Annotated in this window: 97 protein-coding genes (1 of these 97 only partly in view); 48 read left to right on the forward strand and 49 right to left on the reverse strand. The window is 64.3% G+C overall.

The window, feature by feature from the left end:
* Nucleotides 1–344: 344 nt before the first annotated feature.
* Both ACL9RJ_RS14690 and ACL9RJ_RS14695 read right to left on the reverse strand, forming a co-directional pair.
* A complete protein-coding gene (locus tag ACL9RJ_RS14690; protein ID WP_017128898.1) occupies nucleotides 345–1100 on the reverse strand; it encodes a GntR family transcriptional regulator in 756 nt (251 codons plus the stop codon).
* Nucleotides 1101–1290: 190 nt separating this feature from the next.
* Nucleotides 1291–4215, reverse strand: a complete 2925-nt coding sequence (locus ACL9RJ_RS14695) for a sensor domain-containing phosphodiesterase (RefSeq protein WP_177086331.1) — start codon at nucleotides 4213–4215, stop codon at nucleotides 1291–1293.
* Between the two features lie 178 nt (nucleotides 4216–4393).
* Between ACL9RJ_RS14695 and ACL9RJ_RS14700 the strand changes: the two genes are divergently transcribed.
* The gene (locus ACL9RJ_RS14700; protein ID WP_422765393.1) at nucleotides 4394–5098 is read left to right on the forward strand and encodes a hypothetical protein; all 705 of its coding nucleotides are present in this window, start codon (nucleotides 4394–4396) and stop codon (nucleotides 5096–5098) included.
* Nucleotides 5099–5104: 6 nt separating this feature from the next.
* Here the strand turns inward: ACL9RJ_RS14700 and ACL9RJ_RS14705 are convergent, their stop codons facing one another.
* Nucleotides 5105–5974, reverse strand: coding sequence for a LysR family transcriptional regulator (locus tag ACL9RJ_RS14705; RefSeq protein WP_369684078.1), 870 nt, complete (start codon nucleotides 5972–5974; stop codon nucleotides 5105–5107).
* Nucleotides 5975–6140: 166 nt separating this feature from the next.
* Between ACL9RJ_RS14705 and ACL9RJ_RS14710 the strand changes: the two genes are divergently transcribed.
* A complete protein-coding gene (locus ACL9RJ_RS14710) occupies nucleotides 6141–7202 on the forward strand; it encodes an alkene reductase (RefSeq protein ID WP_177086334.1) in 1062 nt (353 codons plus the stop codon).
* A gap of 20 nt (nucleotides 7203–7222) precedes the next feature.
* Here ACL9RJ_RS14710 and ACL9RJ_RS14715 read toward each other — a convergent pair whose 3' ends face one another.
* The 4 genes from ACL9RJ_RS14715 to ptrR all read right to left on the reverse strand — a co-directional run bounded on the left by ACL9RJ_RS14715 (nucleotide 7223) and on the right by ptrR (nucleotide 9912).
* A complete protein-coding gene (locus ACL9RJ_RS14715) occupies nucleotides 7223–7519 on the reverse strand; it encodes a DUF3144 domain-containing protein (protein ID WP_017128893.1) in 297 nt (98 codons plus the stop codon).
* A 131-nt stretch (nucleotides 7520–7650) separates the two neighbouring features.
* Entirely contained in the window at nucleotides 7651–8145 is a 495-nt protein-coding gene (locus tag ACL9RJ_RS14720) for a hypothetical protein (RefSeq protein WP_017128892.1), read from the reverse strand.
* Between the two features lie 94 nt (nucleotides 8146–8239).
* Nucleotides 8240–9055: a diaminopimelate epimerase gene (dapF, locus tag ACL9RJ_RS14725; protein WP_177119016.1), complete on the reverse strand. Its 816-nt coding sequence runs from the start codon at nucleotides 9053–9055 to the stop codon at nucleotides 8240–8242.
* Nucleotides 9052–9912, reverse strand: a complete 861-nt coding sequence (ptrR, locus tag ACL9RJ_RS14730) for a putrescine utilization regulator PtrR (protein ID WP_177119017.1) — start codon at nucleotides 9910–9912, stop codon at nucleotides 9052–9054. Before ptrR ends, dapF begins: the two co-directional genes overlap by 4 nt.
* A 101-nt stretch (nucleotides 9913–10013) precedes the next feature.
* Between ptrR and ACL9RJ_RS14735 the strand changes: the two genes are divergently transcribed.
* Nucleotides 10014–11405 (forward strand): aldehyde dehydrogenase family protein, encoded by a 1392-nt coding sequence (locus tag ACL9RJ_RS14735; RefSeq protein ID WP_422765394.1) that lies wholly within the window; start codon nucleotides 10014–10016, stop codon nucleotides 11403–11405.
* 431 nt (nucleotides 11406–11836) lie between these two features.
* On the opposite strand, the gene ACL9RJ_RS14740 is transcribed toward ACL9RJ_RS14735, so the two are convergent.
* The 10 genes from ACL9RJ_RS14740 to ACL9RJ_RS14785 form a co-directional block, all read right to left on the reverse strand.
* Complete coding sequence (locus ACL9RJ_RS14740; RefSeq protein WP_103033069.1) at nucleotides 11837–15097, reverse strand: hypothetical protein; 3261 nt, start codon at nucleotides 15095–15097, stop codon at nucleotides 11837–11839.
* Between the two features lie 151 nt (nucleotides 15098–15248).
* Entirely contained in the window at nucleotides 15249–16607 is a 1359-nt protein-coding gene (locus ACL9RJ_RS14745; protein ID WP_017128887.1) for an ATP-binding protein, read from the reverse strand.
* Nucleotides 16583–17248 carry a response regulator gene (locus ACL9RJ_RS14750; RefSeq protein WP_017128886.1) on the reverse strand — a complete coding sequence of 222 codons (666 nt, stop codon included), beginning with the start codon at nucleotides 17246–17248 and terminating at the stop codon, nucleotides 16583–16585. Before ACL9RJ_RS14750 ends, ACL9RJ_RS14745 begins: the two co-directional genes overlap by 25 nt.
* Nucleotides 17249–17376: 128 nt before the next feature.
* Nucleotides 17377–17814 (reverse strand): hypothetical protein, encoded by a 438-nt coding sequence (locus ACL9RJ_RS14755; RefSeq protein WP_178992038.1) that lies wholly within the window; start codon nucleotides 17812–17814, stop codon nucleotides 17377–17379.
* 43 nt (nucleotides 17815–17857) lie between these two features.
* Entirely contained in the window at nucleotides 17858–18625 is a 768-nt protein-coding gene (locus ACL9RJ_RS14760) for a membrane protein (protein ID WP_017128884.1), read from the reverse strand.
* Between the two features lie 101 nt (nucleotides 18626–18726).
* Nucleotides 18727–19623 (reverse strand): LysR family transcriptional regulator, encoded by an 897-nt coding sequence (locus ACL9RJ_RS14765; protein WP_017128883.1) that lies wholly within the window; start codon nucleotides 19621–19623, stop codon nucleotides 18727–18729.
* Nucleotides 19624–19890: 267 nt separating this feature from the next.
* Nucleotides 19891–20517 (reverse strand): isochorismate family cysteine hydrolase YcaC, encoded by a 627-nt coding sequence (gene ycaC / locus ACL9RJ_RS14770; RefSeq protein ID WP_017128882.1) that lies wholly within the window; start codon nucleotides 20515–20517, stop codon nucleotides 19891–19893.
* Nucleotides 20518–20583: 66 nt separating this feature from the next.
* Nucleotides 20584–22422: an amidohydrolase gene (locus ACL9RJ_RS14775; protein WP_017128881.1), complete on the reverse strand. Its 1839-nt coding sequence runs from the start codon at nucleotides 22420–22422 to the stop codon at nucleotides 20584–20586.
* A 48-nt stretch (nucleotides 22423–22470) separates the two neighbouring features.
* Nucleotides 22471–22887, reverse strand: coding sequence for a DoxX family protein (locus ACL9RJ_RS14780; RefSeq protein WP_042936721.1), 417 nt, complete (start codon nucleotides 22885–22887; stop codon nucleotides 22471–22473).
* 116 nt (nucleotides 22888–23003) lie between these two features.
* The gene (locus ACL9RJ_RS14785) at nucleotides 23004–23927 is read right to left on the reverse strand and encodes a LysR family transcriptional regulator (protein WP_017128879.1); all 924 of its coding nucleotides are present in this window, start codon (nucleotides 23925–23927) and stop codon (nucleotides 23004–23006) included.
* Nucleotides 23928–24191: 264 nt separating this feature from the next.
* Between ACL9RJ_RS14785 and ACL9RJ_RS14790 the strand changes: the two genes are divergently transcribed.
* Complete coding sequence (locus ACL9RJ_RS14790) at nucleotides 24192–24647, forward strand: helix-turn-helix domain-containing protein (protein ID WP_422765395.1); 456 nt, start codon at nucleotides 24192–24194, stop codon at nucleotides 24645–24647.
* A gap of 203 nt (nucleotides 24648–24850) precedes the next feature.
* Entirely contained in the window at nucleotides 24851–27646 is a 2796-nt protein-coding gene (locus tag ACL9RJ_RS14795; protein WP_178992034.1) for an ATP-binding protein, read from the forward strand.
* Here the strand turns inward: ACL9RJ_RS14795 and ACL9RJ_RS14800 are convergent.
* Nucleotides 27638–29089 (reverse strand): ATP-binding protein, encoded by a 1452-nt coding sequence (locus ACL9RJ_RS14800; RefSeq protein WP_422765396.1) that lies wholly within the window; start codon nucleotides 29087–29089, stop codon nucleotides 27638–27640. The genes ACL9RJ_RS14795 and ACL9RJ_RS14800 overlap by 9 nt on opposite strands.
* Before the next feature lie 199 nt (nucleotides 29090–29288).
* On the opposite strand from ACL9RJ_RS14800, the gene ACL9RJ_RS14805 reads away from it, so the two are divergent.
* The 13 genes from ACL9RJ_RS14805 (at nucleotide 29289) to ACL9RJ_RS14865 (ending at nucleotide 45086) form a co-directional block, all read left to right on the forward strand.
* The gene (locus ACL9RJ_RS14805; protein WP_017128874.1) at nucleotides 29289–30011 is read left to right on the forward strand and encodes a pirin family protein; all 723 of its coding nucleotides are present in this window, start codon (nucleotides 29289–29291) and stop codon (nucleotides 30009–30011) included.
* Nucleotides 30012–30273: 262 nt separating this feature from the next.
* Nucleotides 30274–32157, forward strand: coding sequence for a 3-dehydroquinate synthase (locus ACL9RJ_RS14810; RefSeq protein WP_177119024.1), 1884 nt, complete (start codon nucleotides 30274–30276; stop codon nucleotides 32155–32157).
* Entirely contained in the window at nucleotides 32154–33044 is an 891-nt protein-coding gene (locus ACL9RJ_RS14815) for a UbiA family prenyltransferase (RefSeq protein WP_017128873.1), read from the forward strand. Before ACL9RJ_RS14810 ends, ACL9RJ_RS14815 begins: the two co-directional genes overlap by 4 nt.
* Nucleotides 33041–33799 carry an EboA domain-containing protein gene (locus ACL9RJ_RS14820; protein ID WP_422765397.1) on the forward strand — a complete coding sequence of 253 codons (759 nt, stop codon included), beginning with the start codon at nucleotides 33041–33043 and terminating at the stop codon, nucleotides 33797–33799. Before ACL9RJ_RS14815 ends, ACL9RJ_RS14820 begins: the two co-directional genes overlap by 4 nt.
* Nucleotides 33800–33856: 57 nt before the next feature.
* Nucleotides 33857–34741: a TatD family hydrolase gene (locus tag ACL9RJ_RS14825; RefSeq protein ID WP_178992026.1), complete on the forward strand. Its 885-nt coding sequence runs from the start codon at nucleotides 33857–33859 to the stop codon at nucleotides 34739–34741.
* The gene (gene eboE / locus ACL9RJ_RS14830; protein WP_422765399.1) at nucleotides 34738–35976 is read left to right on the forward strand and encodes a metabolite traffic protein EboE; all 1239 of its coding nucleotides are present in this window, start codon (nucleotides 34738–34740) and stop codon (nucleotides 35974–35976) included. The genes ACL9RJ_RS14825 and eboE overlap by 4 nt, the downstream gene beginning before the upstream one ends.
* The gene (locus ACL9RJ_RS14835; RefSeq protein WP_422765400.1) at nucleotides 35966–37408 is read left to right on the forward strand and encodes an alkaline phosphatase family protein; all 1443 of its coding nucleotides are present in this window, start codon (nucleotides 35966–35968) and stop codon (nucleotides 37406–37408) included. The genes eboE and ACL9RJ_RS14835 overlap by 11 nt, the downstream gene beginning before the upstream one ends.
* The gene (locus tag ACL9RJ_RS14840) at nucleotides 37387–38526 is read left to right on the forward strand and encodes a hypothetical protein (protein ID WP_017128868.1); all 1140 of its coding nucleotides are present in this window, start codon (nucleotides 37387–37389) and stop codon (nucleotides 38524–38526) included. Before ACL9RJ_RS14835 ends, ACL9RJ_RS14840 begins: the two co-directional genes overlap by 22 nt.
* 10 nt (nucleotides 38527–38536) lie before the next feature.
* Nucleotides 38537–40924 carry a hypothetical protein gene (locus ACL9RJ_RS14845; RefSeq protein WP_177119028.1) on the forward strand — a complete coding sequence of 796 codons (2388 nt, stop codon included), beginning with the start codon at nucleotides 38537–38539 and terminating at the stop codon, nucleotides 40922–40924.
* Between the two features lie 68 nt (nucleotides 40925–40992).
* Complete coding sequence (locus ACL9RJ_RS14850; RefSeq protein WP_103032825.1) at nucleotides 40993–42060, forward strand: hypothetical protein; 1068 nt, start codon at nucleotides 40993–40995, stop codon at nucleotides 42058–42060.
* Nucleotides 42061–42231: 171 nt separating this feature from the next.
* Nucleotides 42232–42684, forward strand: a complete 453-nt coding sequence (locus ACL9RJ_RS14855; RefSeq protein ID WP_178992018.1) for a cupin domain-containing protein — start codon at nucleotides 42232–42234, stop codon at nucleotides 42682–42684.
* A gap of 152 nt (nucleotides 42685–42836) precedes the next feature.
* Nucleotides 42837–44027, forward strand: coding sequence for a cyanate transporter (locus tag ACL9RJ_RS14860; protein WP_042936715.1), 1191 nt, complete (start codon nucleotides 42837–42839; stop codon nucleotides 44025–44027).
* A 150-nt stretch (nucleotides 44028–44177) separates the two neighbouring features.
* Nucleotides 44178–45086: a DMT family transporter gene (locus ACL9RJ_RS14865; protein ID WP_017128864.1), complete on the forward strand. Its 909-nt coding sequence runs from the start codon at nucleotides 44178–44180 to the stop codon at nucleotides 45084–45086.
* 6 nt (nucleotides 45087–45092) lie between these two features.
* Here ACL9RJ_RS14865 and ACL9RJ_RS14870 read toward each other — a convergent pair whose 3' ends face one another.
* The 6 genes from ACL9RJ_RS14870 to ACL9RJ_RS14895 are packed head-to-tail and all read right to left on the reverse strand — an operon-like array spanning nucleotide 45093 to nucleotide 52001.
* Nucleotides 45093–46508, reverse strand: coding sequence for an amidase (locus tag ACL9RJ_RS14870; RefSeq protein WP_177116436.1), 1416 nt, complete (start codon nucleotides 46506–46508; stop codon nucleotides 45093–45095).
* A gap of 2 nt (nucleotides 46509–46510) precedes the next feature.
* Nucleotides 46511–47851 carry an aspartate aminotransferase family protein gene (locus ACL9RJ_RS14875; RefSeq protein WP_422765401.1) on the reverse strand — a complete coding sequence of 447 codons (1341 nt, stop codon included), beginning with the start codon at nucleotides 47849–47851 and terminating at the stop codon, nucleotides 46511–46513.
* Nucleotides 47829–48956 carry an aminotransferase class III-fold pyridoxal phosphate-dependent enzyme gene (locus ACL9RJ_RS14880; protein ID WP_017128861.1) on the reverse strand — a complete coding sequence of 376 codons (1128 nt, stop codon included), beginning with the start codon at nucleotides 48954–48956 and terminating at the stop codon, nucleotides 47829–47831. Before ACL9RJ_RS14880 ends, ACL9RJ_RS14875 begins: the two co-directional genes overlap by 23 nt.
* A 9-nt stretch (nucleotides 48957–48965) precedes the next feature.
* A complete protein-coding gene (locus tag ACL9RJ_RS14885) occupies nucleotides 48966–49847 on the reverse strand; it encodes a TauD/TfdA family dioxygenase (protein ID WP_212810853.1) in 882 nt (293 codons plus the stop codon).
* A complete protein-coding gene (locus ACL9RJ_RS14890) occupies nucleotides 49822–51387 on the reverse strand; it encodes an AMP-binding protein (RefSeq protein ID WP_177119031.1) in 1566 nt (521 codons plus the stop codon). Before ACL9RJ_RS14890 ends, ACL9RJ_RS14885 begins: the two co-directional genes overlap by 26 nt.
* Entirely contained in the window at nucleotides 51384–52001 is a 618-nt protein-coding gene (locus tag ACL9RJ_RS14895) for a thermostable hemolysin (RefSeq protein ID WP_042936705.1), read from the reverse strand. The genes ACL9RJ_RS14890 and ACL9RJ_RS14895 overlap by 4 nt, the downstream gene beginning before the upstream one ends.
* Before the next feature lie 175 nt (nucleotides 52002–52176).
* Here ACL9RJ_RS14895 and ACL9RJ_RS14900 point away from each other — a divergent pair, with 175 nt between their 5' ends.
* From ACL9RJ_RS14900 to ACL9RJ_RS14910, 3 genes are all read left to right on the forward strand, one after another.
* The gene (locus ACL9RJ_RS14900; RefSeq protein WP_017128857.1) at nucleotides 52177–53097 is read left to right on the forward strand and encodes a LysR family transcriptional regulator; all 921 of its coding nucleotides are present in this window, start codon (nucleotides 52177–52179) and stop codon (nucleotides 53095–53097) included.
* A gap of 545 nt (nucleotides 53098–53642) precedes the next feature.
* Complete coding sequence (locus tag ACL9RJ_RS14905; protein ID WP_177109497.1) at nucleotides 53643–54230, forward strand: plasmid pRiA4b ORF-3 family protein; 588 nt, start codon at nucleotides 53643–53645, stop codon at nucleotides 54228–54230.
* Between the two features lie 169 nt (nucleotides 54231–54399).
* Nucleotides 54400–55374, forward strand: coding sequence for an alpha/beta hydrolase (locus tag ACL9RJ_RS14910; RefSeq protein WP_017128836.1), 975 nt, complete (start codon nucleotides 54400–54402; stop codon nucleotides 55372–55374).
* On the opposite strand, the gene ACL9RJ_RS14915 is transcribed toward ACL9RJ_RS14910, so the two are convergent.
* The 14 genes from ACL9RJ_RS14915 to ACL9RJ_RS14980 form a co-directional block, all read right to left on the reverse strand.
* On the reverse strand, nucleotides 55350–55676 hold the full coding sequence (locus ACL9RJ_RS14915) for a 4Fe-4S dicluster domain-containing protein (protein ID WP_017128835.1): 327 nt from the start codon (nucleotides 55674–55676) through the stop codon (nucleotides 55350–55352). The two genes, ACL9RJ_RS14910 and ACL9RJ_RS14915, sit on opposite strands and share 25 nt — an antisense overlap.
* Nucleotides 55673–57292, reverse strand: coding sequence for an FAD-dependent oxidoreductase (locus ACL9RJ_RS14920; protein WP_103032546.1), 1620 nt, complete (start codon nucleotides 57290–57292; stop codon nucleotides 55673–55675). The genes ACL9RJ_RS14915 and ACL9RJ_RS14920 overlap by 4 nt, the downstream gene beginning before the upstream one ends.
* A gap of 183 nt (nucleotides 57293–57475) precedes the next feature.
* Nucleotides 57476–59650 (reverse strand): molybdopterin cofactor-binding domain-containing protein, encoded by a 2175-nt coding sequence (locus ACL9RJ_RS14925; RefSeq protein WP_422765402.1) that lies wholly within the window; start codon nucleotides 59648–59650, stop codon nucleotides 57476–57478.
* Complete coding sequence (locus ACL9RJ_RS14930; RefSeq protein WP_017128833.1) at nucleotides 59647–60123, reverse strand: (2Fe-2S)-binding protein; 477 nt, start codon at nucleotides 60121–60123, stop codon at nucleotides 59647–59649. The genes ACL9RJ_RS14925 and ACL9RJ_RS14930 overlap by 4 nt, the downstream gene beginning before the upstream one ends.
* A 211-nt stretch (nucleotides 60124–60334) precedes the next feature.
* Nucleotides 60335–61675, reverse strand: coding sequence for a carbohydrate porin (locus ACL9RJ_RS14935; RefSeq protein WP_422765403.1), 1341 nt, complete (start codon nucleotides 61673–61675; stop codon nucleotides 60335–60337).
* A 179-nt stretch (nucleotides 61676–61854) separates the two neighbouring features.
* Nucleotides 61855–62613: an SDR family NAD(P)-dependent oxidoreductase gene (locus ACL9RJ_RS14940; RefSeq protein WP_177086367.1), complete on the reverse strand. Its 759-nt coding sequence runs from the start codon at nucleotides 62611–62613 to the stop codon at nucleotides 61855–61857.
* A gap of 53 nt (nucleotides 62614–62666) precedes the next feature.
* Nucleotides 62667–64127: an NAD-dependent succinate-semialdehyde dehydrogenase gene (locus tag ACL9RJ_RS14945; RefSeq protein ID WP_177127675.1), complete on the reverse strand. Its 1461-nt coding sequence runs from the start codon at nucleotides 64125–64127 to the stop codon at nucleotides 62667–62669.
* Between the two features lie 16 nt (nucleotides 64128–64143).
* A complete protein-coding gene (locus ACL9RJ_RS14950) occupies nucleotides 64144–65484 on the reverse strand; it encodes an MFS transporter (protein ID WP_052328599.1) in 1341 nt (446 codons plus the stop codon).
* A 42-nt stretch (nucleotides 65485–65526) separates the two neighbouring features.
* Nucleotides 65527–66708, reverse strand: a complete 1182-nt coding sequence (locus ACL9RJ_RS14955) for an acetyl-CoA C-acyltransferase (protein ID WP_422765404.1) — start codon at nucleotides 66706–66708, stop codon at nucleotides 65527–65529.
* Entirely contained in the window at nucleotides 66705–68786 is a 2082-nt protein-coding gene (locus ACL9RJ_RS14960) for a 3-hydroxyacyl-CoA dehydrogenase NAD-binding domain-containing protein (protein WP_422765405.1), read from the reverse strand. The genes ACL9RJ_RS14955 and ACL9RJ_RS14960 overlap by 4 nt, the downstream gene beginning before the upstream one ends.
* Before the next feature lie 34 nt (nucleotides 68787–68820).
* A complete protein-coding gene (locus ACL9RJ_RS14965) occupies nucleotides 68821–69609 on the reverse strand; it encodes a crotonase/enoyl-CoA hydratase family protein (RefSeq protein ID WP_177086374.1) in 789 nt (262 codons plus the stop codon).
* A complete protein-coding gene (locus ACL9RJ_RS14970) occupies nucleotides 69602–70426 on the reverse strand; it encodes an enoyl-CoA hydratase-related protein (protein WP_422765406.1) in 825 nt (274 codons plus the stop codon). Before ACL9RJ_RS14970 ends, ACL9RJ_RS14965 begins: the two co-directional genes overlap by 8 nt.
* Complete coding sequence (locus ACL9RJ_RS14975; RefSeq protein ID WP_042936689.1) at nucleotides 70416–71642, reverse strand: CaiB/BaiF CoA transferase family protein; 1227 nt, start codon at nucleotides 71640–71642, stop codon at nucleotides 70416–70418. The genes ACL9RJ_RS14970 and ACL9RJ_RS14975 overlap by 11 nt, the downstream gene beginning before the upstream one ends.
* 181 nt (nucleotides 71643–71823) lie before the next feature.
* Complete coding sequence (locus ACL9RJ_RS14980; protein ID WP_422765407.1) at nucleotides 71824–72624, reverse strand: IclR family transcriptional regulator; 801 nt, start codon at nucleotides 72622–72624, stop codon at nucleotides 71824–71826.
* 195 nt (nucleotides 72625–72819) lie between these two features.
* Between ACL9RJ_RS14980 and ACL9RJ_RS14985 the strand changes: the two genes are divergently transcribed.
* Together ACL9RJ_RS14985 and ACL9RJ_RS14990 are read left to right on the forward strand one after the other, a co-directional pair.
* The gene (locus tag ACL9RJ_RS14985) at nucleotides 72820–73974 is read left to right on the forward strand and encodes an iron-containing alcohol dehydrogenase (protein WP_422765408.1); all 1155 of its coding nucleotides are present in this window, start codon (nucleotides 72820–72822) and stop codon (nucleotides 73972–73974) included.
* Nucleotides 73971–74498, forward strand: a complete 528-nt coding sequence (locus tag ACL9RJ_RS14990; RefSeq protein WP_422765409.1) for an acyl-CoA thioesterase — start codon at nucleotides 73971–73973, stop codon at nucleotides 74496–74498. The genes ACL9RJ_RS14985 and ACL9RJ_RS14990 overlap by 4 nt, the downstream gene beginning before the upstream one ends.
* Here the strand turns inward: ACL9RJ_RS14990 and ACL9RJ_RS14995 are convergent.
* Nucleotides 74464–75360 (reverse strand): LysR family transcriptional regulator, encoded by an 897-nt coding sequence (locus ACL9RJ_RS14995; RefSeq protein ID WP_422765410.1) that lies wholly within the window; start codon nucleotides 75358–75360, stop codon nucleotides 74464–74466. The genes ACL9RJ_RS14990 and ACL9RJ_RS14995 overlap by 35 nt on opposite strands.
* Nucleotides 75361–75492: 132 nt before the next feature.
* Between ACL9RJ_RS14995 and ACL9RJ_RS15000 the strand changes: the two genes are divergently transcribed.
* The 13 genes from ACL9RJ_RS15000 (at nucleotide 75493) to ACL9RJ_RS15060 (ending at nucleotide 91263) form a co-directional block, all read left to right on the forward strand.
* Complete coding sequence (locus tag ACL9RJ_RS15000; protein WP_177127681.1) at nucleotides 75493–76692, forward strand: MFS transporter; 1200 nt, start codon at nucleotides 75493–75495, stop codon at nucleotides 76690–76692.
* A 31-nt stretch (nucleotides 76693–76723) separates the two neighbouring features.
* Entirely contained in the window at nucleotides 76724–77851 is a 1128-nt protein-coding gene (locus tag ACL9RJ_RS15005; RefSeq protein ID WP_422765411.1) for an alkene reductase, read from the forward strand.
* Between the two features lie 314 nt (nucleotides 77852–78165).
* Nucleotides 78166–79521, forward strand: a complete 1356-nt coding sequence (locus tag ACL9RJ_RS15010; protein WP_422765412.1) for an MFS transporter — start codon at nucleotides 78166–78168, stop codon at nucleotides 79519–79521.
* Nucleotides 79522–79540: 19 nt separating this feature from the next.
* Entirely contained in the window at nucleotides 79541–80392 is an 852-nt protein-coding gene (locus ACL9RJ_RS15015; RefSeq protein WP_017128814.1) for a fumarylacetoacetate hydrolase family protein, read from the forward strand.
* Between the two features lie 3 nt (nucleotides 80393–80395).
* Complete coding sequence (locus ACL9RJ_RS15020) at nucleotides 80396–81235, forward strand: IclR family transcriptional regulator (RefSeq protein WP_177107123.1); 840 nt, start codon at nucleotides 80396–80398, stop codon at nucleotides 81233–81235.
* A gap of 18 nt (nucleotides 81236–81253) precedes the next feature.
* A complete protein-coding gene (locus tag ACL9RJ_RS15025; RefSeq protein ID WP_177107124.1) occupies nucleotides 81254–82918 on the forward strand; it encodes a bifunctional 3-(3-hydroxy-phenyl)propionate/3-hydroxycinnamic acid hydroxylase in 1665 nt (554 codons plus the stop codon).
* A gap of 10 nt (nucleotides 82919–82928) precedes the next feature.
* Nucleotides 82929–83777 carry a VOC family protein gene (locus ACL9RJ_RS15030; RefSeq protein WP_103032870.1) on the forward strand — a complete coding sequence of 283 codons (849 nt, stop codon included), beginning with the start codon at nucleotides 82929–82931 and terminating at the stop codon, nucleotides 83775–83777.
* Nucleotides 83778–83825: 48 nt separating this feature from the next.
* Nucleotides 83826–84755 (forward strand): MBL fold metallo-hydrolase, encoded by a 930-nt coding sequence (locus tag ACL9RJ_RS15035; protein WP_422765413.1) that lies wholly within the window; start codon nucleotides 83826–83828, stop codon nucleotides 84753–84755.
* A 14-nt stretch (nucleotides 84756–84769) separates the two neighbouring features.
* Nucleotides 84770–85765 carry an amidohydrolase family protein gene (locus tag ACL9RJ_RS15040; RefSeq protein WP_017128808.1) on the forward strand — a complete coding sequence of 332 codons (996 nt, stop codon included), beginning with the start codon at nucleotides 84770–84772 and terminating at the stop codon, nucleotides 85763–85765.
* 49 nt (nucleotides 85766–85814) lie between these two features.
* Entirely contained in the window at nucleotides 85815–87284 is a 1470-nt protein-coding gene (locus tag ACL9RJ_RS15045) for an aldehyde dehydrogenase family protein (protein WP_422765414.1), read from the forward strand.
* Nucleotides 87285–87303: 19 nt separating this feature from the next.
* Complete coding sequence (locus ACL9RJ_RS15050; protein WP_017128806.1) at nucleotides 87304–88431, forward strand: NAD(P)-dependent alcohol dehydrogenase; 1128 nt, start codon at nucleotides 87304–87306, stop codon at nucleotides 88429–88431.
* A gap of 98 nt (nucleotides 88432–88529) precedes the next feature.
* Nucleotides 88530–89891 (forward strand): outer membrane beta-barrel protein, encoded by a 1362-nt coding sequence (locus tag ACL9RJ_RS15055; protein ID WP_017128805.1) that lies wholly within the window; start codon nucleotides 88530–88532, stop codon nucleotides 89889–89891.
* An 82-nt stretch (nucleotides 89892–89973) separates the two neighbouring features.
* Nucleotides 89974–91263: an MFS transporter gene (locus tag ACL9RJ_RS15060; RefSeq protein ID WP_422765415.1), complete on the forward strand. Its 1290-nt coding sequence runs from the start codon at nucleotides 89974–89976 to the stop codon at nucleotides 91261–91263.
* A 16-nt stretch (nucleotides 91264–91279) separates the two neighbouring features.
* On the opposite strand, the gene ACL9RJ_RS15065 is transcribed toward ACL9RJ_RS15060, so the two are convergent.
* Nucleotides 91280–92194 carry a LysR family transcriptional regulator gene (locus tag ACL9RJ_RS15065; protein WP_017128803.1) on the reverse strand — a complete coding sequence of 305 codons (915 nt, stop codon included), beginning with the start codon at nucleotides 92192–92194 and terminating at the stop codon, nucleotides 91280–91282.
* Nucleotides 92195–92308: 114 nt separating this feature from the next.
* Here ACL9RJ_RS15065 and ACL9RJ_RS15070 point away from each other — a divergent pair, with 114 nt between their 5' ends.
* From ACL9RJ_RS15070 to ACL9RJ_RS15080, 3 genes are all read left to right on the forward strand, one after another.
* On the forward strand, nucleotides 92309–93583 hold the full coding sequence (locus tag ACL9RJ_RS15070) for a serine hydrolase domain-containing protein (protein WP_422765416.1): 1275 nt from the start codon (nucleotides 92309–92311) through the stop codon (nucleotides 93581–93583).
* A 147-nt stretch (nucleotides 93584–93730) separates the two neighbouring features.
* Nucleotides 93731–95179 carry an aldehyde dehydrogenase family protein gene (locus ACL9RJ_RS15075; protein WP_422765417.1) on the forward strand — a complete coding sequence of 483 codons (1449 nt, stop codon included), beginning with the start codon at nucleotides 93731–93733 and terminating at the stop codon, nucleotides 95177–95179.
* A gap of 139 nt (nucleotides 95180–95318) precedes the next feature.
* Nucleotides 95319–96095, forward strand: a complete 777-nt coding sequence (locus ACL9RJ_RS15080) for a DeoR/GlpR family DNA-binding transcription regulator (RefSeq protein ID WP_017128801.1) — start codon at nucleotides 95319–95321, stop codon at nucleotides 96093–96095.
* Between the two features lie 57 nt (nucleotides 96096–96152).
* Here the strand turns inward: ACL9RJ_RS15080 and pdxA are convergent, their stop codons facing one another.
* From pdxA to ACL9RJ_RS15105, 5 genes are all read right to left on the reverse strand, one after another.
* Nucleotides 96153–97151: a 4-hydroxythreonine-4-phosphate dehydrogenase PdxA gene (pdxA, locus tag ACL9RJ_RS15085; protein WP_017128800.1), complete on the reverse strand. Its 999-nt coding sequence runs from the start codon at nucleotides 97149–97151 to the stop codon at nucleotides 96153–96155.
* Nucleotides 97148–98428: a four-carbon acid sugar kinase family protein gene (locus tag ACL9RJ_RS15090; RefSeq protein WP_017128799.1), complete on the reverse strand. Its 1281-nt coding sequence runs from the start codon at nucleotides 98426–98428 to the stop codon at nucleotides 97148–97150. The genes pdxA and ACL9RJ_RS15090 overlap by 4 nt, the downstream gene beginning before the upstream one ends.
* A complete protein-coding gene (locus tag ACL9RJ_RS15095) occupies nucleotides 98425–99432 on the reverse strand; it encodes a 2-keto-3-deoxygluconate permease (protein WP_017128798.1) in 1008 nt (335 codons plus the stop codon). Before ACL9RJ_RS15095 ends, ACL9RJ_RS15090 begins: the two co-directional genes overlap by 4 nt.
* Before the next feature lie 183 nt (nucleotides 99433–99615).
* On the reverse strand, nucleotides 99616–101244 hold the full coding sequence (locus ACL9RJ_RS15100) for a phytoene desaturase family protein (protein ID WP_422765419.1): 1629 nt from the start codon (nucleotides 101242–101244) through the stop codon (nucleotides 99616–99618).
* Between the two features lie 135 nt (nucleotides 101245–101379).
* Complete coding sequence (locus ACL9RJ_RS15105) at nucleotides 101380–103272, reverse strand: sigma 54-interacting transcriptional regulator (RefSeq protein WP_177127693.1); 1893 nt, start codon at nucleotides 103270–103272, stop codon at nucleotides 101380–101382.
* A gap of 375 nt (nucleotides 103273–103647) precedes the next feature.
* Between ACL9RJ_RS15105 and ACL9RJ_RS15110 the strand changes: the two genes are divergently transcribed.
* On the forward strand, nucleotides 103648–104097 hold the full coding sequence (locus ACL9RJ_RS15110) for a hypothetical protein (RefSeq protein ID WP_017128795.1): 450 nt from the start codon (nucleotides 103648–103650) through the stop codon (nucleotides 104095–104097).
* A gap of 17 nt (nucleotides 104098–104114) precedes the next feature.
* A complete protein-coding gene (locus tag ACL9RJ_RS15115) occupies nucleotides 104115–104747 on the forward strand; it encodes an NAD-dependent epimerase/dehydratase family protein (protein ID WP_177086398.1) in 633 nt (210 codons plus the stop codon).
* Between the two features lie 33 nt (nucleotides 104748–104780).
* Here the strand turns inward: ACL9RJ_RS15115 and ACL9RJ_RS15120 are convergent, their stop codons facing one another.
* The 4 genes from ACL9RJ_RS15120 to ACL9RJ_RS15135 all read right to left on the reverse strand — a co-directional run bounded on the left by ACL9RJ_RS15120 (nucleotide 104781) and on the right by ACL9RJ_RS15135 (nucleotide 109573).
* Entirely contained in the window at nucleotides 104781–105674 is an 894-nt protein-coding gene (locus ACL9RJ_RS15120) for a polysaccharide deacetylase family protein (RefSeq protein WP_017128793.1), read from the reverse strand.
* An 80-nt stretch (nucleotides 105675–105754) separates the two neighbouring features.
* Entirely contained in the window at nucleotides 105755–106873 is a 1119-nt protein-coding gene (locus ACL9RJ_RS15125) for a substrate-binding domain-containing protein (RefSeq protein ID WP_017128792.1), read from the reverse strand.
* A gap of 51 nt (nucleotides 106874–106924) precedes the next feature.
* Nucleotides 106925–108004, reverse strand: a complete 1080-nt coding sequence (locus tag ACL9RJ_RS15130; RefSeq protein ID WP_422765420.1) for an ABC transporter permease — start codon at nucleotides 108002–108004, stop codon at nucleotides 106925–106927.
* Between the two features lie 9 nt (nucleotides 108005–108013).
* Nucleotides 108014–109573 (reverse strand): sugar ABC transporter ATP-binding protein, encoded by a 1560-nt coding sequence (locus ACL9RJ_RS15135; RefSeq protein WP_017128790.1) that lies wholly within the window; start codon nucleotides 109571–109573, stop codon nucleotides 108014–108016.
* Nucleotides 109574–109742: 169 nt separating this feature from the next.
* On the opposite strand from ACL9RJ_RS15135, the gene ACL9RJ_RS15140 reads away from it, so the two are divergent.
* The 7 genes from ACL9RJ_RS15140 to ACL9RJ_RS15170 form a co-directional block, all read left to right on the forward strand.
* Nucleotides 109743–110588, forward strand: coding sequence for a helix-turn-helix domain-containing protein (locus ACL9RJ_RS15140; RefSeq protein WP_103032873.1), 846 nt, complete (start codon nucleotides 109743–109745; stop codon nucleotides 110586–110588).
* 272 nt (nucleotides 110589–110860) lie between these two features.
* The gene (locus ACL9RJ_RS15145; RefSeq protein ID WP_017128788.1) at nucleotides 110861–111343 is read left to right on the forward strand and encodes an MSMEG_0572/Sll0783 family nitrogen starvation response protein; all 483 of its coding nucleotides are present in this window, start codon (nucleotides 110861–110863) and stop codon (nucleotides 111341–111343) included.
* Between the two features lie 108 nt (nucleotides 111344–111451).
* Complete coding sequence (locus ACL9RJ_RS15150) at nucleotides 111452–112408, forward strand: Nit6803 family nitrilase (protein WP_017128787.1); 957 nt, start codon at nucleotides 111452–111454, stop codon at nucleotides 112406–112408.
* Nucleotides 112401–113501, forward strand: coding sequence for an MSMEG_0568 family radical SAM protein (locus tag ACL9RJ_RS15155; RefSeq protein ID WP_422765421.1), 1101 nt, complete (start codon nucleotides 112401–112403; stop codon nucleotides 113499–113501). Before ACL9RJ_RS15150 ends, ACL9RJ_RS15155 begins: the two co-directional genes overlap by 8 nt.
* Nucleotides 113502–113516: 15 nt before the next feature.
* Nucleotides 113517–114077, forward strand: a complete 561-nt coding sequence (locus tag ACL9RJ_RS15160) for an MSMEG_0567/Sll0786 family nitrogen starvation N-acetyltransferase (protein ID WP_017128785.1) — start codon at nucleotides 113517–113519, stop codon at nucleotides 114075–114077.
* The gene (locus tag ACL9RJ_RS15165; protein WP_017128784.1) at nucleotides 114070–115098 is read left to right on the forward strand and encodes a sll0787 family AIR synthase-like protein; all 1029 of its coding nucleotides are present in this window, start codon (nucleotides 114070–114072) and stop codon (nucleotides 115096–115098) included. Before ACL9RJ_RS15160 ends, ACL9RJ_RS15165 begins: the two co-directional genes overlap by 8 nt.
* 1 nt (nucleotide 115099) lies before the next feature.
* Nucleotides 115100–115343: the 5' portion of an MSMEG_0570 family nitrogen starvation response protein gene (locus ACL9RJ_RS15170; protein WP_017128783.1), read on the forward strand. The gene runs 83 nt beyond the window's last position; the window shows 244 of its 327 coding nt (coding positions 1–244); it begins with the start codon at nucleotides 115100–115102; its stop codon lies off the right edge, out of view.

The following is a 115343-nucleotide window of genomic DNA, read 5'->3' on the forward strand; positions in this document are numbered from 1 at the left end:
CACCGGGCACCTTGTTGAACAAAGGCAACGATCATACCAATTGGTACGTACCTTTATTGTCGCAAGGCGAATATGCGAAATATGCCGATGCAATGTGACATTGCGGCTACAAAAGCCCTTTCATGAACGTTATTTTCTTATAGAGGTACGTACCTATAAAAGAAAAAAGAAACAAATCGGTGCAACGCGAACGACCCATGCCCGCTTTTTGCCCAGGCAATCTGCGTTTTTATGAAATTTCAGGGAGATGAAGAGGCGGCAGAACTGCCGTGCAATGCGCCCGTGGCTGGCGCATTGGTTCGTACCTTGAGGGAAGTTGATGGCAGGGTGCGGTTGCTGGCGGCTCAGTTGCCGCCCCACTGCGTCACCTTGTTTTTGTAGCGATAGGAGGGCCCGTAGCGCATTTCGCAATACTCGATGGGCACCCGCCTTTCAGACATGGTGACGCGCTCGCACAGCAGCAGCGGCGCGCCCTTGTCCAGGTTCAGCAATTCGACGTCCTGCTCCGAGGCCAGTATCGAACCGATACTCTCCAGTGCGAGACTCGGCTGTATCTGCAGCTCCTCGACCAGCAAACGATACAGCGAGCCCTTGCGCTCAAGCTGTTCACGGGTAAACCCCAGGCCCTTGGGCAGACACAGCCAGGAATCCTGGATACCAATAGGCTCGCCGTCGATCAGACGCACGCGCTTGACATGATGCAGGACAGTATCGGGTTTGATATTAAGGACACTGCCAATCGCCATACCCGCAGTCACCTTCTCGAAGACCAGCACTTTCTGCCCAGGCACACCGCCACGCTTCAAGGTGTCGAGGGTAAAACTGCCAATGGCCTTGGCCATGTTCCGCAAGGGCGCCGAGGTAATGAACGTCCCCCGGCCATGATCGCTGTAGATCATCCCCTCTTCATCCAGCAAACGAATCGCCTTGCGCACCGTGTCCCGGCTTACCTTGTAATGCAGGGCAAGCTCACGCTCCGGCGCCAGTGGCTCCTGATCATTCAGTTCTCCCGACTCGATCTGCTGGCGCAGGGTCTCGGCCAGTTGCTTGTAGAGAGGTACTGCGACCTCGTTGCTCGGGATGGGATCCGTAAGGGGCAAGTTAACTCTTCCGTAATGACTGTTGGGGGACACAGCATGTTATATCTACCGAATTGGTACATACCAGTTAATCCAATTTTTCCCTATTAGGCAACTCGCGATGGCTGAACGCGCTAGCTGTGTATCCGAAAAATGCGCATGGAGATTGATTGCTCGCGCATCGCGCCTAGCCCTCCGGGAAGCCGTTTCCTCAACAGATCGCCTTGTACCAAAGCGAGGGCTCGTCACCCGAAAAACACCTCATCAACCTCTCCAACCCCATTGGCCGGGCAAAGTAATACCCCTGCGCCTGCCCCGCCCCCATCTCCCGCAACAACTCCAAGGTCGCGGCATCCTCAACCCCTTCAGCCACCACACTCAAATCCAGCGATTCCGCCATCCGCACAATCGCCCGGACAATCGCCCGACTGCGGGAACTGCTGGTCAGCTCAAGAATGAATGACTTGTCGATCTTCAAGCCGCTGAAACGGTACTGGTGCACATAACTCAGGGAAGAAAACCCCGCCCCGAAGTCATCGAGCACCACCGACATGCCGTTGTCGGCCAGTTGCTGCATGGTGCGCCGGGCCATCGCCGGTTCGGCCACCAGCGCGCCTTCGGTCAGTTCCAGGCAGATCCGCGACGGCTCGACGCCGTGCCGCGCCAGCAGGGCCAGCACTTCACTGGCGAAGTCCGGGCGCGTCATGCTGTAGCTGGAGCAGTTGACGTGCACCGGCGGCCAGTTGGCGTGCTGGGGTTGGGCGAGGATCACGGCAATGCTGGTCAGCATGTACAGGTCCAGACGCCCGATCAGACGCAGGCCCTCGAAGTCCGGCAGGAACTCGCCCGGTGCGACCACCCGGCCACCCGGCTGGTGCCAGCGCACCAGCGCTTCCAGGGCCAGCAGTTCGCCGCTGTCGACGCTGACAATCGGCTGGAAATACGGTAGCAGTTCGTCGGTGCGCTTGAGGGCGTTGCGCAAGGCCCCTTCCCGCTCGACCTGGTCGGAAACCTCCCGGCGCACCTCCTGGTTGAACACCGCGTAGCTGTCGCGTCCGGCGCTCTTGACCCGGTACATCGCCGCGTCGGCATCGCGCAGCAGGTCCGCCGGTTCTTGGTGGAACTGGCTGTCGGCACTGACGATACCGATGCTGCAGGACGAAAACACTTCATGGCCATTGATGAAAAACGGCAGGTCGAAGGCCACCAGGATCCGTTCGGCGATGTCGATCACCACCTCCAGCGGCGCCTCGGGCGCAAGCACCGAAAATTCGTCGCCGCCCAGGCGCGCCAGCATATCGGTGTCGCGCAGGCAGCCGCGCAGGCGGTCGGCGGCCTGCATCAGCAGCAGGTCGCCAAAGTGATGGCCGAGACTGTCATTGACCATCTTGAAGCGGTCGAGGTCGATGAACATCACCGCCAGGTGCCCGCCGTCGCTGTCGAACCGCGACCAGGCCTGGTTCAGGCGCTGTTGCAGGTAGGTGCGATTGGCCAGTCCGGTCAGTGCATCATGGGAGTTTTCGTGTTGCAGCTTGGCGTTGGCATGGTCGAGTTCGCGGGTACGGTTCTGCACCCGGGCTTCGAGCATGAGATTGGCAGCGTGGATGGCTTCGGCGGCGGTACGGCGCGACAACGCGGTATCGATATGGCGCGACACGAAGGTCAGCAGTTCCTGGTCGCGCAGGGTGTAGCTCACCTGCGAGGTGTAGCTCTGGACGGCCAGCACGCCGCGCACCACATCGCCCTCGAACAACGGAATACCCAGCCAGGAGTACGAGCGGACGGACTTGTGGCCCAGGACGATTTCACCGTTCGCCGCCAGGCGATGGGCTTCGTCGACGTCGATCAGGCACGGGCGACGCTGGCGGATGATGTACTCGGTCAAGCCCAGACGCCCGCGCCGTGCCGCCGGGCGGACCGTCTGGCGCTCATCGACGTAGTACGGAAAGGTCACTTCGCCGGTGGCGTCGTCGAACAGGGCGATGTAGAAGTTCTGCGCAAACAGCAGCTCGCCGACGATACCGTGCAGGGTTTGAAACAGCTCGGCCATGTCGCCGGGCTGGCTCGACAGTTCGGCAATCTGGAACAGCGCGCTCTGCAGGTGTTCGGCGCGCTCGCGGTCGAGCACTTCCTGCCTCAGGGCATCGTTGAGGGTCGACAGCTCCTGGGTGCGACGCAGCACGGTCTCTTCCAGGTCCGCCCGGTGCAGGATGCGGTCAAGGGCCATGGCGACGTGGCGGGCCACCACCAGGAACAGCGCGCGGTCTTCGGCGCTGTAGATACGGGCAACGTCGTAGACCTGCATCGCCAGCATGCCAAACACCTCGTCCGAGGCGTTTTTCAGCGGTGCGCCCATCCAGAATTCGGGACGGTCGCCCACGCAGTGAAAACGCCCCTCGGCCTGGGCTGTGAGAATGCCGGCGGAGTCGATCAGCAAGGGCTGGCCGCTGGTCAGCACCTGGCCGGTCAGGGACAGGTGCGACATGTCGAGGTATTCGTAGTTCTCGGACTCCAGGGCATCCACATCGATGATGTCGACATAGTACGGGTAGTCGATCTTGCCGCTGAGCGGGTCATACAGCGCGAGGTAGAAGTTCTCGGCGTCGATCAGGCTGGCCAGCAGCCGGTGAACGCCCACCAGGAACACCGAGCGGTCGCGGGTCGAACTGGCGAGGTAGGTGATTTCATAGAGCACACGCTGGGTGATCTGGGCACGGGCCAGGGTATTGGTCTGGACCTCGATGCCCAGGCGCTGGGCGAACTCGGCGAGCGCCGGCTCCGTGGACTCGCTGGCAGGCGCGAGCAACCAGCCCAGCACGCTTTCGCCCCTCCCGGTCGGCCAGCGGTGCAGTTGGCGGGCCTGACAAAAGGCTTCGAACTCGTCATTGGCGATGCTTGAAGGCCATGGCAGCGATGGGTCGCCCTGCCCGACCCGATGCAGCTGTTCACCGGCACGGTAAACCACCCAGGCGGTGGTATGGGTCCAATGCCGTGCTGAGTCCAGCAGCTGTTCGATCGTATCTTCGTTGCCGACGTAGGCCATGCCAACCGTATCCGGAGTCCCTTGGAATTGAGAGGCGACAACATCGCAATCGTTCGATTGCCTCGGGGAATCGGTCAACGGACGGACACTCATCAACGCTCCCTGAGCCAAAAACTGGCGATAGTCACTGACTGATTACTAGCAATGTGCTTCTCAAGTAAAGCCTATAGCGTTTTTTTTCAATCGTTTATTCGCTTTGCTGACAAGCCTGGCTGAAGCGCGGGCACATTAATGGCATAATGCCTCCATTCAATAGACAACAGGACGTCCCATGTACGCGTTGAAAGCCCTTTTCCTGACCAGCATTCTCGTCATTGCCGGTTGCGCCACCCAGCCCTCCCTGCCACCGCCGGAATTTCCGGGGCTCGATCAGTCCAGCAAAATCACCGTTCAGGACTTGCGCCCCCACAGCGAGGGTGAAAAGGAAATCTTCAGCCTGCTGATCACCAGCAGTGCCTATGCCATTTATCGTGTCGCGGACGACGCGACCAAACCGACAGGCCCGCGACTGCTGGCCCACCGCGCCTATGAGAAATTTCCGGAGTTGAGCAACCAACCGACGATCAAGGTGCTGCACTTCGTGACCTACTCCAACCTGCAGTCGCAACTGCGCAAGACTTCGCTGCTGGCCGGGTTCACCGGTCCCATCGGCGTGGCGCTGCTGGCGGACAAGGAGTTTCCTGCCGGGGACGTACTGACCACCCAGATCGATGGTCAACAGCTGGAAAAAACCGCCGGTGATGAGGAATACACCCGTGCGTACTTCAGCGCCGAGGAAAACCCGAAAAAGTCGCCGGTGAACCTGATCTATATCGATACGGAAATGCTGGGCAAACGCGTGACCACCCGCTGCCTGGTTCCGCCCATCGCGTCCAAGCCGCACCTGTTCCTGGTCGAGGCATACGATATGTGCATCGCCAACCATCTGGCGCTGTATGGCAACGGTGGTGCGCCAAAGGACACGGCTGCCAAGTGATGGGGGTCAGCCCAGGCGCTCGCGCAGAAATTCGATAAACCGTTGGGTCTTGGCCGGGAGCAGTCGCGTCTCGGTCATGGCATACACCGTCATCGGGTTGCCCTGCCATTCGGGCAGCACGCGACACAGCAACGCCTTATCCAACTCATCGGCAACCACCTCCTCGGGCATCAACACGATGCCCTGCCCCAGCGCCGCCAACCGTCGCAGCATGCCGACGCTGTTGACCCTATAGCGCCCCGCTGCCGCCACCGACCGCGTCTGGACGCCATCGCTCAGGGTCCACATTCCGCTCTTCTGAATATTCAGGCACTGATGCCGTTCAAGATCAGCCGGTGTGCCAGGCATGCCAAAGGCATCGAGATAAGCCGGCGAGGCATACAAACTGGACACCAGGGTAAGCAGAGGCCGGGCGATCAATTGGGAGTCTTCGGACTCGCCCATCCGGATCGCCACATCGAAGGGCTCGCTCACCAGGTCGACGCGACGGGAAGTCAGGTCGAAATCGAAGCGTATCTGCGGATAGAGGCTGGCGAATTCGGCAATCAACGGTGCGAGGTAGGTGATCGCAAAATCCACTGGGAAGGATACCCGCAGTACGCCGCGGGGTTGCGCCACGATGTCTCCCAGTTGCTCATGGGCCAGCCGGGCCTCGTCGACAATGCGCTTGCAGCGCTCGAAGTAGATTTGCCCCGCCTCCGTCACCTCGACCCGGCGTGTGGTGCGATGCAGCAGGCGCAAACCGATGGCCTTCTCCAAGGCGCTGATACGCCGCGACAGCGTGGAGTTGGGCATGCCCAGCACCTCGGCTGCCCCGCGAAAGCCCTTGGCTTTCACGACTTCGACAAACAACGCCATATCGTTGAGAAGTTCCACGCCTATTGCTCCATAGATGGATCAATCAAATCCATAAACCCATATTTATCCCAAAAACAATAGATCGGATGATGCGGCTACAGCAAGCGCCCTCTGCTGGTCGCCGTCGAATCATCGGTTGCGCGAACAGTTGGGCCTTGTACCCGACACTCTTGAGGATCGCATTATGAGCCCACTGTTCACACCGATACGCGTTGGTAACAGCACCTTGCCGAACCGCCTGGTCATGGCACCCATGACCCGAAGCCGGGCAGCACCCGATGGCACACCGGGAGAGTTGGCCGCCGAATACTATGCCCAGCGGGCCAGCGTCGGGCTGATCGTAACCGAAGGCACCCAGCCATCGGAGGACGGTCAGGGCTATCTCACTACGCCGGGTATCCATAGCGACGCACAGACGGCGGGCTGGAAAGAGATCACCCGTGCCGTGCACGCCAAGGGCGGCCATGTGTTTATTCAACTGATGCACGCCGGACGCATGTCCCATCCGGATAACACGCCCCATCACCGCCAGGGCGTGGCTCCGTCGGCCATTGCGCCGAATACGCCGATGTTCACCGTCAGCGGCATGCAGGATATTCCCGTGCCGCGGGCACTGAGTACCGAGGAAGTGCGCCAGACCGTGGCCGACTTTCGCCTCGCGGCGCGGCGGGCCATTGAGGCCGGGGCAGATGGAGTGGAAATTCACGGCGCCAACGCGTACCTGGTCCAACAGTTCCTTGCCGCCAGTGCAAACAGCCGCACGGATGAATACGGGGGATCCATAGAGAACCGCGCACGCTTTGCCATCGAGGTCGCGACCGCCATCGCCGAAGAAATCGGTGCCGACAAAACCGCCATCCGCCTCTCGCCCGGCATCACGATGTGGGGCATTGATGAAGGTGAAGAAGGCCCGGCACTGTACCGCTATCTGGTCGACGAGTTGAACAAACTGGGCCTGGCCTACCTGCACATCCTGCATGCAGGCAACGAAACGCTGCTGGCGGACATTCGCAAGCTATGGAAAAGCGTGCTGATCCTGAACCGTCCGGGCCGGCCACGGGAGCAAATCGGCGCCGACCTGGCGACCGGACTGGCGGATATGGAAGCCTACGGTCAGATGATCCTGGCCAACCCGGACTTTGTCGAGCGATTGCAGGTCAATGCGCCTTTGAACAGCGCTGACAATACGACTTATTTCGGCGGCAATCAGAAGGGCTACACCGACTACCTCACGCTCGGCGCCTGAGGCAGTCCTATCAAAGGCAATCAGGCGTCAGGCGCGCCCATGTACTGGCTGAAGTTGTTGATATGGTCGTCGAGGTTGTCCTCGAGCATCATCCGGTACTGATTGCAGAAGTAGTTCAGCATCGCCTCGCGGGCCTGGGCCATCTCCTCGCCGGACTTGAAGCCGCGCGCGCTGACCCAGGCGTTGAAGCGGGTGGTGCCGAACATCATCGAGGCGTTGACCTTGCCAAAGTCGTCGAACCGCTTGAGTTGCTCGTTGGACAGATGGATATGCTCGTCCGCGCGGTCGTAGAACGAATCATCGGTGGTTTCTGACATTGCTGGAGATCTCGTTGCTCATTTTCATGATTGCCCGCTAACGGGAGACGCCCTGACACAGGCGGCTAAAAACACCGTGAAGGATAATCACCGCGCCTGATCACCGCACGTGCTTTCGGTCCTATGGGTCATCAGCCTTTCGAAGGCGGGATGCCGGGGAACTGGAAGGTGTCGTCCACTTTTATAGCGCTGTAGACATTCTTGTTCTCGACCGACCTGTAGCGGAATTTCCCATTCTTCAGTTCGAGAATCTGGTAGGCATCTTCAAGATCAGCCAAGCCTGGCGGGGCCGGGATGAACTTGGAACCCTGGATCCAGCCCTTGGTGATGGTAAAGTAGATGTTCCCGGCCGTGCCCCAGAAACCTGCTTCCTGGGAGTCCTTCACCTTGCCCGTCTTGTCGATGACACGAAAGCTGACCACGTAGGTGCCATTGGCACGATGCTCGGCAATCTCCATGACATGCCCACCTTCAGTGGTCGGCGAGTCGCTGTACCATTTACCGACAATCAGCGGACGCTGTTTCTGCTGCAGCCCATGCCCGGCTTTGTCCAGCACAACAGGTCCTGGTTTGCTGCAACCGGCGAGACAGACCAGCGTCAGGGCAATACAGAGTGCTTTGATCAATCATGGCTCCTTGAAAAGAAATTCACGCGGCAGATCCGCCGCGCAGATTACTTGCCGAGATATCAAATAGCCACTCTCCTCAACCCTCGCAACACTAAGCCAGCAACAAATGCTCCGCAACTGTCCCCTCCCACACCTTCTCCACCCGCCCGCTGAGGATCACCCCGCCGCTACCGTCCCATTTCACGTTCACGGTGCCGCCGTCACATTCCACGTCGACGCTGTCGTCCAGCAGCCCACGCCGAATGCCGCCGACCACCGCACCACAGCAACACGAACCCGAGCCCTGCGGAATGCCGCCGCCGCGCTCCCATATACGCAGGCGGATATGGCCGCGATCGATGACCTGGACGAAATGCACGTTGGTCTTTTTCGGGAACAACGGGTCGATTTCGATCTTCGAGCCCAGCGCGGCGATGTCGATAGCCGCGAGGTCCTCGACAAAGAAGGTGCAGTGGGGATTGCCCATGCTGCAGGCCACCGGCTCGCCCGCCAGCGGCAAGACCAGGGTATCCATTTCCCTGGCCAGCGGCACGTCCTGCCAATGCAGCGAAGGCTTGCCCATGTCCACCGAAACACCGCCGTCCGCCTGCCGCACGCAGCTCAGCAGCCCGCGGTTGGTTCGCAGCAGCACCGACGAAGTATTGCCCTGGCGCATCAAGGTGTCGGCCACACCACGGGTGGCGCTGCCACAGGTGTCGAGAGGCGTGCCGTCGGGATTCCAGAACACGATGCGGGCGGCGGCATCCTCGCAGTCGAGCACGACGGCCAACTGGTTGAAGCCGATACCCCGGTTGCGATCCCCCAGCCGTCGGGCCACGGCGGGCGTTATCGGGTCAGCCTCGCTGCGGCGGTCGATGATGACGAAGTCGTCGCCATGGGCATGCATTTTTACCAAGCTGAGCGTCATTTCCTCTCCTCAAGCAGCTGCACGAATACCCTCAGGTTCTGCGACACGGTGCCTCGCCGCCAGATCAGCCAGGTCTGCAGGAAACGGAATTTCTGCGACAACGGCCAGACGCTCACCGTGCTGCAACCGGGCATGCTTTCGAGCATGCTGCGGGGCATCAGCGCCAGGCCGGCGCCGGCGCTGACGCAGGCGAGCATACCGTGGTAGGACTCCATTTCGAAGATCTTGCCAGGCACCGCCGCGTCCTCGGTGAACCAGCTTTCGAAGTGATGGCGGTACGAGCAATTGGCCCGGAACGCATAGATGCTCTCGCCGTTGACATCGCCGCCGCGGGTGATGGGCGCGTGGTGCAACGGCGCGATGATGACCATTTCCTCGTCGAACACCGGCACGCCTTCCAGGGTCGGGTGCAGGATCGGTCCGTCGACGAACGCCGCCACCAGCCGCCCGGACAGCACGCCCTCGATCATGGTCCCGGAAGGCCCGGTGGACAGGTCCAGCTCGACCTTGGCGTATTGCTGGTTGTAGGCCGCCAGCAACGCCGGAATGCGCACCGCCGCCGTGCTTTCCAGCGAGCCGAGGGCGAACGGGCCCTGGGGTTCTTCACCGGACACGGTCAGGCGCGCCTCGGCCACCAGATCGAGAATGCGCCGGGTGTAGTCCAGGAAGCTCCAGCCCGCCGGCGACAGGCGTAGGCGGCTTTTCTCGCGGATAAACAGCTCGACGCCCAGGTCCTGCTCCAGTTGCTTGATCCGCGTGGTCAGGTTCGACGGCACCCGGTGAATCAACTGCGCGGCGGCGCTGATGCTGCCCTGCTCGGCAACAGCCTTGAAAATCTCCAACTGGACCAGATCCAAGTCATTCTCCAATCGTGAACGTTTCACTCAGTATTATTCAGTTTCCAGAAAAGCAACAGCCCCGTACGCTGGATTCATTACCCACCCAGCAGGACGGTGCCATGACTACTGTGTCGAACCAGACCCACGCGCTCTCGATCAACCCGCTCAACGGCGAGCAGATCGGTCACTACCCCTATGAGTCGGCCGCGCAACTCGATGCCGCGCTCTCGCGTTCTGCCAAGGGCTTCGCCGGCTGGCGCCGCAAGTCCGTGGAACAGCGGGCGCAGTTGTTGATCGCCCTGGGCAAGGCGCTGCGCGACAACGCCACCGCAATGGCCGAGATGATCACCCGGGAAATGGGCAAGCCGATCACCCAGGCCCGTGGCGAAATCGAGAAATGCGCCCAGCTCTGCGACTGGTACGCCGCCCAGGGCCCGGCCATGCTCGCGCCGGAAGCGACCCTGGTGGACAACGGCAAGGCGCGGATCGAATACCGCCCGCTGGGTCCGATCCTTGCCGTGATGCCCTGGAACTTCCCGATCTGGCAGGTGCTGCGCGGTGCGGTGCCGACCCTGCTGGCCGGCAACACCTATGTGCTCAAGCACGCACCGAACGTGATGGGCTGCGCCTACCTGCTGCTCGATGCCTTCAAGCAGGCGGGCTTCCCCGAGGGTGCGTTCGAGGTGATCAACGTGACGCCGGACGGCGTGTCCAAGGCCATCGCCGACCCGCGCATTGCCGCCGTGACCCTGACCGGCAGCGTGCGTGCCGGCACCGCGATCGGCGCCCAGGCCGGTGCGGCCCTGAAGAAGTGCGTACTGGAACTGGGCGGTTCGGACCCGTTCATCGTGCTCAACGATGCCGACCTCGATGCGGCGGTCCGGGCCGCGGTGATCGGTCGCTACCAGAACACCGGGCAGGTCTGTGCGGCGGCCAAGCGCCTGATCATCGAGGAAGGGGTGGTGCAAGCTTTCACCGAGAAGTTCGTCGAGGCGACCCGCCGGTTGGTGATCGGCGATCCGCTGCTGGCCGAAACCTATGTGGGTCCGATGGCGCGTTTCGATCTGCGTGACGAACTGGACCAGCAGGTCCAGGCCACCCTGGCCGAGGGCGCGACCCTGTTGCTGGGCGGCGGCAAGATCGCGGGGCATGGCAACTTCTATGAGCCGACCATCCTCGCCGATGTCACCGACCAGATGACCTCGTTCAAGCAGGAACTGTTCGGGCCAGTGGCCTCGATCATCACCGCGCGGGATGCCCGGCACGCCGTGGAACTGGCCAACGACAGCGACTTCGGCCTGACCTCAACGGTCTACACCGCCAATGTCGCGCTGGCGCAGCAGATCGCCGACGAACTGGAAACCGGTGGCGTGTTCATCAACGGCTACAGCGCTTCCGACCCACGGGTGGCCTTTGGCGGCGTGAAGAAAAGCGGCTTCGGTCGCGAGCTGTCGCACTTCGGCGTACGCGAGTTCTGCAACGCCCAGACCGTGTGGCTGGATCGCAACTGACGGCACGCGCGTACCGGTGGCGAACGGGCTTTGCCGTTCGCCACCCTGTTGATCTGGCGTGAACTCACGCCAGAACACCTCCCCTCCCCATCTGATCCGTATTTTTCTGCACTACCTGCCTCTGTATCGAGATCAGATTCCCCCCGACAATAAGCCTGCCACCCGGCCTCGGGCGGCGCTTCAAGGCAGAGTTCTCCAAGACTCTTTTTCCGCTGTACCGCAACCCTGTGATTCAGGAGGCCTGAAATGGGCAAGATGGCGCTTTTTCTGGGTGGTTTTCTCTTACTGACAATCGCAATCGGCCTGCTGGCCACCATCTCTCCGACCTGAGCCGACTGATACCGCTCATTGGATCGTTCCTACGCTGTAGGAGCGGGTTTTGACTGTGGGAGCGGGCTTGCCCGCGAAGCTGTGACCTGTGACGCAGAGCGTCACGGGCTGCATTCCCACGCAGAGCGTGGGAACGATCTATTGAGCAAGTCATTGACGACAGGATCTTGCAGATCCCGAGGGGGCTGACTCAAGAACGTTCGTATCGCCTGTCGATGTTCTTCTGAAAGATTGTGCATACCCGCCAGTGTCCGGGCAGCCGCGCGGGCCACCTCAAAACGCGGCCCCCCCTCGTCCGCCTGATAATCCCGACAATCCGACAGCAGGGAAATCAGGCATTCCACTCCGTCCTGCCACTTGAAGTGGCCAATGACCTTCGCCAACTCCAGACGAACGTGCGCGCTTTTATCGCTGGCACCGTTGTAGAGCCAATATCTGTTCAACCCCAGGGGCTCGACCAGGCCGGCAAAAAAACTCACGGCATGCCTGCGTACATCGGCATGATCATGCTCCATGAGGCTCGGAAGATGCTTGCGCACACTCACGGCATCCATACGCCCGACGGCCTCTCTCAAGGCCTTGGCGACTGCAAGGTTTTCCAGGTAGTACATTTGCTCGATCAGCTCATGGGGATCGCCATTGCGCTGTGTCTCCAAGCTCAGCAGTTCTTCAACAATTTTCATCGGCTCAAGCTGGAGGAAATCATCGATATCGGGGATATCCAGGTCTTCGCAAATACCTTCGAGATCATGATCCGCCAGGATCAGGGACTGATCATAGGCACGTTTGAGCAGCTCAAGGCTCTCCCTCTCCAAGGCAGACACCTGCGAGGATTGCTCATCCAGGGTCATCGACCAGGCGGGGAGAATCAGATCATGGCGTGGGTGGCCCTCAATCCATTGATACCCGTCATTCCGGCGGCGCATCTGGACGTAAGCCATGGTAAGACGATGAACCAGTTCCTGATCATCATCCAGCATGTTCTTGAACAGAAGCTCAATCGACGCATCGTCAATGCCCTGGAAACTCTGCTCCTGGTAGTCACCCACCTCGTACCGGTGTTCACGTAGCCCGTCCTCGATACCCTCAATCAGACTGAACATCTCATCATCGTAATGAAAAGCACCGGCCAGCGCCGCGCACTGGAAAAGCGCCAGTGTATTAGGTTGGTTGCGACCTGCCGGGGCCGCCCAATTACAGGACTGTGCCCAAGCCTCCCCAAGGTTCCCGCCCAACCCGGTGAGCCAGGTAAAAAGCTGCGGACCGTCATAGACAATGTCGCCATCGATAAATCGATAACGTATCCATGAACTCAAGAGCCGCGGTATCAATGGATCTCTTTCCAATACCCGCCTGAACTCCGGACTCAGCGCCGGCGCACTCCAGTACTTCACCTCTCGCCCGGATGCCACCGGCTTGAATGCTGTCAAATCGCGTAAGAACCGGGCAATGGCGCAACGCTCCGAGCCCCATCTGATGATCCGGTCAAAATAGTAATCGAACTGAAAATCATCGGTGGTAGCAATGCACTTGCGCAGGAACTCATCGACCTTGTCCTGCTGAACACGATTCAGGCGAAGCTTTTGGGGCCACAGACTGCTGATTGCTTCAAGCAGATTTATCAAGGCGTTGAGACAGGCGGGGTCATCGCACCACTGCGCATACAGGGCCTCCACGCACCGGCCCAAGGTCCGTTCCAATACAGCGGGACTGTCGGTAATCACTTCCTCAAAGGCCTCAATGACCTTACCGTGGGCACCGATCTCCTCTTTCTCATCCTCGTCCAGTGTGGAGATCAGGAAATGCTGTACGAAGCGCTCGAGATCAATGGAAAGCGGCGGACTGAGGTCATCCAGGGCACGCCGGATCGTACTCAACCCCTCAAATGAAATACGTTGGTTCCGGCGAATCATCGCCCAGATCACCGTAGCGCACTCCACGCCGCGTTCCGGCCATCCCAGAACTTGCTGACGGACAATCTGGCGAATGCTGGAAACCTGTGCCTGATCGACCAGTTGTTCGATCAATGCAACCGACTCGTCCCCGCAAGCCAGCAAGCCTTTGCAGAAGCGATCGATTGCCAGGGGACTTTGTAGATCCTGGAGCAGCCCGGAACGATACCGCTCAGCGAACGGCAGCATCCATGCCTGGGCTTGCTCAAGCTTCTTTTCCAGGATGTTCCATTTGACGTCATCGCCATAATCGCTATCCGATACTTCACAGGTCAGCGAACGCCACGGTTCTTCATCCTCCCCGACCCGACTCTGACGAAGAATATCGGTACGCGAAGTGATGATGAACAGCTTGTCGGCAGAGGCACGCGCCAGCAACCGAGGGAGTTGAATAACCCATTTGTCCGCATCGGCTTCAAGCTTCGATTGCCCCCAGGGGTCATCGAGATGAAAGACATACAAGCCCCTCTGCGCCAGATAGTGCTCAATTGCGGCAAGCCCTGCCGACTCCCTCACAACCTCATAGGGTCGCTGTCTTTCACGCAGGGCATGAACCATGTTTTTGGCAATCAACGATTTGCCGTAGCCTGGCGGTCCGATCAACATCACCGCATGAAACGTGTCCAACAGCGACTCTGCTCGTGCCAAGGCAGGCGGTGCGATGAACTCGCGCAACTCCTGGTCGCGTACCGCTCCCCCGCCTTCACTGGTGATGACATCCCGAACATGATCACGCGTCAGGGGCTCCACCAGCCCTGCCATACGCCGCTCGACCAAGCGCTCCAACTTATCTATCGCCGCCGGCAGGTTCGAAATCGGTACCTTGCCCCTGGATTCAAGCAAGTCATGAATACGTGCCCGCAGGTCATTTTCAGTCAGATTCTGGATAAGCCCCCAACGACCGGTCAGCGCCTGTTGTTCGGCCTCTATCTCTGTCAGCTTCGGAGGGAGGAACGAAGGGTCCAGTGCCTCATCGACATTTTTAAGCTCGGCTACCGCCAGTTCCCCAGCGACACTGCAATTGGTAATAAAAATATAACGCCGGGAGGGATCCTCCAGCAGCAGTGCCTTTCCCCTGGGCCTGGTACCTGGCCCCGAGGCACTTCGTGCAACCCGGTCCTTGACCAGTTCCGAAAACGCGCTGGCCGTCCAATAGCCCTTTCCACGGTTTTTTATCTGAATCAGTAGTTTATGGACGCCACCAATGCTGACTGTCGATTCCTCGTCATCGATGCAAGCCTCGACGTCTTCCTGCGAGACTGGCTCAACGATGATTTCGTTGCAGCCATCGACACGATTCAACAGCAGTTGCAACGCGATCCATACGGTGACTTTTTTCTGATAGATGAAGCCATGAAAAGCCGGATTGCCATCGCTCCCCTGAGCCCCCCTATCGTTGTAATCATCCATTATGCAATGCACCTTCAACCTTGAATCGATAAACGTCAGGGTATTTCCTGTTTGCGCAATTGTTACAGGCCACCTTCACGGAGGTCCAGTCGCTCACGCAGGAACTCACCAGCACTTTCGCAGGAGTCAGCGCGGTGCGATAGGAGACACCTCAGCCCGCAGCCGCCGGTAGCCAGACCGAAACGCTCAGGCCGCGCTGCCGTACTTCATCGCTGTACCCCAGGCGGATACGCGCGCCGGTGCGCTCGGCAATGGCCTTGATGATCGACAGCCCGAGCCCCGAGCCGACCTCGGTATTGCCCAGGCTGCGGTAGAACGGGTCGAACACCCGCTCGCGCTCCTCGATGGCAATCCCCGGGCCGTTGTCCCGGACCTGCAACAGCACGCCGCCCTGCTCCGCGCTCACCGACAGGTCCACCCGCCCGCCTTGCGGGGTATAGCGGATGGCGTTGTCCACCAGGTTCCTGACCAGGGCCAGCAGGTCGATCTCGTTGAGCGACACCCGCATGTCCTGCTCGCCTTCCACGCCGACATCGATCTGCTTGAGTTCGGCCAGTGGCAAAAGGTCTTCCAGCACGCGGCGGTAGATGCCATGCACGGAGATCGGCGCGGCGGGGGTTGTCGACGTCGATTGCGCCGTGGCCAGCGCCAGCAACTGATCGATAAGGCTCTTGCCGCGCTCGATGCCCCGCTGCAACGGCACCAGCCGCTCGCGGGCGTCCGGCGACAGCTCGGCGGCGGCCAGGCGCTCGGCCTGCAGCGACAACGCGGTCAAGGGTGAACGCAGTTCGTGGGCGGCATCGGCGACAAAACGCCGCTGACTGTCCATCGAGCGGGCCACCCGGTCGAACAGGCGATTGATGGCGAGCACAAAGGAGCGGATTTCACTGGGCAGGTGCCGTTCGTCGATGGGATGCAGGTCCTGCTCGCTGCGCTGGTCGATGTCCTGCGCCAGGACCGCGATCGGACGAAACAGCTTGCGCACCAGGTCGGCCACCACCAGCAACAGTACCGGCAGCAGGATCAGAAAAGGCAGCAGGCCGCGCCAGGCACTTTCCCGGGCATCCTTGTCCCGTGCACCGGTTTCCTGGGCCACGGCGATGCGCTCGCCCGTGCCCAGGGTCTTGACCAGCACGCGAAACGGCTCGCCGCCGACGGTCAGGGTCGCCAGGCCATCGGCCAGGCTCGTCGGCAATGGCAGCGGGCCGCCGTCATCGATATTGCCCGAAGCCCGGGCCCCATCGCGCAGGTACTGGACGACCACCCGCGACTCCTCGTCGTCGTCCCTGATCGACATACCGGGGGCCGACGGACTCAGGGTCATGTTCTGGCGCTCGACCAGCACGGCGACCTGGCGCAGGGTATTGTCCTGCAACTCCAGCGCTTCATCGAACGCCGAGACAAAGGCGAAAATACCCGCCACCACCGCAACGACCAGGATCGCCAGCGACAGGCCGACGGACAGCCTGAGCTGGACGGACTCGCTCAGACGCCTTTTGAAACCATCCATCCCATCCCCCTGACATTCTTGATCACCTGGCTGCCCAGCTTGCGCCGCAGCGCGTGGATCAGAAACTCCACGGCATTGCTTTCCACCTCGTTGCCCCAGCCATAGAGACGATCTTCGAGATCGGCACGGGAAAGAATCGCCCCCGGACGGATCAGCAGCGCCTGGAGCAGCGAAAACTCGCGATTCGACAGTTGCACCTCGGGGTGCTCCGCCGTACTGGCCTGCTTGGACACCAGGTCCAGGGTGACCAGGCCATTGCTCAGCAGCGACAAGGCACTGCCGCCCTTGCGCCGCAGTACCGCACGCATGCGTGCCAGCAATTCGGCCATTTCAAACGGCTTGAGCAGGAAGTCATCGGCACCGCCATCAAGGCCGCGCAGGCGTTGATCGAGGCTGTCGCGGGCGGTGATGATCAGCAACGGCACGGCATTGTCGGCGGAACGAATGCTGTCCAGCACCGCCAGGCCATCCTTGCCGGGCAAGCCCAGGTCCAGCAGCACCAGGTCGTAGTGCTGGGTGTCCAGGGTCGCCAGTGCGGTCAGGCCATTGTTGACCCAGTCGGCGGCATAGCCGGCATCCTTCAGGGCCCCCTGGATCACCTCCCCGATCATCGGGTCATCTTCGACCAGCAGTATGCGCATATCCCTCTCCGACCATCAGCAAGGCCCGGCACCCGCGACGCGGATGCCGAGCCTCTATTGAAGCATCTGTCGCCCGCCGCGTGCAGCGTTTTGACCTGGATGCATGCGGCGGGCGAGCTGGCTGGCGATCACTTGCCGCCTTGCAGGCTCGCGAAGGTCTTCAGCAGATCGGTCATGGCGACCTTGCAGTCGCTCTGCTTCGGCGAACCCGCGCGCAGAGCTTCAAGGGCGTTGTCGATGGCCTTGTCCAGCAGGTGCCAGTCACTGGCGGCACGGGGCTTGATCCCGGCTTCGGCGGAGTCCCAGGCCAGCTCCAGGTCCTTGATCCGTGTTTTTGCACCGGCCAGGTCGTTCTGCTCGACCAACCCGGCAACCTGGCTGGCGATGCCCTGGAAGGCCGACAGGTCGCCCAGCTTGGAGGGCGAGGCATGGCTCGAATCGGCCTGTGCATTGGCCGTGCCGGCCTTGGGGGTATCCGGCGATTTCGAGCAGGCGGTGGCCAGGCTCAACAAGGCGATGGCGCCGACAATGGCGGCTTTGCGAATACTGCTACGAACGGTCAGCATGATGATTCCTTGATAATTGAAATGAGTGAGGTTGAAGACGGGGTCAGTCGGAAACCGGCTTGCGCTGGCCGACGCCGAGCTGGGCGACGATGACCAGCATCAGGATGACGCTGAGGAAGATCGCGCTGGTCCATGCCGCGCCCATGCCGAGGCCGCCATAGGTCTTGGCCTGGGTCAGCAGGTCCCCCAGGGAAGCACCGAACGGACGGGTCAGGATGTAGGCGATCCAGAAGGTCAGGACCGTATTGCCGCCCAGGCGCCAGGCGGCGAATGTGGCGCCGATCAGCACGGCGAAAATCACCGAGCCGAGGGTGAAACCCAGGCCCAGCGCCTCGGTCGCCAGGTCGCCGGCCGCCGTGCCCAGGGCAAAGGTGCAGAGCACGGTCGCCCAATAGAACAGCTCCCGGCGCGGGGTGACGATATCGGCAATCGACAGGCTGCGCTCCAGCCTGAACCAGACCAGGAAATTGATCGCCAGCAGCACGCTGAACACCGCCGTGCTGGCATACAGGCTGATACCCAGCTGGTCGGTGAGCACATCGGTGATCTGCGTACCGACGATGCTCACCAGCACCACGCTCAGCCAGTAGATCCAGGGGGTGTAGGCGCGGGTACGGAGTTGAGCGAACAACGCGATGGCCAGCAGCACGGCCATGCCGATACTGGTCAGGCCCTGGCCCAGCCCGGCATCGACGGCAAGGTAGTCGGCGGCGGTTTCGCCGACGGTGGTGGACATGATCTTGATGACCCAGAACGACAACGTCACTTCGGGGACTTTGTTGAGCCAGTCGGCTCCGGTTAGCGGCTTCATGTGAAGGTTATCTCCCTGGCAGCGCGGCAACTGGCGCTGGGGGGAGACTACCCGGGCAAACTTAGCCGGGACTGAGGCGCGGAGATTTGCCCGTCCGGGCGCTAGAGGCCGCCATCGTCACGCGCCAGGCTTTCGCGCAGGAACTCGATGAACGCCTGCACCGGCCGCGACGCCTGGCGGTGCTGCGGATACACCGCCGACAAGCGCAGTGGCTCGGGGCGCAGGGAGTCGAGCAAGGTCACCAGGCGGCCGTCGCGCAAGGCCGCGTCGACGATAAAGGTCGGCAGGTAGGCAATGCCCATGCCGGCGATGGCCGCATCCCTGAGCAATTCGCCGTTGTTGACCCGCATGCGCCCCGTGACATTGACCACCACCGGCTTGCCCTGCCCCTCGAAACGCCACTGCACCTGGCGGCCATGGCCATAGGGCAGGCAATCGTGGGCATGCAGGTCGTCGGGCTTGAGGGGTGTACCGCGTTCGGCCAGGTAGGCCGGGCTGGCGCAGTACACCCGGTCGATGGTGGCGATGCGCCGGGCAATCAGGCTCGAATCCTCCAGCACGCCTATGCGCAGCGCCAGGTCATAGCCCTCGCCGAGCAGATCCACCGGACGGTCGCTGAGGTCGACTTCGACAGTGACGTCACGGTAACGCTTGAGAAATGCCGGCAGCAGCGATCCCAGGTGAGCCAGGGCAAACGACAGGGGCGCACTCAGGCGAAGGGTGCCGCGCGGCTCGGCGGTCTGGCCGGCGATGCCCTGCTCCATGTGCTCGACTTCGGCGAGCAGGCGCAAGGCGGATTCGTAGTAGCTCTGCCCCAGGGGCGTGACATCCAGGCGGCGGGTCGAGCGATTGAGCAGGCGCACCCCGAGGCGTTCCTCCAGTTGCATCAGGCGACGACTGACGAACTGCTTGGACAGGCCCAGTTGATCCGCTGCCGCGGTGAAACTGCCCGAGTCCATGACCTGGCAGAACATACGCATGTCTTCGAAAGGGTTCATTGTCACGCTCGGGTTGACAGCAAGCCCCTTTATAACGACTTTTTTCCTTCCTCACATCTCATAATCGGTAACCACGAAACCTGTGGGGGCCTTAGCGCCGAGCCCCTTCCTGTTCCCGACCACTGCAGGAGCTGGCCTGCCTGGACGCCGCATCGCAGCCATGAGGCCCTTGAGCCTTGTGCTGCCCGTGCGTACGCCATCGCCAGCAAGCCGGCTCCCGCCGGTCGGTGCCTCACCGCCAGGTCCCGGGCGGCACCGACATGGCCGTTACTTGGCTGTCAGTGCCGAGTAGCTGTTCATCAGGTTGCGGTAGTTCGGGATGCGCGGCGACAGCAGGTTCGCCAGGCCTTCCATGTCGTTGCGCCAGTCGCCTTGCAGCTCGCACGCCACCGAGAACCAGTTGACCAGTTGCGCACCGGCGGCGGTCATCCGCGCCCAGGCCGCCTGCTGCACGGTTTCGTTGAAGGTACCCGAGGCATCGGTGACCACGAACACTTCAAAGCCTTCGGCCAGGGCCGACAAGGTCGGGAAGGTCACGCAGACATCGGTCACGACGCCGGCGATGATCAACTGCTTGCGACCGGTAGCCTTTACCGCCTTGACGAAATCGGCGTTGTCCCAGGCATTGATCTGGCCTGGACGGGGAATGTACGGCGCGTCCGGGAACAGTTCCTTGAGCTCCGGCACCATCGGGCCGTTCGGGCCATTTTCGAAGCTGGTGGTGAGGATGGTCGGCAGTTTGAAGAACTTCGCCAGGTCGGCCAGGGCCAGGACATTGTTCTTGAACTCGTTCGGCGAGAAATCCTGCACCAGCGAGATCAGGCCGGTCTGGTGGTCGACCAGCAGGACCACCGCGTCGTCTTTGTTCAGGCGTTTGTAGGGAACGTTGCTCATGTGAAACTCCTTGGTGACGTGAGAGTACAGTGGGCGCCGGCCATACGGTCCGGCGCCGATGGGGAATCAGAAGGCAAAACACGAACAGCCGAATGCGCCCCAGAATCCCTGGAAGTCGCTGACCGGCGCATTCGACAGGCGCGCCCGCTCATGGCTGTGGGAGTGCACGGCGCAGGGACCGCTGCACTGGTGGACCTGGGCCTGCAGCGGCGAAGTCGGACGCCAGTGCCCCGGCACCTTCGCCACCGGTGACCAGTCCGGCAGCACCGGCAGGCCGGCCGGGCCGAGCTTCTCGAAGTCGCCGGCGGCGTAGACCACCTTGCCACCGACCACCGTCAGCACCGACTCGATCCACTTGATGGCCTCTTCCTCGACCTTGAAGTAGTCCGCGCTCAGCGCCGCCAGATCGGCCAGCTGGCCGACCTTGATCTGGCCCTTGCTGCCCTGCTCGGAGGAAAACCAGGCGCTGCCGTGGGTGAACAGCTCCAGGGCGGTCTGGCGCGACAGGCCTTCCTCATGCAGGGCCAGGCCGCCAACCGTGCGTCCACTGACCATCCAGTACAGCGAGGTCCACGGGTTGTAGCTGGACACCCGCGTGGCATCGGTGCCCGCGCCTACCGGCACGCCTTCGGCGAGCATGCGCTTGATCGGCGGCGTGGCCTCGGCGGCCTTGGCGCCGTAGCGCTCGACGAAATATTCGCCCTGGAACGCCATGCGGTCCTGGATCGCGATGCCGCCGCCCAGGGCCCGCACCCGCTCGATGTTCTGCGGGGTGATGGTCTCGGCATGGTCGAAGAACCACGGCAGGCCGTTGAACGGGATATCGCGGTTGACCTTCTCGAACACGTCGAGCATGCGGCTGATGGATTCGTTGTAGGTGGCGTGCAGGCGGAACGGCCAGCGCTGCTCGACCAGGTGGCGCACCACCGGCTCCAGTTCCTGTTCCATGGTCTGCGGCAGGTCGGGGCGTGGTTCGAGGAAGTCTTCGAAGTCCGCCGCCGAGAAAACCAGCATTTCGCCGGCGCCGTTGTGACGCAGGAAGTCATCGCCCTGATGCAACTTGACGCTGCCGGTCCAGTTCTTGAAGTCGGCCAGTTCTTCCTTGGGCTTCTGGGTGAACAGGTTGTAGGCGATGCGCACCGTCAACTGCCGGTCCCTGGCCAATTGCTCGATCACCGCGTAGTCGTCGGGGTAGTTCTGGAAGCCGCCGCCGGCATCGATGGCGCTGGTCAGGCCGAGACGGTTGAGTTCGCGCATGAACTGGCGCGTAGAGTTGACCTGGTATTCCAGCGGCAGCTTGGGGCCCTTGGCGAGGGTCGAGTAGAGAATCATCGCGTTGGGGCGGGCCACCAGCATGCCGGTCGGTTCGCCGTTGGCATCGCGGACGATCTCGCCACCCGGCGGGTTCGGCGTGTCGCGGGTGTAGCCGGCCACGCGCAAGGCGGCCCGGTTGAGCAAGGCGCGGTCATACAGGTGCAGCACGAATACCGGGGTATCCGGCGCGGCCTGGTTCAGCTCCGCCAGGGTCGGCATGCGCTTCTCGGCGAACTGGAATTCGTTCCAGCCGCCCACCACCCGCACCCACTGGGGCGTCGGCGTGCGCTCGGCCTGGTCCTTGAGCATGCGCAAGGCATCGGCCAGGGACGGTACGCCTTCCCAGCGCAGTTCGAGATTGTAGTTCAGGCCGCCACGGATCAGGTGCAGGTGCGAGTCGTTGAGGCCGGGGATCACGCAGCGGCCCTTGAGGTCGATGACCTGGGTGTCGCTACCGCGCAGGGCCATGGCCTGGGCATCGCTGCCGACCGTCACGAAGCGCCCGTCGCGGATGGCCACGGCACTGGCCAGGGGCTTTTCACGGTCGACGGTATGAAATTGACCATTGAACAGAATCAGATCGGCGTTCATCGCGTTTCCTTCGACAGAGTGAGCATGGAGAAAGGATCGTCCCTGGTATCAGGCATGGCGCCAGGCCCCGGCAAGGCGCTCGCCGAGCGCCAGCCGTCCGGGGCCGGCAATCAGAAGACTGGTGAACAGGATCAGCAGCAGCCAGCCGAACTGGCCTTCGGCGATCGTCCATTGCGGATGCACGATCAGCAGCGCCACCCACAGCACACAGAGAATAGGCAAGCAGGCCAGACGCACCAGTACGCCAGCGATAATCAGCAGCGGGCAGAACACCTCGGCGAAGATCGCCAGGCCCAGGGTCAGGTCGGCGCCCAGGTGGAAAGGATCTTCGATGTTCTGCAGTTCGCTGCTGTAGTGCAGCAGTTTCGGCAGGCCATGGACCCACAACAGGAACAGCCCGGCGCTGACCCGCAGGAACAACCATCCAAGATCCCGAGCCCGTTCATCCCGGCGCAAAGCGTCCATGAGCCACCCATCGCAATGAAAAACCACCGGCGTGGTGACGCCGGACTGTCGGTGGATAGTGCGGCGACGGGGCAGGGAAAAATTGAATGTACGTGCTCTCTTTCCCGTGGGCGCCCCTAGGGCGTCCGGATGTCCAGCGGCGCGGACATGAACTGCGCGATCCGCGAGCGCAGCCAGCGTTCCGCCGGGTCGTTGTCGTGGACCCCGCTCCAGGCCATGGACAGTTGCGCGGCATCGATGGGAAACGGCGGATCCTCGGCCCGCAACGCACAGCCCTCGACCAGGGCGCAGGCGGCGTAGTCGGGCACGGTGGCGATCATCTCGGTGCCGGCCAGCAGGGCCCGCAGGCCACTGAACTGCGGAACACCCAGGACCACGCGCCGGCTGCGGCCGACCTTGGCCAGGTCGAGGTCGATATTGCCGCTCAGGTCGCCGGAGAACGACACCATCGCGTGGGGCCGCTCGCAGTACTCATCCAGGGTCAGCAGGCCGGGTCGCTTGTCCCCGCGCAGCACCTTGCAGGGAATGTCGCGCAGGGTCTTGCGCTTGGCATTGGCCGGCAGTTCGGTGGTGTAGCTGACCCCGACCGAAATCTCCCCGGAGGCCAGCAGCGCGGGCATCAGCAGGTAGTTGGCCCGGCGTACCACCACGACTATCCCCGGCGCCTCCTCGCGCAACCGGCTCAGCAGGGGCGGAAACAGGCCGAACTCGGCGTCGTCGGAAAGACCGATGCGAAACACATCGCCGCTGGTCGCCGGATCGAATGCCTTGGCCCGGCTCACCGCCCCGGAAATGGTGTCCATCGCCGGTTGCAGCTCCTTGAGGATGGCCTGGGCCCGTGCCGTCGGCTCCATGCCACGGCCATTGCGCAACAGCAACGGATCGTCGAACAGGTCGCGCAGGCGCCCCAGGGCGGCACTCACCGCCGGCTGGCCCATGAAGAGTTTTTCGGCGACCCGGGTCAGGTTCTTCTCGAACATCAAGGCCTCGAAAATCACCAACAGGTTCATGTCGACGCGGCGCAGGTCGTTTCGGTTCATCGGCGCAATCTCCTTGCAGGTTCAGTCGGGCTGGCGCCTCCAGTCTGCGCCTGCGCCCGCCTTCGATACTTGCAGCGGTGTGCTGACTTGCGCGGGGGCGGCCCCGCGCGACGAGCACGACCCGAAATTAACAACGTTTAACTCGCCGGTTCGCGCCCCCCGCCCAAGAATGAAGTGCCCTGCCCTCTCATCGGTTTTTCCGGAGAAACGGCGCTGACCCGACGTGCTGTGCGCCAGCGCCTGCTCCCGACACGGACATTGCTTATGATTCCACTTCAGCACAACAGCGTCCCCTCCTTTGCCAGCGAAACGCGGGCACCCACCCCGGGCGGCCTGGCCCCCTGGCGGGAAAACCTGGTCAAGCAACTGATTCTCGAGCGTCTGAGCGAGCCCCTGGAAGTCACCGAGCTGGTCCGGGCCTGTGCGCTGTCGCGCAGCCACTTCTCCCGCGCCTTCAAATGCACGACCGGCCTGTCCCCCCAGGACTGGATCCGCCAGCAACGCATCCTGCGCGCCAAGCAACTGATCCGCGACACCGACCTGAGCCTGACGCAGATCAGCCTGGAATGCGGTTTCTGCGACCAGTCGCATTTCTGTCACATCTTCACCCGCAGCGAAGGCATCAACCCGTTTGCCTGGCGTTGCCAGAAGCTGGGCACCGCTCCTGCCCCGCAGGCGACACGCCACCTGTGCTACGTCGAACGGCCGGTTTCTCGATAATCCGCCAGGTGCCACAGGGCCTCGGCCCACCGCGCCACCCTCCCCCCTGTGACAGCTCCCCGCATTGCCCATCGCCCGGCCCCGCGGGCCTGTTCGTCCGTTGCCTGCCGGGAGATTGCGCAGCGGACAAAACCTGAGGAATATACTCGGGCACCGCGACAGGCCACGGCGGCGACCACAGGACATGCAGCAGGAGCCAACCGTTGAACCTTTCTCCCGAGCAGACCGTGCGTTTCGGGCCCTACCGGATCCACCCCGGGCAACGCCTGGTCATGGAAGCCGAGCGCCCCCTGCGCCTGGGACGACGAGCCATGGATATCCTGTTGATCCTGCTGGAGCACGCGGGCCAGGTGGTCAGCAAACAGACCCTGATGACCCGGGTCTGGCCCAACAGCGTGGTCGAGGACATCAACCTGCGAGTGCACATGGCCGCGCTGCGCAAGGCCCTGGGCGACGGTCAGGCCGGCCAGCGTTATATCGTGACCGTAGCCCAGCGCGGCTACAGCTTTGTCGCGCCGTACCAACTGGACGTCCGTCAGGTCCCGCCGCAAAACCTCGCCCCAACGCTCCAGGGCCATAACCTGCCGGTGCGTCGGACCCGCATGATCGGCCGCCAGCCGTTGCTCGACAGCCTGTTGCAGCACCTGCCACGCCAGCGTTTCATTACCCTGGTCGGCCCCGGCGGCATCGGCAAGACCACCCTGGCCCTGAGCGTGGCCGAACAACTGATCGGGGCCTACCGCGACGGCATCCGCCTGCTGGACCTGGCACCGCTCACCGACCCGGCCATGCTCGGCAGTCACCTGGCGACGCTGCTCGGGGTCGGCCTGCCCGACGGCGACGCCATTGCCCTTCTCGTCGGCGCCCTGCGCGAGCGCCAGATGCTGCTGGTGATCGACAATTGCGAGCACCTGCTCGACAGCGTCGCCCTGCTCTGCGAAAGCATCCTGCGCGGCGCGCCCCAGGTGCATATCCTGACCACCAGCCGCGAGAGCCTGCGGGCCGAAGGCGAATTCGTCCAGCGCCTGGAGTCACTGGATTGCCCGCCCGCCATCGCGCCCCTGGATCGTCGCCAGGCCTTGGGCTTTCCAGCCCTGCAACTGTTCGTCGAACGCGCCATGGCCAGCCTGGACAACTTCGAACTGACGGAAGCCGAACTGCCGCTGGCCATCGAGATCTGTCGCCGCCTGGACGGTATTCCCCTCGCCATCGAACTGGCGGCCGCCCAGGTCGACCGCTTCGGCCTGGGCGGCCTGCTGGCGCAGTTGCAGGGCAGTTTTCGCCTGCTGGCCCAGGACGGCCTGACGACGCCCGCGCGCCATCAGACATTGCGCGCCACCCTCGACTGGAGCTTCGCCCTGCTCAGCCCCGGCGAACAGATCTGCCTGCGCCGGCTGGGCATCTTCAGGGGTGGCTTTACCCTGGCCTCGGCCGCGGCGGTGGTCATCGGCGCGCACGTCGAAGCCCGCGAGGTCTTCGCCTCGATCACCCAACTGGTCGCCAAATCCCTGCTGAACGTGGAGGTCGGCGATGAGCAGGTGTTCTACCGCCTGCTGGACACCACCCGCGACTATGCCCTGGAAAAACTCGACCTCGCCTGCGAGTTGCCCGGCACCCGCCGGGCCCACGCCGAACGTTGCCTGGCCCTGATGGAACAGGCCCAGGCCGAGTGGCCGGACACCGCCACCGAGGTGTGGATCGAGCGCTACGCCCGGAGCCTGGAAGACCTGCGCGCGGCCCTGGAATGGGGACTGGGCCCTCGGGGCCCGGAAGCCCTGGCGGTCAGCCTGACCGTGGCCTCGACCCCGCTGTGGCAGGAGTTGTCGTTGCTCAGGGAGCATGGCGACCATGTGCGCAAGGCCCTGGCACGCCTGGAAACCTCGACGCAACCGTGCCCGCGCCTGAGCATCGCCCTCAAGCTGGCATTGGGCAGTTCCTGCTACCACACCCAGGGCGGCAGCCGCGAAACCATCGATGCCTTCAGCAGCGCCCGTGACTTGGCCGAACACCACCATGACGTGAACGGCCAGCTGCGCGCCGTGTCCGGCCATATGGCGGTCAATCTCAGTTGCGGCAACTACCGTGAAGCCCTGCGACAGAGCCGGCAGTTCGATCGACTGGGCTTGCACGACGACGCGTTGCTGTCCCTCAGCACCCATCGCCTGCGGGTCCTGGCGCTGCATTTCGCCGGCCACCAGGAACGGGCCCGCGATCACGCCGAGCAGGTGATCCAGCGCATGGCCCACAGCGGCCACCTGAACCGGTTCACCCATGGTTTCGGCGTCCAGTACGATCAGAGCGTGGCGTCGTTGACCATCCTGGCGCGCATCCTCTGGTTGCAGGGCTACCCGGAACAGGCCTGGAAGACCGCGCGCCAGGCCCTGGACATCGCGTTGCAGATCAATCACGGCACCTCGGTGTGCTACACCCTGGCCCTATCCGGTTGCCCGATCGCCCACTGCAACGGCGATACCCGCACCGCCCGTGACCTCCTGCGGCTGCTGCTGGAACGGGCCCGGCAGCATTCGGTGCTGCTGTTCCACACCTGGGGCCAGCACTACGCCCAGGTGATCGAGAACACGGCATCGGCATCTGCGCCGTCGCCCGCCAGTGGCCTGGTCAAGGAGATCATGGTCACCCTCGACCACCGTCTGGTCGACGACACCTTGCTGGAGCGGGCCGAGAGCGGCGCGGCAGGCTGGAGCACCGCGGAAATCCTGCGCGCCAGGGCGCAGGTGCTGTTGGCGGAACAGGCCCCGGACGCGGCGCAGGCGCTGCTGCTCAAGGCCCTGGAGGTGGCACGAGCCCAGGGGGCACTGGCCTGGGAGCTGCGCAGCGCTGTCACCCTGGCCCGGCTCTGGCGGCAACAGGGACGCGTGCAGTCGGCTCATGACCTGCTCGCCCCGATCCATGCCCGCTTCAGCGAGGGTTTTGCCACGCCGGACCTGATCAGCGCCCGGCAATTGCTCGATGTGTTGCCGCTGCGCCAGTCAGCCTGAAGCCCGTGGCGCCTGGCGAAGGTAGTCGGCATGACGCCGCTCCAGGACGGTTTTTTGTCCGCTGCGCTCGAGCCGTTCCAGAGCGTAGCCGCGGGTGGTGTTGAGGAACCGATAGCGGGTCACGCCGCCGCGACGCGTCACCGCCAGCAAGGACTTGTGCGCCAGCCGTGGCACCAGTTCCAGCAGTTGCCCCGGGCCCAGTCGTGCGCAACCACAGACCGCGAGGACGGCGTCCAGGGTAAAGCCCGGCTTGAACACCGCGAGGCGCTGCAACAGCGTCTGTTCATCGGCGCTCAGGCGTTCATAGCTCCAGTCCAGCGCCGCCTTCAGGCTCTGGTGCCGTGACACGGCGGTCCGTCGCCCCTGGGTCAGCAACTGACAACAGTTGCCCAGTTGGGCCTGCACGCCAACCAGTGCCAGGGCGTCGATCTGCGCAGCCGCCAACTCGATGGCCAAGGGCAGGCCGTCGAGTCGCCGGCAAATCTCGCGCACCGCCACCAGGTCGCGTTCGCGCAGGACAAACCCCTGCTGGCAGGCCCGGACCCTGCTGACAAACAGCTGTACCGCCGAATAGCCCATCACCTCGGCGACGCTGCCCAGCGCGCTAGCCGGCGGCGTCGTCAGGGCCGGCAGGCGCTGGACGGTTTCGCCGATGGCCAGCAACGGCTCGCGGCTGGTGACCAGCACCGCCAACCGCGGCGAGTCGAGCAAGAGTTGCTCGACCAGGTGGCGACAAGGCTCGAGCAGGTGCTCGCAGTTGTCCAGCAGCAGCAAGGCCTGCTGGGGCACCAGTGCTTGCAGGCCGCCCTGCAACCCCAGGGTCTGTACCAGGTGATCGACCAGGTATGCCGGATCATCGACGGTCGACAGGTCGATCATCCAGACACCGTCGCGGTAATGCTCCAGGAGCAGTTCGGCGACCCGCAGGGCCAGGGTGGTCTTGCCGATACCGGCCGGTCCCACCAGGGTCAGGCAGCGCCGGACCGGCAACTGCCGGACCAGACTGCCGACCAGCGCATCACGCCCGATCACCGCTGTCAGCCGCGACGGCAGGTTGTGCCGGGGCGGGTGCAGCCCCTCGACGGCCATCGGCAGCGCTTCGTGTTCGTGCCGGACCGGGGCAACGAAACTGTAGCCGCGCTGGGGCAGGTTGACGATGTAGCGCTGGCCGTCCTGGCCGTCACCCAGGGCCCGGCGCAAGGCAGCGATATGCACCCGCAGGTTGATGTCCTCGACCACCGAGTTCGGCCAGACCCGGGCGATCAGTTCGTCCTTGCCGACCACTTCGCCAGCGTGTTCGAGCAGCACCTGGAGAATGTCCAGCGCCCGCCCGCCCATGCGCAGCGGCCGATCCCCGGCCAGGACCAGGCGCCGGCCCAGGTGAAAGGCGTGGTTGCCAAAATGCAGCACCGTGGCGCCGTGTGACTGTCTGAGACTGTTCATGCCCGTTCACTTGCTGATGGACCCGGCCAGGGATGACCGGCACGAGGTGAGTGTCGCCAGAGAATACAGCATCGGCGTGATAAAACTGTCAACTTGAAAGGGACAGTCTTTCAATTTTCATCTACTTATTGCACCAACGGGTAAACATTAACCTTCTCTCCACTCGGACGAATTCACGTCCCGCAGAGGAGAATTCATCATGCTGACCCTTCGTAAAGCCACTGATCGCGGCGTCGCCAATCACGGCTGGCTGAAGTCGTTCCACACCTTTTCCTTCGCCAACTACCGCAACCTCAACGAACAGGGTTTTTCCGACCTGCTGGTGATCAACGATGACCGGGTCGCGGCCGGCAAGGGCTTTGGCCAGCACCCGCACCGCGACATGGAGATTTTCTCCTACGTGCTCGACGGCGCCCTGGAACACAAGGACACCCTGGGCACCGGCTCGGTGATCCGCCCCGGCGATGTGCAATTGATGAGCGCCGGCAGCGGCGTAGCCCACAGCGAGTACAACCACTCGGCCAACCGGCCCGTGCACTTCCTGCAGATCTGGATCGTGCCGCAGGTCAGTGGGGCGCAACCGCGTTATCAGCAGGAGCATTTCAGCACCCAGAAGAAGCGCGGGAAAATGGCCTTGATCATCTCCCCCGACGGTGCCCAGGGCTCATTGCAGGTGCGCCAGGATGCGCGGGTCTACGCCGGTCTGATCGACGGCCAGGAATCCACCAGCATCGAACTGGCCGCCGACCGCTACGCCTACGTGCACGTGGCCCGTGGCAGCGTCGAACTCAATGGCCTGGTCCTGCAGGCCGGGGATGGCGTGCGGGTGCGCGAAGAACGCTTGCTGACCCTGGGCAACGGCGTGGATGCCGAAGTGCTGGTGTTCGACCTGCGGCCGCAGGAGTTGCCGCAAATGCCATGACGAGGACAGGCCCGGGACGCATCAGCCCTCGGGCCTGGTTTATGGGCGATGTTTATATAGCCAGGCGTAATAGCTGGTATAGCCAACCAATAATGGCAAATAGCCCATGGCCGTCTAAGTTCATGACTACCGCCCTGGGAGTGTGACCAGGAACACACTCAGCCTGTCGCTGAATCAGCCGGAGAGCCCTTCTCGAAAAAAAACGACATCGCTTTCAAGTACTGAAACGGAACTCAGTCATCATAATCAAGAGGGACGCTTGATGAAGCGCAGCCGGTGGTATCGTGCGTTTTCAAAAAAGGGGCCAGCCAACCATCACTGGCTGTCGTTAGTCTGTTTCGCCGGCCTGGTCATCGCCAGTTTTCTGTTGTTCGAGCAGCAGATCCAGGGTTTCCTCGAACATCTGAGCCTGTCTCATCCCGCTACACCCACCCAGCAATTCAACCTGGCCCTCCTGCTGATCGCCCTGCTGGTGCTGGACGTCGTGCTGCCGGTGCCTTCGAGCATGGTCGCCCTGCTGGCCGTCGCCTTGCTCGGCAGCGTCGGTGGCTACCTGGTGATTTTCATCGGCCTGTGCCTGGGGGCCGTGTTCGGCTACGGCCTGGGCGCCGGCTACTTCCGCCTGCTGTCGCCCCGGCTGAATCCCGCGAAGCGCACACCCGGGGCATTCGCCACCCCGTTGGGAACCCTGTCGCTGATCTGCCTGCGGGGCGTTCCGGTGCTGGCGGAAACCTCGGTGGTGGCGGCCGGCATGCAGCGTTACCCGCTACGCTCGTTCCTGCTGGTGACCACCCTCGCCAATGCCGGGCTGGCGCTGGCCTACAGCGCGATCGGCACAGCCCTGCTGGAACAGAACGCGCTGCTGGTGGCGATCCTCGCCAGCATGGTGCTGCCGGGCCTGTTCCTTGGTGCCCGCAGCCTGCTGCGCACCTACCGGACGCATGCCAGAGCGGATGACACGCACACCCTGCACGGGCGCTTCGAGGTAAGCTACCACTACCCGGTGGTGTTCACCGAGCATATGTTCGATCCCGCGAACCCGTGCCTGCGGGAACAACTCACCCGCCTCCAGGCCGGTCCGGTCAAAGTCCTGGTGTTCGCCGACGAGCAACTGCTGCACAGCCGTCCGCAGTTGCTGCAGCAGATTGATGACTACTTCGCCGCTTGCGCCACCGACCTGCGCCTGCAAGCACCACCGCTGTCGGTGCCGGCGGGAGAACTGAGCAAGCAGCCGGATGTCTTGCAGCGCCTGTATGAACAACTGCTGGAACAGGGCATGGATCGCCATGGCTATGTCCTGGCGCTGGGCGGCGGCGCCACGCTGGATACGGTCGGCTACGCCTGCGCCACCTTCCATCGCGGCATTCGCCTGATCCGCATTCCCACCACGGTGCTCGCGCAGAACGATGCCGGCATCGGGGTGAAGAACGGCATCAATGCCTTCGAGCAGAAAAACCTGCTGGGGGCCTTCTACCCCGCCACGGCGGTGATCAACGACTTCCAGTTGCTGAGCAGCCTGTCACCCCGCGACCAGATCGCAGGGCTGGCCGAGGCGGTGAAAGTCGCCGCGATCAAGGATCCGGCCTTTTTCCGCTGGATGGAGCAACACGCCGAAGCCCTCGCCGCCTTCGAACAGCAGGCCAGCCGCTATGCCATCCGGCGCTGCGCCGAGCTGCACCTGGGACATATCACCGGCGCGGGCGATCCTTTTGAACGGGGCAACGGTCGACCGCTGGATTATGGTCACTGGGCCGCGCACAAACTGGAAAAACTCAGCCGGCATCGCTTGCGCCATGGCGAAGCGGTGGCCGTGGGCATGACCCTCGATGCGCTGTATGCCAATGCCCGCGGGCTGCTGTCCGACAGCGAGAACGAACGCCTGCTGCACCTGTTGTTCAGGCTCGGCTTTTGCCTGAACCCGCCCGAGTTGTTGCTGAAAGACGCCCAGGGCCGTTTCCTCATCCTGCAAGGGCTGGAAGAGTTCCGCCAGCACCTGGGCGGCGAGTTGTCCATTCCCCTGCTCAGCCGTATGGGCGAGTCCCTCGATGTCCACGAGATCGAGCCAGCCCTGATGGAGCAGGCCTTGCAACGCCTGTCCCATTGCACGGCGCCGGTGCCGGACGGGATACAGGACTGTCCGCAATGAACGGCCAGCACCTGAGTCTGCGGACCTGGATGACCCTGGGCCGCGTCTCCAACCTGCCGACGGTGTGGACCAATACCCTGGCCGCCGTGCTGCTGGCCAGCAGTGCCGGGGCGCTGGCTTCGCCCTCGTCGCTGGTCTGGATACTGCTGCTGGTCACCTTGTCGCTGCTCTACCTGGCCGGCATGTTGTTGAACGACCTGTTGGACGCCGACTGGGACCGCCAGCACCAGAACCCACGCCCCATCACCCTGGGACTGGTCAGCCGACGGCAAGTCGGACTCGCCACCCTGTTGCTGCTGTTGCTCGCCACGGTGGCGGTCGGCGGCCTCAGCCGGCTGATCGAGGAACCGGTCTGGCTGCTGGGCAGCGTCGCCCTGCTGGCGGGCTTTATCCTGGCCTACAACCTGCTGCACAAGAAGTACGCCCACAGCGTCTGGCTGATGGGCGCCTGTCGCTCGGCGCTGTACATCACCGCCGCCGCCAGCCTGGCCGTACCGCCACAACCGCTGTGGCTCTGCGCCGTGCTGCTGGGCACCTACATCAGTGGCCTGACCTACCTGGCCCGCCAGGAGCACCGCAACCAGTTGCTCAGCCGCATTCCCCTGCTGTTGATGCTCAGCCCGCTGGCCCTGGCGGCCTACGCCGACAATCTCGAGTTCTGGCTGGTGCTGCTGTTCTGGCTCGGCTGGCTGGGCTGGAACTACCGGCGGCACCTGGCCAACCCGGCGCAGCGGCAAGTGAGGGCGTTTATCGGTGCGGGTCTGGCCGCCCTGCCGCTGTTCGATGCGCTGGTGCTGGCGGTGGCCAACCAGCCGTTGGCCAGCCTGGCCTGTGTCCTGGTGTTTTTCCTGCTCCCCTACTTCCAGCGCTGGATCAGACCGACATGAACCTGCCTATCACGCCCTCACCCCGCCATGCACTCGACCTGCGTCACGATACCCTCGCCGAACTGCGCCGGCGCTTCATCGAGCCCCTGGACGACAACGCCCGACAGTGGTGGCAACAGGCGCATGAGCGCCTTGCCCGGCAGCCGGATGCCAACACCGTGGCGCTGTTGAGCAGCCAGTACAGGCGCGGGCCCGGGCAGCACATCGCCGGCAACAGCGCCTGGCCTCACACGCAACTGGCCCATGTGCTGCTGTCGGCCCTGGCCCTGGAACATCAGGCCGCGGCCGACCGCCTGCCGCTGTTACAGCAGTTGTTCCGCTGGGCCGACGACCAGGAAAAGATCGCCCTGCTCAAGGCCCTGGACTGGCTGGACAGCCAGGGCGCCTGCCTGGGCCTGGCGCTGCAGGCCGGGCGGACCAATAACAGCCAGGTCTTTGCCGCCATCGCCCTGAATAACCCTTATCCGGCACGGCACTACGATGAACGCGGGTTCTATCAACTGATTCTCAAGGCGCTGGGCATGAGCCTCGATGTGCGCTGCACCGAAGGCCTGGCCCAACGCCGCAGCCACACGCTGAACCAGCTGGCGCTGGACCTGCTGGAAGAGCAACTCGCCGCCGACCGCGCCGTCTCCGTCGGCCTGCCCCACGTGATCGCCTTTGCGCTGCTCAGTCCCACCCAGTTGCAGCGCCTGGTCAATCTGGACCAGCAGCAAAGGCTGCCACCGGGCTGGCGCGAGCACCTGCCCGGCTAGATCCGTTCCGTATCCAATCGCTGCCCGACAGCCCACGCCCCTGCACGAGGATTCATCATGCTGAAGTACTTCGACCCGCATATCCATATGGTCAGCCGTACAACCGACGACTACCAGAACATGGCCGCCGCCGGTATCACCGGGGTCATCGAGCCGGCCTTCTGGCAGGGCCAGGCCCGGACCAGCGTCGGCAGCTTCGTCGACTACTTCGACACCCTGCTGGGCTGGGAACGCTTTCGCGCCAGCATGTTCGGCATCCACCACTTCTGCACCATCGGCCTCAATCCCAAGGAAGCCAATGACCTCTCGGTGGCCAACGAAGTGCTGGAGATTCTGCCGCGCTACCTGGTCAAGGACGGGGTCGTGGCGATCGGTGAAATCGGCTATGACGACATCACCCCCGAGGAGGACCGCTTTCTCGCCGCCCAGCTGGAGCTGGCCCGACAGTTCAACCTGCCGGTGCTGGTGCATACGCCACACCGCGACAAGATCGGTGGTACCAGGCGCACCCTGGCGGTGATTCGCGAAGTGGGGATCGCCGAACACTTGGTGATCATCGATCACCTGAACGAACTGACCCTGCCGCTGGTGCTGGACAGCGACTGCTGGCGCGGCCACTCCATCTACCCCAACACCAAGATGTCGGAGCAACGCATGGTGGCGCTGCTCCAGGAGTACGGCACCGAGAAGATGGTGGTCAACAGCGCCGCCGACTGGGGCATCAGCGACCCACTCAAGGTCCCGAAGACCGGCCAGGCGATGCTCTCCGCCGGCTTCAGTGAAGCCCAGGTCGAGCAGGTGTTGTTCCACAATCCGATCGATTTCTTCGCCCAGAGCGGTCAGTTGGACAAGGCCCTGGTCAGTACCCCGCTGCCCATCGACCAGCGCCGCCAATGGCAGGAGAACTCCGCATTACGGGGCCAGGAACCGGTGGTCAAATGAGTCTCGGCAGCGGCTGGCATGCCGCCCAGCTCGGCTACTGCGGCAACGTCCACCCGGCCCCCGACCTGGCCGGCCTGCGCATGTCGATCCAGCGCCAGTTCCAGGGTGTCCGCCGCCAGCGCGGTCTGGCCGAACAGGACAGCGGCCTGTGGATCAGTGCCCGGGCCGCCGCCGAGTTGCAGTCCGGGCCGGCCCGCGAGTCCTTCCTGGCACTGCTGCGCGACAGCGGCCTGCGCCTGACGTCGCTCAACGGTTTCCCTTATGGTCAGTTCCATCAGGGCGCAGTCAAGGCCGAGGTCTACCTGCCCGACTGGGCCGATCCCCGACGGCTGGAATACAGCCTGCAACTGGCGCGACTGCTGGCGGCGGCGTTGCCGGCGGACTGCGCGCGGGGCGTGATTTCCAGCGTGCCGCTGGGTTATGCCGCCACCTGGGACACACACCGACAGCAACGGGCCGGGCAACAACTGCGCCAGCTCACCGCCGCACTGGCCGCATTGCACCGGGAAACCGGCAAGCAGATCGTGTTCTGCCTGGAGATGGAGCCGGACTGCGTGCTGGAGACCACCGACCAGGCCATCGGCTTCTTTCGCCACTGGCAGGCCAGCGATCCGCACCATGCCCACCTGGCGCTGTGTTTCGATGTCTGTCACCAGGCGGTGGTCTTCGAAGACTGCCACCAGTCGCTGAGCAGGTTGCTGCAGGCCGGGGTTCCGGTCGGCAAGATCCAGCTGTCCAACGCCCTGGTGTGCACACTGCCCTCGCCCGACCACCCACGCCACGCCCAGGTGCTGCAGGCCCTGGGCGACTTTGACGAAAGCACCTACCTGCACCAGGTCAAGGCCCGCGACCGGCAGGATCGCCTGCGGGCCTGGGCCGACCTGCCAGCGGCCCTCGACGATCCGGCGCAAGACCTTGCCCGGTGCCCGGAACTGAGAATCCATTTTCACGTCCCGTTGTTCAGCGAACAACTGCTGTTGCCGGAGCTCCGCAGCAGCCAGGAGGCCTTGTTCCAGACCTTCGATTTTCTCGCCGGGCACCCGGCATTCCGTCCGGTGCTGGAAGTGGAAACCTACAGCTGGAACGTGCTGCCGCCGCAACTGCGCCCGCAGACCGCGGAAGAGCTGCTGCAAGGCCTCGCGGCGGAACTGCGATGGGTCGAGGCACAGTTGCGCACCCGCCACCTGCTGAGCCCCCGGCCACACCCGCAGGAGGCCTGCGCCCATGTCCGCTGAGCAACGCCAACCTCTGCTGCTGATCAATGTGGTGGGGCTGACACCGGCCTTGCTCGGCGACTCGACGCCACGCATCAACCAACTGCTGGGCAATGCGCGGATGGCCCATCTGCAGCCGGTCTTTCCCGCAGTGACCTCGACCGTGCAAGCCTCGATCCTCACCGGCCTGCCGCCCTCCGGTCATGGCATCGTCGGCAACGGCTGGTATTTCCAGGACCAGGCCGAGGTGCGTTTCTGGCTGCAGCCCAACGCGCTGATCCAGGGCGAGAAGGTCTGGCAGGCCCTGCAACGGCAACTGCCGGACTTTCGCTGCAGCCAGCTGTTCTGGTGGTTCAACATGTACGCGGACGTGACCGCGGCCATAACCCCGCGCCCGCACTATCCGGCCGACGGGCGCAAAGTCTTCGGTCTGTACTCGTCACCGCCGACCCTGCACGAAACCATCGAGCGGCAGATCGGCGAGTTCCCCTTCCATGGTTTCTGGGGGCCCGCCGCCGGCATCGCCTCCAGCCGCTGGATCGTCGATTGTGCGATGGCCGAGTACCAGATCAACCGGCCCGATCTGCAACTGGTCTACCTGCCGCACCTGGACTACGGCCTGCAACGCCTGGGCCCCGAGCATCCGGCCATCGCCGATGAACTGCGGGCCATCGACAGCGAGGTCGGGCGCCTGCTGGACTTCGCCGGACAACAGGGTGCGGCGGTGATGCTGCTGTCCGAGTACGGCATCGAGCCGGTGCGCGAATCGATCTCGCTCAATCGCCTGTTGCGTGCCGAAGGCCTGCTGCAGGTGCGCCAGTCGCTCTCCTGGGAACTGCTCGACCCCGGCGCCAGCGCGGCCTTTGCGGTCTCCGATCACCAGGTTGCCCATCTCTACATCAGCCAGGCCCGGGACATCCCCAGGGTCAAGGCACTGCTGCAGCGCCAGCCCGGCGTCGAGCAAGTCCTGGACAAGCAGGAACAACGCGCCTGGCAACTGGATCACGCCCGCAGCGGCGAGCTGGTGGCGGTGGCCGCGGCCGGTTTCTGGTTCGATTACTACTACTGGTTCGACGACCGCAAGGCGCCCGACTTCGCCCGCACCGTGGACATCCACCGCAAACCCGGCTACGACCCGCTGGAGCTGTTCGTCGACCCGGCCATCCGCTTTCCCAAACTGAAGATAGCGCGCCGCCTGCTGCAGAAAAAGCTCGGCTTTCGCTACTACATGGACCTGATCCCGCTGGACACCCGGATGATTCGCGGCAGCCACGGCCGGCTGCCGGAAAGTCCCGCCCACGGGCCACTGCTGATTACCAATTGCGACCTGCCGCTGCCGGAACACCTTCCGGTGACGGCGGTAAAGCAACTGCTCCTGCAACACTTCCTGGGGCAGCCCTACCGTGACAAGGCCAATGCCAAGGAGCTTCCATGCGGCGAGCCATTTCGATAACAGTTCTGAGTACCCTGGCCGGGTTGGCCCAGGCTCAGAACGCCAGCAGCTTCAACTGCAACGACTTCCTGCAGTTCGGGGGAGACGTCAACAAGATCCGCGCAGAGTTTCTCAAGGGACCCGAGACCCTGACCTGGAACTGGTTCGTCTGCCTGAACCAGCCCGCTGCCAACGGCAGCCCCAACCTGGTCTGGGAAACCCTGAAACCTTCCGACCAGGTCTACCTGAGCGACGGCGCCAAGCCCCTGCCCTACAACCAGAGCGTGCCTCCGCCCGGCGCGGTGCTCGCCCAGGCGAAGACACTGGGCCTGAACCCCAACCGGCTGTTCCACAACCTCAACGCCACGCAACAGGTCGACGGCATGATCCTGGAGATGGGCGGCGCCGTGCCGGATGCCGAAAAAGGCAAGCCGGTGCGCTTCCAGCTGCTGATGTCCGAAGGCACCTTCGACTACATCGTGCAGAAGCAGGTCTACAACGTGAACGGCCAGGCGGCCCTGACCAGCAACCTGGACTTCCCCTCCACGGCCTGGGAACTGAAAGCCTCGTGGCTGTGGATCGGCACCGACACCCAGTACCAGAAGACCCTGCAGAGCGACGGCTACTACATCGCCCAGGCCTACTACCAGGAAGGCAACAAGTACCAGGTCGGCTACGCGGCCCTCAGCGGCCTGCACGTGATCAACAAGCTGAATCCGGGCTGGGTATGGACCACCTTCGAGAACGTCAACAACAGCAAGTACACCGTCACCAATGCGATCCCGCCCACGCCGATGACCAACAGCACCGGGCCGACACCCGCTGCCGTCCCGGTCAACACCACGTTCCAGGCGGCATACCCGGCACTGGCGAAGTACGAGCTGATCGGCACCCAGGTCCAAACCCATCCGACCCTGCTCGCCAACTCCCAGTTGGAGTCGGCGTTCCAGAGCCAGTCGTCGTGCTTTGCCTGTCACGGCACGGCGGCGTACTCGGTGCAGAAGGGTTACTTCAATTTCGCCATGAAGGAACAGGGTGGTGTCGTCTACCCCACCGCCCCGGTGCCGGAAAAAGACTTTGCCGGCTACAACAAACTGGACTTTGTCTGGTCGCTCAAACGCGCCCAGTGGCAACGCTAAGGAGCATGACATGAGCGTATTGAATTTTCCCCGCATCTACTTCAACGGGCATATGTTCTGGAACCCGCCGACGGCCAACAACAACGATGTGTTCCCGGCATACGAAGCGGTCAAGATGGAGATGAACTGGCCCTTTCTCGCCCACTACGAGATCACCCCGGCCAACGCCGCCAGCACCCTGATGCCCTGGTTTATCAAACCGCTGGCATTCAGCGATGTCCCCGACTATGTGCTGCAGGTACCGGGCAACGCCGACCCGAAGAACTACCCGATGATTCCCGCCGAATGGGACCTGTTCGGTGACAACGCCTGCGGCACGGTCAATTACGGCCAGACCCGCTCGGTGATCATCGGCGGAGAAATCCAGACCGGTGCGTACATCGACCAGGATGCGCTGATCAACAAGCCCTACCAGTTGCTGGGCAATCCACTGGGCAGCAACAGCCTGCCGCCGGCGCGCTTTGTCGATGTCAGCCCCTGGCAGAACACCTTCACGGCGCTGTATTTCGACAAACTGGTGCTGGGCGACGCCCAGTGCGGCCTGACCCTCAACCGCCAGCACCGGATGCTCGACCGTTTCCTCAACTTCAGATGGGCACCGCTGGGCGGGCTGATCAGTGTCACCACCACCTGGCAGACCTGTTTTCCCAGGGACCATATTCAATGGGTGATCGGCGACTCGCAACTGCTGCAGAACCTTCAGCAACAGATGGATCAACAGAACGCCAAGGGCCTGATGTTCCGCTTCTCCACCTACCTGACCTGCTACGACAAGAACGGCATTTTCAACAACTATCCGCCCATCGATACCCACACCAACAGCGCCGCGGCCCACGCCAAGGTGCAGGAGATGTACCAGAAGGGCCTGGACAACGTTGCCGACATTTTCTTCAACCCGGCCTACAGCCGTACCGCCGGCACCCTGGGGCTGTGGTTCGAGGATGAGTTCCCCACCGCGCCGGCGGGGCAACGCCTGGTTCCCGCCGCACCGATCAGCCTGTACAAGAAGGTGCCCGGAGATACCACGCTGCCACCGGGTGTCGCAATCCAACTGGGGGTGACCTCGACGCACCTGCAGTCCGACAGCGATACGCTGTCGCTGGACCTCTCGACCACCTTCCCCTTCTACCAGGCCAATCCGGGTGCCGATATTCCCGTGGCGGAAAAGTACCAGGTCGGCGATTTCACCCTGGGTGTCAACAACGCCGGTCAATTCACCGCCGTGGCCGATTTCGGATTTGCCCAGTATCAACAGGCCGCCTTCGACAAGCGCTCCGGCATCCTCGATCTGCCGTTCAACGCGTCACTGCGGCAAAAGCTGCAGACCGGTGCTCTGGAACTGCGCCAGAACGACAACGCCATAACGACCGCTACCCAGCAGAAATGGACCGCCGAAGTGGTGCAAAGCGCCAGTTTCATCGATGTCGGCGACAGCCGGACCTTGCAGATCATGGTGCAGCGCGACGGCCAGCCGGCACCGTCCGGTACCGTGCTGTGGGTCGCGGAGTACGCCAACGCCTTCATGCTCAGCACCAGCAACTACTATCTGACGTTCAGCAACGCGGCCGACTTCACGCTGTTCTACGACTATCCGCAGGATCGCAAGCAGAACCAGCCCAACCTGCCGCAGTTTGTCGATAGCCTGCAAAAATCCGCGCATGCCAGCACGGGCAGCGGTCGCCGGCTCACCGCCATCGATACCGGGATTGAAGCCGATCAGGGGATTCCCATCACCTATCAGCAGTACCTGCCGACCGCCGCCTCGGTGTCCCTGGCTCCCAGCCTGGCCTTCGACAAGGCAATAGCGATGCAGGGAACGCTGCAGGACCCGAAAAACAGTGTCGTGAACTACAGCGTCACGCAGATACAGACCGACGCCAATGGCATTGCGCTGCTGACCGCCAAGGGTCAGGCCCCGGGCTTTCCGACCCTGCGCTTCTTCGTACAGGAAGGCAAACAGCCGCCGAAGATCCCCTTCAGCTTCAACTACACCGAGGCCTATACCGACTTCCTCGCGCCGTTGCGACTGTTGCCACTGGAGCCGCAACTGGAACAGGACTTCGTCAACGAGTGGAACAAGATCTACCAGAATGCCAGTGCACGAATCGTGATCTGGGACACCTTCATCTACCCGCGCATCCTGCAGCCCTTCTATTACCTGTACCCGATCATGAGCAAGTACATGCCCCTCAACTCCCTGGAGCGGATCGAGGGCGCCGTCGACCAGTTGATCGTGCTGATCAGCAAGGAGTACCAGGAGGAAAGCACCCTGTCGATGCCCATCACCCGCGATATGTCGCAAAGCCGCCGCGCCGTGCTGGAGCTCTGGGCGCAGGCACTGGTCAAGCGCAACTACCCACCGCTGCCCCTGAGCATGAGTGACTACGATCAATACTGATCTGCCCACCGCCAACGGAACGCCGGGTGACGCCCTGTCACCCGGCACCTTGAACATGGAGTGTTGTCATGACCCTTACCGTTCCCGATCACCCGATCGAAAACCTGCGCGCGGGCCGTATCATCGCCGAGGGCCTGCTTAATCCGCGCGGCCTGTGCGCGCGCTTCGACGGCAGCCTGCTGCTGGTGGAAGCCGGCTCCGGTCTGCCGGACCAGCCCCTCAGCGGCCGTATCAGCCGCCTGCTCCCCGACCCGCAGAACCCCGGCGCCTACCTGCCTCGGGAAACCGTGGCCCAGGGTTATCGTTCGATGAACATGCAGGCGCGCATGTTGCGCGACGAAATCATGGGACTGTCCGATGTCGCCCATGGCGAGGGGCGCTACCTGGTCAGCCTGACCGACTACGTCGAAGGTTCCCGGTTGCTCGACCTGCAGTACAGTCCGCCCGAACCGGTCTTCAGCAGCCGCGGCAACCTCAATGCACTGTGCTACCACCCGACCCGGCACAGTTGGCTGGCGGTCAAGCCCGATACCAACCAGTTGGTGGAGTTCACCGCCGAACACGGTGAGCGGGTACTGGTCGAACTGCCCGACCTGGACCAGGGCCAGGACGCCGTGCCGGTGACCCTGGTCCATGAACCGGCGACCGACGCCGTACTGATCAGCCTGTTCTCCGGTGAACTGCACAGTTCCCCGGCCCGACAGGGGATCGACTTTGCCGACAAGGCCGGACAGGTCATCCGCGCCTGGCCGGCCAGCGGTCAGATCGAGACCGTGGTGCGCGGCCTGCAATTGCCCACTGGCCTGGCCCTGACACCCACGGGCCAACTGCTGATACTGGAACTCTGCGACCGCCTGCTCGAACCCCTGCCACCGGGCTGGGCGGGCGAAACCCGGCATGGCGGCTTCGAGCGGTTCAGCGGCCGGCTGCTGAGCTGCGACCTGCAAGCGGGCCAGGTCAGCGTGCTCGCCCTTGGCCTGGATACCCCGTCCAACCTGTGCCTGGTGCCGGGCGCGGTGGTGGTCAGCGAAGGCATGGGTTTGAGCGGTCGTGCGCTGCCCACTCCGGAGAACGGCGTGAAGGCCCTGACCGGCCGGCTGCGACGCATATCGCTCGATGACCCGGCGGATGACTGAGGACCGATGCCGGAGGATTTGTATGTGACTGTATCCCGGCCGCCTCCAGCCAACTTCGCATACAAATCCCGACCTGCACGACATGCGCGCGATACACGACGGGGGCCTGATGGACTCGCCGTATCCGCGGTGTCCCGCGCGGCCCAGCCGTGCATGTGCAGGAGAACCATGATGTCCGTCATTGCGTCCCGTAACCCCCTTGGAACCTTCGGCCTGGTCCTGGCCGTCACCGCCCTCGCCGCCTTCTCGAACTTGTCCCAGGCCCAGGAAGCCACCGCGCCGGCCATGAAAAGCTGGCAGACCGGACTGCACCGTACCGACCTGGTGCAGAAGGACCTCGACGCCACGTCCGGCCGCGAAGTGATCCAGACCCGGGTCGACTTCGAACCCGGCGTGGCCGCGCCCCGCCACTCCCATCCCGGGGTGGAAGTCGCCTATGTGCTCAAGGGCACCATGCAATATGAGCTCGAAGGGCAGCCGCCCGTGACGCTCAAGGCCGGCGATTCGCTGTTTATCCCCGAGGGCGTCGCCCACCTGGCGAAGAACATCGGCAAGGACCAGGCCTCGGAACTGGCCACCTACGTGGTGCACAAGGGCAAGTCGCTGGTGGACCTGAAACCGTAACGCCAATGCAGGCAAACGCCACCCCAAGCGCGTGGCGTTTGCCTGGCCGCACGGCAGCGAATCCTAATTTCTCGATATCGCCGCCTAGTTTTCAAATTGCCCTGGCGCACCCGAGGTGGCCTAATCGGAGCTTTGTAATCTAAGGCTCCCACATGGAAAACGTTAGAGCTTCAAGCGCTCATGCCGTCTGGCTGATGGTCAGCGTGGTACTGGTCGCACTCAACCTGCGGCCGTCAATGGCCGCTGTCGGCCCGCTGCTGTCGGCCATTCGTGGCGATATCCCGCTGAGTTTCAGCGCCGCCGCGTTGCTGACCATGCTGCCGGTCATGGCCATGGGCCTGGCGATGTTCCTCGGCATGCGCATCGCCCAGCGCTTCGGCGAGCACCGCACCATTGTCGTGTCGCTGCTGGTCATCGGCCTGGCCACCGCGTCGCGGCTGTACCTGGACAGCACCGCCGAACTGATCCTCAGCGCGGTACTGGCCGGCCTCGGCATCGCCCTGATCCAGGCGGTGATGCCGGCGCTGATCAAGTCGCGCTTCAGCAACAATGTCTCGCTGTTCATGGGTGTCTACGTCACCTCGATCATGGGCGGCGCGGCACTGGCGGCGTCGTTCTCGCCGTTTGTCCTGGCGCAGACCGGCAGCTGGCGGATCAGCCTGGCGGTCTGGGGACTGCTGGCACTGGTGGGCCTGATCGTCTGGTTCGCCCAGCGCTCGGCGGTACCGCACCTGCCCCAGGCACCGGCCAGCGGTCGCCAGGAATCGTTCGTCGGTAACTCGCGGGCCTGGCTGCTGGCGATTTTCTTCGGCCTCGGCACCGCCTCCTACACCTGTGTGCTGGCCTGGCTGGCGCCCTACTACGTGGAAAAAGGCTGGAGCGAACAGAGCGCCGGCCTGCTGCTGGGCCTGCTGACCGCCATGGAAGTGGTGTCCGGCCTGGTGACCCCGGCGATTGCCAACCGCAGCCAGGATCGCCGCCTGGTGCTGGCGGTGCTGCTGTTGTTGATCATCGCCGGCTTCTGCGGCCTGATCCTCAGCCCCGAACGCTTCACCCTGCTGTGGCCGTGCCTGCTGGGCCTGGGGATCGGCGGCTTGTTCCCGATGAGTCTGATCGTCTCCCTCGATCATCTGGACAACCCGCGTCGCGCCGGCGGCCTGACCGCCTTCGTGCAGGGGATCGGCTACCTGATCGCCGGCCTTTCGCCGCTGATCGCCGGGATGATCCGCGACCAGCTGGGCAGCTTCGAGTGGGCCTGGTGGTCCCTCGCGGCCGTGATGGCGGTAATGATCGTGATGGTGCTGCGCTTCAATCCCAAGCATTACGCACAGCATATCCAGTAAGCGTCGACGGTCCTTCCAGGGTCTCCCCAGCGGCTGCCCGGCCAGCCTTGAAAGGACCGTTTCCCGTCTCCCCGCGCCATTGCGCCACGCCTCTTCCCACCCGTGCCCGCAGGCCATCATGGCCACGCACGCCCAACCCTGGAAACACTCATGAAACCAGCCAGTTTTGCCACCGCTCACGGCGGCATGTTGATCTGGGCGATCCTGATCGCCGCGTCTTTTTTTGCCGCCGCCGAGGTCGGCCAGTCGATCGACCCGATCCTGCTGACCGGCCTGCGCCTGTTGTTTTCCGCCCTGCTGTTCCTGCCGCTGCTGTTGAACAACACCTCGCCGATCTCGCTCAAGGGCCTGCTCGCCCATGGGGTGCTGGGCCTGTTGCTGGCGGCGTATTTCGGCTCGCTGTTCGAGGCGTTGCGCTACACCACCGCGGTCAATACCGCGACGCTGTACACCTTGGTGCCGCTGATGACGCTGTGCTTCGAAGTGTTCTTGTTGCCCAGCCCGAACCTGAAGACCCGCCTGGCACCGATGGTGCTCGCGGCGGCTGGCGCCGTGATGCTGATCCTCAAGGGCGCGGCGCCAGGAGAATTGCCCGCGCTGTATCCGGTGCTGGTATTCGGTGTCGGTTGCCTGGCGATGGCGCTCTACTCGCCCTTGAGCCAACGCTTCAAGGCCGGCGTGTTGAAGGGCCGCGATCCGGTGGCGATGACCTTCTGGAACATGCTCTTCGGCGCGCTGTTCCTGTTGGCGTTCTGTCTGTTCAGTGGGGGCTGGCGCAGCGGGGCGCTGCTGACGGGGCGGGATATGTTCTGGCTGTTGTACCTGGCGCTGTTCGGCACCCTGGCCACCTTCTGGCTGCTGCATCGGGCCATCGGGGTGATCGCGCCGTCGACGGTGATTTCCTATGTCTACCTGAACACGCTGTTCGTGACCCTGTTCCACTGGTTCTGGCTCAGGCAGCAACCGACGCTGATCGAAGCCGTCGGTGCCGTGCTGGTGGCGGTCGGCATGGGGGTGCTGGTGATGACCAGTCGTGCCCCCAAGCCGGTGCTGGCGTAAACGGCCTCAGGGAGTCGTTGCACCCCGGGGCATGACCGGGGTCCAGCGCTCCAGCTGGCGCTCGAGGAACGCGGCGACGGCCAGCAGGCGCTCTTCCTGCCAATGGGGCCCGACGATCTGGATGCCGATCGGCAAACCGCTGTCCGGGTCATGACCGGCGCGAATCACGACCGCTGGCGAACCGGACAGGCTGAACGGAAAGACAAAGGCATAACGGTCACGGTCGTCCAGGGACTCGCCATGGGCAAAGGCCACGTCCGGGAACACCGGACAGATGAACAGATCGTGCTCGGTGAAGAACTTCGCCAACTGGTAGCGGAAGGTGTCGATCGCAATCCAGTCGCGCTTCATTTCGTCGACGCTCAGCTCGACATCGCCGCTGAGCCGAACCAGCTCCGCCGTCGCCGGGGTATAGGCCTGCTTGTTCATCGCCTGGAACAGCCGCTGCCAGCCACGACCGCCATCGGCGCCGGTGATGAACACCCGCCACAACACGTCGCAGGCCTCATCGAGCATCGGCGGCACCGCCGCAGAGAGCCCGGCGACCACCGTCCCCAGGCACGCCTCGACCCGCTGCAACACCTGCTTCACCCCAGGGCTGACCCGGGTCCGCGCCGATTCCCAGGACAGTGCCACACGCAGCTCGGCCAGGGGCTTGCTCTCGACAAAGGGCACGTCGACGGTGTCCGGATCCTGACCGTCGGCACCGCTGATCAACGGCCCGAGCAAGGCCAGGTCATCGACATACCGGCCCATCACGCCAAAGGCCGAAGTCAGGTGGAACAGGCCCGAGCGGTCATTGGGAAACTGCCCGGTCAACGGCACCCGGCCCTGGGTCAGCTTGAGGCCGCAGATGCCATTGAAGTGCGCCGGAATCCGCACGCTGCCGCAGGCATCCGAGGCCAGGCCGGCCGGCGAGCAGCCGGCGGCGATGGCTGCGGCTTCACCGCCACTGCTGCCGCCGGCGGAGCGCTGCGGATCATAGGGGTTGAGGGTGCGGCCATAGAGCAGGTTCTCGGTCTCGAAGGCCATGCACAGCTCGGGCACGTTGCTGATGCCAAGGATGATCGCCCCGGCTTCGCGCAGCCGTGCCACCACCGTGGCGTCCTGCTCGCTGGTCTCGCCGAGCAATTCCTCCAGGCCCCGCGACATGCGAAAACCCCGCACATGACAGACGTCCTTGATGGTCAGCGGGACCCCGTGCAAAGGTCCGCGCAGCTTGCCGATACTGGCCAGCTCGTCAGCCTCGCGGGCCTGGCGCCGCAGTTCGTCGACCGACTCCAGCTGGATCAGCGCATTGATCGAGCGATTGCGCTCGGCAATGCGCTGCAGGTAGAACTCCAGCAGGTTCACGCTGGTCAGCGCGCCCCGGCGCAACAGGCCGGCCATTTCGCGCAGGGTCAGGGTGTCCGGATTGAACATGTTCAGCGCTCCCCCTTGCTGCGCAGCAGCTTGTTGGGGATCTGGTACATGTTGCGCACCACCAGGGAGAACGCCTTGATCCCCAGGGCCGGCCGCTGGGCGATGGCCTCCAGGGCTTCCTCGGTCATGGTCAGCACATGCCGCAGCGCCTCGGGGGTGATGTTCAACGGCGGATAGAAACGCAACACCGGGCGACTGGCCTTCTCGTTCATCGAATGCCCGGCATGAATGCCGCGCTTGCCCAGCTCCATGCTCATCAGCGCTTCATAGACCGAGCCGCGCAGGCGCAGGCCGGTCATCAGGCCGACACCCGGCACGTCCTCGACGATCTGCGGGTAGCGCTCGGCCAGCCGTTGCAGGCCGTGGCGCAGCAGGCCGCCATTGACCCGTGACTGCTCCACCAGGTCGTGCTGCTCGATATAATCGATGGCCGCCAGGGCCGAGGCACAGGCCACCGGGTGACCGCCGTTGGTACGCTGGTCCGGCTCGATCTCGCGCAGCGGATGCTGCCGGGTCAGGCGCTGGCTGTACATGGCACAGGCAAACGAGGTGTAGCCGCCGGTCAGGCCCTTGGAAAGGATCATGATGTCCGGCACCACTTCGTCGTACTGCACGGCGAACCACTTGCCGCAACGGCCGAAGCCGGTCTGGATCTCGTCGGCCACCAGCAGGGTCTCGGTCGCGTCGCACAGGGCACGGATGTTGGCCATGTAGCCCACCGGCGGAACCTGTAGGTGCGCGCCGCCGAGGATCGGCTCGACATACACCGCGCACACGCCCTCGCCCACCGCCTTCTGCAAGGCGGCGAAATCGCCGTACGGCACGTAGGTCACCTGCGGCGCATGGGTGCCGTAGCTGCGATGGTGCTGTTGCTGGCCGAGGATGCTCATCGCCGCCAGGGTCTTGCCGTGATAGGAATCGCCCATGACCACGATGCCGCGACGGTGCTTCTGTACCTTGAGCACGTAACGCAGGCTCTGCTCGATGGCCTCGGCGCCGGAGACCATGTACTGCACATCGCCCCAGTCGCCCGGGACCAGGTCGCGCAGGCGCTCGGACAGCGCCTCCTGCAACGGATGCACGCGCCCTTCCGGACCCCACGCCATGCGGTTCAGCTGGTTCTGCACCTGCTCGCGCACCAGCGGGTTGCGATGGCCGACGATAAACACCCCGTAGCTGCAGGCGCAGTCGATAAAGCGCTTGCCGGCATGGTCGGTGACATAGATGCCATCGGTGTGCTGTTCGACGCTGGTCTTGCCCAGGCGGTAGAGCTTGGCCGCCGAGGCACTCCAGTGACGCTGGCAATCATCCAGCAGTTGCTCATGAGGCAGGGTTAAGGACATGGCTGAAAGTCTCCTTGATAATCTGGGCGGCACGCTGGATGGGTTCGGCACGGGCGGTGATCGGGCAACGCAGGATCAGCTCGCGGCCCCGTGGTTCGCTGACGTAGACGCCTTGTTCGTACAGCGCCTCGCACAGCTCGGCCGGTGTCAGGTCGGCGGGCACGGGCACACTGACCCAGGCGCCGCAGGCCACCGCCCCGACCGGGGCCAGTGCCTGGGCCAGGAGCCGACCATTCTCCAGGCACTGCCTGGCCGAATCGTGGGTGCGCACATAGTCCAGCGCGGTCAGCGCGGCCACGCAGGCCATCGGGTTGCCCGCGGTGGTGCTGCCGTGCTTCGCCGGGCTGCTGCGACCGTAGACGTCATAGGCCATCCGCTCGCTGCAGGTATAGGTGCCGATGGGAATGGCGCCGCCCCCCAGGGCGCCGCCGAGGACCACGATATCCGGCGTGTTGCGATAGCGCTGGAAGCCGAACAGGTGGCCCAGGCTGCCCAGGCAACTCTGCACATCGACCGCGATGACCGGCGCCGAAGCCTTGGCGGCCCGGGCATACACCTGGTCGAGCAGTGCCTGGTCGATCAGGCGCAGGTGACCGCTGCCATCGATCACCGTGCTGGTGTGGCAGACCGCGAAGCAGTCGTTCCAGTCGACCGTGTCCAGGTCACCGACCTGACTGATCGCCACCCGCTCGAAGCCGAGGAAGCGCTGGACCTCCTGATAGTCCTGGGACGCACTCAGGCAGCGCCCGTAACTCAGCGAGCCATAGTCGCCGCCCTGGATGAAGACAATCGTCTTGCCCTTGGGCTTGAGGCCCTTGCACAGCTTCAACGCACCCTCGAAGGCTTCGTCGCCGGAGCTGCACACATAGGAGCTGACCAGCGGCTCGGGCAACTGCTCGGCCAGGGTGCGGCACAGGGCGATCAGCGGCTCGGACATCAGCACCCGGTTGGACAGGCCCATGATGCCGGCCTGGCGGCTGACCGCGTCGATCACCTCGGGCACCTGGAAGCCGAAGCCGCCGCTCAGGTCGACGATCTGGCGACCGTTGCCGTCGGTGTAGGTCTCGTACTGGCCGGTGATGATTTGTTTGTTCCTGGTTTTCATAGAGAGGTCTCAGCGGTAGCTCAGGGCGTTGAAAATGCGCCGACGGTCGTCAACGATGGCTTGGCGGCCGTGCATCACCCTGCGGTTGTCGATCATCACCATGTCGTGGTCGCGCCAGCCCACCGGGTAGGTTTCCTGGGCGGTCACGGCGGCGATCTCGACCAGGAACTCGCCCGGGATCGGCAACCCCGACAGCGTATCGATCACCGGCGCCTCATAGTTGAAGGACGGTCCGAGGATGCTGTTGGCGAAGGCCGGACGCCGGCTGAACTCCGAGACCAGGATCGCCGAGGTGGTGAAGGCGTAATGGATCGAGTCGTCGGTCGGATTGAAGGAAATCTGCGTGCGCGGATCGTCGCCGATGACCTGCAGCAGGTCATCGATGACCACCGCCGCCGGGTCCGACAGCGTCGAGGAATAGTGGCAGACCAGGCGGCGCCACTTGTCGCCGGCAACGGTGCGGCTGTAGCGGATCGGGTTCAGTTCGAAGAACTCGCGGCACTGCGGCGAGAGTTTCGCCAGGACCCGCTCGCCATCGCACAGGGTGGTTTGCGAGCCCTTGCGCGGTGCTTCCTGGCAATAGAACCAGGTGATGTCCGGCCAGAACGGCGAGTTGCCGTTCTCGCAATGCAGGCCGACGGCATCGCGCCCCGCATCCACCAGTTGCGCCGCGCCACCGACCATGACCCGGGCCGGATCGAGGCTCAGTCGCGAGCTGTGCTGGCGGACAAAGGCACTGAAATCCTCGGCGTTGTGAGTGCAGTTGCGAAACAGCACGACGCCGTAGTGTCCGAGCAATTCGTACAGTTCGGTCTTGCCGAGGCTGCCGAAATGGCGCGGTTCGACAATCGAGATATCGGGGTTTTCAGAGTGATAGGCAGGCGTGTTCATGGTGTGCATTCCCTTGCAGAGTGGCGAAGACAGTGGCGATATCGGCGCGCTTCGGGCGGCCGGTCACGGTGTAGAGTTGTTCGAGCAGCGGATCGTCCTTGGTCAGCAGCCACAGGTGGCTCGGGCGCTCGATATCGGAGAAGCGACGGCCCGACCAACTGGCCAGTGCGGCGTGGTCCGGTTGCGCCTCGACACAGAGCAGGGCCACCAGGCCGTGATCCTCGTCGAAGAACACCGCGGCATCGCGCACCCCCGGGTATTCGCGGTATTCCAGCTCGACCTGCTCGGGGCTGACGTTGCGGCCATTGGGCAGGCAGATCACGTTCTTCTTGCGCCCCCGCACATACAGGTAGCCGTCGGCATCCAGTTCACCCAGGTCGCCGGTGTCCATCCAGCCGTCCGCGGACATCGAGCAGGCGCTCGGGTCCAGCCCGGAATAACCGCTGAACAGTGAACTGCTCTTGACCTCGATGGTCTGGTCGGCGCCGATGCGCACCTGGACATGGGGCAGTGGCTTGCCGACGCTGCCCAGGCGCTGGTGCTGCGCGGTGTTCATGCTGACCACCGAGGCGTTCTCGGACAGCCCGTAGCCCTGGAACACCGGGATACCGTCTTCGGCCAGGGCATTGAGGATATCGAGGCCGACCGCCGCGCCACCGCAGGTGATATGCACACCCGAATGCAGGTAGCGCGACAGGCGCTCGCCCTGCGCATCACCCCGGGCCAGTTGCTCGTAGAAGCGATTGAGCATCACCGGCGGAACCGTCAGGGCTGTCGGCTGGACCCGCAGGATCCAGTCGATCAGGTTCTGGGGCGAAGCCCCCGGTTCACCCAGCAGCGGCTCTTCTTCCGGCAGGAAATACACGGTCCCACCTGCCAGCAGCGGCAGGTACGCGGCGGTGACCTGCTCCAGCAGCAGGCTCAGGGGCACCAGCGACAGATAGCGACGATGGGCATCGGCCGGCATGCCCTGGCGCAGGGACGTCAGCACCGCCCCCACCGCCGCCGTGCTTAGGCGTACACCCTTGGGCCGGCTGGTGGTACCCGAGGTGTGGATGATCTTGCAGATCCAGTCGCTGTCGTCCGGCTCGTGCAGCAACGGCTGCTCCAGGGCCGGCTCGCTGATACGGCGCAGGCGGTCGGCGGGGAAATCGAGCAGCCAGCGCTCGGCCAGGGTACGCAAGCCCGCGTTGTCCACCAGGAAACCGTCGCAACGCTCGGCCAGGTGCTCGGCCTGGGACTGACTGAAGGCCAGGGGCAGCGGCAAGGCAGTGATCCCGGCAAACAGGCAGGCCAGGTCGGCGATCAACCAGTCACTGCTGTTGCGCGTGGCAATGCCCAGTACCGCACGTTCGCCACCAGGGGTGACGTTGAAGCGGCGCTGCAGCTCGGCGGCGAGGTTCAACGCCCGGTGTTCCAGCTCGCCATAGGTCAGGGCAATCCCATGCTCGGGACCTGCGGCGACACAATCGACCGAGCAGACTTCATGACGGTTGACCTGCAAGGCCAGCCGCAAGTCGGCAATGAACGCACGGCTCATGGTTGCGCCCTCACTGGCAGATCGGTCGGTAGCTGGCTGAACAGGGTGTTCAGGGTCAGCGCGGCGAATCGCGAGCGCTGCGGGTCGACGCGGATAAACCCGGTGACCGGCAATTTCGAGTAGTAGCTGCCCCACTTCTTGCCGGCTTCATCGGCCAGTCGCTGCGGGTCGGCGGCGAGCAGAGGTTCGAAGACGATCTGGCAGCTCTCCATCATCTCCCGGACCCGAGGCGTGACCGTGCACAGCAGGTAGTGGGCCCCCATGCACCAGGCCAGCAGGGGAATCATGTTGACCATGATGATGCCTGCCGTCAGGTGATGGGAGATCAGGCTGCCGATCTCGGCGATGTTCGCGCGGTCGATGGTTTTCTCGAAGCGGCGCGACAGAATCGTCTCCACCGGCTCCGGCAGATACTGCTCGGAGAACAGTGTTCGATGGTCGGCAAAAGTTATACCGGCGCAAGAAAGAATCCGTTCCTCGGCGTCTTGCGTTAGTGCAAAATATTGCGGGTTTGGTTCCACGCTTGCCTTATAAGAGCTGCGAAATTTTTCCTTCACAACTTCCGTTGCCTGCGTCCACAAGGGTGTCTGGCTTTCCGTGACACGTACCAACATTTCGTCCTCCTCCGTCCCTGTGCAGGGGTTATCAAAATGTGAGCCGCGAATATATGGAGGAGGACTCCTACAGGCTATTTAAAAACTAAATTGCATCCGCTAATATACAAATAGGCAGATTTAGTAAAAACATGAAGAAAAGTAATACCCATGGATATTCACCGAGACGGATTTTATGCTCAATAGCAATTTGCTCAGAAAGCTGGACATGCAGGACCTGATGGTATTCGTCGCACTTTATGAGCAGAACAGCGTCACCGAGGTCTCCGAAACCCTCTGTGTCAGCCAGTCCACCGTGAGCTACTGCCTGAAAAAGCTGCGCACCAGCTTCGAGGACGAGCTGTTCATCCACACCCGTAATGCCATGTGGCCCACCAGCAAGGCCACCAGCATGTACAGCCATGTCATCAACATCATAAAGAGCATCAACCTCTGTCATTCGGAGACTAAACCCTTCGATCCGGCGAAGAAAGAGATCACGTTCAATATCTGTGCACCTGAATATTTTGAACTATTGATTCTGCCCAGCCTGCTGAAGAGTTTTATCAAGAGCAGTTTCCCGGTCATATTGAACATCCACAAGTTTCATAAAGACATTCCGGTCGAGAAACTTGCCGATGGCCGTTTCGATCTGGTTATCTGCTCCGGCCCCAATTTTCATCGCGACGCGAAGAACTTCAAATCCAAAATACTGCTGGACGACGACCTGGTGTGCGTGGTCGACAAGAACTTCATGCCACCCGACAACAAGTTCAACCTGGAAACTTTTGTCGAGCGCCAACATATCTTTCCAACGCCCTGGATGTCGGACACCAACATGGTCGACGGCTGGCTCGGCAAACAGGGTTATACCCGGCAGATAGTTGCTCGCTCCAACAGTTATGTCGCGGCGCTTGAGATGATCAACGGCACCGACCTGGTGCTCACCCTGCCCCGTCGCATCCAGGCGCTGATCTGCGACGAAAGCAAGTTTTCCTTCTGCAAACCCCCGGCGGGCCTGCCCAGCTTTACCATGGACATGCTATGGGACCGCAAGGCCGGCCAGAACAGTGCCAACACCTGGCTGCGCGAACAGATTGCCAAGGTCTGCGCCTAGGAGTGTCGCCGAGAGCCGGGACACGCGTTTGAGTGTGTACCGGTTCCGGTTAAATTGGTGCGGTGTCAATTAAAGGCCAAGTGGCGGCTTAGTTGTAAAAACGTCGGACAATCCGTCGATACTCATACTCCGGGCACGAGACACGGAAAACCTCTCGCCAGGCACTGCGCAAAAACATGTTACATACCCGCCGATATGCACGAATGCAGCCGTTCATGGGCATTTGCTGCAGCAACAAGGGACGTTGGCAACATATTGACGTCATTATTATGTTGATAATCTTTTGCTAATACACCCGTTGTTCCTTTCTGGGGGCGTTGTACGTAACAGGTGGGCGGGCATAGGGTCCGACTAGTTGCAGCCAACTACTCCCGACGGTGACGAAACGCTCCCAAGGGATAGATCGAGGTTTAAACCCCAGCCAGGCATGTAGGCCTATTCACACCAAACCTGTCCGTCCCATCTGATTTTCGCCACGGTGCAACACCGCTAGTATCGGCCTGACAACTCCCTGCCATTGACCACCGCGAGGCTGCCTGCGCCTTATGCCCCAGACCACCCGCCCGGCTGAGCCACACACCGCCAGCGTGCAGATACTGCGCATCGAACTGAAAACCATCATTCCCACGATCTGGCGCCAGGTCGCGGTGCCTGACAGCATTTCCCTGGACACCCTGCACCGGGTCATCCAGACGAGCATGGGCTGGAGTGACACCCACCCGCACCGCTTTGAAATCGCCGGCAGGCACTACAGGGCTCCAGTCTCCGGCAGTCATCAGGACGGCTCGCCGGTCGCGGAACAAGGCAATGCCCTGGTTCACGTGTTGCAGCAGCACAGCACGTTCCACTATGTCTACGATTTCGGCGACAACTGGGAGCACCTGATCACTCTGGAAAAGACCCTGCCCGCCGAGGCCTGCCCCGCGTTGCCGTACTGCATCGACGGGGCCAACGCCTGCCCACCGGAAGATATCGGTGGCGCGCCCGGGTATGGCGAGTGTCTGGCCGCATTGACCGACCCCACTCATCCCGAGCACGGAAACATGCTGGAGTGGTTCGGCGAGAGCGGTTTTGATCCGGCCGCGTTTGACGCGGTCCGGGTCAATCGGTTGCTGAGGCAGATCGGCGCCTGAGCCCGCTATTGGCACGCCCCTGGCGCTATCCAGAACGTCTTCAACGAACGTTCGGTCAACACATCCGGCCCCACAGAGGGGAAATCCATTCGTCAATTCCAGGAATAAACTGGAACCTCATTCGCCAACCCCCGAACCTGTCGCGGGGTTGCCACACGAGGAACCTTCCATGGCATTCACTCCCCTTGTCCAGGCCCGTCTCGACGCCTGGGTCGCATCGGCCGCCGACTTCGGCCCTTTTCTCCTGGGTCAGGAAACGACCACCACCCTTGACCAGCAACGCCAGGCCTACGAACAGGTGCTGTCCTCGCACCCGATTCCCGAGGGTGTCACCACCCATGCCATCGATATGGGCGGCATCCCCGGCGCCGTGGTGATTCCCGACGGACTGCAAGGCGAGCGGATTCTTTTCTACATCCACGGCGGGGGTTACGTAGGCGGCAGTCCCAAGGGCTACCTGGGCCTGGCCGGGCACTTCGCCAAGCTGCTGGGGGCCAGGGTCTATCTGCCGGACTACCGACTGGCACCCGAACATCCCTTCCCGATCCCGATCGATGACACCCTGGCGGCCTATCGCTGGCTGCTTGAGCAGGGCAACGACCCGCGCTCCATCGTTTTCTCGGGGGACTCGGCCGGCGGTGCGATGGTCGTCTCGGTGATGGTCAAGGCGCGCAACGCCGGCCTGCCTCTGCCCGCAGGCGGCGCGGCGCTGTCGCCATGGGCCAACCTTGCGCATACGGGCGCCTCCATCGACAACCGCGACGGCCTCGACCCGCAGGCCTCGCGCCTGGGGTTGACGCTACTCGCCAAGGCCTTTCTCAACGGTGCGTTGCCTACCGATCCCGATGCCTCACCGGTGTTCGCCGATGTCCGGGGGCTGCCGCCGATTCTTGTGCAGATCGGGGAAAACGAAGTGATGCTCAGCGACGCCATGCGGCTCGCCACCCACCTGGGGGAGAACCGCGTACGGGTGTCGCTGGAGGTCTGGCCGCAGATGTTTCACGTCTGGCATCTGTTCGCGGCGATTCTGCCGCAAGGGATGCAGGCGCTGGAAAACGCGGCGCTTTTCCTCGACCAGGCCATCCTCGACCAGGCCATCCGTGACCAGGCCCCGGTGACTCAGGCCTTGCCCAGCAACTGGTAGCTCTGGTCGGCGCTGGCGGTGGACTGGCGGCCCTTGCCCCAGCCCACCGCCTCGCGGTAGCTGCCCAGCCACTGTCCGGCCTGCCGGGCGATCTCGGCATCGGTGGCGGGCCGATCAGCGTAGGGAGCGACGAACAAGGCATCTTCCGGACAGTAGACTTCGCACATGTAGCAGGTCTGGCAGTCATCCTGCCGGGCGATCCGTGGTGCCTGCCCCGCCACCGGCGCGAAGACGTTGGTCGGGCAGGCCAGGACGCAGATGTTGCAGCCGGTGCAGCGTTGGGCGTCGATGAGTTCGATCATGCCGCCTGCTCCGCGAGAAGTTGTTCGTCCACCGGTGCCAGCGACTGGTGAGCGGTCCAGACTTCGTCCAGGCCGCCACTGAGCACGCGATGGCGCTGGGCCGTGTCGAGGCGGGTGTAGTCACTGCGCCGATGCATGCCCCGGCTTTCCGTGCGTTCCAGGGCACTGCGGTACATCCAGCGCGAGACGGCGAGCATCGCGCTGGCTTCGCGCAGGCGCAGGGTCTGCTCGCTGTCCGAGGCCGGTGCCGCCGTGCGTACCTGTTGCCACAAGGTATCGAGCCGGCCCAGCGAGGCCTGCAACTCGTCGCCACGCCGAAACCAGTTGCGCTGGTACGGGAAGACTTCGTCCTGCACCGCCTTGATCAAGGCGCCGGGGTCCAGCTGCCGACCCCGCGCATCGAGCAGACCGGCACCACCCTGCTCGCGCAGATGAATACCTCCCCACAGCCGATTGCCCTGGGCGAATTGCGCCGCCCCGGCCCCGGCCCAGAAGCCGGAAGACAAGGCCCAGGCGGCGTTATGGCTGCCGCCGCCGGTGAAACCGCCACAGATCAGTTCGCGGGTCGCCGCGTCGCCGGCGGCGAACAGCCCCGGCACGCTGGTGGCGCACTGCTCGTCGACAATGCGCAGGCCGCCCGTGCCGCGCACGGTGCCCTCCAGGCGCAAGGTCACGGGAAACAACTGGCTGAAGGGATCGATACCGAGACGGTCGAACGGCAGGAAGAAATTCGGCTGCGCCAGGCGCATCTGCGCCTGGGCCCGGGCGTCGGCCTTGTCCAGCCGCGCATACACCGCTTCGCTCTGCAGCGCCTTGGCAATGACGCTGCGCCCTTGTGCGGAACCGGCGCCCTGCATGAGCCGGCCATCGCCATGATAGAAGTTCGCCCACTGGTAAAACGCCGACTTGGTCACCGAGGCGAATGCCGGGCACAGGCCATAGGCGTTGGAAAACTCCATGCCGGAAAACTGCGCACCGGCTTCGGCGGCCATCAGGTGCCCGTCGCCGGTCAGCACGTTGCAGCCCAGGGCGCGACTGAGGAACGCACAACCTCCGGTGGCGATCACCACCGCCGCCGCTTCCACCCGCCATGCCTGATGTTTCTGCCGCGAGATACCCGTGGCACCGCTGACGCGTCCGTCAGGGTCGGTCAGCAGTTGCAGGGCCGGACTGTGGTCAAGAATACGCACGCCCGCCTGCTTCACCCGCTTGCGCATCAGGCGCATGTATTCGGGGCCCTGCAAGGACATGCGGCGTTGTTCGCCGGCACTGTCCAGCGGGAAGGGATACCCCCAGTCGGCGAGGGTCTGCATATTGCTGTAGGTCTGCGCGAGCACGCGGTCCATCCAGGCGGTCTCGGCCAGATAGCCACCCCGGGCATAACGGCTGGCCTTGGCCGCTTCGCGCTTGCGCGCATCGGGCTCGACGTACCAGACGGCGGTGCCCGACGGCGCGGTGGCCCCGGATGCGCCGCAGTAGCCCTTGTCGGCCAGTACCACACTGGCACCACGGGCGGCGGCGCTGATGGCTGCCCAGGTACCCGCCGGCCCCCCGCCGATGATCAGCACATCGGCACGCCACTCCCGGCCGCCCACGCGCTCTTGCAAACCTGACATGTTGGTCCCCTCGTTGGATTCGCTGAAGTACTGGATAGAGCGAGCCCGACGACAGTCAGGTGGTTGATGGCGTTGCAGCCGGTATTGATACAGCAACGCCGTCGCAGAGGCACCGGCCAAAGTGTTCTTTGCTTATAATCGGTCGTTCGAGCCGCCAATCGGACAGCGCTGGATCGAAACGACTCAGGCACCCGCCAACTGGCGGCTATCGACAGGCAACTGACGCAGGCGCTTGCCCGTCGCGGCAAATACGGCGTTCACCAGCGCCGGTGCAATCGTCACCGTGGACACCTCACCAATCCCGCCAGGAGACTCCTCGCTGTCCAGCAGATGGGTTTCGATGGCCGGCATCTCGTTCATCCGCAGGACCCGGTAGGTGTCGAAATTGCCCTGCTCGACTTTCCCGTCCTTGAAGGTGATGTTGCCGAACAACGCCGCACTCAGGCCGAAGACCGCCCCGCCCTGCATCTGTGCGACGATGCTGTCAGGCACAATCGCGCGCCCGCAATCGACCACGCAGGTCACCTTGTGCACGCGCACCTGCCCGGCGGCATCGACACTCACCTCCGCCACCTGGGCGGCGTAGGTGCCGAAGCAGAAGGTCAGCGCAACGCCGCGGCCCCGGCCTTTCTCCAGCGGGGTGCCCCAGCCCGAATGCTGTGCGACCGCCTCGAGGACCTTGCGCGCACGCGGGTGCTTGTCCAGCAGCGCCAGCCGATAGGCCACCGGGTCCTGCCCGGCGCTCGCCGCGAGCTCATCGATAAAGCCCTCGACCATGAACACGTTCTGGGTATGCCCGACACCGCGCCAGAAACCAGTGGTAATGCCTTCGGGCGGTTCATGGCGGATGTAGCTGACGCCAATGTTCGGGAAGTCATAGGGACCGCTCGGGTCGCGTATGGCATCGCCGTCGATACCGTTGGCAAAGCGTGCCGGCAACCAGCGCGCGAGGATCGACGAGCCCGTCACCTTATGGGTCCAGGCCGTCGGCCGCCCGTGAGCATCCAGGCCGGCACTCAGGTGGTTGAAATGGTAGGGCCGCAGGGTGCTGTGACGGGTGTCTTCTTCCCGGGACCAGATGACCTTGAGCGGGAACTCCACCTGCTTGGCGAAAGCCACCGCCTGGGCGACAAAGTCGACGTCCAGGCGCCGGCCAAAACCACCGCCCAGCAAGTGGTTGTGCACCTGGACCTGGGATTCGGCCAGACCGGTCAACTGCGCGGCCACTGCCTGCGCCCGCGCCGGCACCTGGCTCCCCAGCCAGAGGTCGCAGCCTTGTGCGCGGACATGCACGGTGCAATTCATCGGCTCCATGCAGGCATGGGCCAGGAATGGCACCTGATAGACCACCTCGAACTTCCTGTCGGCCTGCGCCAGCGCCTGCGCGACATCACCGACATTACGCACCACGGCCCCCGTGGCCTGGGACGCCTGCTCGATCGCCTGGAGCATTTTTTCCGTGGAGAATTGCCCGTTGGCGCCTTCGTTCCAGCGGATATCGAGCAAGGCCAGGGCCTTGCGCGCCGCGCCCATATGCTCGGCCACCACGGCCACGGCGTTGTCGATACGGATGACCCGCAGCACGCCCTTGACCGCCAGGGCCGCGCGGTCGTCGACGCTGGCGAGGCTGCCGCCGATCACCGGACAGGCCGTCACCGCGGCGACCTTGAACCCTTCCGGTCGTGCATCGATGCCATACAGGGCCGTGCCGTTGACCTTGGCCGGCGAATCCGTGCGCTTGCTCGTCAGCCCGATCAGTTGGAAATGCTCCGGGCTTTTCAGCTCGACCTTTTCCGGCACCGGCAGGGTCGCCGCCTTCTCCACCAACTCACCGTAGGTCAGGGAACGCCGGCTAGCCTCATGCCGGACCACTCCCTCGCTTGCCACGCAACTGCTCGGGGCCACGCCCCATTGCAGGGCGGCCGCCTGGAGCAGCAGGGTCCGGGCAGTGGCGCCGGCCTGGCGCAGGGGGTCCCAGGCGCTGCGGATCGAGGTCGAGCCGCCGGTGACCTGAAAACCCAGCAGCGGATTGGCATAACGCTTGTTGTCCGCCGGGGCATGCTCGATCACCACCTGGTCGAGACGCACCGCCAGCTCTTCGGCGATCAATACAGGGATCGAGGTGTAGGTGCCCTGCCCCATCTCGACCTGGGCAATAGTGAAAGTCACCTTGCCCTGGCGGTCGACGCGGATAAACGCGTTGGGTTCGAACAGTGTGTTGTCATCGGCCAGGCCGGCACCGATCGCACCGGGCAAGGCCAGGCTCAACAGCAACCCGCCGCCGGTGGCCGCGCCGATTTTCAGAAAGCCGCGCCGCGACACCCGGCCGCCAGCAGTCGTGTCGAACCTGATGTTCATGCGCCCACCTTGACGAAGCTCGCCCCGGCCGCCTGGCGGATCGCCGCATGAATGCGCGCATAGGTGCCGCACCGGCAGATGTTCCCGGCCATGGCGTTATCGATATCGCTGTCACTGGGATTGGGATTGCTTGCCAGCAGCGCCGTCGCCGACATGATCTGTCCGGACTGGCAGTAGCCGCACTGCACCACTTCCAGGGCCTGCCAGGCGTCCTGGATCTTCTTGCCGGCGACAGTCTCGCCCACGGCCTCGATGGTGGTGATCTCGGCCTGGGCCAGGGCACTGACCGGCATCAGGCAGGAGCGGATCGCCACGCCGTTCATGTGCACGGTGCAGGCACCGCACAACGCCATGCCGCAACCGAACTTGGTGCCGGTCATGCCGAGCACATCCCGCAGGACCCAGAGCAGCGGCGTATCGTCATCGACATCGACCGTGTGCACGGTGCCATTTATCTTCAATGTCTGGGTCATGTTCAGCTCCTGCCAGTCGATGGGTCAGCGGTGCGCCAGGCGTCGCCACTGATCAAAATGCTACCGAGCATCCTAGGGCCAACACCCACCCCGGAGAACCGATGCCGCCTTCAGAGCCTTTGAAGTCCGGCTAACAAGGCGCGCCGGACGTCGCGATGGATGACGGCGAGGCCCGTTGCAGGCCTCCCGTCTGTTCGGGAGCGGCGAGGCCCTAGAAGTTGCTCATGACCTGCACACCCAGTACCACCGAGTCGTCGACCTGATAAGCCCCCCCGGGATTGGCCAGGTACTGGATATTCGGGCGCACGGTCAACCAGGGTGCCACCTTGATCCCGTAATGCAGTTCGGCGACGTATTCGGCGGTACGTTCAGGCTGATAGCGCGGGTCGTTGTAGTCGACCAGCCCCCGTACCTGGTTCTGCAGATCGATGCGCTTGGCAAACGCCGGGTTGACATGGAGCGCCCCCACCGCGAAGCCCAGGTCATCCTCGGGACGCGAGGCGAACACCCCGGTGTAGATCGCCCCCAGTTCCACCTGGTAGTCCATCATCGAAGTGGCCTTGTCGTTGGCCGAGTAATGGGCGAAAAGGCTCAGACCGCGCCGTGGATCACCGGCGTCCGCGGTGATTTTCTGCCGGGCGTAGGCATACCAGCCCTGCTTGTTGTTGCGCTCTGCCAGGGGCAGGCCCGTCAGGGGTTGCGGCGCGCCATTGGCATCATCCAGGGCATCCGTGGTTTTTGCGGTGTTGTAATAGGCACCAAGTTTGTACATGCCCGGATAGCCGCTACCGAACAGTGGGTTCCAACCCAGTTCGCTCAGGTACGTCGTGCCGGTACGCCCGCTGGTATTGAGTTTGAAACCGTTGTTCGGCTCCAGCTCCGTGGGATTGAACTCGAACGCACCGACCTGCCAGTACGTATCCTTGTTGAAGTTGTACTTGACCCGTGCCGCCCACTGGCTGACGGGGGCGCTATACCACACCTTCGAACCATGTCCGCCCAAGGCACCGCAGAAGGCCCAGTTCTGGAACTCGCAACCGATGGTGTCGAAATCGTCACCCACCGGGATCCGGCCAAACTTGATATCCAGTGCCTTGTCGAAAAACATCTGGCGATACCACATCTTGGTCAGGCGCCAGGTCTGGCCGGCGCCATAGATTTCCTGGGTAGAGGACGAGATGTAGCCCGCTCGCGGGTCCACCAGCCGGTCGTTGGTGATGTCCCGGCCACTGCGCTCGGTTATCGTCAACTGAAAATCGGCATCCTGGATACCGAGAATCTTCTGCAGGTCGAAATGTGAACTCAGGGCGAACTGATCGGCATACCGCGCCGTACGATCATGGTCATAGCCGCCTTTGATATTGGTCGCCACTTCCGGAATATAACTGAGACCGAAGTCGTAACCCTTTTCCTGCAACTCCCGGCGCAAGCCGCCCCAATCGCCCAGCATCCAGGGAGAGGCCGTGTCAAAGGCCTGCGCCGATAATGCCGACTCGCTCAACATCACGGTCCCGGCCAGCAGAAAAGCGCTTGAGCGCGATGAAACCTTCATATTTGCCACCTTTTATTATTGGATTTATCAGACAAAAAGAATCCGCAGCTTCGAAGTACGAAACTGTTTTTTTAAAACGTTTATCGAGTTTGGGTTAACGCGTTGGATGAACTTTCATGACGGCCCCTGCTTGCACGTCGTGTTGCGCCGTCGGGCGACGCAACACGGGTGCGGCCGTGCTACAGGCATCGCCCTCCATCGACAATGATGTTCTGCCCGGTCATGAAACCGGGCGCTTCACTCGCCACCCAGACCACCGTTTCGGCGATCTCCTCGGGCTGCCCCAAGCGGTGTAGCGGGATGTTCGGCAAGTAGCGCTCCATGGCCGCGTCCCAGGCTTCATCCGGTTGCAGGAATTTCCTGAACATGGGGGTTTCCAGCGAGCCGGGAGCCACCGAGTTGACCAGGATGCCGGCGTCCGCCAGCTCCAGCGCCAGGGTCTGGGTCAGGGAGATCGCCGCGGCCTTGGCCGCGCAATAGGCACTCATTCCGGGCCGGGCGCGGCTGCCTGCCACCGAGGTTACATTGACGATGCGCCCGCTACCCTGCTCGCGCATAAGCGGTACCACCGCCTGGGCAAGGTGGACGATCCCCATGAGATTGACGTCCAGCACCTGGCTCCAGAGTTGCGCCGAAACCGCCTCGAAAGGCAGATTGGCCTGGGGCATGCCGGCGTTGTTGACCAGTACATCCACCCGTCCCCAACGCGCGCGTACCTGGTCGATGGCCGCGCGCACCTGCCCCGCGTCACAGATATCCACCCGTGCCGCCAATACGCTCAGGCCGCTCGGATCCAGGACCGTGGCCTGGGTCAAGGCCGCATCGCCATCGATATCCAGCAACACCACCCGGAAGCCCTTGCGATGCAACAACCCGGCGGTCTTGAGGCCTACGCCACTGCCGGCGCCGGTGACGACGGCGACTTTTTCAACTGACATGATGTTCTCCCTGTTGGCCGGCCCGCTTGTCCGGTCGGCCTGATCGACAAGATTCAGCGTGCAGCGCCGCGAACCGGTGGGTGTTGCAGGATGACCTTCTTGCGCAGGTACGCTTCCAGGCCCTCGATGCCCGACTCGAAACCATGCCCGGAGGCCTTGATTCCGCCGAACGGGGTTTCAGTGCGCGAAAGCACCGTGGTATTGACGCCGACCATCCCGGCTTCCAGGGCATCGCTGACGTAGGTGGCATGATCCAGGGACTCGGTAAAGACAAAGGAGCCCAGGCCATAGGCAGTGTCATTGGCACGCACCAGCACTTCATCGCGATCACTGAACGTGGTGATGGGCATGATCGGGCCGAACGCCTCTTCCACCAGCACCCGGGCCGCATCCGGGACATTGGCCAGCACGCTCGGCGCGAAGAAGTAGCCGTCGCGTTCCAGGCGCTTGCCGCCGGCCAGCAGGTCGGCCCCGCGCTCCCGTGCGTCATCGATCAGTTGCTGCATCACCGCCAGCCGCCGGGCATTGGCCAGCGGCCCCATCTGCGTGCCGGCCTCGACACCGGGGCCGACCCGCAGGTCCCGGGCGAACGCCTGAACCGTGGCGGCAAAACGTTCGGCGATGCGCTCATGCACATAGAAACGGCTTGGCACATTGCAGACCTGTCCGGCATTGCGGAACTTGGCCGTGGCGCATAACGTGGCGACCGCCTCGACATCGACATCGTCGAACACGATCACCGGCGCGTTGCCGCCCAGTTCCATAGTAGTCACCAGATCGTTGTCCACCGCCAGGTGCCCGAGCACCCGGCCGACCGGCAACGACCCCGTCAGGGACACCTTGCGGATCACCTTGCTGCTCAACAGTCGCGTGGAAATTTCCGCGGGGATACCCAGCAACAGGTTCGCCACCCCCGCCGGCAACCCGGCCTGCTCCAGGCACTGGAAAATAATCACGGCCGTCGCCGCGGTTTCCTCGGAGGCCTTGATGATTACCGTGCAGCCGGCGGCCAACGCACCACCCAGCTTGCGGGCCACGGTGGTCGCGGGAAAATTCCACGGGGTAAACGCCGCCACCGCGCCGATCGCCTCATTGACCACCAGCAGGCGACTGTTCGCCGCGCCGGGAATCACCCGACCGTAGGCGCGGCGGCCTTCCTCGGCATACCAGTCGAGCACGTCGGCGCTGACCTGGATCTCCATCCGTGCTTCAGCCAGCGGCTTGCCCTGCTCCAGGCTGAGGATCGCCGCCGCTTCTTCAGTGCGTTGGCGTAGCAGTCCGGCGGAGGTGCGCAGGATCTGGTAGCGCGCTTCGGCCGTCTTGCCGCGCCATCCGGGCAATGCCTCGTCCGCGGCGGCCAGGGCCGCGTCGATGTCGCCAAGCGAGGCGTGGCGGTAACGGCCCAGCACCTGTTCGGTGGCCGGGTCGAGCACCTGCTCGACGGTCTGCGCGCCGCCTTCGACCCAGCGTCCGGCAATGAATTGATAAATCTGCGGGTAACTCGCAATGCTCATGAGGGACTCCAGTGCGTTAAACGGTCGGCATCGGGCGATTGGCGGTTTCGGATACCGTCAAGGCCACCAGCAGGGAAAGAAAGGCCATGGCCATCAGGATCCAGGCCGGGGCATGGGGCACGCCGGTTACCGAGATCAGCCAGGTGGCCAGGTAGGGGGCGCTGCCGCCGGCGAGAATCGCCGAGAAGTTGTAGCCCAGGCTGAAGCCGCTGGAGCGCACCCGGGCCGGGAACATCTCGCAATAGGCGGCCAGGATCACTCCCAGGTAAGCGGCTTCGATCTGACCGAGCACGATCTGCGAAAAGAACGCTGCGCCCACCGAACTCTGCATGAACAGGAACAACGGCCAGGCCAGCAACAGGTTGGCGACGCACACACCAATCAGGATCGGGCGCCGACCGATGCGGTCGGTGATCTTGCCCCAGACCGGAATGGCCACCGCCGCCAGCAGCAGTGTCAACGTCGTCGACCAGGCCGCCAGCCCCGGACGCATGATGCCCTGGCGCTCGAAGTAGGTGGCCATGTAGGTGAACACCAGGTAGTAGGAGGCGAAGGACACCAGCGTCAGACCGAACACGGTGAACACCGCCCGAGGGTGGGAGACCAGCGCCGACAATGCCGGGATCTTCGCGACCGCGCCCTGCTCCTCCACGGACTCGAACTGTTTGGACTCCTCCATCCTGCTGCGCACGATCAGCGCGGCGATCCCCAGAGGCAGGGAGATCAGGAACGGAATCCGCCACCCCCAGGACAGGATCTGCTCGTCACTGAGGCCCATGTGCATCAGGCCCACGCAGAGCGAACCCAGCATGGTACCGACCAGCGTGCCGACCTGGGTGGTGCTGGTGAGAAAGCCACGCCGCCCATCCGGAGCCACTTCGGCCACGTAGGAGCCGGCACTGCCCAGTTCGCCGCCGGCCGACAGCCCCTGCACGCAACGCAGAACGAACAGCAGCACTGGCGCGGCAATCCCGATACTGGCATAGACCGGCAACAACCCGATCAGCGTACTGGCGAACGCCATGCCGACCACTGCTACCGTCAGGGCCGGGCGGCGGCCATAACGGTCGCTGAGGTGTCCGATCAGAATCCCGCCCAGGGGCCTGGCGACAAACGCCGCGCCAAACACGCCCAGGGTGTAGAGCAGCGCCGCGGTGGGATTCTGGGCAGGGAAGAAAACCGCTGCCAGGGTGGTCGCCAGGAAGGCATAGACGCTGAAATCGAAGTACTCGACCACCGTCCCGAATGCACCGGCCAATACCACCCGGCGAATGGACTGGCGAGTGGCGTCGCGCGCCGTTGCTGGTGAGGCCGGCGTGGAAGCCCCCGCCATCACCCCATTATTGACTGTGTTCATAAGAAAGCTCTCGTGTTGTTGTTTTTATTGAATTTCGCGGTCTCAGACCACTTCGAACAAACCGGCTGCGCCCATCCCTCCGCCGATGCACATCGTCACCACCACCCAACGCGCGCGCCGTCGTCGTCCTTCGATCAGCACGTGGCCGGCCAGGCGCGATCCCGACATGCCGTAGGGATGACCGAGGGCGACCGCGCCGCCATTGACGTTCAGGCGCTCGTCGTCGATCCCCAGCCGCTCCTGGCAATACAGCGCCTGCACGGCAAAGGCTTCGTTGAGTTCCCAGAGATCGATATCGTCGACACGCAGGCCGTGCCGGGCCAACAGGCGCGGCACCACCAGGACCGGGCCGATGCCCATTTCATCCGGCTCGCAACCGGCTACGGCAAAGCCGCGGAAATAGCCCAACGGCTGCAGGTTGGCGCGTTCGGCCCGACGGGCATCCATCAATACGCAGGCCGACGCACCATCGGACAACTGGCTGGAGTTGCCGGCAGTGACGCAGCCGCCCTCGATCACCGGCTTGAGACCAGCCAGCGCCTCGACGGTGGTCCCGGGGCGGATACCCTCGTCCTCGCTCAAGCGACAGGCTTCGCCACGTACCTGGCCGGTCTCCTTGTCGCGCACCTGACGCCACACCTCCATCGGCGCGATTTCCGTGGCGAACCGGCCTTCGAGTCGGGCCCGCTCGCTGCGCTGCTGGCTGCGCGCGGCAAAGACATCCTGGCGCTCCCGGGAAATGCCGTAGCGCCCGGCGACCACCTCGGCGGTCTCGATCATGCCCAGGTAGATCGAGGGACGCCGGGCCAGCAGCCAGGGATCCTGCGCCATGAAATGGTTCATGTGTTCGTTCTGTACGCAGGAAATGCTGTCCAGGCCACCGGCGATCACCGTTTGCGCGTCACCGCAGGCAATCATCTGCGCCCCCATGGCGATGCTCTGCAACCCGGAGGAGCACAAGCGATTGATCGTCACTCCAGGCACCGACACGGGCAACCCGGCACGCAAGGCCACCTGCCGGGCGATATTCTCGCCGGCGGTGCCTTCGGGGCGACCGCAGCCCATCAGCACATCGTCGATCTCGCCGGCCTGCAGACCGGAGCGTGCCAGCGCATGCTCCACTGCGTGCCCGCCCAGCGTTGCCGCGTGGGTGGCGTTCAAGGCGCCCCGATAGGCCTTGCCAATGGGGGTGCGGGCGGTGGAAAGCACCACGACCTCGTTCATGGACGTCCCTCCCCCTCATGGCTCGACAGCCTGCCGCCATGCGCCATCACATCGCACAGCAGCCGCGGCGGCGCCCAGAACCGCGCATCACTTTCGCCCGCGCGGCGGGTCAGGCGCTCGATCAGCGCCGCCAGTCCGGCCCGGTCGGCCTGGAACAACGGCCCGCCCTGCGCACGGGGGAAGCCGTAGCCATTGAGAAACACCGCGTCGATATCCGAGCCTCGCTGGGCAACCCCCTCTTCGAGCAGGCGGATACCCTCGACACTCAGCGCATCCAGGCAACGACTGACGATCTCCTCGTCGCTGAACGAGCGGGCCACCACGCCCCGCTCACGCCGATAGTCCTCGATCAATGTCTGTATCAGCGGGTCCTCCACGGCTTGCCGGCTGCCTTGCGGATAGGCGTAGATGCCGGTGCCACCCTTCAGGCCGAGGCGCCCCAGTTCACTGACGCGGTCGAGCCAACCGGACCAGCGCTGATCCGGGTAATCGCGGTATTGCCGCTGACGAATGTCGTAGCCGACATCCAGGCCCGCCAGGTCGGCGACCCGCAGCGGCCCCATGGCGAATCCCCAGTCCTGCAGCGCACGGTCCACTTGCATCGGCGAGGCTCCCTCTTCCACCAGTAGCGAGGCCTGGCGCAAATACTGGTGCCACATGCGATTGCCGATAAAGCCGTCAGCACTGCGCGCCACGACCCCGATCTTGCCGAGGGTCCTGGCCAGGTCCAGCGCCGTGACCAGCACCTCATCGCGGGTCGCGCGACCGCGCACGATTTCCAGCAGGCGCATCACCGGGGCCGGACTGAAGAAGTGCAGGCCCAGCACTTGCCCGGGACGGCCGGTGAACCCGGCGATACGGTCGATATCCAGGGTCGAGGTATTGCTCGCCAGCAAGGCCTGCGGCTTCATGACCCGATCCAGGGTGGCGAATACCGTCTGCTTGACGGCCAGGTCCTCGAACACTGCCTCGATCACCAGATCGGCATCGGCGATGGCCTCGAAGCTGTCATGTGGTGCGATCCGTCGGATCAACTGCTGCGCGGCGTCGACACTCAGGCGCCCCTTGTCCACTTGCGCCTTGTAGTTCTGCCGGATCCCGGCCAGCCCACGGGTCAGCGAGTCCGGGTTGACATCGAGCAGGCCGACGCTGAATCCGGCATTGGCAAAGCACATGGCGATCCCGCTGCCCATGGTACCGGCGCCGACCACGGCGATCTTGTGCAGGGCCAGCGGGTGGGTTCCGGCGGCCAGCCCGGAGAGTGTGCCGGCGCGACGCTCGGCGAAAAAAGCATGGCGCAGGGCCGCCGACTCGGCACTGCATTCCAGGGCGGCGAACGTTGTGCGTTCCAGCTCCAGCGCAGCCTCGAACGGCTGCCGCACGGACGCCTCGACGCATTGCCGCAAGGCCTGCGCGGCATGGCTGGCGACGCGTCCGGGGAGTGCCGGCAACACCTGTTCGACAACCTCCCGTTGGCAACTGCGACGCACACCCTGGCCGCCGTCGAGCAAGGCAACAAACCAGCGCAGTGCCCGCGCGGCGAACTCACCGTCGAGCACCTCATCCACCAGCCCGAGCTGCGCCGCCCGTTCGGCGTCGATCGGCTGGCCGCCGAGCATCATCTCGTAGGCCGGCTGCAGGCCGATCAGCCGGGGCAGGCGCTGGGTACCACCAGCCCCGGGAATCAGCCCCAGGTGAATTTCCGGCAGCCCCAGGCGCGAGCGACGGCTGGCGACGCGCCAGTGACACCCCAGGGCCAACTCCAGGCCGCCGCCCAATGCATGTCCGTCGATGGCGGCCAGGATCGGCAGGCGAGCGTTCTCGATCTGTCCGATCAGGGCCCCCAGGGACGGGTCGGCGTGACTGGCGGGCGAGCCGAATTCGGCGATGTCCGCTCCCGCCGAAAAAGCCCGCCCTCCCGCGCCCATCAGGATGATGCCGCGTACGGCCGGGTCGGCCAGGCAACGCTCCAGGCGCTCGGCCAGGGAACGACGCAAGGCGTGGCTCAAGGCGTTCACCGGAGGATTGTCCAGTGTCAGCAACGCAATCCCTGCGTGTACTTCATAAAGTGTGGTCATGGCAGGCAAGTCCCGAAAGAGTGAAGCGGCAAGGTCAGCCGATACGGCGAACAATCGCCTCGACCCGTTCGCGGTGGTCGTCGGTGGCATGGGCCAGCGCCTGGAACGCTGCCGACATTTCCAGAATGGTTTCCAGCCGCGCGTGGGCCGACTCGCGCATCAGCCGCTTGGCCATGCGCAACGCGTGACCGGGATTGACGGCGATACGCGCAGCCAACGCCCAGGCTTCATCCAGCAGCGTCTCGTGCCCGACCACCCGGGAGACCAGGCCGAAGCCCAGGGCCGTGGGGGCATCGATCGTGTCGCCGGTGAAGGTCATTTCCGCGGCCCGGGCGACGCCGATCACCCTCTGCAGCAACCAGGCCCCGCCGTCACCGGGAATGATCCCGACCTTGACGAAACTCTCGGCGAAGGTCGCCTTTTCACTGGCGATACGCAGGTCGCACATGCACGCCAGGTCCAGTCCGGCGCCAATGGCCGGACCGTTGATCGCGGCAATGACCGGCACCTCCAGGCGATGCAGGGCCATGGTCACCCGATGGATGCCTTCCTGGTAGCGGTAGCGCTCTTCAATGGGCTCGGCGCTGCGGTCGAGGGCACGCCGGTGCATCAGTTTCACATCGCCGCCGGCGCAGAACGCCTTGCCGGCACCGGTCAGTATCGCGACACGAATTCCCCGATCCCTCTGGATCCGCGCGCAGGCCTGCTCGATGGCGTCGAACTCCCTGGCGGTGCTCAGGGCATTGCGGGTATCCGGTGAGTTCAGGGTCAGCAGGACAATGCCGTCGCGCTCGACGGCAGTGACAAAGGGAACGTCAGTCATGGGTGTCTCCAGAAAACCGGGGCAAGCGTTTCTCGCGAAATGCCTGCAATCCTTCTTGATGATCGGCACTGCGCCGTGCCACGTCGAGATCCTGCTGGCTGCTGCGGACCGACTCGAGCAATGTCTGTTCATGGGCGGCCCAGGCCTGGCGCTTGATCACCGCCAGGGAACGTGGCGAGCAACGCTCCACCAGTGCCTGCAGATAGTCTTCGACATGGGCGTTGAAACCCTCGCCATCGACCACGTGATTGACCAACCCCATCTGCCGGGCTTCGGCTGCCTCGACCAGGCGACCGGACAACAACAGATCGTTGCTCGCCCCCGGCCCGACCATACGGGGCAACCACCAGGCAATGCCGTACTCGGCGACCAGGCCGACCCGGCTGTAGGTAAAGCCCAATCGCGCGCCCGCCGAGGCGATGCGGATGTCGCAGAACGCCGCCAGGACCAGCCCGACGCCCACCGCCGCGCCGTTGATCGCCGCGATGATCGGCTTGCGGGCCTGGATCAGGTAGCCGAAGCGAAAGGCCTCCAGGCTGTGCGGCTGCGGGGTGTAAGGCAGTGCCGTCGACAGCCCCGGCGCCACGCTCAGGTCAGCGCCGGAACAGAAGCCTTCGCCCATGCCACTGATGCAGATCACGCGACACTCCGGATCGTGCTCGGCACGGCTCACGCAGGCACGCAGTTCGGCGTCCATGTCCGCGCTCAGCGCATTGCGCCGGGCCGGACGGTTGAGAGTGATCCAGGCCACGTGGCGGTCCAGCAGATACAGGACCGCGGGGCTGCTGTCCGGGGCAAATGCGGCGTCATTGGCCATGGCGCTTCCTCTCGGCCAGGAGCACGCCACGATCGAGCATCTGATCGATCTGCGTATCCGAATAGGCTGCCTCGCCGAGAATCTCCCGGGCATGCTGGTTGTATTGCGGTGGCGCGCTATGCACCTGGCCCGGAGTGCGAGACAGCTTGATCGGAATACCGGTGCTCTGGTACTCACCCAACTGCACCACCATCTGACGATGCAGGGTGTGAGGATGGGTCAGGGCCTGATCCACCGATTGCACGGCGCCAGCGCCCACACCCACGGCCATCAGCTTCTGGCAGATGTCCACGCCTTCGAAATTCGCCAGTTGCGCCTCCATGGCATCGGTCAGCACCCGACGGTTGACGATGCGCCTGGCATTGCTGGAGAACCGCTCGTCCTCGGCCAGTTCCGGCAGTTCCAGCACCGCGCACATGCGCTTGAACTGGTTGTCGTTACCCACCGTGATCAGCACCGGCTGGGTCTTGGTGTTGAACAGGCTGTAGGGGGAAATGCTCGGATGCTCGTTACCGGTGAGCCCCGGCACCTTGCCGGACATGAACCAGTTGGGAGCGTGGGGATGCAGCAGGCTGATGGCCGTGTCATAGAGTGTCAGGTCGACATGCTGGCCACGTCCGGAGCGATCACGCTCGTACAGCGCCAGCAGGATGCCGATCACCGCGTTGCTCGCGGTGGACATGTCGATCACGGGGATGCCCAGGCGCAGCGGACCGCTCTGCGGCGTGCCGTTGGTCGATACCAGTCCCGACCATGCCTGCGCCATCAGGTCATATCCCGGCTGGCCGCCGAACGGTCCGTCCTTGCCGAAACCGGTGACGCTGGCGTGAATCAGTCGCTCGAAGCGCCGGGACAGCACGTCATGGCCAATGCCCCACTTCTCCAGCGTCCCGGGCTTGAAGTTCTCGATCAGGATATCCGCGCCTTCCAGCAGGCGCATCAGCACCTCGCGCCCCTCTTCCAGGGACAGGTCCAGGGCCAGGGTGCGCTTGTTGCGATTGACATTGAGGAAGTAGGCCGAGGCATCGCCCCGGAAGGGAGGCCCCCACTCACGGGTCTCGTCACCCTGCGGCGGTTCGACCTTGATCACATCGGCGCCATGGTCGGCGAGAATCTGCGCCGCCAGCGGTCCTCCCAGCACCCTGGACAAATCGATCACACGTACGCCCTTGAGCGCACCGGAGGTCGACACTGACGGTCGGGATGAGGTGCCCATAAAACGATCTCCATAACGGTTTCTTGTTTTCACCGCGCCACAAGGGCCGCGGGTCATGTCAACCGATTATGTGCAAGCACTCGCCGGGCAGCGATGGCCCAATCCCACTCAGTGGAATTGGCCGGCTCCAGCTGCGGCGAAACGTCAGCGTCACGCACCGTCGCCCTGGGGCGCCAACTCTCTACGACAGGTCCTCCAGCGAGCGCACCTGCGCCAGTTGCTCACGGATTTTTTGCAACAGGCCTTCAAGCAACGGGGTCAGTTCGCTTTCGATTTGCCCGGCGGTGAAGTCCTGGCTGGCGAAGCTGATGTTGAAGACATAGGGGGGTTGGTCCTCAAGATCCAGGGGCAAGGCGATGGAGGTGATGCCGGCCTGCCATGATGCCTGGCAGACACCCCAGTTGTGCACGGCCTTGCGCGCGTTGGCTATCGCGGCACGCACCTGCTTCCAGTTCTTCGGATGCCGGGGCTTGAGTCGATCCAGGAGCACTTCCAGCACCGGCCCGGACAATGTCGACAGATAGGCCTGCCCCAACGACGTGATTTCGATGGGCACCCGCGAGCCGCTGGTGACGTGGCGGAACAAGCCGCTGCGGTTCTTGCGCACGGACTCCAGATAGACCATATCCGTCTGGTCGGCGACGGCCAGGCCGACATTGATCTTGTGGCCCTCGGCAATCTCGCGCATCAGCGGCTGCGCCAGCTTGAGGATCTCCGATTCCAGGCGCAGGGCATGGGCCAGGCTCAACAACGGCGGACCGAGGCGATAGGTGCCACGCTGCAATTCGTATTGCAGGAAGCCGTTTTCCACCAGCGTCTGGGTCAGGCGACTGATGGTCGAGCGCGGCAGGCCGGTCAACTCCACCAGTTCGGCATTGCCCAGCGCCGCCACGCCGGGACGGAAGGCCCGCAGGATCAGCAGCGCGCGTTCGACCGAGCGGTTGGAGGGCGAACTGCGCGACTCGGTGGGTTTTCTCGGCATCGGGAGACTCCTGGGTAGAAATAATGGCAAACACACAACGGTTACAGATAGCAGACGCAACGCGCTCCAACCAATCCCACTCAGTGGAATTGCCGGCTACTGCCTACGGTAACCGACGTCGATAATCGCCGGACAGCCCTGGCTACCGCCTGTCTTCGCGGCCGGGCATTCCCCACGACATGCGAGAACCTGCCCATGTTCAACAGTTTCAGTTTCCAGACCGTCAAGTCCCTGCTGGTCGAAGCCGGCGCGGCCCAGCGCCTCGGCGAAATCGCCCGCCAGCACGCCATGCACTCGGTGCTGCTGGTGTCCGACGCCGGGGTCAAGCGCCTGGGCCTGCTGGACGCCGCACTGGCCAGCCTGCAGGCCAGTGATATCGCCGTGACCCTGTTCACCGAAGTCACGGCCGACCCGACGGCGGCCATGGTCGAAGCCGCCGCCGCGGCAGCACGAGCAGCAGGTGCCGATGGCGTGATCGGCATCGGCGGCGGCAGCCCCATGGACGTCGCCAAGCTCGCCGCCCTGCTGGCTCGGGACGGGCAGCCACTGGACACCCTCTATGGCGTCGGCCTGGCAAGCGGCCAGCGCCTGCCCTTGATCCTGATTCCGACCACCGCCGGCACCGGTTCCGAAGTCACTCCCGTGGCCATCGTCACCACCGCCAGCGGTCAAAAGAAAGGCGTAGTGTCGCCCCTGCTGCTGCCGGACTGCGCCCTGCTCGACGCCCTGCTGACCCTGGGCCTGCCCCAGCCGGTCACGGCGGCGACCGGGATTGACGCGATGGTCCACGCCATCGAGGCCTATACCAGCCGACGGCTGAAGAACCCGATTTCCGATTGCCTGGCCCTGGATGCCCTGCGGCTCCTGAGTGCCAACATTGTCCGGGCCTGCGAACAGGGACAGGATGTTGCCGCTCGCGAAGCCATGCTGCTCGGCGCCTGCCTGGCCGGCATGGCGTTCGCCAATGCCCCGGTAGCAGCCGTCCATGCCCTCGCCTATCCCGTCGGGGCGTTGTTCCATGTACCCCATGGCCTGTCGAATTCCCTGCTGCTGCCCGGCGTGATGGCCTTTAACCTGACCGAAGCCCGGCCGCTGTATGCGCAACTGGCCAGGGCGGTGGTACCGGACGCCCATGGCGACATTGACGAACTGGCCGATGCCTTGCTGCGGACCATGACCCGCCTGCCCTTGCAACTGGGCCTGCCAACCCGTCTGGCCGATGTGGGCATTGGGGCCGACGATCTGCCGAAACTGGCCGGGGACGCCATGAAACAGACCCGCCTGCTGGTCAACAACCCGCGCGAGATGACCTACGACGCCGCCCTGGCGATCTACCAGGAGGCCCTGTGACCCAGCGGCAGGCAGCGCAACCCCGTGACCGGTTTCCCGTGCTGCGCACGATGCCGACACGCTGGGCGGACAACGACAGCTACGGGCATATCAACAACGTGGTGTATTACGCCTGTTTCGATACCGTGGTGAACACCTGGCTGATGGAGCATGGCGCATTGCAGCCCCTGCAAGCCGGCGCTACTACCATTGGCCTGGTGGTGGAAAGCCAGTGCCGCTACTTCGCCTCGGCGCAGTTTCCCCAGGTGCTGGAGATCGGCTTGCGGGTCGGCCATGTCGGCACCAGCAGCGTGCGCTACGAGCTGGCGGTCTTTCGCGACGACCATGACGTTGCCGTGGCGCAAGGGCATTTCGTGCATGTGTATGTGGACAGCACGACCCGCCGGCCGGTGAAGGCATTGCCAGCGACACTGCGGGCGGCGCTGGCGATGCTCGAATCGACACCGGCGGCGGCGGCGGCCTTGCTGGCCGACCGTTGCCTCGAGCCGCTCAGCCCCCCGCCTCCAGCGCCAGCTGCGCACTGATGGTGTCAATCAGGGCACGGACACGGCGCGGCAGGACACGCACCGGTGGATAGACAATCTGCAGCGCCGTCTGGCCGGGCGAATAGCCCGGGAGCACTTCCACCAGCCGTCCGGCAGCGATGTCGGCCTGGACGTCCCAGACCGATTTGTTGCAGATGCCGTGACCGTCCAGGCACCACTGCCTGATCAGGCCACCGTTATTGGCCACCCGCCTCCCCTTCACCGCCACGCGATAACTTTCGTCGCCCACCCGGAAGGTCCAGATCCGATCGATATTGCTGCCAAAGCGCATGACGAGGCAGTCATGCCGCACCAAATCGTCCGGATGTTGCGGCGTGCCATTGAGTTCAAGATAACGGGGCGCCGCGCAGACCACGCGACGGTTCTCGCCGATCGGCTTTGAGCGCAACGTGCTATCGGCCAGGGTGCCGTAACGAACGGCGAAATCGATCCCCTGGCCGACCAGGTCGACAAAACCATCGGTGAGGTTGAGGTCGATCGTCACGGACGGATGTTCGGCCAGGAAACGGTCGAGGATCGGCACGATCTGCGCCTGCCCCAGATCGACCGGGGCCGTGAGGCGAATCAACCCGGAAATTTTTTGCGCCCCCAGGCGGATGCTGCTTTCCAGTTCCTCGGCCTCGGCCAGCAGGCGACGGGCGCCATCGGCCAGCAAACGGCCCTCGTCGGTCAGGCTGATGGAGCGAGTCGTGCGGGTAAGCAGGCTCGCGCCGTAATAGCTTTCCAGTACCGCCAGCCGTTCGGACACCGAGGCAGGCGACAACCCCAGCTCGCGCCCCGCAGCAGAAAGGCCGCCCTTCTCGACGATCATCAGGAACAGCGCCAGGTTATCCAGGGTCATTCTTCGGAAACTCCGAAATATAATTTCGAATCCTAAGCAATTATCAACCGGGTCCGCAATGTCTATCTTCGCCACATCAACCGGCGGGACTACGCCGACAACCCACTGATTTGTGCGCAGGAAGACCCCCTCATGTCACTGACCTCGAGAATGCCGATCCAGATCTGGATCCTGACCCTTTCCGCCTTTGCCATCGGCACCGCCGAATTCCTCATCGCCGGCATCCTGCCCCAGGTCGCCGACAGCCTGAAGATCAGCACCGGGCAAGCGGGCAACCTGATCACCGCCTATGCCCTGGCCATCGTGATCGGCGGTCCCCTGCTGACGTTGTGGCTGGCGCGCTTCGAAAAACGCAACGTGCTGATCGTGCTCCTGGGCCTGTTTGTCGCCGGCAACCTGATTGCCGCCTTCAGCACCGACTACACCATGCTCCTGATCAGCCGGGTGGTGGCCGGCCTGACCCAGGGCCCGTTCTACGGTATCGGGGCGGTCGTGGCGACGCGCATGGTCGCCGATAACATGGCCGGGCGCGCGGTGGGCCAGATGTTTGGTGGCTTGACACTGGCCAACGTCCTGGGCGTGCCGGCCGGCGCCTGGATCGGCAATGCCTTCGACTGGCACACCGCCTTTCTCGTCGTGGCGGTCATGGGTGTCGTCGCCATGCTGATGATTGCCGTCACCATTGCCCGCAGCCCGGAAAACAAACCGGCCTCGATGCTGACCCAGCTCTCGGTGTTCCGTGATCGCAATCTTCTGGCCAGCCTGACCTTCACCGTGCTCGGCTGGGTCGGTTTCATGACGCTGTACGGCTACATCGCGCCGGTGGCCGAGCAGATCGCCGGCTTCGACCGCAGTGCGATCACCTGGGTCCTGGTCGTGGTGGGCGCCGGCCTGGTGGTCGGCAACAGCATCGGTGGCCGGACCGCGGATGCCAACCTGCGCCGCTCGCTAAGCCTCTGGCCACTGGCGATGATCGCCGCGCTGATCCTGGTGGGTTTCCTCGCCCACTACAAATGGCTGTTCCTGGTCGCGGCGTTCATCTACGGCGTGACCACCTTCGCCAACCTGCCGCCCATGCAGATGCGGGTCATGAAATACGGCTCGAAAGCGCCCGAACTGGCGGCCACCGCGAATATCTCGGCCTTCAACATCGCCAACGCCCTGGGCGGCTTCATCGGCGGCGCGGTGATCGACAGCCACCTCGGTGCCGCCGCGATCCCATTTGCCGCGGCCATCATCCCGGTGCTGGGCCTGCTCTTCATCTGGTCGCAAGAAGCGCGGTTGGCGGCGCAACCGAAGGCCGCCGCACCTTGTGTATCGCTCGGAAACTGATCCCTTATCCCACCTGACCCTGGAGACGAAAATGTCGACGACATCAAAGCTGTTCAGCCCTACCCGATTCGGCCGTCACGAAGTAACCCATCGCATCGTCATGGCACCGATGACCCGCGCACGCAGCACCCAGCCCGGCGATATCCCCAACGCCCTCAATGCCCGCTACTACGCCCAACGCGCCTCGGCCGCGCTGATCGTCAGCGAAGCCACGCAGATCACCCCGCAAGGCAAGGGCTATTCGTTCACGCCGGGAATCTACAGCACGGAGCAGATCGCCGGCTGGAAGCTGGTGACCAAGGCCGTGCACGACGCCCATGGGCGGATCTTCCTGCAGCTCTGGCACGTCGGCCGGATGTCCCACCCGGACTTCCATAACGGCGAGTTGCCAGTCGCGCCCTCCGCAGTGCCGTTCGACGGCTCGATCTGGAAGGTCGATCCGGCCACCGGTATCGGCGCCATGGTGCCGAGCCCGACACCCCGGGCGCTGGCCCATGACGAGATCAAGGCCATCGTCAACGACTTCCGCCAGGCCGCGCGCAATGCCATCGACGCCGGCTTCGATGGTGTGGAAGTGCACGGTGCCAACGGCTATCTGATCGACCAGTTCCTGCGCACCACCTCCAATGTGCGCACCGACGAATACGGCGGCTCCCGGGAAAACCGCCTGCGCTTCCTCAAGGAAGTGATCGGTGCGATCGCCGACGAGGTCGGTGCCGAGCGTACCGCGATCCGCCTGGCCCCGTTCCTGACCGCACGCGGCATGGACTGCCCGGATATCCTGCCGACCATCCTCGAGGCCACCGAGTACCTCCAGGCCAGGAACATCGCCTACCTGCACCTGGTGGAAGCGGACTGGGACGACGCCCCGCAATTCACCGAACAGTTCCGCCAGGATATCCGCCGGCATTTCCACAATACGATCATCGTTGCCGGCAAGTACGACAAGACCCGCGCCGAGTGGGTGCTCGCCAAGGGTTATGCCGACCTGGTTGCCTTCGGTCGCCCCTTCGTCGCCAACCCCGACCTGCCGCACCGCCTCGCCGAAGACCTGCCGCTGGCGGACTTCGATGGCGGCTCGCTGTTCGGCGGCACCGAGCGTGGCTACACCGATTACCCGGCCTGGAGCGCCGCGCCACAGGCGGTATCGCCGGCCTGACCCGGGGCATCCGCCCCTTCCCTGAGTGATCCGGGGCATTCACCTATGCGGACTCTCCCCAGCCGTAACGGTGAATGCCCCCGTCCCCGCCCGTTTCCCGCCCTCCTGCTTTCTGCCCTTCTTTCCTGCTGCCCCGCCCGCGACCTGATCACCTTGACCCGCCTTGGCAGCTTTTCGCAAAAATCACTTAAATCTCACAATGTGAAATATTTGATAAATCCCTATTTACAGAATTTTTGATTGGGAATAGATTGACTCCATGGCCCACCTGCCGAAAAAACGGGCCGCAAAAAACAAAAAGAAGAGTCCATGCCATGCCAACCGTGCCTGAAACAGCAAACGTCCTGAGCGACGTGATCGATCAACGCCCCATGGGGCGCCTGCAACTGGAGTTGATCGGTCTGTGCGTGATCCTGGCCGCCATCGACGGTTTCGATACCCAGGTCATGGGCTTTCTCGTCGGACCGATGGCCGAATCCCTCGGTTTGCCGGCGGCCAGTTTCGGCCCGGTGTTCGCCAGCACCCTGCTCGGCCTGATGATCGGCGCCTTGAGCCTGGCGCCCCTGGCCGATCGCATCGGACGCAAGAAAGTCCTGCTGGGTTGCGTCGCCACCTTCAGCGTGTTTTCACTCCTGACCGCCCTGACCCAGAGTTACGAACAACTGTTGCTGGTGCGTTTTCTGACCGGCCTCGGCCTGGGCGGCGCCATCCCCAACCTGATTGCCCTGGTCTGCGAATACACCCCCCGGCGCCATGCCCGTAGCGCGGTCACGCTGGTGTTCTGCGGCATGCCGCTGGGCGCCATGGCGGCCGGCCTGATTGCCGAACACGTGCTGCCGGCCCTGGGTTGGCGCGCGGTGTTTATCTGCGGGGCGCTGCTGCCGCTGGTCTTCGCCGACCTGTTGTGGCGCAGCCTGCCGGAGTCGGTGGAATTCCTCTCGCGCACGGCGGCCAACCGCGAACAGGTGGCAAGGACCGTGTCACGGCTGGTGCCGGGCCTGGAAACGCTGCCGGACACGCTGTTCGACCGCCCTCGGACCAAGGCCCCGCGCATTTCCCCACGCCGGCTGTTCGAAGACGGCATGTGGCGCCGGACATTGCTGCTGTGGCTGCCCTATGCGATGAACCTGCTGATCCTCTACTCGATCATGAGCTGGGTGCCCACCGTGTTGAGCAGCGCCCGGCTGCCCGCCCACACCGGTATCCAGGCGATCGTGCTGTTCAGCCTCGGTGGCGTGCTCGGCTCGCTGGCACAGGGCCGCCTGATGGACGTGCTGGGCGCCCATCGGGTGCTGATCGCCGAATTCCTGGTCTATCAGGTGCTGGTCCTGCTGCTGGTGATGCTGCCGCTCCAGGCGGCGAGTTTCCTCACCCTCCTGCTGCTGATGGGCGTGCTGATCCAGGGTGCGCAGGCCGGGCTCACCGCCCTGGCCGCCGAACTCTATCCCCAGGAAATCCGCTCCACCGGTATCGGCTGGGCGCTGGGCATCGGCCGCATCGGCTCGATCCTCGGCCCCTTGCTCGGCGGCCTGATGGTCGGCCTCGGCTGGCACGTCCAGCAAGTCTTCATGGCGGCACTGATTCCCAGCCTGATCGCCCTGTGCGCGCTGCTGGCGATTCACCTCGGCCAGCGCCGCGCCAACGCTTCCCACCCTACCCCGACTTATTGATCCTTCCAGGAGACCCACCATGAAAATTGCCAGCTTCCTCAACCAGGGTATCCCCAGCTACGGCCTTGTCGACGGCGACCAGGTAGTGGACCTGCAATCGTTGAAGGCCGAACTGGGCTATGACCTGAAGGCCGCGATCACCCACGGCCTGCTCGCCGGCCTGACGCCGGAGCGCATCGCCGCGCTGCCGCGGCTGGCCCTGGCCGAAGTCACCTTCATGCCGGTGATCCCCAACCCCGGCAAGGTACTGTGCATCGGCATCAACTACGCCACCCATGTGCGCGAAACCGGCCGGGAAATGCCGACCTACCCGATGATCTTCACCCGCTTCGCCGACAGTCAGACCGCCCACCTGCAAGCCATCCTGCGCCCGCGGATCTCGCACAAGCTGGACTTCGAAGGTGAACTGGCGATCGTCATCGGCAAGAAGGCGCGCCATGTAAAGGCCGAAAACGCCCTCGATCATGTGGCCGGCTACGCCTGCTACAACGACGGCAGCGTACGCGACTGGCAGAAGCACACGATCCAGTTCGTGCCCGGCAAGAACTTCCCGCAGACCGGTGGTTTCGGCCCCTGGCTGGTGACCGCCGATGAAGTCGGCGATCCGCAGGACCTGGAGCTGACCACCCGGCTCAACGGCCAGGTCATGCAGCACACCTCCACCAGCGACATGATTTTCGACGTGCGCAAACTCATCGAGTACTGCAGCACTTTCACCGAACTGGCCCCCGGTGATGTCATCGTCAGCGGCACCACCGGCGGCGTCGGCGCCTTCCGCGAACCACCAGTGTGGATGAAACCGGGCGATGTGGTCGAAGTGGAGATTTCCGGCCTGGGCATCCTGCGCAACACCATCGCGGACGAGATCTGAATCATGACCGACACCCACAACCCCGCTGTTTCTCCCGCGTCGACCGAGTCGGTGGAAAGCACCGCCGAGGCCAAGGGCTCCAGCCTGGAGCGCATGCTCAAGGTGCTGGACCTGTTCACCGAGCATCAGCCGGTATGGACCGTCGACGACCTGGGCACTGCCATGGGCTTCACCCGTTCGACGATCTACCGCTACGTGCGGGAGCTGGCCGAAGTGGACCTGCTGTTCCAGGTCGAGGCCGGCCGGTATGCACTGGGCGCCCGGATCATCACCTGGGACCGGCAACTGCGGGTCAGCGATCCGCTGGTGCGCGCCGCCAATCAGCTGGAAAGCCAATTCCCCCAGTGGAGCCCGTCACAGGTCTGGCTGACCTGCCGGCTGTTCAAGGACCAGGTGGTCTGCGTGCACCAGAGCGGCAGCATTGCCAGCGAGGTCAGCTATACCCGCGGCACGCCACGCCCACTGTTCCTCGGCGCCACGTCCAAGGCCATTCTCGCCAACCTGGGCTCGCGCCAGCACAACCGCCTGTACCTGGAAAAACACGCGGAGGTCCGGCTCAGCCACCTGGGGCAGAACTGGGAAGAGTTTCGCCGCTCGATGCAGCGCCTGCGCAAGAAAGGCTACGTCGTCTCGCGGGCCGAAGTCGACAGCGGCATCTGCGGCATCGCGGCACCGATCTTCGACAGCGACGGCAAGGCCATCGGCAGCATCAGTTGCGTGCGTCCGGACAGTGAATGCGACGCCGCGCGCGATGACGAGTACGGGCAGCAGATCGTGCAACTGGCCCAGCAGCTTTCGCAGCTCATGCAGGCCTTTTCCGGGCGTCCCCGGCCGTTGGACTAAACAGCATCGGTATCGACCATGACCACTTCCAATATCATCAACACCGGCGTGCTGATCAGCGGCGCCGGTCCCACCGGCCTGACGCTGGCCAACTACCTGGGCCAGGCCGGCGTGGAGACGTTTATCGTCGATCGCAAGCAGAGCACGGTCGGCGAACCACGGGCGGTCTCGATCGACGATGAATCGCTGCGCACCATGCAGGCCGTGGGCATGGACCAGGCCGTGCTCAAGGACGTGGTGCCCGGCTATGGCGTGCACTACTACACCCGTCCAGGCGGCCGCTGCTTCGGCAAGGTCGAACCGACCTCGACCTTGTATGGCTTTCCCAAGCGCAATGCGTTCCGCCAGCCGCTGTTCGAGGCGACCCTGCATGAAGGGATGCAACGCTTCGACAACCTGCGGGTCGGTTTCGCCCATGAACTGCTGCATGTCGAACAGGACGCCACGGGAGTGACCGCCAGCGTGCGCAACGCCGACGGCGACATCCTTATCGTCAGGGCCCGCTACCTGGTGGCCTGTGACGGCGGCCGCAGTCCGGTACGCAAGCAACTGGGCATCAATCTGGTGGGTTCGAGCTTCCAGTCGCGCTGGCTGGTGGTGGACACCGACCAGGATGACGATCCGTTCTGGCAATGCCGGATGTACTGCGACGCCCGCCGCCCGACGGTGGACGTGCCCGGCCCCCACCGCACCCGACGCTACGAGTTCATGCTCAAGGCCGATGAAAGCGACGAGGAGATGCTCGACGAAGCGCGAATCAAGGAACTGGTCAAACCCTTCCGGGGTGACAAGCCGATCTCCATCGTGCGCAAGACCGTGTACACCTTCCACGCCCGGGTCGCCGAACGCTGGCGCGAAGGCCGCATCTTCCTCGCCGGCGACGCCGCGCACCTGACCCCGCCCTATGCCGGGCAAGGCATGAACAGCGGTGTGCGCGACGCCCACAACCTCGGCTGGAAGCTGGCCGGCGTATTCAAGGGCCAGCTCAGCAGCACCGCGCTGGACAGTTACGAAACCGAGCGCCGCGATCACGCCTGGGCCCTGATCAAGCTGGCCCTGGGCCTGGGCGTGGTCATGGCGCCGTCCACGGTCTGGCGGGCCAACCTGATCAGTGGTGCGTTCCGTGTCATCGGTCTGCTGCCACCACTGCGCGACTACTTCCTGCAGATGCGTTTCAAGCCCAAGCCGCGCTTCACCCAAGGCCTGGTGATCGGCAACGGCCGTTGCGGGCAGTTGAGCTGCGGACAGATGTTCCCGCAACCCCGGGTCGAGGATGCCGCAGGCAACAGCGTGCTGCTGGACAAAGTCCTCGGCACCGGTTTCGCCCTGCTGCAATACGCCAGCTCCGTCGACAGCCGCCTGGACGCGTTGCGGCACCCGCTGTGGGAGCGCCTGGAAGCCCGGCGAATCCTGGTCCTGCCCAAGGGCGGCAAACCCGATCCGGCACACACCGGTCCGGTATGGATCGACAGCGACGGTGCCCTGCAGGCGCTGCTCGACGAGCCTTCGGGCCAGCTCCTGCTGTTGCGGCCCGACCGGTATGTCGCGGCGATTTTCCCGCTCGCCGAAGAACAGGACATCGCCGAGGGTTTCGCCGCCCTGCTGGGCGTCCAGCAGACCCCGGCCAGTGCCCTGGTCGATGCGCTGCCCCTCGACGAATCATTACTGCGAAATTCACGCTAAGGAGACCGTCATGCATAACTTGCAGACCCAAACCCCTGCGCACCTGCTGTACCTGCACCTCTCCAGCAAGGAGCCCCAGCGCCAGGTGGACTTCTACCAGCGCATGCTTGACCTGCAGGGCTATCGGCAGGCCGATGGCACCTGGGTACTGACCGGGCCACAGCGCGCCGTGCTGATCAGCCCGGCCGACAGCAACGGTTTTCTCGCCGCGGCCTACGGCGTGGCGGACCAGGCCAGCCTCGACCGACTGCGGGTGAACCTGCAGGCCCGCGACTGCCAGACCGAGGACGCCTGCTCGCCCTTGCTGGAAGACAACGCCTTCAGCATTCGCGACCCCCAGGGCCGGCAACTGCTGTTCGGCGTCGGCCGCGGGATTCCCGATGCCAGCCACCCCGGCATGCCGGGCCGCCTGCAGCATGTGGTGTTCCAGACCACCGAACTGGAAGCGGTGCTGGACTTCTACATCAACAAGCTCGGCTTCACCGTGTCCGACGATGTGGTCGACGAGGCCAACGGCGCGCTGATGACCCGCTTCATGCGCTCGGACAACGAGCACCATTCGCTGGCGTTCTTCCGCGGTTCCAGGAACGAACTGGATCACCACTGCTACGAAACCAACGAGTGGAACGACATTCGCGACTGGGGCGATCGCTTCGCCGCCGAACGCATCACGATCTTCTTCGGCCCCGGCCGCCACGGTCCCGGCAACAACCTGTTCTTCATGGTGGTGGATGCCGACCGCAACCGCCTGGAGTTTTCCTCGGAGCTGGAGATCACCGGGCCGGAACGCCAGGCCGGGGTCTGGCCGCACTGCGAATACTCGCTCAACTCCTGGGGCAAGGCCTGGATCAGGAGCTGAAGCGCAACACCCTCGATCAACACTACAAAAACAATAGACAGGTGACCTATGAGCGCTTCATTCACTCAGCAACTGCAAGGTGGCTGGACCCGTTTCATGCATGGCGAATTCGAGTGCACGGTGATTACCGACGGCCCCTTGCACATGGGTGCGCCGCATCCGACTTTCATCGGGGCTGATCCGAAGGAAATCGATCAGTTGCTGGAAGACAACTTCCTGCCCAAGGACCGGATGTCGCTGAACCAGAACATCCTGATCGTCAACACCGGCAGCCAACTGGTGCTGTTCGACAGCGGTTCGGGGGTCAACGCCGAGTTCGGCATCAAGACTTTCGGCGCCCAGACCGGCCAGGCCCTGAAAAACCTGCGCGCGGCCGGGATCGACCCGGCGGACATCGACATCGTCGCCCTCACCCACGCCCACCCCGACCACTGCTGGGGCCTGGTCGACGATGACGGTCAACTGCTCTACCCGAATGCACGGATCGCCATCGACCCCAGGGAACTGGACTACTGGACCGACCTGAGCATTCTCTCCACGCCCAAGGGCGAAGCGATGAACCCGCACATGCGCGATCACTTCCTCGGCGCGCACAAGAACCTCACGCCGTACGTGGAGCGCGAACGCATCATCCTGATCGGTGACGGTTTCGAGCTGCTCCCCGGCATCACCGCCGTCAGCACCCCCGGCCACAGCCCGGGCCATACCCTCTACAAAATCGAGAGCCAGGAGCAGACCCTGGTGCTGTGGGGCGACCTGTGCCACCACCAGGTGCTGCTGTTGCAGCGGCCGCAATGGGGGTTCCTGTTCGACTACGACAACGCGGCCGCCGCCCACACCCGCATGCGCGTCCTCGAGGAAGTTGCGCGCGCGCGCCACGCCGTCCTGTCCTATCACTTCCCGTTCCCCGGCCACGGTCACCTGGTCGCCCGCGATGGCGGCTACCACTGGCTGCCGATCGAATTGCAACTGTACTGAGTCAAGGAGTTCCCATGTCCCTGCCAACCGCTTCGACGGCCCGCTGCCACTGCGGCCTGATCGATGTTCATGCCCATTGCCTGTCGCCCACCTACAAGGCGGCGCTGACCGGGGCCGGCCTGCTGACCCTGGACGGTGGTTATCCGGTGCCGGAGTGGTCGCCGCAAAAAGCGCTCGCGGTGATGGACGCCGGCAACATCGACACGATGATCCTGTCGGTGTCGTCGCCCAGCGTCGGTTTTCTCAAGGAAAAGCACGAACGCGTGGCCCTGGCCCGCGCGATCAACGAAGAGACCGCGGCGGTGATCCAGCAACATCCCGGCCGGTTCGGCGGTTTCGCCACCCTGCCGCTGCCCCACGTCGCGCAATCCCTGGAAGAAATCGCCTACGCCTTCGACGAGCTGAAATTCGACGGCGTGGTGATCGAAACCAATGCCGACGGCAAGTACCTGGGCAGCGATGACCTGGCGCCGATCTTCGATGAGCTCAACCGTCGCCAGGCCACGGTATTCCTGCACCCGACCTCGCCGCAATGCTTCGACGCGGTCGGCCTGGGTCGTCCGGCGCCGCTGTTCGAATTCCCGGTGGACACCGCGCGCACGGTGATCGACCTGGTGTTTTCCAACACCTTCAAGCGCTGCCCGGAACTGAACCTGATCCTGCCTCACGCCGGTGGTGTGCTGCCGTCGATTGCCCGGCGTATCGCGCTGTTGTCCGGCATGCCGGCGATGAAACCGGCACCCAAGCCGGGGACCGAGGTGATCGCCGAACTGCAACGGCTGTACTACGACGTGGCGATGTCCGCCAACCAGCCGACCTTCGACGGCCTGCGCACCCTGGCACCGCTGTCGCAGATCCTGTTCGGCACGGACTTTCCGTTCCAGCCGGCCGCCAACGTCGAGGCCAACGTCAACCACTTCCGCGCCCTCGAAGGCTTGAGTGCCAGCGAACACGAAGCCATTGCCCGGGGCAACGCGCTGCGCCTGTTCCCGCGCCTGCAACGCCGCTGAGAACGCCAACGGGCGCCTGGCGCCCGCCACCCTCCAGAGAGTGAAGATCATGAGTAGCAGTCATTACACCGGCTTTGCCGGCCAATACATCGACGGTGAACAACGCCCCGGCAGCATCGGCCAGTGCCTGCTGGACGTCAACCCGTACGACGGCGAAGTGCTCGCCGAACTGCAACTGGCCAACCTCGCGGACCTCGAACAAGCCTGCCAGTCGGCCCAGGCCGCGCAAACGCTCTGGGCACGGGCGCTGCCGGCCGAACGCAGCGCCGTGTTCCACCGCGCCGTGCAGATCATGCAGACACGCCGCGAGGAAATCGTCAGCTGGCTGATCCGTGAAAGCGGCAGCACCCGGACCAAGGCCAACATGGAATGGGCCGCCGTGCGCGACGGTATGCTCGAGGCGGCGACTTTCCCCAATCGTGTCGTCGGGCGAATCCTGCCGATCGATATCGCCGACAAGGAAAGTCGTGTCTACCGCAAGCCGCTCGGGGTGATCGGGGTCATCAGTCCCTGGAACTGGCCGATGCACCTGTCGCACCGCTCCATCGCCCCGGCGCTGGCCCTGGGCAACGCCGTGGTGGTCAAGCCGTCGCAGGAAACCCCGATCACCGGCGGCCTGCTGCTGGCACGCATCTACGAGGAAGCCGGACTGCCGGCCGGGCTGTTGAACGTGGTGGTCGGGCAGAACAGCGAGATCGGCGATGCCTTCGTCCAGCACCCGACCTTGCGCTTCATCTCCTTCACCGGTTCGAACAATGTCGGGCGCCATATCAATGCGCAGATCGCCGCCGCCAGCACCCTCAAGCATGTCGCGCTGGAGCTGGGCGGCAACGCGCCGCTGGTGGTCCTCGACGATGCCGACCTGGAGCATGCGGTACATGCGGCGGTGGTCGGGCGCTTCCTGCACCAGGGCCAGATCTGCATGAGCACCAACCGGATCATTGTCGATCATTCGCTCTACAACGACTTTGTCCCGTTGTTCGTCGAACGGGTCTCGCGCCTGAAGTTCGGCGACCCGGACGCCGCCGACACGGTGATCGGCCCGCTGATCAACCGGCGGCAACTGGACGGTGCGCTGGGACATATCGCCCGGGCCCGGGCCGATGGCCTGGCGCAATTGCTCGGTGGCGAACCCCAGGGGCTGGTGCTGCCGCCGCACGTGTTCGGTCCGGTCGGCAATGACTCGGCGCTGGCACAGGCGGAGCTGTTCAGCCCGATTGCGCAGATCATCCGCGCCGACAGCGAAGCCCATGCCCTGTTCATGGCCAACGACACCGAATACGGCCTGAGCAGCGCAGTGTTCACCCGCGACGAGGGCCGTGGCCTGCGCTTTGCCCAACAGCTCCAGGCAGGCATGGCGCACATCAATGACATCCCGGCCAACGACAGCCCCAACAGCATGTTCGGTGGCGTGAAGAACAGCGGACTGGGTCGTTTCAACGGCGACTGGATCATCGATGCCTTCACCACCGATCACTGGATCAGTGTGCAGCACGCGCCACGTCCCTATCCGTTCTGAAACCGAGGAGTGATTGTTCATGCAACAGCCACAGTCAAACCTGCACCGCGCCAAGGCGGCGGTGATCCGGGAAAAAGGCGGTCGCTTCCAGATGGAAGCCATCGAGCTGCAGGCCCCGCGTGCCGATGAGGTATTGGTGCGAGTGGTCGCCTGCGGGGTGTGCCACACCGACCTGATCGTACGCGACCAGTACTTCCCCTGCCCGCTACCGATGATCCTCGGCCACGAAGGCTCCGGGGTGATCGAAGCGGTCGGTGCCGAGGTGAAGGATTTCAGCGTCGGCGATCATGTGGTGATGAGCTACCTCTCCTGCGGGCACTGCGAACCCTGCAGCACCGGCGAGGCGACCTATTGCACCCACACCTTCGCCCTGAATTTCGGCGGCAGCCGGCTCGACGGCAGCGGCTCGACCCGAGACAGTCACGGGCACGCGATCCACGACCATTTCTTCGGCCAGTCGTCGTTCGCCACCTACTCGATTGCCAACCGGCGCAACCTCGTCAAGGTCGACAAGGACCTGCCGCTGGAACTGCTGGGGCCATTGGGTTGTGGCGTGCAGACCGGCGCCGGTGCGGTGCTCAACGTCCTGCAGCCCAAGGCCGGTACCGCCTTCGCGGTATTCGGTGCCGGCGCCGTCGGCCTCAGCGCCCTGATGGCAGCGCGCATTGCCGGAGCCACCACGCTGATTGCCGTGGACATCACCCCCGGCCGACTGGAACTGGCCAGATCGCTGGGCGCCACCCATGTGATCAACAGCCGGGATGTCGACCCGGTGGCCGAGGTCCGGCGCATCACCGCCGGCGGTGCCCACTGCACCCTGGAAACCAGCGGTCGTCCGGCGGTGCTGCGCCAGGCCATCGATGCGCTCAGGGCGCGCGGCACCTGCGCCATCGTCGGGGCACCGCCGGCCGGCACCGAAGCCAGTTTCGACGTCAACGAGGTGATGACCCAGGGCCGCACCATTCGCGGGGTGATCGAGGGCGAAAGCATTCCCTCGGTGTTCATTCCGCGCTTGCTGGAGCTGTATCGCCAGGGCCGGTTCCCCTTCGACAAGCTGGTGCGCTTCTACGACTTCGAGGACATCAACCAGGCCGTTGCCGACGCCCAGAGCGGCCTGACCGTCAAACCGATCCTGCGCATGGGTTGACTCCCGACGCAGACAACACGCTGCCCGCCGGGCCCCTCGCAGTCACCGGGAACGGCCGGGCAGCGGATTCGCCTACCTATAAAAACAAGAGAAAGGCAATGCATATCATCAAGATCGCTCAGCTTGGTGCGGCCCTGGCCGCCTGCGTAACACTCACCGCCCATGCCGCACCGTCCGAGGACCGTGGCGAAGGCGCCCTGTTTACCGCGCTTTTCGGCGACAGCCTGGAAAAACAGACCGGGATCGTCGTCTCGGGGCTTTCGGAAACCACCTACTCCAGGAACAACCGCTCCACGGCGGACGAACGCAAGGACGGCATGAGCAACTTCCCGCTGATCGGCGCCGGCGACGAAGGCCTGGAGTTCGGCTCGTTGCGCCTGTTCATCGACAAGCCGCTGGACTCGAACATGATCCCGCGGGTCACTCCGCTGCCCGGTCCGACACCCGACAAGTTCTCCTTCGGCTTCACCTTCGAGGGCAACTACGGGCGCAATGCCCAGTTCGCCAGGACCTTCGGCTGGGACATGCACTGGGGAGTGAACGCCCCGGGCGACAACGATCCGGCCAAGGCCCAGCGCGACAAGCAACGTTTTCTCGCCGTGCCCAACCTGGCCGCCACCGCGTATCTGCCGATCGGCACCGGACTGACTGTCATGGCCGGGATCTTCGGTCCGGGGATCGGCTACGAAATCCCGCCGGACATCCGCGAGGCGCGCAATGCCTTCGCCACCAAGACCTATGCCCTGGTCTCGGAGCCCGGCACCTTTTCCGGTGTACTGATGGGCACGCGCCTGATGAACAACGACAGCGGCGTCCTGGGCGTCGAGCTGGGCGTGGTGCAAGGCTGGAACAACCTGCGTGACAACAACGACAGCAAATCGCTGACGGGCGCGGTGCGCTGGCGCACGCCGGACATGAAAACCTGGATCGACTATGAGTTCGTCGTCGGCAACGAGCAGAACAGCAGCAACAAAGACGTCCAGGCACCGATCCAGCGGCTGATCTCGCCGAGCGGCCAACTCAAGCAGCAGCACTCGCTCAACGGCTGGCACGAGTTCGACGCGCACTGGTCGATGGGCGCCGAAGTGCTCTATGGCCATCAGGCCGGCGACGGTCGGCCGCAGACCATCGATATCGTCAACGGCCCGGGTTTCGACGGTGCCCGCTGGTGGGGCGCGAACGCGGTGGTGACCTACCGCTACCGCAAGGACCTGGCGTTCTCGCTGCGCGGCGAGCACTTCAGCGACCCCGACGGTTTCGCCCTGTTCCCGGTCAGCAGTGCCCGTGGCGACTTCAACGCCCTCACCGCCGGCTTTCGCTACGACGTCAACCGCTACCTCTCGCTACGCCCGGAGCTGCGTTACGACTGGTTCGACGGCAACCGCCAGGACCACCCCTTCGGCAATGGTCGCGACCGCGATCAGCTGACCGCCAGCATGGATGCGTTGTTCTACTTCTAGACCGCAGTGCCCTCAGCGCTCCTGGCCCCGGACATTCCCCGGCCACGGGCATGCCTCATCCTCGAATCTGGAAACCCGAACCATGAATAACCACAAGACTGCATGGGACTCGCGTTACGAATGGCAGGCCGTCCTGCTCCTGGCCTTCGGTTTCGGCCTGGTGGGACTGGACCGTTTCATCATCCTGCCGCTGTTCCCCGCGATCATGAAGGACCTGGCCCTGGACTATCAGGACCTGGGCAATATCTCGGCGGTGCTGGCCCTGGCCTGGGCGCTGTCCTCGATCCTGATCGGGCGCATCTCGGACACCTACGGCAGACGCAAGGTGCTGATCCCCTCGCTCATCGTTTTCTCACTGCTGGCCGGCGTGTCGGGCCTGGCGACGGGCATCGCCTCGTTGCTGCTGATCCGGGCGATCATGGGCGTTGCCGAAGGGGCATTCACCACCACCTCGATCGCCACCAACGCCGAGGTCTCCCATCCGTTGCGCCGGGGGCGAAACATGGGCATCCAGCTGGGCTTCTTTCCCCTGCTCGGGCTGGGGCTGGCGCCGATCATCGCCACGCAATTGCTCACCGTGGTGCCGTCCTGGCGCTGGGTCTTTGCCATCGTCGCGCTGCCGGGTTTCGTCCTGGCCTGGCTGATCTACCGCAACCTGAAGGAAACCCGTCCCCAGGCCGCCGAGGTCGCGACGACCGCCGCCCAACCCGTCGAAAAACACCGCTGGCTGACCGTCCTGCGCCACCGCAACATGCCGCTGAATATCATCTGCATGTGCTGCGCGCTGACCTGCCTGTTTGTCGTCAGTGTGATGACCGCCAACTACCTGACCGACTACCTGCACCTGAGCCTCGCGCAGATGGGGTTCGTCATGTCCGCCATCGGCTTCGGCGGCTTCGCCGGGGACATGATCATGCCCTCGCTGTCGGATCGCCTGGGGCGCAAGCCGGTGTTGCTGCTGTCGTTCGTGGCCACCGCGTTGTCGCTGTGGCTGCTGATAAACACCGGGGCCGAACCGCTGCAGTTGTTCGGCCTGTTGTTCATGACCACCTTCTTCAACTTCAGCATGATTTGCGTGATCAACGGACCGCTGACCAGCGAGTCGGTGTCGCCGGCGCAGATCGCCACCGCGACCGGGCTGGTGGTCGGTGCCGCGGAGTTGTTCGGCGGGGCGGTCGCGCCGGCACTGGCGGGTTTCATCGCGCAGCACTACGGCATCGAGAAAACCCTGTTGCTGGCACTGGGCAGCCTGGGAATTGGCCTGCTGGCCGGCCTGTTCCTGCGCGAGACCCTGCCGGGCAAACGTCGATCGACGCCGGCCCGGGCGTTCCCGGCTGCCGGCCTGGACGCGGCCGAGAGCAAGCCTGACTGATCTCCGTCGAACGACCTCAGGGAAGCGCCCACGGTGCCTGCGGGTTGAACGCCTCGACAAGGAAGTCGATCATCACCCGGACCTTCGCCGGTGGCGTACGGTCGGACGAACGCACCAGGTGAATCCCGCCCAGGTCGGCCGGGGGCGCGTCCAGCGTGACAGGCTCCAGCTCTCCCCGGCGGATGGCGTCCGTGACGATGAACTCCGGCTCGTACAGCACCCCCAGGCCGGCGGTGGCGGCGGCCACCAGGGCGTCGCCGTTGTTGGTGCGCAGGCTGCCCTTGACCGCCACCCGCCTGTCAGCCTCCTTGCCGAATCGCCACTCATCAGGACGGGACAGGCCCGACAAGGTAAAACTCAGGCAATTGTGCGTGTGCAATTGCGCCCAGCGCGCGGGCCGTCCATGGCGATCCCAGTAGGCCGGCGCGGCACAGACGACCATGGCGCTGTCGGCCAGCTTGCGCGACACCAGGCGGCTGTCTTTGAGCACCCCGACGCGGATCGTCAGGTCCCAGCCCTCCTCCATCAGATCCACCACGCGGTCATTGAGCCCCAGGTCCACGGTAACGCCCGGGTGCTGGCGATAAAACTCCGGCAACAACGGCGCCACGAAGCGCACACCGAAAGACAGTGGCGTATTGAGCCGCAACAACCCGGTCGCCTCCACCCGCTGCGACGCGATCGCCGCCTCCACGTCCTCGAGGTCGGGCAGCAGGCGACCGCAGGCGTCCAGGTACTGCTGGCCCGCCTCGGTCAGGGTGAGTTTTCGCGTACTGCGATGAAACAACCGCACACCCAGACGCCTCTCCAGCGCGTCCACATGTTTGGTCGCCATCGCCGGCGACACCCCCATCTGCCGGGCACCGGCCGACAGGCTGCCGAGGTGCGCGGCCTGGGAGAAAATCTGCATGCCGGTAATACGATCAAGCATTTTATTTCTCACTCTGGATAAAAACTGAATCACCAAACCAACAAGTTATCACCCTTACAGTAAATATATAGAGTGACGCGCAACCACACCACTCTGTTTGAGACAGGAATCCGCATGGACTCCAAGACACACCAGAACGCCCCGACCTCCCAGGGTCTGTCACGTCGCCAGTTACTCGTCAGCGCCTCCGTGGGCGGCCTCGGTGCCGCCCTCGCCGGGTCCCTTTCCACGGCCCTGGCGGCGACACCCCGACCGACGTGGGACCGGGCCCGGGCGATGGACGCGGTTATCCTCGACGCGGTGAACCGCGGCCGGATTGTCGGGGCAACGGTCATCGCCGCCAAAGACGGGGAAATCGTCTACCAGCGCGCGGCCGGTTTTGCCGACCGGGAACAGCGCCGGCCCATGCAAGAGGAAGAAGTCTGTCGCCTGGCCTCGATGACCAAGCCCATCGTCGGCGTGACGGCCCTGGCCCTGGTCGACCAGGGCCGGCTCGGCCTGGATGATCCGCTGACCCGCTGGCTCCCCGACTTTCGGCCCAAGCTCGCGGACGGACGCGAGCCGCTGATCACCGTGCGCCATCTGCTGACCCATACGGCAGGCCTGTCCTACGGTTTTCTCGAAGCACCGGACGGCCCCTACCATCGGCTCGGGGTCTCCGACGGACTGGACGCCCGCGGTCTGACCCTGGCAGAGAATCTGCGCCGCATTGCCTCGGCCCCCTTGCTGTTCGAGCCGGGAACCGCCTGGCACTACTCGGTGGCCATCGATGTACTCGGCGCGGTTATCGAGAGTGTCACCGGCATGACATTGCCCGAGGCGGTCGAGCAGATCGTGACCACGCCGCTGGGCATTGCCAGTCTCCGTTTCGTCGCCGCGCCCGGCACCGTGCTGGCAACCCCCTATGGTGATGCGCTGCCTCGCCCCGAAGCCATGGGCGAGCCCTTTTCCCTGCCCTTCGGCCCCGGTGCGATTGTCTATTCGCCCAGCCGGGCCTTCGATGCCGACGCCTTCGCTTCCGGCGGCGTCGGCATGGTCGGCACTGCCAGGGACTACCTGCGTTTCGTCGAAGCGATCCGCACCGGCGGTGCCGGGATCATCCGCCCGCAGACAATGGCGGCCATGACCGGCAACACCATCGGCGACCTGTCGGTGGCAGCCGCCGGCCCGGGTTTCGGCTGGGGCCTGGGGGTCGCGGTACTGAAAGATCCGCTGGCGGCGAAATTGCCGCTCAATGCCGGCAGCTGGAACTGGGCCGGCGTCTACGGCACGAATTTCTGGGTCGACCCCGTGCAACGCCTGAGTGTCGTGACCCTGACCAATACCGCGGTCGCCGGCATGAGCGGCGACTTCCCGACCGCGCTGCGCCACGCCGCCTACCCGGGCTGAGCCGACGCCGCAATCCGGGCCCACACACCCGGCCCTCGGGCCGATCTGCCGGCCCGACGCGCCTCCCGCCAGCCGACGCTCGCGGGAAAGGACGGGCGCCCCGTAACGCTCTTTTTCTCCCTCCTCAAACACTTCAAGGGTATTCAGATGACACAGCCGGCAAAGCACTGGATCAATGGCCAATGGATGGATAGCGGGCCACTGCGCGACAGCATCAACCCGGCCACCGGCACGGCCTTCGCCACATTCCATGATGGTGGCCTGGTCGAGGCGCAACAGGCCGTGGCCGCCGCCCGGCAGGTGTTTCTCGACAGCGACTGGAAGGTCGATGCCATGCGCCGCTCGACCGCCCTCAGTCACCTGGCCGATGCCTACGAGCAGCGCTCGCAGGAGATCATCGACTGCCTGGCCACGGAGAACGGCAAGCTGAAAATCGAGGCAGGTTTCGAGGCCATGCAGATCGTCCGTGCCCTGCGTTTTGCCGCCGGCCTGGCCCTGCACACGTTTGGCCGGGTGGCCGAACCGCGCCCCGGCACCCAGTCCATGGCGTTGCGCCAGGCCGTGGGCGTGGCAGGCCTGATCGTGCCGTGGAACTCCCCGGCCTTCCTGCTGATCCGCGCTCTCGCCCCGGCGCTGGCCGCCGGCTGTACGGCGGTCGTCAAGCTGCCGGCCCAGGCCGCGCAGAGTGCCTGGCTGTCGGCGCAGATACTGGCCAGCGTGCCGGAGATTCCCCGGGGTGCGATCAACATTTTTATCGAGAGCGGTGCCGAGGGCGCGAAGTTCCTGGTCGACAGCCCTGACGTACCGGTGATCAACTTTACCGGCAGCACCTCGACCGGCCGCCTGATCGCCGCGGCCGGTGCCGCGCATTTCAAGCGCATCGGCCTGGAACTGGGCGGCAAGACACCGCACCTGGTATTCGACGATGCCGACCTGGAAGCGGCCGTACCGGCCATCGTCGCCTCCTCGACCGTGTTTGCCGGTCAGTTCTGCGTGACCGGCAGCCGCATCCTGGTGCAGCGGGGTATCGCACAGAAGCTCAAGGACCTGCTCGCGCAACGCCTCTCGGCCGTGCAACCCGGCCCTGCGGCCGACCCGGCCAGCCAGATGGGCCCATTGATCGACCGCGAGGCAGCCGAACGGGTGGACCTGAAGGTCAGGGCCGCCCTCGAAGAGGGAGCGACGGCAATCGTGCGTGGCGGCCTGATCGGCCAGGGCCCCCTGGGCGGCGGCGCGTTCTACCGCCCGGCGCTGCTGGAGGTGCCGGCCGCGGGCCTGGCCATCTCGCGCGAGGAAGTCTTCGGTCCGGTGCAGACGCTGCAAGTGTTCGACAGCGAGGAGCAGGCAGTGGCCATGGCCAACGACAGCGAATACGGGCTCAGCGCCTGTATCTGGAGTCGCGATGTCAATCGGCCGATTCGCGTCGCCCGCCAGCTCGATGCCGGCCATATCTGCATCAATGACTGGGCCGGCATGCAGGTCGAGTTCGAGGAAGGCGGTTTCAAGAACAGCGGGCAAGGTCGTCTGGGCGGCCTGGCCTGCCTGGATGACTTCATGGAGTACAAACAGATCCTGCAGGTTTTCCGCCAGGGCTGAAGCGTCTCGGCAACCGGCCCGTGCGCATGCCTTTCGACAGCAGGCGCACGGGCCGGGCGGCCGGCCCCGAACGCAAAATAGATGAGTCACCGACAGACTGTCCTGTAATATCGGAACCCATCATTGAGCGAGATCTTTCATGAAGCCGGCCGAACGCCACCGTACTATTCTCGATATGGTTCGAACGCGCGACACCAACGTCGAAGAGTTGAGCGCAGCGCTGGGCGCCTCCGAAGCCACCGTGCGCCGTGACCTGACCCTGTTGGCCAGACAGCGCCTGCTGGTCCGCACCCATGGTGGCGCCACCGCGCTGATCGGCGTGCATGAACCGGAAGCTTCACTGGAAGAACGCAAGAGCGCTCGCCGCGACGAGAAGGACGCCATCGCCAAGGCCGCGGCGCTGCATATCCAGGATGGCGACACGATTTTCCTGGACAGCGGGACCAGTTGCGTCGCCCTGGCCATGCATCTGTATTCCCACCAGGACATCCACGTGGTGACGAACAACCTGCTGGTCGTCATGGCGCTGGCCAATGTCCCTGGCGCCAGGCTGACCCTGATTGGCGGTGAGCTTCGCGAATCCAGCATGAGCACGCTCGGCCCGCTGGCCGAACTGTCACTGAGCCGGCTCAGCGTGGACCGGGCATTCTTCGGTGCCGATGGTGTCGTGGCCGGATTCGGCCTGTGCGAAGCCAGTGCCCAGCAGGCCTACCTGAAAGAATGCGTCATCCGGCGCGCGGCCGAGGTGTTTGTCCTGGCCGACTCGGAGAAACTGGGCCGGGCGCGGCAACAGCACTGGACACCACTGGAGCGGGAATGGCGGCTGATCACCTCATCGCGCGATGAAGTGGAACTCCAGCCGTTCCGGGAAATGGACATGGTCACGGTGGAGACCGTCGTGGCCAGCCACCCATAGCCTGGCAGCACCCCGGGGTGCCGCACGGCCTCATGCCGGGATAAGGTGCCGGGCGGCTTATCGCCGCGTCGCCAGCTCGGCTCCCTGGCGCAGCGCTTCGAGCAGGCTGCGTTCGTCTGCGATGCCCTTGCCGGCGATGTCGAACGCCGTGCCATGATCGACGGAAGTGCGCACCACTTCCAGGCCGACGGTCACGTTCACCCCCGCCTCCAGGCCCAGCACCTTGACCGGGCCATGTCCCTGGTCGTGGTACATCGCGACCACCAGGTCGAAGTCGCCCCGCCCGGCACGGAAGAACAGCGTGTCGGCCGGCAGCGGGCCGGTCACGTCGAAACCGCGCGCCTGCAACACCTGCACCGCCGGGATGATTTTCTCTTCTTCCTCGCCATAACCGAACAGGCCGTTCTCGCCGGCATGGGGGTTGATACCACAGACACCGATACGTGGCCTGGCGATGCCGGCCTTGATCAGCGTTGCGTTGCCGCGCTCGATGGTCCGTTGCACCAGGCCCGGCTCGATCTTGCGGATCGCATCGATGATGCCGATATGGGTGGTCACGTGGATCACCCGCAGTTGCGGCGCGACCAGCATCATCGACACCTCGTCGACGTGGGTCAGGTGGGCGAGCAATTCGGTATGGCCGGGGTATTTGTGACCGCCGGCATGCAGCGCTTCCTTGTTCAACGGCGCGGTGCAGATGGCGTCGATCTGCCTGGCCTGCGCCAGTTCGACGGCACGGGCGATGTATTGATAGGCCGCATCGCCGGCGACCGCCGACAACTGCCCGAACGGCAGGTCTTCGGGAATCAGGTCCAGGTCGATGCAATCAATGGTGCCCGGCTGGTACAGGGCTTCGCTGGCGTCCTTGATACGTCGGACCCTGGCACTGCCGTTGACGATCCGATTGGCCTGTTCCAGGCGGCGGGCATCACCGATCACCAGCGGTCGGCATTGCTGGTAGACGATGTCATGGGTCAGGCTCTTGACGATGATTTCCGGCCCGACGCCCGCGGCGTCGCCCATGGTAAGACCGATAACGGGAAGATAGTTGCTCATAAGACTGACCTTGATCCTTTCAATGCATGAAGTGGAGCGCCGGACCCGCTGTCCGCGCTCAAATGAAGCCAGGCGGCATACAGAGCCTGTTCGCTGCCGAAGGCCCCGGCCTTGGTGACGATGCCCGGGCGATGGCCGTGTTCCATGGCAAGGGGGCGGCCCACGGCGACCCCGGCTTCGATTTCCGTGACCAGTTCGAGACTCTCGATGCCGACGGCCATGAGCATCGCGCGGGCGGTTTCCCCGCCTGTCGCCACCAGCCCGGAGACCTGGGCAAAGCCGGGTTTGACCATGGCCGCCAACATGTTCGACAAGTGCGCGCCTTCGGCCGGGTCGAACGCTTCGTCGCGCCCGATGCGCAGCAGCAGGTCCTCGCCACCGCCAAGGTGCCGGGCGATACGCGTGGCCCATGTGGACCACGCGTCGGACGCCGGGCCCGGGCGCAGCACGGCGGACGGCACGATCAGCTCGGCTATCGCGCTGCGGGCCTTGAGCACCGCGCATTGGCGCTCGGAAACAGCCGACAGGCTGCCGACCATGACCAGCACCGGCCCCGCGCCATTGCGCAAGGTCGCCGCGGCTGGCGTCGAGGCTTGCAGCAGCTCGGGCAGATGGGTGATCTCACGGGCCAGGCCTCCGGAGCCGACCCAGAAAAATGGTGGTTCCAGGTGCAGGGTCACGTCGGCAAGGATGCGCAGGTCGTCGCTGGTTTCGGCATCGACGATCAGCGCCTGGATACCCTGGCGCCTGAGTTCATGCAGATGCCGGACGAGTTGTACCGGCTGGCCACGCAACCGCTCGATTCCCACCCGGGCGGTACTCAGCCCGGCGGCCACGAGCATGCCGTCGACATCCGCAGGGCGACCGGCATTTTCCAGTTGCCAGGTGTCCGTGTTTTCCAGGGGAACACCGTTGACCAGTACGCGGCCATCGCGCAGCGTGCGCCCCGTGGCCGGAAATGCCGGGGCGACGATTGCCAGGCCGGCCCGTCGCTGCAGCGCCGCGACCTCGGCCGCCCAGTTGCCGCGCAAGGTCGAATCGATTTTCTTGTACAACCGTTGCCCCGGTCGGATCAGCGCCTGGTACGCGGCGCTGGCGCACTCGGCCGCCTCCCCGGCCGGCAGGCGACGCGAGTCGGTGTCCACCGCGATGACCTGGGCATCGCCCGTGACTTGTGCCGGATTCAGCGCCACCACCGTTCGCAGGCCCGCGCAGACAAAGCCGATGGCACAGTCGGCGGCCCCCGACAGGTCGTCGGCGATGATCAGCATGCTCATCGTGGGGCTCCCTGCCCGTCCGTTGCCTGGGGCCGGGTTTCATCGGCCGTTCGGCCCTTGACCCGCTTGGCGATGGCGGAGACCAGCACCGGCGAGACGATCGCCGTCACCACGACACAGGACGCCACCAGCAAGGTCGCGCTGGCGGCCGCCTGTTCGTAGACCGGATTCGCCGCGGCGATCAGCGCCGGCACCGCCGCGGCATTGCCGGCCGTGTTCGCCGCCGCCGCCCCTGCCACGCCGGTGCCGCCCGACAGACGATCGGCGAAGTACAGCGGGATGCCGGTGACCACGACCACCGCGATGCCCAGGGCGATACCGAGCAACCCGGCTTGCCAGACTTTATGCAGGTCCAGGGTCGCGCCCAGGGCCAGGGCGAAGAACGGAATCATCACCGGCACGGCCCTGGCGAGAAAGTCGCGCATTTCGCGGTCAAGGTTGCCCAGCAACATGCCCAGCAGCAGCGGCAGGATCGCGCCCACCAGGGTGGGCCAGGGGAAGGCCGACAAGCCGGCGACACCGAGCGTCACCATGGTCAGGAACGGACCGGACTCCAGCGACATCACCGAGTACGCACCGACGTCTTCGGAGCGCCCGTACTGCCCCATCAGGGCCATGTACAAGCCACCGTTGGTATCGTTCATGGCCGCCACGACCGCCAGGGTCGAGAGTCCGGCAAACAATCCGGAGGTGATCGGCTGCTCACCGAGGAAATGCCCCATCACGATGCCGATGAGCATGGCGGTGCCGACCTTGGTGCCGAACAGCACGCCGCCTTTTTTCAGCAGGTAGGGCGTGGCCTTGACGTCGATGCTCGCGCCCATGCAGACATAGAACACCGCCAGGATCGGCAGGGCCCCGGTAAACATCGCATTGGTAAAGGAACCGAAGAACTTCGGCATGTCGGGCAGGAACGTGGCGACAAGGGAGCCGATGAGCAAGGGGACAATCATCATGCCGCCCGGAACGCGTTCGATCGACCGCTTGATGGGAAACTGGGCCATGCGGGTACTCCTTATTTTTATAGGGGCGCTGCTGAGCAAGCCTGACCGAATCAGTCATCATTGTGATTAATTCAGTCACAATCACGGTATGACAAAGCCCCGATATGCGCAAGCAATCATTTTTATGATCACTTCAATCATTTCCAGGGCTTCATGTTCGAAAAACTGCTCAGCAACGGCCGCTCAGGAGACCGCGGGCGTGCCGACGACCTCCTTCAGGCTGCGGCCCTGGTCCTGCAAGACCGCTTGCGCCGTGTTGCGTCCCGGCAGACCACTGATCGATCCGCCGGGTGCCGTGCAGGCACCGGTCTGATAGAGACCGGGGATACCCAGGCGACAGGGGGCGAAGTTGCCCCCGCGATTGTCGAAATGATGCGCGCCGCCACGCCACATGGCAGGGTTGATCCGCTCGATGTCCAGGGGGCTGAGCAGGAAGCTGCCGAGCAGTTTGTCCTTGCTCAGGTTGGTCGTGTAGCGCAGGTAGCGCGTCAGCAGCGTATCGGCGACCTGATCCTTGATATCGTCCCAGTGCTGCGCCCCGCCCTTGAGGGCGTAGGGCATGCACCCTTCGATTTTCAGCAACCCCCGCCCGGCCGGCACCCGCGTCGGATCGAAGACCGAGGGATGACAGACCTGCAGCGGATAATCGGCAATGTTCAGCTCGCCATGGGCGTCGTCCGGAGTCAGTGTGAAGATACTCGCGGGGTCTTCCATCAGCGCGGCTTCACAGCTGGCAATGGTCCCGCCGGAGGCCAGCGCATAGGCAGGCTCCTCGGTGAAGGCGAAGTGAAACTGGAACATGGCCAGTTCCGGTTGCATGAGGTCGACGCCGTCGAGCACGGCATCGCCAAACAATTCGCGCGGAGCCATGTCGATCAGGTGCTTGACGTGGATACTGGACACCACCCCCTTGTCGGCCCGGTACTGCGTGCCGTCGGCGCACTCGACGCCCTTGCACGCGCCCTGCTCGATGACCAGTTGGACAATCGACTTGCGGGTGAGAATGACCCCGCCGTGGGCTTCGATAAAGCGGCCCAGCGCCACGCTCAACATTCCCGAACCGCCCTTGGGGATCGGCCGGCCCCTGAGATGATCGAGCATCGAGAACGCCTGTCTGCCGGTGCCGTAGTCGCTGCCCATCGGCCCGAAGAAACGACCGCCGGACAAGGCCGCCGCCTGCATATGGGGACTTTCCCAGACGGCCCGGGCAGCCGCGAACCCGGTCATTTCGCCGAGCCGGCGCAGGTACAGACCGTCACGGGAAGCCGCCGCCGCTTCCGCCGGCATCGCGGCCAGTCCCGCCCGTACCGCTGCCGCGCGCCGGAAGGTCCGGGCATCCTTGCGGGACACCTGCTCGATGGTCGCGGCGGTGCGCTCGACGTCATTGCGAAACACGGTGAAGGACGCGCCATCGAGAAACGGATAGTGCAGCACCACATCCGGATACAGCAGTTCATAGCCGTATTGCGCCAGGTCCAGTTCCCGGTCGCGGATCAGCGGGTTGCCGAGGATCGCGCCATGGGCGCTGGAGCACAGGTCTTCCCTGAACCCCGGCAGCAGCGGTTCGGTGGTCTTGCAGCCGCCGCCGATGAGCGCGTCTCCTTCGAGTACCAGGACCCGGTAGCCCGCCTTGGCGAGATAGGCGGCGCAGACCAGGCCGTTATGGCCCGCGCCGGCCACTACATAGTCAAAGTGCCCGGCTGCCGACGGGGTGTCGCCGGCGGTGGCGGCGGCGCCGTGCATGAGTCCGGCGGCCAGCACCGGCATGGCCACCGCAGCTTTGAGGAAGTCTCGACGAACGATTGGCGGCATGTCCTGCTCCTGGGATCGCGATTTCGCTGTGACACTAGCGACAATCCCCCGGAGCCATTAGAGGCCGGTGACGAAATTCACTTCACACCCGGAGCAGGGAATACCGGTGGTCCGGAGCCTGTCAACGGACCAGGCCTAGGCAATGCCCAGCTTCTTCAGGCGCGAGGCCAGCGTGGTCGGCTTGATCCCCAGCAGCTCGGCCGCCCCATCCTTGCCGAACAGCTTGCCACCGCAGGCGGCCAGCGCCGCGCACAGGTTGTCGCGCTCCAGGGTACGCAACTGCTGCTCGGTCATGATGGGCCGCAGGTGTTCTGACGCCGGCGCCTGGCCGGACACCGCCGCGCCGGGCAGGTCGATATTCAACTCGGCGCCGGTGGCGGTGATCAGCGCCCGCTCGATCACGTTCTGCAACTCGCGGATATTGCCTGGCCAGTCATAGGCCTGCAGGCGGGCCATGTCGCCCTTGCTCAGGCGTCGCCCGGACATGTTCAGCCGCGTCCCGATCAGCTGGAGAAAATGCGAGGCCAGCAAGGGAATATCGGAGCGGCGCTCCCGCAGGCTCGGCGAATGGACGGGAAACACGTTCAGCCGGAAAAACAGGTCTTCGCGAAAACGCCGGGCCTGCACTTCAACCCGCAGATCGCGATTGGTCGCGGCAATGATGCGCACATCCACACTACGGGTGCGCTCTTCCCCTACCCGCTCGAATTGCCCTTCCTGCAGCACGCGCAGCAGCTTGCTCTGCAGCTCCAGGGGAATCTCGCCGATTTCGTCGAGAAACAGGGTGCCGCCATCGGCCAGCTCGAAGCGTCCGACCCGGTCGCGCACCGCCCCGGTGAAGGCGCCGCGCAGGTGGCCGAAGAACTCGCTCTCGAACAGCTCGGCCGGAATCGCCGCGCAGTTGACCCGGATCAGCGGCTGCTCGCGACGCCGGCTGGCCTGGTGAATGGCCCGGGCGATCAGTTCCTTGCCGGTGCCGGACTCGCCGTGGATCAGCACGTTGGCATCGGTGGGGCCTACCACATCGATCTGCCGGACGATCTTCAGGATCGGCTCGCTCTGGCCGACGATATCCCGGTAGTTGTGCTCGATATGGATTTCTTCCTGCAGGTAGGCGTTCTGTTCCTCGAGTCGCTGCTTCAGTGCCTGCAGTTCGGCCAGGGCGTTCTGCAGTTGCAATTCGGTGGTACGACGCTCGGTGATATCGCGAAACACCACCACCGCGCCGACGATCCGACTGTCGCTGATCACCGGCGTGCTGGTGAACTCCACCGCGAAGGAGCTGCCGTCGCGCCGCCAGAACACCTCCTGACGCCCCTCGTGCACCAGGCCGTCGTGCACCGCCTTGTAGATCGGGCAGTCTTCGACCGGGTAGTGACTGCCATCGGCGTGGGTGTGGTGGTGGATGCGATGGATGTTCTTGCCGATCATCTCCTCCGGGGCCCACCCCAGCATGCGCGCGCCGGCCGGATTGACGAAGGTGGCGAGCCCTTCGCTGTCGATGCTGTAGATACCGTCCCCCACCGAACTGAGCAGCAGTTGCTTGTCACGCTCGGTTTCCTGGAACAGGTTCATGATGTTGCGCCATTCGATCAGGCCGCCGCGCATGGTGCGTTCGGTATCGGCCTGGTCGCGATGGTAGCGCTGCCGGCTTTGCTCGCGCAGCACCAGGATCAACTGCGGCTGGCCCTTGACCTGGAGAACGGTGGCGGAGACTTCCAGTTCGATGCGCTCGCCGCTCTTGCAGTTGCAACTGAGCCCGTCGGTCCAGCCCCGCCCCTTGTCCATCACCGCCTGGGTAAAGACGATCAGGTCCGCCAGTTGATGGCCGAACAGCTTGCTGACCGGCAGTTCCAGCAGTTCCTGGCGGGGATAGCCGAGCAATTGGCAGGTGGCGATGTTCAGGTCGCCGAAACGGTCGCCATAAGGATTGAGCAGGGCAATGGCTTCGGCGCAGTGCTCGAACACCATGTGTCGGGAGGAATAGGCCAGGTCGGCCCAGCCAGCCAGGAAGTCAGTGTCGCTCATGCCTACGAAATCCCGTGACTGCCAGTGTCGGATAGAGCCAGTTATACGGAATTTCGTAGCGCGCCGATAGGATCAGTTGGCGTTGAAAAACACGCATCAGAAAAGCCGATCGCCCCGTCGTCCCCCTTGAGCCCGATAGTTGAGGAAAATGGAATTATGTTGTCGGTTTCGCGGTAATTATCTCTGCGAAAAAACAATCCACCATGGCCTCCGTTTGCCCACCGCGCCAGGAAACACGCCATGCGCCCTCGACCGTCAACCATCCCCGCAGCCCTGCGCAGGTGCCTGGGGATCGCCACCTTCGGGCTGTTCGCGGCGATCACCCTCACGGCGTGCGCAACCCCACCGAAACCCGACGCCACGCAGGAAATGAACATGAAACCTTCCATCACGTATTTGCATCTGCTGCGGCACACGCCGTTCTTCACGGCGCTGTCGAGCGACCAGTTGCAGTGGGTGATCGATCATTCGCGAGAATGGGAAGCCGAAGAAGGTTCGGTCATTGCCAGCAGCGCCCAGGCCAACGCACCGGCAGCCGACTACTGGATCCTGCTCGACGGCGGATGGCGCGTGGAGTACGCCGGCCATTCGTTTCCCAGCGGGCACGCCGCCCCCGGCAAGTGGTTCAATCTGCGCGAAGCCCAGGGCGCCGACTGCGTCCTGAGCACCACCGAACACAGCTATGTGATGCGCATCACCGAGGCCGACATGCAGGTGATGCTGGAGAAAGGCTTCGCCTTCGGCCCCCACCTCGGCAGCGGTCATGCCTACTACGGCTCGATCTTTCACGACAACGTCCCGGCATCACGCCCCGTCGCGCGCTGAACACAGAGGCAATCACGATGAAGGTACTGATTCTCGGGGCAACGGGCCAGGTCGGCCGCCACGTGCTGGAGCAGGCGCTGGCCAATGAACGGATCGAACAGGTGATCGCCCCGACGCGCCGGGCGCTGGCGATGCACCCCAGGCTCCTCAACCCGGTGTCGGCCGATTTGCACCAGACCTTTGCCGACATCGCCGGGCTGTCGATCGACGCGATGATCTGCACGATGGGCACGACCATCGCCAAGGCCGGCTCGAAGGAAGCGTTCCGAGAGGTCGACTACGTGCTGCCGATCAAGTTTGCCGAATGGTCCCTGGCACTGGGTGCGAAGGCCTGCGCGATCATCTCTTCGCCCGGCGCCTCGCTGTCCATACCGCTCTACTATTGCCAGGTCAAAGGTGAGCTGGAACGCGATATCCAGGGCATCGGCCTGCGTTCGCTGACGATCATTCGCCCGGGCATGATTGGCGGCAGCCGCGAAGAGTTCCGCCCCGCCGAACGCCTGATAATGCCCCTGGCGGCCCTGCTTCGGCCGATACTGCCACGCGGCCTGTGGATCAACCCGCCGGCCAATATTGCCCGGGTGATGATCGAGGCCGTGTGCTCCGGGCCCCAGGGCGTTCACCTGCTGACGTCGCGGGACCTGGTGTGAAAAGGGGCTGCGTACCGGCAGCCCCCTGCCCTGTCAGGCGCTCAGCCCGAGCTTCCTGGCCCAGACATCGTACTCGTTGATATCGCGCACGGTGTCCGCGCTCGACGCCGCAAAGCGGGCGATTTCATCCTTGCGCATGAACACCACGCCCGGTTGCCTGAGTGCGTATTCGAGGAACCGTCCCAGCGAGCGCACCCGCGCCGGCCGGCCCGCGATGCGGTCATGGGTGCTGATCGACATCATCCGCCGACGGCTGCCGGCCTCTTCGTAAAGCTGGTCGAACTCGTCATGCAACTGGCGCTCGAAAGCGTCGACGCTGTACTGGTAGCCCTCGAACTGAATGATGTCGTTGAGGTTCATCGTATAGGGCACCACGACAAAATCCTTGCCCCGCACCGGAATCAGGAACGGCTCGTCGCGACTGACATCATCGATGTGGTACTCGAAGCCCAGGTCCTGCAACAGGTTGAGGGTATTGGGCGTGCCGCGCATGGCCGCGCCGTTGTAGCCGACCGGACGCACGCCAGTGGCCTTGATGATGCTGTCGATATTGTCGGCGATGAACTTGCGCTCATCCTCCAGCGACAGGTCGTACTGCGGGATCCAGTCACGCCCGTGGGCAGCCGCTTCGTGGCCGCGCTGAACGATTTCCTTCGCCACCTCAGGAGAACGGTCCACCGCACTGCCGACCATGTGCGAGGTGACCTTGATGGCGTACTTGTCCCAGAGGTCGAGCATCCGCTGGATACCCTCGCGGTAGCCGTACTTGTACCAGGACTGGGTGGGGAAGTCCGGATAGCCGTCCTTCATGCCGAACATGTTGCTGAACGGTCCCATCGCGCCGAAGGGGGCTTCGCCGCCCGCTTCGAACTGCATGGAAACCGATATCACGAGCCGGACACCTTCCGGCCAGAACGTCTTGGTCATGGTCTTGCCTCTTTCGGGGTGATGCGGGATGGAAAGCCCGGTCCACGCGGACCAGGCCGGGTCTGCATGAAGGGATAAGGTTATTGACCGGCCCAGATGCCGCGGTAGACATCCCGATAATGGTTGTCCGGGTCATACAGGTTGCGGGGACCGCCATCGGTGGCGATGTTGCCCGCCACGACCAGGTGCACAGGCGCACTGAAGCCGCTCGGCGACTGCCCGGCAAAAGCCCGGTTCAGCTCATCGACCGCTTGCCAGCCGTGCAGGGACACCGGCTCGGCGACCGTGGCGCTCTGGTATTGCCCGGTCCGGATGCGCTGGAAGGCGGTTTCGCTGCCATTGCCGGCCGAGACCCCGAGCAACGGCCCGTCCGCGGCGTAGCCGGCCTGCTGCAACGCCGGCGCCATGAAGTCGAACGTCAGGTCGTTGATCGACAAGGCATAGGTCCATTTCGCCCCGAAACGCTGCAACAGCGTGGTGGTCAGTTGCGGCATGCGTGTCGCCGAATCGGCCAGGGGCGCGTCCTCGATTTTCAGCAACTGGCAACCCGAGCACTGCTTGACCAGCTCGGCCATGGCATTGGATTTACTGATGGCGATCTCGTAGGTGGAGTCGGTGAAGATCACCACCCCGGCCTTGCCGTCGGACTGCGCGACGGCGTACATCACCGCCGCCTTGCCGACGTCGAGCGGGTCGGTCGCCAGGTTGGTGAACAGTCCCGCCGCCGGTGCGGGTCCCGGCCTGGACAGCGAATGCCAGCCCACCACGCGGATGCCCCGGCTGCTGGCATCCTTGATCAACTGTGCCTGCTCGTTGGCATCCACGCTGCCCAGCACAATGCCGTCGGGCTTGAGGGCAATGGCCTGGTTCAAGGCGGCCGAGCGCCCCGAGATGGAGCCCTGGCCGTCAATCGAGCGGAAGCTCCAGCCGATGGCCTTGGCCGCCTCCTGCACCGCCTGGCCGACACCGCGCGGGCCGCTGTCACGCTGGTCCGCGGAAACGAAGACGATGCTCTTGCCCGACTGCGCGGGCGCTCCGCTGGTGGGTCCGGTCCAGGGTTGGCCGGGTTGGGTGACGTCGCGGGTATACGCGCGCGCCTGTTCGAGAAAGGCATCCCCGGCATGGGCCGGCGCGGCCAGTGGCAAGCACACGGCCATCGCCGCGCAGAGGTGTAGGCGCTTCAGGTCGAGCATGTTCATGGTGTCCCCTTTTGTTGTTTTTGGATTGAGGTGCATCGCGGAAAGAGGGTTTCAGGTGGAGGCTGCCTTGCCCTGCGGATCGCCCGCTGCGCGGGCCGCGATGGCCGGACGCTTGCGAGCCACGCTGCGCCGACGCTGGGCATAACCGGCAATGCCGATGGCCACCAGCAGGGTCATGCCGTTGAACAGCGGCTCGACATAGAACTCGCCACCCAGTTGCTGGATACCGGAGATGCCCACAGCGAGGATCACCACCCCGACCACCGTGCCCCAGACATTCACCCGCCCCGGCTTGATGGTGGTCGACCCGAGGAAGGCGCCGACCAGCGCCGGCAGCAGGAAGTCGAGCCCGACGCTGGCCTGGCCGATGCGCAGCTTGGCCGCCAGGATCACCCCGGCGAAGGCCGTCAATGCACCGGAGGCCACGAACGCGCCAATCACATAACGGCGGGTGGGAATACCGTTCAAGGTGGCGGCCCGGGAGTTGGCACCGATGGCGTACAGGTAGCGTCCGACCGGCAGGAAGTCGGCCGCGAGCCACAGCACCAGGCTGATGACCAGCACGTACACCGCGACAATCGGCATGCCCCACAAATGGCTGGTGAACAGCGCCGTGAACGCGTCCGGCAAACTGCCGATGACCTGCCGTCCCTGGGTATGCCACATGGCAATGGCGTACAGCACGGTGCCGGTGCCCAGCGTGGCGATGAACGAGTCGATCTGGGCGATCTCCACCAGCAGGCCGTTCAGCAAGCCCAACAGCGCCCCCAGGACCAGGACGATGACCACGGCCGTGATCCAGTCGAGCCCGTAGACCGTCTGCAGGCTGATGGCGAGGATATGCCAGAGGACAATCCCGTAGCCCACCGTGAGATCGATGCGGCCGCTGGACATCGGGATCATCGCCGCCAGCGCGAGAATGGCGATGATCGCCTTGTCGCCGATGATCGAACGCAGGTTGAGCAGCGTCGGGAAGGTATCCGGCAACAGGATCGAGAACAGCGCGATCAACAGCAGGGTCAGGATCGGCAGGCCGAACACCGGCAGCAGGCGCAACAGGCGGGCGACCCCCGACAGTTCGGCCAGCTCTCGGCGGGTCGGTTCGAGCGCGTTGGATTTAAGCGATTGCATGGTGGAACCTCACGCGGTTTTGATTATTGTTGTGGGAGCGGGATCGGCGGCATCCAGGGAGGCGCAACGCAGCAGTGCATCGACGCTCAGTTGCGCCATCGGCAACTCGCGGGCGATGCGGCCATCGCGAAAGATCAGGGCGCGGTGGCAGATCTGCGCGGTTTCCTCGAAGTCCGAGGAGATCAGCAGCACGGCCATGCCGGTCCGGACCGCGTCACCGAGCAGGCGATAGATCTCCACCTTGGCGCCGATATCGACGCCGGCAGTGGGGTCTTCGAGCATCAGCACATGGGCACCGATGCGCAGCCAGCGGGCGATCACCACCTTCTGCTGGTTGCCGCCGGACAGCGTCTCGATCGGCGCCGAGGGATCATTCGGCGCCAGGGCCACACGACGCCCCAGCTCAAGGGCTTCACCGCCCTCGCTGGCCGGGGAGCGCGGCTTGAACCCGGTGCGGCCGCTGGCCAGGGGATTGAGGAAGAGGTTTTCACGGATACTCAGTCCGGGCGCGACGGACTCGCCGTAGCGATCACCGGCCACCAGGCAGACGCCACTGGCGATGGCGGCGGCAGGCGTCGACAGATTCACCCCGGCGCCGTTGAGCAGGACTTCGCCGCTGACGATCGCAGCCGCGCCGAACAGCGCCTTGCCCAACGAATCGTGCCCCGCCCCGCGCAAGCCCACCAGGCCGAGGATCTCGCCCCGGCGCACATCGAAATCCAGTGGTCCGGCCTCCTCCGTCACCAGCCCGCGGACGGTCAACACGGTCGGTGCCGCCCTGACCAGCTGCGGCCGGACAAACACCGAGTCGGGTTCGCGGCCGATGATGTGCCGGACCAGTTCGTCCGGGCGGGTCTGCCGGGTGGCCTGCTCGGCCACCTTGCGCCCGTCGCGCAGCACGACGATGCGATCCGAAAGCGCAAAGACTTCATCGAGCCGGTGCGACACGTAGATCATCGCCACACCCCGTGCCCGCAGGCCCTTGAGGACCTCATGGAGTCGCAGCACTTCATTTTCGGGAAGACTGGCGCTCGGCTCGTCCAGGACCATGACGTCGGCCTGGCTGGACAGTCCCCGGGCAATCGCCACCAGGGATTTTTCCGCCCGGCTCAGCTCGCCGACCCGCTGCAGCGGATCGATCTCGCCACCGACCAGCGCCAGCGCCTCACGGGCCCGGCGGGTGACCGACGACCAATGGATGAGCCCGGACTTTTTCGGATAGAACGTCGAGAGAGCGATGTTTTCGGCGACAGTCATCCAGTCGACCAGCCCCAGGTCCTGGTGCACGAAGGCAATGCGCTTGTGGTTGGCCGCAGGATCGAACGGCTCGCCGCGAAACAGCAGGCGTCCGCTGGACGGCAGGTGGACCCCGGCGAGAATCTTGATCAGGGTCGATTTCCCCGCGCCGTTCTCACCCAGCAGGGCGACGATCTCACCGGGGGCGATGGCGAAACTCACATCCATCAGGGCGGGCACGCCGTTGAATTTTTTCCCGATCCCTTCGACGGTGAGGATGGCCGGGACAGCAGTCCCTGGCGTGGGGTTTTGCGGATGCAGCTCAGCTTGCATATCATCCTCCGTGGCCGTTTTTAGTTTTATGGCCATGTTATTTTTGTTTTCGGCTATTATCCGCCCCACAGGAATTGCCACCGACTGAAATCGGCCAATCAATCATCGAATATCGGCCACCCCTCAGGCGCGGCTCGGTGTGCAGCGGCCCATCCACTGGAGTGAAGACATGAGTGACGCGGCGCAGTTATCGGTCTGGATCGAACCGGAGGATGACGTCCACAACCCTTTTCGCTGCGACGCCCCCACGCCCGAATGCGTGGAGCGCATCGAACCGGGCCGGCTGACGGTCGGCTCGCGGGGCGACGGCAAGAACAAGATCCTCTGCGTGGAACGTGGCCGGGTAAAACTGGAAGGTCCCCATGGCCAGTGGCTGATCCTGCCGGCGCACATGGTGTTCATTCCCCATGACCGGCCCTACCGGATCCACGCCAGCGCCGATGCGGTGCTGGTGGTCATCCACCTGGGCGCGGAACATACCGTCTGGCAGCACGAAGGCTGCTGGGCCGCCTCGATCAGCAGCCTGGCCCGGGAGATGTTCGGCTATGCCTTGCGCTGGGGACGCACGCGGGACGCCGACGATGCCGTGGCCAACGGTTACCTCAACACCCTGGGCCTGCTCTGCAAGGACTGGTTCGAATGTTCGAGAATGATGTGGGTGCCCTATGGCGAGTCGCCGATCATCAAGCGCGCCGTCGCCTATACCCGCACACGCCTGGACACCGCGACCATCGAACTGGCGGCCGAAGCGGCCGGGACCTCGACGCGCACCCTGCGCCGGCATTTCCAGGAAGAACTGGGCATGAGCTGGCGCCGCTTCCTCCAGGAATTGCGCATGACCCGCGCCATCGAACTGCTCACGCGCAAGCAGATGTCGGTGACCCAGACCGCCCTGGAAGTCGGCTTCAACAGCGGTGCCGCCTTCACCCTGGCGTTTACCGCCTTCACCGGCAAGACGCCGAGCGCCTATGTGCGCGAGTTCCTGAGCAACGGTTCCATCATTCAACAGGCCTGACACTGCCGGGGCGTTGCCGATCCACGCCCGAGGGGTACGAACTCTCGTCGAACCCCACTACGAATAATCGTATTTCTACGTAATTACGTAGCCGTTTCGACCTGCAAATGTGTTCCACAAACCCGCCACGACCGAAAAATATTCATATTTTTCAATCAGATAAAAACAAACCGTCGGCACCACGCAAAACTGGCACGTCCTTCGCTCCATGCCTTGCAACGATCAGCCGCTCCCCGGCCATCGATAACAGCAACCATAACGGAGACGACACCATGCCAAACGTGGACATTGCCCATTACCAAGATGGCGACTTCCTGGTCAATTACGAAGAAAAGGTCTTCGAGGACGTCAAGGCCGAACCGGGTGCCAAAGCCCTGCTGACGTTCCACACCATCGCCTTCGAAGGGTCCATCGGCCTGGTCAACCTGCTGCAGGCCAAGCGCCTGCTGCGCAAGGGCTTCGAAACCAAGATCCTGCTCTACGGACCGGGCGTGCAACTGGGGGTGCAGCGCGGCTTCCCGACCCTCGGTGCCGAAGCCTTCCCCGGTCACCTGGCGGTGAACAACCAGATCAAGGCCTTCATGGCCGAAGGCGGTGAGGTCTACGCCTGCCGCTTCGCCCTGCAAGCCCTCTACGGCCAGACCGAAAAAGCCCTGATCGAAGGCATCCGCCCGATCAACCCGCTGGACGTGATGGACCTGCGCCTGCTGATGCGCCGCGAGGGCGCCATGATCATCGATACCTGGACCGCATAAGGCCGCCTGGAACCCGGTGGGCGTGCGATGGCGACCGTGAGCGCCATCGCCGGCACCGCCACGCTCAACGCCGCCCGACAGCCGACCACCCCGACAGGAACCCCTGACATGTCCACTATCCGCGCTGCCGCCGTCCAGTTCAGCCCTGTGCTGTATTCCCGTGAAGCCACGGTAGCCAAGCTCTGCAACACGCTCCTGGACCTGGGTCGCCAAGGCGTCCGGTTCGCGGTGTTCCCGGAAACCGTGGTGCCTTACTACCCCTATTTCTCCTTTGTCCAACCGCCCTTCGCGATGGGCAGGGAACACCTGCAACTGCTGGAACAATCGGTCACCGTGCCGTCCGATGCGACCCGGCAACTGGGCGAAGCCTGTCGCGAGGCCGGGATCGTCGCCTGCATCGGCATCAACGAACGCGATGGCGGCACGATCTACAACGCGCAGTTGCTGTTCGATGCCGACGGCACACTGATCCAGCATCGGCGCAAGATCACCCCCACCTACCACGAACGCATGGTCTGGGGCCAAGGCGACGGCTCTGGCCTGCGCGCCACCGACAGCGCCGTCGGCCGCATCGGCGCGCTGGCCTGCTGGGAGCATTACAACCCCCTGGCGCGCTATGCGTTGATGGCCGATGGCGAGCAGATTCACGCGGCGATGTTCCCCGGCTCCCTGGTCGGGCAGGTCTTCGCCGAACAGATCGAAGTCACCATCCGCCACCACGCCCTGGAGTCCGGGTGCTTCGTGGTCAATGCCACCGCATGGCTGGATGCCGAACAACAGGCGCGGATCATGGCCGACACCGGCTGCGCCCTGGAGCCCATTTCCGGCGGCTGCTTCACCGCCATCGTCTCGCCGGAAGGCAAGTTGCTGGGCGAGCCGCTGCGCAGCGGCGAAGGAGTGGTGATCGCCGATCTGGACTTCAACCTGATCGACAAGCGCAAGCGGATGATGGACGCGGTGGGTCACTACAGCCGCCCCGAGCTGCTGAGCCTGCTGATCGACCGGCGCCCCGCCGCGCACCTGCATGAGCGGCGCGAAAGCTTCGAGGGCCAGGCCCATGAGTAGCCTGCTCGCCTCCTCGGCCGGCACGGACCTGCTGGCCGAACTGCAATGCCACGGTGTGCGCTGGCAAGGCGCCGACGGCCTGTCGCGCAAAGGCGGGGCCGGCCCTTCGGACCACAAGGCGCTGAGCCTGGGCGCCCACACCGCGATGGTGCCGATGCTCAACCGCGCCTCCCTGGACTCGCCCTACTCCGCCGTCCCCGATGCGGCCGGCCAGCAGGCACTGATCTTTCGCGAAGGCCTGCAGGTCGGCCAGGTGCAATTGCCGGGGGTGCCGAACTTCTATGCCCTGAGCACCGCAGACGGCACGCCCTACTGGAAGATTGCCACGCTGCACAGCAAACACGTGCTGGCGACCACGATCCTGCAGCATTGCATCCGCCTGAACGAAGCCGCGACCGCCTGCCAGTTCTGCGCCATCGGCCAGTCCCTCGCCGCGGGCAAGACCATTGCCCGCAAGCGTCCGGCGCAACTGGCCGAAGTCGCCAGGGCCGCGGTGGAACTCGATGGAGTCAAGCACATGGTGATGACCACCGGCACGCCACAGACCGCCGACCGTGGCGCCGCCATTCTCTGCGAATCCGCAGCGGCCGTCAGGGCCGCGGTCGACCTGCCGATCCAGGCCCAGTGCGAACCGCCGGACGACGATGCCTGGTTCCAGCGCCTCAAGGACAGCGGCGTGGTTTCGCTGGGCATGCACCTGGAAGCGGTCACCGATGTCGTGCGCCGCCGCATCATGCCGGGCAAGGCCGAAGTGCCGCTGGAACGTTATTTCAGCGCCTTCGATGCCGCCGTCCAGGTGTTCGGCCGCGGCCAGGTCAGCACCTACATCCTCGCCGGCCTGGGCGACAGCGAAGACGCCATCGCGCAGATGAGCGAACGCCTGGCGAGCGCCGGCGTGTACCCCTTCGTCGTGCCGTTCGTGCCCATCGACGGCACACCGTTGGCCCATCACCCCAAGCCCGACAGCGCCTTCATGCAGCGGCTCTACCCGCGCATCGGCGCCAGCCTGCGCAGGCACGGCCTGCACTCGGACCAGATCAACGCCGGCTGTGCCAAGTGCGGCGCCTGCTCGGCCCTGAAACACCACGAGTAACCGGAGCCCCACGCCATGGCCGAACATGCCTTTGCCCTGATCGACAGCACCTTCAGCGACTTTCTCGCCGATGACCTGCTGGTCAAGCCCGCCGCCGAAACCTGGGAGCGCCAGGATTACTATGCGCTGCGCCGCGCGGTGTTCTGCGCCGAACAGCAACTGCTGGCCCAGGACAAGGATGACAAGGATTTCCAGGCCATTCCCATCGTGGCCGTGGCCCATCACTGCGGCATGCCCGAGCAGGTGGTCGGCGCCGTGCGCATCTACGAGAGCACGCCGGGAACCTGGTACGGCGGTCGCCTGTGTGTCGAACGGGCCTATCGTCGTCACGGCATGATCGGCAAGGCCCTGGTCAACGAGGCCGTGTCGCGCGCCATCGACCTCGGCTGCCGGACCTTCCTCGCCACCGTGCAGCAGGCCAACGAGAGCTACTTCCACAGCCTGCACTGGCAGACCCTGCGGCCCATGGAACTGCTGGGCCAACCGCACTGCCTGATGCAGGCCGAGCTGGAGTGCTATCCGTTCATGCCCCGGCAAGTCGCGCTGGTGCCCCGCAAGGTAATCCGCCATGACTGACCCGATACTGGCCTCGACCGCGCTGCAGGCCATGCTGGACAGGCTGCGCGATACCCCGGCGATGCGCGCCAAGCTGGCGATCCAGCAGCCGGCGCGGGCACTGCCGGCACGCACCGCCGGCCACGACGATTGCTATGCATTGCCGGGCGACGATACGGCGGCGATTCGCTGCGGCGACCAGTACCAACTGCTGGCCATCGAGGGCATGATCCCGGCCTTTGTCGAGCAGGCGCCGTGGTTCGCCGGCTGGTCGGCGGTGATGGCCAATGTCAGCGATATCACCGCCATGGGCGGGAGGGCCAGCGCCGTGGTCAACGCCTATTGGCACCATGACCGCCAAGCCGCCGACAGTGTCCTGGCCGGCATTCGTGACGCCTGCCAGGCCTACGGCCTGATCCTCGCCGGCGGCCATACCAGCCAGACGCCGGGCAATCCGGCGGCCCTGGCGGTGGCGATCAGCGGCTGGGCACGCAGCCTGCTGTCGACCCTGCACGTCGCGCCCGGCCAGGTCATCGCCATGGCCGTAGACCTCGACGGCAGCTGGCACGGCTCTGCGCCCTACTGGAAAGCCTTTGAAAACGTACCCGCCGAACGCCTGCGGGAAAAACTCGAAGTCATCCCGCGCCTGGCCGAAGCCGGTCTCCTGCGGGCCGCCAAGGACATCAGCAACGCCGGCATTCTCGGCACCCTGCTGATGCTGCTGGAGCCCATGACCCGCGGCGCGCGCATCGACCTCGACGCCCTGCCCCGGCCGGCCGATGCACCGCTGGAGCGCTGGCTGCAGGCCTTCCCCAGCTACGGTTTCCTGCTCACCCTGGAACGCCAGGACCTGCCCACCGTCGAGGCCGCCTTTGCCTTTGAAGGCATTCACTGTGCCTGCATCGGCGAGGTCGATGACAGCGCCCGGCTGCGGGTCGGCCAGGGTGATGCCTGCCACGAATTCTGGAACCTGGCCGAACAACCGTTCACCGGCTTCAGCCACCCCGGCTTTCAACTTTCAGCCGTCTCAAAGGAGCACTGACATGCCCGCCGTCAATATTCGCCTGCGTTGGCCCGATGGCCAGGAAAGCAACGCCTACTCACCCTCGACCACCATCTACGCGCACTTCGAAGCCGGTCGCTCCTATGCCATGGCCGACTTTATGCGCCGGGCCGAAACCGGTCTGAACGCTGCCTCGGAACGGGTCAGGCAGGTCAAGGGCTTCTATTGCAGTTCGGCCATGGACAGCCTCGGCGGGCTGCGCCTGATGGCCCGGCGCTTCCCCG

This window comes from Pseudomonas sp. Mn2068 (assembly GCF_049319725.1).
GTDB classification, from domain to species: Bacteria; Pseudomonadota; Gammaproteobacteria; order Pseudomonadales; family Pseudomonadaceae; genus Aquipseudomonas; species Aquipseudomonas gingeri.

Coding starts and splice junctions, on each gene's coding strand:
- ACL9RJ_RS14855 (WP_178992018.1), top strand. CDS start 42,232: ATGTCCGTCATTGCGTCCCGTAACCCCCTTGGAACCTTCGGCCTGGTC.
- ACL9RJ_RS15100 (WP_422765419.1), bottom strand. CDS start 101,244: ATGCCGCCAATCGTTCGTCGAGACTTCCTCAAAGCTGCGGTGGCCATG.
- ACL9RJ_RS14885 (WP_212810853.1), bottom strand. CDS start 49,847: ATGAACACGCCTGCCTATCACTCTGAAAACCCCGATATCTCGATTGTC.
- ACL9RJ_RS15095 (WP_017128798.1), bottom strand. CDS start 99,432: ATGGCCCAGTTTCCCATCAAGCGGTCGATCGAACGCGTTCCGGGCGGC.
- ACL9RJ_RS15005 (WP_422765411.1), top strand. CDS start 76,724: ATGTCGACGACATCAAAGCTGTTCAGCCCTACCCGATTCGGCCGTCAC.
- ACL9RJ_RS14980 (WP_422765407.1), bottom strand. CDS start 72,624: ATGCCGAGAAAACCCACCGAGTCGCGCAGTTCGCCCTCCAACCGCTCG.
- ACL9RJ_RS14995 (WP_422765410.1), bottom strand. CDS start 75,360: ATGACCCTGGATAACCTGGCGCTGTTCCTGATGATCGTCGAGAAGGGC.
- ACL9RJ_RS14810 (WP_177119024.1), top strand. CDS start 30,274: ATGAAGCGCAGCCGGTGGTATCGTGCGTTTTCAAAAAAGGGGCCAGCC.
- ACL9RJ_RS15020 (WP_177107123.1), top strand. CDS start 80,396: ATGACCGACACCCACAACCCCGCTGTTTCTCCCGCGTCGACCGAGTCG.
- ACL9RJ_RS14785 (WP_017128879.1), bottom strand. CDS start 23,927: ATGAACCGAAACGACCTGCGCCGCGTCGACATGAACCTGTTGGTGATT.
- ACL9RJ_RS15040 (WP_017128808.1), top strand. CDS start 84,770: ATGTCCCTGCCAACCGCTTCGACGGCCCGCTGCCACTGCGGCCTGATC.
- ACL9RJ_RS15090 (WP_017128799.1), bottom strand. CDS start 98,428: ATGAGCATGCTGATCATCGCCGACGACCTGTCGGGGGCCGCCGACTGT.
- ACL9RJ_RS14735 (WP_422765394.1), top strand. CDS start 10,014: ATGACTACTGTGTCGAACCAGACCCACGCGCTCTCGATCAACCCGCTC.
- ACL9RJ_RS15010 (WP_422765412.1), top strand. CDS start 78,166: ATGCCAACCGTGCCTGAAACAGCAAACGTCCTGAGCGACGTGATCGAT.
- ACL9RJ_RS14955 (WP_422765404.1), bottom strand. CDS start 66,708: ATGAACGAGGTCGTGGTGCTTTCCACCGCCCGCACCCCCATTGGCAAG.
- ACL9RJ_RS14930 (WP_017128833.1), bottom strand. CDS start 60,123: ATGACCCAGACATTGAAGATAAATGGCACCGTGCACACGGTCGATGTC.
- eboE (WP_422765399.1), top strand. CDS start 34,738: ATGAGTCTCGGCAGCGGCTGGCATGCCGCCCAGCTCGGCTACTGCGGC.
- ACL9RJ_RS15145 (WP_017128788.1), top strand. CDS start 110,861: ATGCCAAACGTGGACATTGCCCATTACCAAGATGGCGACTTCCTGGTC.
- ACL9RJ_RS14740 (WP_103033069.1), bottom strand. CDS start 15,097: ATGGATGATTACAACGATAGGGGGGCTCAGGGGAGCGATGGCAATCCG.
- ACL9RJ_RS14825 (WP_178992026.1), top strand. CDS start 33,857: ATGCTGAAGTACTTCGACCCGCATATCCATATGGTCAGCCGTACAACC.
- ACL9RJ_RS14865 (WP_017128864.1), top strand. CDS start 44,178: ATGAAACCAGCCAGTTTTGCCACCGCTCACGGCGGCATGTTGATCTGG.
- ACL9RJ_RS15160 (WP_017128785.1), top strand. CDS start 113,517: ATGGCCGAACATGCCTTTGCCCTGATCGACAGCACCTTCAGCGACTTT.
- ACL9RJ_RS15105 (WP_177127693.1), bottom strand. CDS start 103,272: ATGAGCGACACTGACTTCCTGGCTGGCTGGGCCGACCTGGCCTATTCC.
- ACL9RJ_RS14700 (WP_422765393.1), top strand. CDS start 4,394: ATGTACGCGTTGAAAGCCCTTTTCCTGACCAGCATTCTCGTCATTGCC.
- ACL9RJ_RS15125 (WP_017128792.1), bottom strand. CDS start 106,873: ATGAACATGCTCGACCTGAAGCGCCTACACCTCTGCGCGGCGATGGCC.
- ACL9RJ_RS15025 (WP_177107124.1), top strand. CDS start 81,254: ATGACCACTTCCAATATCATCAACACCGGCGTGCTGATCAGCGGCGCC.
- ACL9RJ_RS15075 (WP_422765417.1), top strand. CDS start 93,731: ATGACACAGCCGGCAAAGCACTGGATCAATGGCCAATGGATGGATAGC.
- ACL9RJ_RS14950 (WP_052328599.1), bottom strand. CDS start 65,484: ATGAACACAGTCAATAATGGGGTGATGGCGGGGGCTTCCACGCCGGCC.
- ACL9RJ_RS15050 (WP_017128806.1), top strand. CDS start 87,304: ATGCAACAGCCACAGTCAAACCTGCACCGCGCCAAGGCGGCGGTGATC.
- ACL9RJ_RS15030 (WP_103032870.1), top strand. CDS start 82,929: ATGCATAACTTGCAGACCCAAACCCCTGCGCACCTGCTGTACCTGCAC.
- ACL9RJ_RS15045 (WP_422765414.1), top strand. CDS start 85,815: ATGAGTAGCAGTCATTACACCGGCTTTGCCGGCCAATACATCGACGGT.
- ACL9RJ_RS15070 (WP_422765416.1), top strand. CDS start 92,309: ATGGACTCCAAGACACACCAGAACGCCCCGACCTCCCAGGGTCTGTCA.
- ACL9RJ_RS15000 (WP_177127681.1), top strand. CDS start 75,493: ATGTCACTGACCTCGAGAATGCCGATCCAGATCTGGATCCTGACCCTT.
- ACL9RJ_RS14765 (WP_017128883.1), bottom strand. CDS start 19,623: ATGAACCCTTTCGAAGACATGCGTATGTTCTGCCAGGTCATGGACTCG.
- ACL9RJ_RS14775 (WP_017128881.1), bottom strand. CDS start 22,422: ATGAACGCCGATCTGATTCTGTTCAATGGTCAATTTCATACCGTCGAC.
- ACL9RJ_RS14835 (WP_422765400.1), top strand. CDS start 35,966: ATGTCCGCTGAGCAACGCCAACCTCTGCTGCTGATCAATGTGGTGGGG.
- ACL9RJ_RS14870 (WP_177116436.1), bottom strand. CDS start 46,508: ATGTTCAATCCGGACACCCTGACCCTGCGCGAAATGGCCGGCCTGTTG.
- ACL9RJ_RS15150 (WP_017128787.1), top strand. CDS start 111,452: ATGTCCACTATCCGCGCTGCCGCCGTCCAGTTCAGCCCTGTGCTGTAT.
- ycaC (WP_017128882.1), bottom strand. CDS start 20,517: ATGAGCAACGTTCCCTACAAACGCCTGAACAAAGACGACGCGGTGGTC.
- dapF (WP_177119016.1), bottom strand. CDS start 9,055: ATGACGCTCAGCTTGGTAAAAATGCATGCCCATGGCGACGACTTCGTC.
- ACL9RJ_RS14975 (WP_042936689.1), bottom strand. CDS start 71,642: ATGGGCACCTCATCCCGACCGTCAGTGTCGACCTCCGGTGCGCTCAAG.
- ACL9RJ_RS15110 (WP_017128795.1), top strand. CDS start 103,648: ATGAAACCTTCCATCACGTATTTGCATCTGCTGCGGCACACGCCGTTC.
- ACL9RJ_RS14805 (WP_017128874.1), top strand. CDS start 29,289: ATGCTGACCCTTCGTAAAGCCACTGATCGCGGCGTCGCCAATCACGGC.
- ACL9RJ_RS14800 (WP_422765396.1), bottom strand. CDS start 29,089: ATGAACAGTCTCAGACAGTCACACGGCGCCACGGTGCTGCATTTTGGC.
- ACL9RJ_RS14695 (WP_177086331.1), bottom strand. CDS start 4,215: ATGAGTGTCCGTCCGTTGACCGATTCCCCGAGGCAATCGAACGATTGC.
- ACL9RJ_RS15165 (WP_017128784.1), top strand. CDS start 114,070: ATGACTGACCCGATACTGGCCTCGACCGCGCTGCAGGCCATGCTGGAC.
- ACL9RJ_RS14840 (WP_017128868.1), top strand. CDS start 37,387: ATGCGGCGAGCCATTTCGATAACAGTTCTGAGTACCCTGGCCGGGTTG.
- ACL9RJ_RS15130 (WP_422765420.1), bottom strand. CDS start 108,004: ATGCAATCGCTTAAATCCAACGCGCTCGAACCGACCCGCCGAGAGCTG.
- ACL9RJ_RS14750 (WP_017128886.1), bottom strand. CDS start 17,248: ATGCGCATACTGCTGGTCGAAGATGACCCGATGATCGGGGAGGTGATC.
- ACL9RJ_RS14945 (WP_177127675.1), bottom strand. CDS start 64,127: ATGAGCATTGCGAGTTACCCGCAGATTTATCAATTCATTGCCGGACGC.
- ACL9RJ_RS14745 (WP_017128887.1), bottom strand. CDS start 16,607: ATGGATGGTTTCAAAAGGCGTCTGAGCGAGTCCGTCCAGCTCAGGCTG.
- ACL9RJ_RS14820 (WP_422765397.1), top strand. CDS start 33,041: ATGAACCTGCCTATCACGCCCTCACCCCGCCATGCACTCGACCTGCGT.
- ACL9RJ_RS14915 (WP_017128835.1), bottom strand. CDS start 55,676: ATGATCGAACTCATCGACGCCCAACGCTGCACCGGCTGCAACATCTGC.
- ACL9RJ_RS14815 (WP_017128873.1), top strand. CDS start 32,154: ATGAACGGCCAGCACCTGAGTCTGCGGACCTGGATGACCCTGGGCCGC.
- ACL9RJ_RS14780 (WP_042936721.1), bottom strand. CDS start 22,887: ATGGACGCTTTGCGCCGGGATGAACGGGCTCGGGATCTTGGATGGTTG.
- ACL9RJ_RS14875 (WP_422765401.1), bottom strand. CDS start 47,851: ATGTCCTTAACCCTGCCTCATGAGCAACTGCTGGATGATTGCCAGCGT.
- ACL9RJ_RS14910 (WP_017128836.1), top strand. CDS start 54,400: ATGGCATTCACTCCCCTTGTCCAGGCCCGTCTCGACGCCTGGGTCGCA.
- ACL9RJ_RS14760 (WP_017128884.1), bottom strand. CDS start 18,625: ATGAAGCCGCTAACCGGAGCCGACTGGCTCAACAAAGTCCCCGAAGTG.
- ACL9RJ_RS15060 (WP_422765415.1), top strand. CDS start 89,974: ATGAATAACCACAAGACTGCATGGGACTCGCGTTACGAATGGCAGGCC.
- ACL9RJ_RS14895 (WP_042936705.1), bottom strand. CDS start 52,001: ATGTTGGTACGTGTCACGGAAAGCCAGACACCCTTGTGGACGCAGGCA.
- ACL9RJ_RS14935 (WP_422765403.1), bottom strand. CDS start 61,675: ATGAAGGTTTCATCGCGCTCAAGCGCTTTTCTGCTGGCCGGGACCGTG.
- ACL9RJ_RS14960 (WP_422765405.1), bottom strand. CDS start 68,786: ATGACCACACTTTATGAAGTACACGCAGGGATTGCGTTGCTGACACTG.
- ACL9RJ_RS14965 (WP_177086374.1), bottom strand. CDS start 69,609: ATGACTGACGTTCCCTTTGTCACTGCCGTCGAGCGCGACGGCATTGTC.
- ACL9RJ_RS14890 (WP_177119031.1), bottom strand. CDS start 51,387: ATGAGCCGTGCGTTCATTGCCGACTTGCGGCTGGCCTTGCAGGTCAAC.
- ACL9RJ_RS14920 (WP_103032546.1), bottom strand. CDS start 57,292: ATGTCAGGTTTGCAAGAGCGCGTGGGCGGCCGGGAGTGGCGTGCCGAT.
- ACL9RJ_RS15120 (WP_017128793.1), bottom strand. CDS start 105,674: ATGACCAAGACGTTCTGGCCGGAAGGTGTCCGGCTCGTGATATCGGTT.
- ACL9RJ_RS15155 (WP_422765421.1), top strand. CDS start 112,401: ATGAGTAGCCTGCTCGCCTCCTCGGCCGGCACGGACCTGCTGGCCGAA.
- ACL9RJ_RS15035 (WP_422765413.1), top strand. CDS start 83,826: ATGAGCGCTTCATTCACTCAGCAACTGCAAGGTGGCTGGACCCGTTTC.
- ACL9RJ_RS14880 (WP_017128861.1), bottom strand. CDS start 48,956: ATGAAAACCAGGAACAAACAAATCATCACCGGCCAGTACGAGACCTAC.
- ACL9RJ_RS14905 (WP_177109497.1), top strand. CDS start 53,643: ATGCCCCAGACCACCCGCCCGGCTGAGCCACACACCGCCAGCGTGCAG.
- ACL9RJ_RS14970 (WP_422765406.1), bottom strand. CDS start 70,426: ATGGCCAATGACGCCGCATTTGCCCCGGACAGCAGCCCCGCGGTCCTG.
- ACL9RJ_RS14900 (WP_017128857.1), top strand. CDS start 52,177: ATGCTCAATAGCAATTTGCTCAGAAAGCTGGACATGCAGGACCTGATG.
- ACL9RJ_RS14850 (WP_103032825.1), top strand. CDS start 40,993: ATGACCCTTACCGTTCCCGATCACCCGATCGAAAACCTGCGCGCGGGC.
- ACL9RJ_RS14925 (WP_422765402.1), bottom strand. CDS start 59,650: ATGAACATCAGGTTCGACACGACTGCTGGCGGCCGGGTGTCGCGGCGC.
- ACL9RJ_RS15080 (WP_017128801.1), top strand. CDS start 95,319: ATGAAGCCGGCCGAACGCCACCGTACTATTCTCGATATGGTTCGAACG.
- ACL9RJ_RS14860 (WP_042936715.1), top strand. CDS start 42,837: ATGGAAAACGTTAGAGCTTCAAGCGCTCATGCCGTCTGGCTGATGGTC.
- ACL9RJ_RS15015 (WP_017128814.1), top strand. CDS start 79,541: ATGAAAATTGCCAGCTTCCTCAACCAGGGTATCCCCAGCTACGGCCTT.
- ACL9RJ_RS15055 (WP_017128805.1), top strand. CDS start 88,530: ATGCATATCATCAAGATCGCTCAGCTTGGTGCGGCCCTGGCCGCCTGC.
- ACL9RJ_RS15140 (WP_103032873.1), top strand. CDS start 109,743: ATGAGTGACGCGGCGCAGTTATCGGTCTGGATCGAACCGGAGGATGAC.
- ACL9RJ_RS15065 (WP_017128803.1), bottom strand. CDS start 92,194: ATGCTTGATCGTATTACCGGCATGCAGATTTTCTCCCAGGCCGCGCAC.
- ACL9RJ_RS14790 (WP_422765395.1), top strand. CDS start 24,192: ATGATTCCACTTCAGCACAACAGCGTCCCCTCCTTTGCCAGCGAAACG.
- ACL9RJ_RS14715 (WP_017128893.1), bottom strand. CDS start 7,519: ATGTCAGAAACCACCGATGATTCGTTCTACGACCGCGCGGACGAGCAT.
- ACL9RJ_RS14710 (WP_177086334.1), top strand. CDS start 6,141: ATGAGCCCACTGTTCACACCGATACGCGTTGGTAACAGCACCTTGCCG.
- ACL9RJ_RS14985 (WP_422765408.1), top strand. CDS start 72,820: ATGTTCAACAGTTTCAGTTTCCAGACCGTCAAGTCCCTGCTGGTCGAA.
- ACL9RJ_RS14845 (WP_177119028.1), top strand. CDS start 38,537: ATGAGCGTATTGAATTTTCCCCGCATCTACTTCAACGGGCATATGTTC.
- ACL9RJ_RS14940 (WP_177086367.1), bottom strand. CDS start 62,613: ATGTCAGTTGAAAAAGTCGCCGTCGTCACCGGCGCCGGCAGTGGCGTA.
- ACL9RJ_RS14755 (WP_178992038.1), bottom strand. CDS start 17,814: ATGCTGACCGTTCGTAGCAGTATTCGCAAAGCCGCCATTGTCGGCGCC.
- ACL9RJ_RS15135 (WP_017128790.1), bottom strand. CDS start 109,573: ATGCAAGCTGAGCTGCATCCGCAAAACCCCACGCCAGGGACTGCTGTC.
- pdxA (WP_017128800.1), bottom strand. CDS start 97,151: ATGAGCAACTATCTTCCCGTTATCGGTCTTACCATGGGCGACGCCGCG.
- ACL9RJ_RS15115 (WP_177086398.1), top strand. CDS start 104,115: ATGAAGGTACTGATTCTCGGGGCAACGGGCCAGGTCGGCCGCCACGTG.